The sequence below is a fragment of the Caballeronia mineralivorans PML1(12) genome, from assembly GCF_001028175.1.
Lineage (GTDB): Bacteria > Pseudomonadota > Gammaproteobacteria > Burkholderiales > Burkholderiaceae > Caballeronia > Caballeronia mineralivorans.
The window spans coordinates 1-87904 of the sequence record NZ_AEJF01000041.1; the positions used below are offsets into that span (position 1 = coordinate 1).

The window sequence follows — 87904 nt, forward strand, 5'->3', positions numbered from 1 at the left end:
TGAGTCGATCCGCTCGGTAGTGTTGTACTGAGAAGCACGCGCCGCTCCAACTGATCGAATCGCACGCGTCGTTCGGCGGCACGCAGCGCATTCATCTTGCGTCAAAGACTACCAATTTGCTTGCGTCTCCACCCGCCGGCGATTTTTCCCACGAAGGACTGAGTGGGCGATATGGGCCGAGTGCTCATATCGTTTTTCTTTGGGTATCTGTCCTGCAGCAGAAGAGCTTCCCGCAAGGGGCGAGCGAAACGAATGGCCAAAAAAACCGGCCTTCCCTTACCCGGTAAGAACCGTGCAGGGAAGGCCGGAGTGCCTTAACGCTTCAAGAAACGCTGCCGGGCGTGCCGGCCAAAGCGTCAGGCCATCGCTTAGAACTTGTGGGTCATGCCGATGATGGCCGCCAACTGATGGTTGTTGGACGAGTAGGACGAGCCGCTAAAGTCCGCAACAGCCGCTTTGCCCGTCGAATCAACACCCGAAGCGGTCTCGAAGAAGCCGATCGCGTAGAACGACGTACGCTTGGACAACGAATAGATGGTGCCAAGGTTGAACTGGTTGTACTTGGCGCTGCCAACGCCGTCGGCGCCGCTGTTATGCGTATAGATGTAGGCGCCGGCCAGCGTCAGGGCAGGGGTCAGCGCGTACTTCACGTTCAGTTCGCCCGAATTGAACGTAGCGGTTCCGCCGTTGTACTTGGTGCCGTAGCTGCCCACAGCGCTGACCGAACCGAGGTTCTGGAACTGCGTGTTGGAGTACAGCACGGCGATCGTCGCCGCTCCCAGCACGTACGAACCGCCGGCCGTGATGATCTGCTGCGATCCCGCCGATGCGTAGCCACCGTAAATGCGGCTCGGCATGTTGTTGTTCGCGCCCGTGGCCGACGACGACGGCGTCGACGAGTTGCCCTGATTACCGAACGTCGCGTAATACGGGTCCTTGGTGAACATGTAGCTCGCGCCGAGCTTGATCGGGCCGTTTGCGTACGAAACCCCTGCGTCGGTGACTTCGTTCCTCGAGAACTGGCCGGCCTGGCCGCCCAGGCTGTACAGGACGCCGACCGTCAGACCACGGTAGTTGGGGCTCGTATACTTGAGGGCGTTCTGAACGCGGTTCGACGTATCCACGTTATCGACGTCGCCTGCGCGCGTACCGTAACCGAGGCCGGATGCAGCCCAGTCGGCGCCGGACGCGAACGAGGCGGTGGCGTCGTTGCTCGCCGAATACTGGCGGCCCAACGTGACCGTACCGTACGTATCGCTCTTCAAGCCGACAAAGGCCTTCCGTCCGAACTCCAGCCCACCCTGGCTCAAGGTGCCGGTGCCGAGGGTATAGCCGTTTTCCAGGGTGAAGATCGCCTTGAGACCACCGCCCAGGTCTTCAGCGCCCTGCAAGCCCCAACGCGACGAGTTGGCGCTGGAGAACGAGTACAGCTTCGCACCCTTGACGTTGTTGTTGAAGAGAAGCCCGCCGTCGGCAATGCCGTACAAGGTCACGCTGCTTTGTGCGTGTGCGGCGCCCGCAAATGCTGCCATCGTCAGGATGGCAGCCGTGGTCTTTTGAATTTTCATCTGTTCTTTTCAGTTCTAAAAGAGGAATGATCCTCGTTAATGATGTCGGAAAGTCCAGAAGCGTTTTGATCGCATGGTTATTCCATTGCTTTAAACAGCAATATTCCAAGAAATTACTGGAGGAAATAATTGGCAGACCAAATCTTCTGGTTCGCAGGCCGTCCGACCACAAGCAGGAAATCGCCCGGCATCCCCTGTGTGTAAGGCTATAGAAGGCTGCTGAGCGTCCGGCTGCACGAACCTTAGAGCGGCTCGGTTTCATTTATATGAAAAAGAACTCGCATTCGTTTGCGCGTGGGACATTGCGCCGCCCGCGTATTATTTGGACAACAATTTATTGAAACGCTGGCAAATTCTGGAAAATTCAGAGCCAATTTGAAGAGTATTCGCCCCTAAAGGCGTTCGTCGTTCGCCAGGGGTGCTTACGCTAGCTAAGTCAAGGAAATCCGCGGCGCGTGAAGCCGGTCAGGCCGGCGTGTTCGCTTCAGTCGCTGCGGGACAAGCTGCTCACAAACCTGGCCCGAGCGTAGGAGCATTCTCCATTCACTCATCAAAAGTTTTCATATAACATGCAAACCGGATAACCTGAAAATGGACGGCGGAAACGCCTGCACCCCTCGTGACGAAAGCGCTAACCCTGACCCAGCAGGTCGCCGAGCAAATGACCGGCGACATCCGCGACGGGGTCTACCCGGTCGGTACCAAACTCCCGTCCGGCAAGGATCTCGCCATCCGCTTCGGCGTAAGCCAGTCGGTTATTCGCGAAGTGACGGAGCGTTTGCGCTCGAACGGCCTGATCGACAGCCGGCAGGGCGCGGGCTGCACCGTGAAGGCGCGCACGGAAACGGGAGGTTTCCGCGTCTCCCACGCGGTCGGCGCGGACCGGGCGGATCTCGCCGATGTATACGAACTTCGGCTCGACCTGGAAGGCGCGGCAGCGGCGCTGGCAGCCGTGCGCCGGACCGACGCCGACATCGACGCGCTGGCGGCCATTCTCAGATCGCTCTCCGATAACCTCTACACCCCGGATCAGGCTGTTGAGCTGGACATCGCTTTTCACGTAGCGATCGCTGAAGCCACCCACAACCGCTACTACGTCGACCTGCTCCAGTACCTTAACCTCCAGATCCGCCAGGCTGTGCAGACGGCCCGCACACATTCGCTCGCCCGTCAGCGCTTGCCCGATGAAGTGCATCGCGAACACGTCCGCGTATTCGAAGCAATCCGCGCCGGCGATTCGCGGGCGGCCCGCATTGCCGCGACCTCGCACCTGCGGCGCGCCGCTGCCCGTCTCAACCTGCCGATTCCCGGCGGCGACGCGCTCGTCGGCGCCGCCACCCTGAACTCATCGACCAACAAATCGACCGCCAACAAATGACCGATTCCACTTTCTCCCAACGTCTGATCGACAAGCTCGGCCGCGACGCCGTTGTCACGGCACCGGACGCAATCGCCCCGTGGCTGTCGGACTGGCGCGGTCTATATACAGGCCACGCACAGGCGGTCGTGCGCCCCTCGAGTACGGCCGACGTTGCCGCATGCCTCGCGTTGTGCTCGGAAGCCCGCGTGCCGGTCGTGCCGCGTGGCGGCAACACGGGCCTGTGCGGTGGCGCGACACCCGACGCCAGTCCGGCCAACGTGATCGTGAGCTTGGACCGGATGCACGCGATTCGCAGCATCGATACGATCGGCAATACGCTGGTCGCCGAAGCCGGCTGCATTCTCGGCAACCTGCGGCGCGCAGCCGCCGATGAACATCGCCTGCTGCCACTCAGTCTCGCCGCCGAAGATTCGTGTCAGTTGGGCGGCAATCTGTCGACGAATGCGGGCGGCGTGAATGTCGTGCGCTACGGCATGACGCGGGAACTGGTGCTGGGTCTTGAAGCCGCGCTACCAAACGGCGAAATCTTTCACGGCTTGCGCACGCTGCGCAAGGACAACACGGGTTACGACCTGAAGCAATTGCTGATCGGCGCGGAGGGGACGCTGGGCATCATCACCGCTGCGGCGCTGCGGCTCTATCCGCGCAACGATGTGCGCGTGGTCGTGCTGGCGGCCGTGAATTCGTCGCAGCAGGCGCTCGACCTGTTCGAACTCCTGTTCGAACGCGGCGGCCCGCGCATGCAGGCGTTCGAGTTCTTCACAGCCGAATGCCTGGACATGGTGCTCGAACAGGTCGAGGGCATGCGCGCTCCGTTCGCCGAACGTCATCCGGGATACGTGCTGATCGAACTCGCCGATACCGTCGATGAAGCAGCCTTGCGCGAACTCGTGGAGACGGTCATTGGCGAAGCACTGGAACGAGAGCTGTGCGTGGATGCTGCGGTATCCGAATCAATTGCGCAGGTGAACAGCATGTGGCGGCTTCGCGAGGAAATCTCCGAAGCGCAGCGCGCGGATGGTCCGCACGTGAAGCATGACGTCTCGCTGCCGATCGCGTCTATTCCGGCGTTCCTTGCGTCTGCGGGAGAACGTGTCAACAAGCATCACGCCGGCGTGCGCTTGATCGTGTTCGGTCATTTCGGCGATGGCAATCTTCACTACAATCTCTCGCGTCCGGCCGGCGCACCGCGCGATTTCTTCAAACAACATGGCGAGGGATTGACCGCCGAAGTGCTGGACGAAGTGGCGCGTTACGGCGGCAGCATCAGCGCCGAACATGGCATTGGGCAACTGAAGCGCGAATATTTCAGCCGCTATAAAGACCCGCTGGAAATTCGCCTCATGCGCGAGGTTCGAAAGGTTTTCGATCCCCACGGCATCATGAATCCGGGCAAGATTTTCTGATAAAACACGGGCGCGGGGGGCAAGCGCGAAGACGGCGGGCGCTTGAGCGCTTGAGCGCTTAACGCGTCGGCGCATTAGCATTGGCGCCTAAATTGGCATTCAACTGGCCCGCGAGTCCATACAACATGCTAAGAAACGGCGCCGGAACCCCGGCTTTTGCTGCAAGTTCGTGAGGCGCGCCCAGGATCGCTTCGATCTCCATCTGACGGCCCGCCTCCACGTCCTGAAGCATCGATGTCTTGAACGCACCGAGCTTGCGCGTTTGCGCGTTGCGCGCCTGAGCGGTCATGTTCAGTTCAATCCCGATTTGCTCACCGATCCGCCGCGCCTCTTCCATGATCGAAACAACCAGCTGCTCCGTCAACGGGTCGTCGAGAATGACATCGCCAGTTGAACGCGTGATCGCGCTGATGGGGTTCATGGTCATGTTGCCCCACAGCTTGACCCAGATATCGCTGCGAATCTGGTTCGATACCGTTACGTCGAATTGAGCGAGCCGCAACAGGTTGATCGCGCGGGCGGCCTGATCGGCGACGCCGGCAGAGGCAGGCCCGACGATGAGTTGATTGCCATAGCCCTTTTTAATGACGCCCGGTCCGGCGATCGACGAGGAAATATGCACGACGCAACCCGAGACCTGCGACGGCGGCAGTACAGACGACACAATGCCTCCCGGATCGACTGATTCGAGCCGTTGCCCTGCAAGACGCCCGCCGAACGCGTTGAGAAACCACCACGGCACGCCGTTCATGACGGAGACAATGTGCGTGTTGCCGTCCACCAGCGGCGCCAGCGATCTCGCCGCCTGTATCAGTGCCGGTCCCTTCAGGCAGATAAACAGCAGGTCTTGAACACCGAGCGTGCCGGGTTGATCGGTCGCGTTGACGTCGACGACATAACGCTGGTCGCCTTCAATGACGGTCAGGCCATTGCGTTGTATCGCGTCAAGATGCGGGCCACGCGCCAAGAGATTCACGGCGATGCCTGCACGCGCGAGACGGGCAGCAACGATCCCGCCGATGGCACCCCCGCCGACCACGGTGATTTTGATGGCTTGCTGGTTCAAATCTATCTCCTGTACGAAGCATCGATGCGATCGACGCGTCGAATAAGTGCGGCCAGAACATTCTCGCCGGCGCCGTGTGCGGGTGAGAACTGTAGTGAATCCCGCGTGGTGCCTTTCACGATTTCATCGCTGATGGGCAGCGTGTTGCCACGCATGGAGTGCGTGACGACCTGAATCTCGCACGCGCGGTTCAGGGTCCACAGCAAGGCGAACGCGTGAGCGATCGTGGCTCCATGCGAGAGCAGTCCGTGGCTTCGAAGAATCAGCAGGCGCTTGTTGCCCATTGAGCTTAGCAGCCTCGACTTCTCGTCGTCGTGAACGGTGATGCCCTCGAACGGATGATAGGCAACCATGTTGTGCAACTGAGCGGAGTAGAAGTTCGTGTACGACAAACCTTCCTCCATGCATGCAACCGAGAGCCCCGCGGTCGTATGAGTATGCATGACGCAATGTGCGTCCTCCACATGCTCGTGAATCGCACTATGGATGACGAAGCCTGCTGGATTGATAGGGTAATCCGATGGGCTCAGGATTTTTCCGCTCAAGTCGATCTTGACCAGATTGGACGCGGTGACTTCGTCGAACGTCAGCCCGAAAGGGTTGATCAGGAAGTGCTTGCCCGGCCCGGGCACACGCAACGTAATGTGGTTGAAAATCAACTCGGTCCAGCCGAGCACATGAAACACACGGTACGTTGCGGCAAGCTTGAGGCGGGTCTCCCATTCTTCAGGTGAACACCAGGCGGGCGAGGGCGGAGTGCTACGGTCGGAATGGGTCATGATGTGTCTCCCTATTCTGCTCCGCCGCATTGACTGAAATTCGCAGGCGGTTGCCAGGCTCATAGTATGACGTCGTTGAAAAAGCTAACCCGATGCTAGCGATTAATTGATGCGTGCGCAAGCATATAATACTTAAGAAAATGCTTACAGCAAGCACTATCCAGGGTGATATGCTGCTTGCGCACAGATGAAGGGCAACAAATAGTCGAGGGAGTGAATGAAGAATCGAAACGTGATCGAGGGCTTGTTTACCTATCGGTTGCACGTGCTTAAGAAGCAGACCGACCGGACGATGAACGAAGCATTTACCGATGGAATCGCCCTGACGCTAACGGAAGCTCGTGTCCTGCTAAGCGTGGGTTCGTTCGGCACGCTTTCGGTATCGGATCTTGGCAAAGCATCCAATCTCGATCGCAGTCAGGCAAGCCGCGCCACAGACATACTCGAACGAAAGGGCCTGGTCGAGAAGACGTCGAGCGCGACGGACGGACGGGGCGTGGTCGTTACATTGACTGCCAAGGGCAAGAAGACATACACACGCGCCGCGGCGATCGCGAAGGCGCGCAATGACGATATCCTCGCGACGCTGGGTCAGGCAGAGCGGGAGGCGCTCGGGAAGATACTGGCTAAATTGATCGCGGCGCAGGGGGGTGACGAGACGGCCGGGTGATAGTTACTGACAGTTACTCGCAGACTGTCCGAGCAGCGCCGCCGCTCTCGGCGGGACCAAAATGCCGTGCAATCGACGACCTGCTGGCCGCTCTCGAATAATCGGCGGGTTTGCGCATTGCAGTTTGTTCGACTACGCTTCCAACCCCGTTTCCATTTTCAAAACTGCCGGCCTCGCAGGGCTTCCGCATTCCATTCGCTCTTTGAATTCTTCATGGCGAGCGTCACCGCGATTACGAAGATAAATTGATGTTTACGGTATCCGTGTCGACGCTGAATATCCGACCTTGGCCTCAGCCGGGAAATACGCCAAACCATTTGTGGGGAGGAGCGACATTTTACAGATCAGATTAAGCGATTAACCTCCCGGGTGGACAATTTTGAGGCGGACCGCGAAGTTGCGGAAAACAAATCCACGACGCTATGTCTTCCGTTTAAATAAAGTACCTATGGAACTCGCGCTGTGCGGCGACTGTCGAAGGATCTTCCAATAATATTCAAACCCGGCACATCAAATAACCCGTGGCAAAGAGGGCTGCTTGACGTCGCGATAAATACTGGATCGGGAGATGACTTCCATGCAAGCGGCGATACGATTATTTATTAGATGCCTAAGCTTCCCGAGGTTATGACGGAATAGATCGCGAAGCCGTAAGCCGGCAATTAAACCGCACTCCAATCTGCGCCGCTATAAGGTTAAATACTGTTAAAGATTATTTCGTTTGGAGAAGATTCGTTCAAAAGGTAATATGATTCTGAAACTTGAGATCGGCTCTGCCGCGTAATTATAATCGGCGCATATAGAGGGTTAACGTGATGAAGCCAAAGGTCATTTTGTCCGCACTCACCGGCGTCCTGCTTTCTGCACAGGTCATGCCCGTTGCCAACGCCGCCATCTATTCAAACGGCACGGCCACGGCCACGTTCAATGTCACGCTGACACTGCAAGCCAATTGCACGATTACGGCCACACCGCTGAGCTTCGGCACGAATGGCGTGCTGGCTACCGCGCTCAATCAGCAAACCACCCTCGCGGTCACCTGCACGAACACCACGCCCTACAACGTCGGACTGGACGGCGGCACGGTGGCGGGTTCGACCGTCACAAGCCGTTTGCTAGCCGGTACGGCCACGGGGAACACCGGCACGACCGTAGGCTTCCAGCTCTATCAGGACGCCGGCCGCACGACCGTATGGGGCACCACCCAGGGCACGAATACCGTGGCCGGGACGGGCACCGGGTCAGCACAGTCACTCACTGTTTATGGCCAGGTACCCCCGCAAGCCACGCCGAAGCCTGATCTCTATCAGACCACTGTCACTGCAACGGTCTATTTTTGATCCGCCGAGGGGCGGTCTCATGGTGAGGATCTCGAACGTCTTTGCGCTTTTGCTGTTCACGGCAGTGCTGACCGCGCAGGCGGCTACGTTGCAGATTTCGCCGGTGATGGTGGATCTCCAGTCGAACGAGAGTGCAACGGGCATTACGCTTCGCAACCCCGGTGACCGGCCGCTGTATGGCCAGGTTCGCGTGTTTCGCTGGGACCAGTCCGGTCGCGAAGACACGCTGACACCAACGCAGGAGCTGGTAGCGAGTCCACCGTTGATCCAGATCGGCGCACAGGCCGACCAGCTTGTCCGGCTGGTGCGGACTTCACCCGCTCCGGTCACGGCCGAGCAGAGCTATCGGATCCTGATCGACGAACTGCCGTCACCGGACGCAGCGCCTACGGGCGGCGTGATGATCCGCCTGCGTTATTCCGTACCCGTATTCGTGGAACCGGCCGGCAAGGCGCCTCAGCCCGTGCTTTCCTGGCACCTCGTTCGTACCGACAACGGCTGGGTGCTGCGCGTCGATAACGGCGGTCAGAAGCGTGCGCAGATCGCCGCCGTTCAACTGGTGGACAGCGCGGGCAAGGTCTATGAGATCAACAAGGGATTGCTCGGCTACGCGCTGGCTGGAAGTGCACGCCAGTGGCCGGTGCCGCTGCCGGCTGAGGCCGACATGCGCGGCACGGTGAAGGTGCGGGCCGCGGTCAACTCGCTGCCGTCCGAAGCCGCCGTCACGGTTGGGCAGCCGGGTTAGCAACAGCATGACCTCATCGCTGCATGCTTGTGTAGTGCCGGGCGTTGACATGATGCACCCCAATTCAATCGATGAGAATCCGACGACGGCCAACGCGTCATCTGCACCGCCTCCGCATAGCGCTAGTCGCAACGGGGATGAACGTTGTCCTCGCCTGCTTGCCCGTTTACGGGCAAGCACCGCAGCTTGCCTTGCCCGTGAGCGCGAACCTCCCGCATGACGTGTATCTGGAAGTGGAACTCAATGGCCAGCGCACCTCGGTGATCGCCCAGTTTCGTGAGTTGGACGGGCATCTCGCCGTGACGGCCAGGGACCTGGACAACATGGGACTCGCGCTCGACCGGCTCGGTATCGCGGAGACTGCCGAGGTGCAACTGGACTCCATCCCCGGGCTCCATTACACCTACGACGCCGCGCGCCAGGTTGTGTCCCTGCAAGTCCCGGACAACCTGCGCAAGCCCTATAGCTTCGATACTCGCGCACAGATCAAGACGCCCCCGGCTACCTCGTCGCGTGGGTTGCTCATCAACTACGACGCCTACGCGCAAAGCAACACGGACGCGCAACTAGCGATCTGGAGCGAGGAGCGTTACTTCGATCCCACCGGCGTATTCAGCAATACCGGCATCATGTACCTGTATCGCAACGAGCGCCGCTATACGCGCTACGACACGTCGTGGAGCATGTCGGACCCCGTCAAGCTGAGTACGACGCAGTTCGGCGACACCATCTCGTCGTCGCTCGCGTGGTCGCGCTCAGTGCGCATCGGCGGATTCCAGTGGCGCAGCAATTTCGCGTTGCGCCCGGACCTCGTGACGTTTCCCGTGCCCGCGTTCGCGGGGTCGGCGGTGGTGCCGTCCTCGGTGGACCTGTATATCAACAGCATCCGGCAATTCAGCGGCAATGTGCCAAGCGGGCCGTTCATCGTCAACAACGTGCCCGGCATCACAGGGGGCGGCCAGGCGACCGTGATCACGCGCGACGCGCTGGGCCGCACGGTCGCGACGTCCGTGCCGCTTTATGTCGACACACGTCTGCTCGCCACCGGACTGTCCAGCTATTCGTTCGAGGCGGGTTTCCTGCGCCGTGCGTACGGCCTGAATTCGTTCGACTACGATCCGCGGCCCGCGGTCAGCGGTTCGGCCCGCTATGGCGTCAATGATCTCCTGACGGTCGAAGCGCACACGGAGGCCACCAGTGGGGTCTACAACGCCGGTGGCGGGGCGCTCGTGCGGCTTGGCATGGCGGGCGTTGTCAACGGCTCGCTGTCGGCGAGTGCGGGGCGTCTGGCAGGCACCCAGGCAAGCTTCGGTTATGAACTGATCGAGCCGCATTTTTCCATCGATGCACAGACCATTCGCGCGTTCGGCAACTATGGCGATCTCGCTGCCCGGGATGGCACGCCTGTGCCGACCACGACCGACCGCGTGACGCTTGCCCTGCCGATCTTCAACAGCCAGACTTTTTCGCTCAGCTATATCGGCTTCAAGTTTCCGCAGGCGCAGCCTTCGCAGATTGGATCCGCGTCGTACACGCTGAACATCGGCAACCTGGCCTCGCTCAATCTCAGCGCCTACAAGGATTTCAAGCAGCACGACTCGCGCGGCGTGTTCCTGAGCGTGAGCTTCGGACTGGGCAACAACACCTCTGTCAACGCGAACGTCGGCAGACAGAACGGGCAGTCGAACTACAACGTCAACGCAACGCGACCACCCGATTACGACGGCGGCTGGGGCTGGGGCGTGCAGGCCGGCGACGCGGGCGCCGCGCCTTATCGGCAGGCTCAGGTGCAATACCTCGGCAAGGGCGGACAGGTGACGGCCGTCGCGCAAGACATCGCGGGACACGGTACCGCGTCGCTCGATGTCACCGGCACCGTGGTGCTGATGGACGGCAGCGTGCAGCCGTCGCGCCGCATTTATGACGGCTTCGCGCTGGTCTCGACCGATGGTGTCGCCGGCATTCCCGTGCTGCATGAAAACCGCGTGATCGGTGTCACCGATAGCGGCGGCCATTTCCTGGTTCCCGATCTCAACTCGTATCAGGATAATCAGGTGGCCATCGACAGCATGAAGCTGCCCGCCGATGCGCGCATCGACACCACCTCGATGAATCTCGTGCCGCAGGCGCAGTCGGGCGTGCTCGCCCGTTTCGGGGTGACGCATTACAGCGCTGCCTCGGTGATCCTGCAGGGTCCCGATGGCCGCGTGCTGCCGCCTGGAGCAGCTGTGCATCACGAGGAAAGCGGCAACGATACGATCGTAGGCTACGACGGGCTGGCCTTCATCGAGGGCTTGCAGCACGACAATCACCTGGTCATCGAGAGCGGTCTGTTGCATTGCGCGGTGGAATTTGCTTACGTGCATCCGGGCGATGGCTCGCTGCCGACGATAGGCCCGTTGACGTGCCGTCCACAAGCAGGGGCTGCGCGATGAGGCGGATCCTGTTCCCTTGTGTGCCTTGTGTTCGCAGTGGCGCTGGGCATGCCGAACCGCGCGAGCGCGCAGAGCTGCTCGGCGGTTGCATCGGCAATCAGTTTCGGTTCGGTGAGTCCGATCAGCCACGCGGCCGTCGCCACGACGGGTAGCGTGAGCGTGACGTGTACGTGGCCCGCAATCACACTGGTGCCGAACGCCCAGGTGTGCCTGAACCTGGGGGGCACCAGTCCTCGCTCGATGACTAACGGTGCCAACCAGTTGCAGTACGACCTGTATCAGGACGCGGCTCACTCGCTGGTGTGGGGGTCGATCACTTCCGGCACCACGCCGATCTCGCTCACGCTGGTCAAACCCGCGCTCGGCACAAGCGCGACCCAGTCCGTGACGATCTACGGGCAGATCGCGGCCAATCAACCCACGGTGCCGAGTGTCGGCAACGCCAGTACGATATACACCCAAGCGTTTGGCGGCAGCCAGACATCGATTAATACCGGCTTCTATTTACTCGGGGCCCCGACTTGCGCGTCGCTCACTGCGTCCTCCGGCACGTTTGCGTTCAACGCTACCGCGACGGTCGTGAACAACTGCAACATCAGTGCAACTAACCTTAATTTTGCGGCCACCGGCGTGCTGAGCAGCGCGTTGAACGCCACTGCTTCGATTACGGCGCAATGCACCAACGGCGACGCGTATCGGATCGCATTGAACGGCGGCACGAATGGCACGGTAGCGGCGCGGCAGATGACACGCACGGGAGGAGGGGGCACGGTGAACTATCAGCTCTACCTCGATGCGGGCTTGACCACCGCGTGGGGCGACGGCACTGCCGGCACCACTCAGGCGACCAGCACCGGCACGGGAAATTCGCAGGCACTCACCGTGTATGGCGTGGTGCCCGCGCAAAACACGCCCGCGCCGGGCGCGTATACGGACACGATTACCGCCACGATCAGCTTTTGAGACCGCATTGCGGCAGCGCGGCGCGTGCGTTTCAGAATTCAGAAGCCCACCATCCACACCGTGGACTGCGCGGCGCCGCGATTGGCGTACTGCACGGTAGAAGGGGTTTGGGTTGGATCCACCGCCACGAGTGCGATGTCGTAGGGCTGGCCGTGCAGGCAGGACACGTTGGGCTTCGCGATGGCCGAGGGCTCGGCGGCCGACTGGATCACGCAGCTTTCCTGCACGACGAGGCTGACCGACAGCGTTGCCAGTTCCGTGGGCGACACGTCCGATGCAAACGCGCCCAGCAGGATCGCCGCGAGCGTGAGTGGTTTATTTTTTTGCAACATATGAGGTCTAATGGTGACGCCGCCGGCGTGTAAGTGCTTTTTTTGAACTCCGAAAGCCGGTCCGAAGCTGCTCCCTAAGGTATCGGCAGATCGACGGAAGACTTTAGCGATATTCCGCACAATAAGCCTTTCTGGCAGGCAGTGCGACGGCTGGATTAATTCGTGTCAGGCTTTGCAACGTCGAGCTTTTTCGTATCGGCGGCGGGACATTCCTCCAGACGCTTGATGCTCTCGAACACACGCCATAACGATACGAGATCATGTATTCGGCGGAACCGGCGAAAACTTCCACTACGCGACACGCCAGGGTTCATGTTTTTATCGGCTCGGCTATAGTCGCGGCTTAACCGTTTCGACGCCGGATTCCCATGAGCCTGTCACTCAGAAGCGTGCGCTATTTCATCGCCGTCGCCGAAGCTGAATCGGTGACGGGCGCGACCCAGTCGCTGAACATTTCGCAGTCGGTCATCACCGACGCCATCAAGGGACTCGAGACCGAAGTCGGCGCGCAGCTCTTCGTGCGCCACGCGCGTGGCATGGTCCTCACGCACGCAGGGCATCAGTTCCTGCGCCATGCGCACCAGATCCTCGCTGCGGTGCGCAACGCACAGCAGGCGATGTCGTCGCGGCCCGACACCATGACCGGGCGGCTGAATATCGGCGTCACGACCATGATGACGGGCTACTTCCTGCCCTATCTGCTCGACCACTACCGCCGCGTGTTTCCGAAAGTGGAGGTCAACGTGATCGAGGACCAGCGCGATTACATCGAGCATTTGCTGGTGAATGGCGAGCTCGATGTGGCCGTGCTGATCGTGTCGAACATCGAGAACGCACAGGCTATAGAAACCGAATCGCTCATCACGGCCGCATGGCGGTTATGGCTGCCCGCGAACCATGCATTGCGCGGGCTCGGCAGCATCTCTCTGCGTGAGATCGCTGACGAGGCGATGATCATGCTCAAGGTCGATGAGCTGGAAGACAACACCAATACTTACTGGCGTGCATCCGGCCTCAAGCCGAACGTGGTGATGCGCACGGCGTCGGTAGAGGCGGTGCGCAGTCTTGTTGCGACGGGCGCGGGTTTGTCGATCCTGCCCGATGTGCTGTATCGCCCATGGTCGCTCGATGGCGATCGGCTCGAAGTACGTAACATCCTGGAAGAAATGCCGAAGATCGATATTGGCATTGCATGGCGTCGCGGGCTCACGCAGTCCGAGACGGCTCAAAATTTCCTCGTGGTCGCGCGCGAACATACACGTGGGCACGCCAAAATTTCGATCTGATTTTCCGATATAACCTTGCATGCGTTCTGTTTTACGGAATTCTGGACGGTGTTGGGAGAGGGTTATCCCGTAACGCCCGTGCATGGACCCCAAGACCCGCAATGCGGCGTCCTGCGCCGCGACTGAGGCTGGTAATGGCGAAAGGCCGTTGCAACCTGCTTGTCATCCTCCGGTCGCTTAACAACCGTGCACTCCAAAAATGCCTAAATGCGCGCTAGACATGCGTTCCGTTCGGAATTATCGATAGCTCCTATCTGCGATGCTGGCTGGCGGTCAAAAAAAACGCGACTCTAAAATCCCTGCATTCCTCGCGATTCCTGCATTACCCGATGTAAATGCAGTTCGAGCTCATTACCGAGAATGCGCCCGCATAACGCAGCAACCGGGCGCCGCATTGCTTCTTCCAACAAGAGAGACCGACATATGGAACAGACCGTGCAAACCAGCCTTCTGATCGGCGGCGAATTCGTGCCCGGCGCGGGGGATGTGGAGGACGTCCTGAACCCGGCGACGGGCGACACCATCGCGCGTATTGCCGAGGCATCGCTCGATCAGGTGCAAGCAGCGGTGGCTGCCGCGAGCCGCGCGTTTCCCGCGTGGGCGAAGACCGTGCCGAAGGATCGCGCGAACCTGCTGCTCAAACTCGCCGATGCCATCGAAGCACGTGCGACTGAATTTGCGCGGCTGGAGTCGCTCAATTGCGGCAAGCCTTATCTCGGCGCGCTCAACGACGAGATCCCGGCGGTGGCCGATGTATTCCGCTTTTTCGCAGGCGCATGCCGCACCCAGCACGGACAGCTTGCAGGCGAATATTTGCCGGGATACACGAGCATGGTGCGACGCGATCCGCTCGGCGTGGTGGCATCGATCGCGCCCTGGAACTATCCGTTGATGATGGCCGCCTGGAAGATCGCGCCGGCCGTGGCGGCGGGCAACACGGTCGTGCTCAAGCCGTCCGAGCAGACGCCCCTCACCACGCTGAAGCTCGCTGAACTCGTGGCCGCTATCTTCCCGCCTGGCGTGATCAACGTGGTGATCGGACGTGGCGACACCGTCGGTGCGCCGCTGATCGCGCAGCCGGACGTGCGCATGATTTCGATCACCGGCGATGTATCGACGGGACAGAAGATTCTTGAAGCGGCGTCGCGCACCGTCAAGCGCACGCATCTGGAGCTGGGCGGCAAGGCACCGGTGATCGTATTCGACGACGCCGATCTGGAGCAGGTAGTAGCCGGCCTGCGCACGTTCGGCTACTACAACGCGGGGCAGGACTGCACGGCGGCATGCCGCGTGTATGCAGGGCCGAAGATCTACGAGAAGCTCGTGGCGGACCTCTCCAGCGCGGTGAGCACGATCCGTGTTGGCGAGCAGCATATGGACGGCGTCGAGATGGGGCCGCTGATATCGGAGCGCCAGAGAAGCCGCGTGGCGAGCTTCGTCGAGCGGGCCGCGAGCCAGCGCCATATTGAAGTTACCGCAGGCGGCAAGGCGGGTGCATCGCGTGGGTTTTTCTACGAGCCGACGGTGATCGCCGGCGCGTTGCAGACCGACGAGATCGTGCGGCGTGAGGTGTTCGGACCCGTGGTCTCGGTGACCCGTTTCGACGACCCCGCCCAGGCGATCACGTGGGCCAACGACTCCGACTTCGGACTCGCGAGTTCCGTGTGGACCGCGGACGTGAGCCGCGCATTCAAGGTAGCGGCCGAGCTGCACTATGGCTGCACCTGGATCAACACCCACTTCATGCTCGTGAGCGAGATGCCCCATGGCGGCATGAAGCGCTCCGGTTATGGCAAGGACATGTCGGTCTACGCGCTCGAGGATTACACCTGCGCACGCCATGTGATGGCGAAGTTCGAGTAAGACGCAAACCCCGCGGCCTCCAGGCTCGTTCTTAAGCCGGCCTTACCCGTCCTTCAACCTTTGAAGTCAAACCGAGCAAGAGGAAAATCATGGAACCAGTCAATCAGGCCGACGCTTCAACCGCGCTGGACCACGACGCCCGGCAACTAAAAAGCATGGGTTATACCCAGGAGCTCGCGCGCCGCATGAGCGGCTTTTCGAACTTCGCGATATCGTTTTCAATCATTTGTATTTTGGCGGGGGGCATTACCGCGTTTCCGCAGGCATTGAGCGCGGCGGGCGGGGCTTCCATCGGTATCGGCTGGCCGGTCGGTGCGCTCTTCGCGTTGGTCGTCGCGGCTTCCATGGCGCAGATCGCGTCGTCTTATCCGACCGCAGGCGGCCTGTATCACTGGAGTTCGATTCTCGGCAACAAGGGCTGGGGCTGGGCGACCGCATGGTTCAACCTGCTTGGGTTGATCTTCGTGGTGGCGTCGGTGAATTTCGGCGTCTACGATCCGTTCTTCAAGACGCTGATCGCGCCGCTGTTCGGCATCAATCCCGACTCGCTCACGTTCTGGCACCAGACCGCGTTCATCGCGGCGGTGACGCTGAGCCAGGCGTGGCTCAACCATAGCGGCATCAGGATCACAACGATCCTCACCGATCTCTCGGGCTACCTGATCTTTGCGATCGCCGTGCTGCTGACACTGGCGCTGCTCGGCTTTTCGAAGACGCCGCTCGACTTCGGACGGCTGATCGACTTCAGCAACTTTACCGGTTTCGACGGTGGCGCGTGGCCCAAGCAAGGCATGCTGGCCGCGTTCCTGTCGGGGCTGCTGCTGACCATCTACACCATCACCGGCTTCGACGCCTCCGCACACACCTCGGAGGAAACGCACGACGCCGCGCGCAATGTACCGAAGGGCATGCTGCGCTCCGTGGCCTGGTCGGCGCTGTTCGGCTACATCATGGTCTGCGCATTCCTGCTCGTCATGCCGGACATCAAGGAGGGCGTAAAGCAGGGCGGCGGGTTCTTCAATGCGCTGCTCGGCACCTTGCCGGCATGGCTGCGCGTGGCGCTTGGCATTGGCATCTTCCTGTCGAACTACTTGTGCGGCCTTGCGTGCCTGACATCGTGCTCGCGGATGATGTATGCGTTTGCGCGTGATGGCGGGCTGCCTGCATCGAACTGGCTGAAGAAGGTCAACGATATCCACTGCACGCCCGGTGCCGCAATCTGGGTTTCCGCAATCCTCGCTATTGCCGCGACGTTGTATGGCGACGCGTTCGCGGTGCTCTCGACGGGCAGTGCGGTGTTCCTGTACGTATCGTACGTGATGCCGGTCGCAGCGGGCTTAGGCGCCGAAGGCAAGACGTGGGTGCGCAAAGGGCCGTTCAACCTTGGCCTGTGGTCGAAGCCCATTGCGTTGCTGGCGGTGCTCGGTGGGGCCGTGCTTGTTTATGTCGGAATTCAGCCGCCTAACGAGAAGGTGCTTTACATCAGCCTGTTGCTCATCCTCGTGATGGCGGTCTTTTGGTATGGGCTTGGCGTGAGGACGCGGTTCGTAGGACCGCCGGAAATCAAGAGCGAGGTGACGGGAGAAGCGGATGTCGTCAATACTTGATAGGGAACCCTATTGATCGGTCCGGTCGAGATGCGGGAGATGATTCGCGCTAGGTTCGCTTACAAAACCGGACATCCATCCGATGCAACCGGCGGTTCGTCCGCGTGTCTTTGCAGCGTACGCAGCCAGTCGGCGATAGCCTTGCTGGTCCAGACCGGATCGTCGTGAGGCAGATCGTGGCCGGCCCACGGATGCACAGCGTGAGCCGCGCCCCATCGGGTTGCTATGCGAGCGGAGCAGACGGGATCGACCAGCCGGTCCGCCTTCGATGAAAGCAGCAGCGTAGGGCAGGCCGGAGCGTGACTTTCGGCCCGAAAACGCGCCGCCGCCCACAGTTGGCGCAGACCGTTCGCCGCGCTCACCCCGGCAGTCCTGCGAATCCCGGCCCATGCGGCGATGTCGCCGGCCTGGGTGTCCACGCGATTGCACGTGAGGTCGTGGATGATCTCTTCGCATCGCAATGGATCGGACCACGAAGCGGCGGCACGCATCAGCGCGGGCCAAACCGCGGGTCGAAGGCGCTCGCTCATGGCGCAGAACGGGCGCATGCTGGTGTTGATGAGCACCAGCCGCTCGATCTCTTCCGGATGGCGTTGCGCCCAGCCGGTCGCCACCATGCCGCCGAGCGACATCGCGACCAGCCGGTACGGCGGCGGCAGTCCCGCATCGGCCGCTCGTGACCGGACGAACTTCACCATGTCTTCTACATTGAGTGGCGCCGGCAGCGCGTTCTCGCGGCCATTCCCCGGGAGGTCGAGCAACGTGAGTCCGCTCGCGTCCCGATTGAAGCCCGCTTCAACGCCCAGTTGTTCCGGAAACGATCCCCAGTGACGACCCTCGCGCGTGAGTCCGCGCAGCAAGATCCACGTGCTCATCGCGAGGATTTTCGCTGCCAGTGTTCCATGGCGCGCTCGAGGATCTGCTTTCGCGTATCGCCCTTGGGGAGCCATCTATTCGATGCGAACGCCGCGCGTGTCAGGAAGTCCAGGAAGTTGGCGTGACGGCGCAAGACCCGTTCAACTCTGTGCGCCTTGACCGGATTGAACATGCCGAAGCGGGAAAAGATCTGGCTGGGGTTCTTCCTGATCCAGCGCCAGGAGCCGAGTTCCAGCGTCATGGGCAGGAACACGTTGGGCGCGGGCGTCTGATCGTACGCGCAGTCCCACAGGTCTCCGTGAAGAAGGTATTGGTGGCTTTGCGGCTCGAACGTGTAGCCGTGATGCGGGTACGCCTGTTCGAACATGGTCTTGAGCTGGTACATCTCGGGGAGATGAGGCATTTGCCGTCTGGTTCGCGCGTAGGGGAACCAGATGCTGTCGCCCCAGCCGTAACCTGAATGACAGTCGAGAGCAAGGCTGAGCGGGCGTGTCATCAGCTCCTGCTTCACGACGTCGAGCAAGGCGGCGCTCTCGACTTCCAGCGAACCCCTGGCCGGACCGCGATACCACGGCAGCCATGAACCGATACGCTGGCCGCCCGCGAGGAAGGGGACACGTCCTTCGGCGTTTTGGGGGGCATTGCGCATCAGGTCGACGCCGTTCGGATTCGAGCGGGTATTGGCCCACATGCCGCCGGGGTTCACGATGGGCATGAAAATGAGCCGCACCGAGCACAACTGTTCGTGCAGCAGTTCGTCCCATTCGAGGCGCCGCAGCAGCGCGCGCATGTAGTCGAGGATCAACTGCGTACCGATGCGTTCCAGGCCGTGCACGCCGCCAAAAAAGCCGATTGCGGGCGCTTGAGGATCATTCGATCCAATCGCCGCGGTCAATATGGGGAAGCAGTTTGTACCGACGCGCACTTCACCGACCGTACGCAGGTCGAAGTGCGAGGCGCCGGCCGCGAGGATGGCATTGAGGTCATCGAACTCCGCAAAGCTTGCGGATGCGGAGGCTAAACGTAATGTACTCATGCCCGCGGCCTGTTTTTTCGATGCGTCCTGGGGTGGCCGGAAACAAGAATGGCCGCATCAGGACGCTTGGTACGCTCAGGACTTGCCTGGCCTTCCCGTTTTGACTGTTTCGACGGCGGCGACAGCCGCAGTAAGTTGCTCGATGTTAGCTTTTTCAAGTATGAGCAAACCGGCTCGCAAGAGCTCGCCTTTTTTGACGTGCACGCCGTTGGCGAGGCATTTTTGCTTCAGAAGGCTGATTTTTTCGTAATCGGACTTCGGCATGGTAAAGCTGTCACGGACCACCTTTTCTTTTTTCGGCCGTTTGACTTTGTCTTCGGGGGCGGCGGATTCTGCCGGCGCCGCTTTCGTCTTCGATTTGACGGGCGCTTGCGTGGCCTTGACCTTGGTTTCCGGCGCCGCCTCAGCCGCTGCCTTGGTCGTTTTACGCTTGCTTACTGCCGGTTCGGCAGCAGCCGTTTCCGCCGTCTTGGGGAAATGAAAAGCCTTCTTGCTGGGGGCCTTCGTTGTGGGTCCGGACATGGAGTCTCCAGGTAGGGTAATAGTGCAAACAGTATATACTCTTTTTGAGATGGCTTGCGCTAGGGTTTTCGAGGTGCGGTACTACTAAGGTCTCGGGTTTCTTTCGCGCCGGCAGAGGCCCCCGTCCACCGGTGCGAGCAGACCTCAGCCCTAGCGGCTGGCGACGATGAACAATCTTGGAAACGGCAGCAAAACCATACCGTCCGGCAACGCTGGGTAAGCCTGCCCCACCGCGGTCTTATAGCGATCCAGAAACGCCAAGCGCTCATCTTCAGTAAGCGGTTCCAGAAACGGCCGCAGACCGCTTCCCTTGAACCACTCGACGACCGCACTCGCTCCGCCCGCCAGCGCATGATGGTAAGTAGTCCGCCAGACATCCGCTTTTGCGCCACACGAACGAAGCAGTTCGTAGTACCAACTCGCACTTGCCCTCGGCGTCCTGAGCTTCGTCGCCCCGGACAGCTTGCTGGCCCAAGGCCCGTTCGCAGCAATCTCGCGCATCAATCTATGGGCCGGCTCATCGAGATTGTCCGGCATCTGAATAGCCAGACTGCCCCCGGGCGAAAGTTTCGCAACGAGCGCGGGTAACAAGCTGGCGTGATCGGGCAACCACTGAAGAACGGCGTTGGCCAGGATCACATCGAAGGGGCCGGGGGCGTTCCATGCCTGGATATCTGCCGTCTCGAAGTGAACCTGCGGCAGGCGCTTGCGCGCAGCCTCGATCATGTCCGGTGAACTGTCGAACCCGCTGATTGCCGCGTCGGGAAAACGCGCCATCAGGACCTCGGTCGAATTGCCGGGACCGCATCCTATGTCCACGACCGAGCGTGCGTCGATGTCCGGAACGGCCGCGAGCAGATCGCGTATCGGGCGCGTACGCTCGCTTTCAAAGACGACATATTGCTTGGCAGACCAGCTCATTGTGTAATTCCTTAATAGATTAATCACGGTGCGCAACGCGGTTCGACTGGCTTGGCTAAGCCGGAACGATACGCCGGCGCACGATCTCGAGCTTGCGGACCATCTCGGGGTAAAGGCGCGCGGCTATCGCAATGAGGGATTCGTCTTGAGCAGACATGGTGGTTTCCTCTGTGGGAAGGGGTGTGGGGTGTCGCCAGTTTGCGCATAGCCGATGTCTGCGTAAAATGAATTTATTATTCTGATTGGTTCATATTTCTTATGAAAATCGACATCCTCGGGGTCCAGGCATTTGTTGCCATCGCCGATAAAGGCGGCTTTCAGAACGCTGCCGATTCATTGCATGTCACGCAGACGGCGATCACCCAGCGCTTGCGCAAGCTCGAGGACTTTCTCGGTGTGATGCTGGTCGAGCGCACTACGCGTTCTATCGCACTCAGCCTGATCGGCCGCGATTTCCTGCCGCAAGCGCGGCGTTTGCTGGAGGAACTGGGGGACGCGCTGCTTGAGATCCGCGAGACGGGCAAGGCCGAGCGCGGGGATGTATCCATTGCCTGCGTGCCCACGGTCGGCGTTCAGTATTTACCGCGCATCATGCAGGAATATTCGGCGCGGTATCCGAATAACCGGATCAAGATTCTCGATCACGCGTCGTCGGCCGTGGCCGATGCGGTGCTGCGCCGCGAGGCGGAGTTCGGTATCAATATCGCGGGCGCGCATCATCCTGAACTTATGACGGTGCCGCTGCTCGAAGACCAGTACGTGCTGATCTGTCACGAGGACCATCCGCTCGCCAAACGCAGGCGAGTGGCGTGGAAGCAATTGCAGCCGTATCCGCTGATATTCGCGGGGCAGGTCAGCGGCAATCGCGCGTTGCTTGATACAGCACTGGGGGCGAATGGGTTGGGGTTGCAGTCTTTCTATGAAGTCCAGCGCAGTTCGACGGCGGTCGGGCTGGTTGCCGAGCGCATTGCCGCGGCTGTGGTGCCGCGGCTTGCCGTGCAGAAGGGCGCATATCCGAATATCCGCACGATAGAACTGGTTGATCCGGTGGTCTCGCGGGCACTGGTACTGGCGGTCCGCAAGACCGCGCGGCTATCGCCGGCCGCGCAAGCCCTTTACGACATGATCAAGGCGCGGGCGGTGCGGCCTAAGAATTGAAGAAGCACGGCGAAACCGCCACTGCCCTCAAGCCGCTTCCAGTTGTTTCTCCGAAGCGCGCAACAACACCGGAATGGACTTCGACGTAGGCGTCCCCGCGCCATCGGCAACACTCGACAATGGCACGAGCGGATTCGTTTCCGGGTAATACGCACCGAGGCAACCACGCGGAATGTCATAAGCAACCAGCAGGAAACCGTTCGCGCGCCGCTCGACGCCATCGTCCCATACGCTCGTGATATCCACGCGTTGTCCCGCTTCGAAGCCCAGCATCTCGATGTCCAGCTGATTGGCGAACAACACACGCCGTTGGCCGTACACCCCGCGATAACGGTCGTCCAGACCATAGATCGTCGTGTTGTACTGATCGTGGGAGCGGGTAGTCATGAGCGTCAGCAAACGCTCGCCATGAACGGTCCGGGCACGATGAATCGGGGTATCGAATTCGATCCTGTTCACCAGGAACTGCGCCTTGCCACTAGGCGTATTCCACACGCGGTCACGGGACGCCACGCCCAGATGAAACCCGCCCGGACGCTTGAGCCGTTCGTTGTAATCCTCGAAGCCGGGGATCACTTTCTCGATACCATCGCGGATCAACGCATAGTCGTTCGCATGCGCAAGCCAGTCTACCTTCGCGCTGCCAAGCGTGGCCTGCGCCATGCGCGCGACGATCGCGATCTCCGACAACAAGTTCGGTGAAGCAGGGCGGTTCATGCCATACGAAATGTGCACCATGCTCATGGAATCTTCCACGCTCACGCCTTGTGCCACGCCGTTCTGCATGTCGATTTCAGTGCGCCCGAGCGTGGGCAGAATCAGTGCGTCGCGACCATGAATCAGGTGGCTGCGGTTCAGCTTGGTCGTGATATGCACGGTCAGGTCGCACGAGCGCATGGCTTCCCACACACGCGGTGTATCGGGTGTCGCAATCGAAAAATTGCCGCCGAGTCCAATGAAGACTTTCAACTCGCCGGAGATCATCGCCTCGATTGAACGCACGACGTCATACCCGTGTTCGCGCGGCGGCTCGAAGTTGTAGGCGGCGCCGAGCTGGTCGAGGAACGCCTGCGTCGGCCGCTCTTCTATGCCCACCGTACGGTCGCCCTGCACGTTCGAATGCCCGCGCACCGGGCACAGTCCCGCGCCAAGCCGGCCGATGTTCCCGCGCATCATCATCAGGTTCGACAGAAGCTGCACCGTCGGCACCGAGTTCTTGTGCTGAGTGAGGCCCATGCCCCACGTCGAGATCACGGCACGGCCTCGTGCGTAGATATCGGCGAGTTGCAGCACTTCGTCTTTCGGCACACCCGATTCCGCGACAATCGCGTCCCAGCTTTCGGCGCGCAGGTCCTCGGCGAAGGCATCGAAACCCACCGTATGCTCAGCGATGAACGCCACATCGAGCACGCGCGGCGCACCTTGTTCCAAAGCCGCATCGTCCAGTTCGATCACGCGTTTCGCCACGCCTTTGATCAACGCAAAATCCCCGCCAATCTTTGGCCGGATAAACACCGAACTGATTTTCGTGCTGCCGCCCGTGAGCATTTCGAGCGGATGCTGCGGGCTCGCGAATCGTTCCAGACCGCGTTCACGCAGTGGGTTGATCGAGACGATCGTCGCGCCCCGTTTCGCACACTCGCGCAGTTCTCCCAGCATCCGCGGATGGTTTGTCGCGGGATTCTGGCCAAAGAGCAGCAGGGTGTCTGCGTGTTCGAAATCCTCGAGCGTCACGGTTCCCTTGCCCACGCCCACGGTCACCGGCAAACCCCGGCTTGTGGCTTCGTGGCACATGTTCGAGCAGTCGGGGAAGTTGTTGGTGCCGTACATGCGCACGAACAACTGGTACAGGAACGCGGCTTCGTTGCTAGCGCGGCCCGAGGTGTAGAACGCGGCGCGATCGGGGTTGTCGAGCCGGTTCAGGTGATCTGCAATCAGGGCGAACGCGTCATCCCACGAAATGGGCTCGTAGCGGTCACGGGCGGCGTCGTAGACAAGCGGATCGGTCAGGCGTCCGTGCTGTTCAAGCTCGAAGTCCGACTCTTCCATCAATTGCGCGACGGTATGTTCTTCGAAAAACGCCGGCGTGACGCGCTTGCTGGTGGACTCGGCGAAAACGGCCTTGACGCCGTTTTCGCAGAACTCGAAGGTGGATGCATGCTCGCGATCCGGCCACGCGCAGCCGGGGCAATCGAAGCCGTCCGGCTGGTTCTGGCCGAACAGCGTGCGGTAGTTCCCGCCCGACACCTTCTCCTTGATCAGATTGATGGCGACATACTTCAGCGCGCCCCAGCCTGCGGCTGGGTGCGTGTACGGTTCAATGCGAGGTTCGGTTTTTTTCACAATGCCAGCCGCAGATTCGTAAGGGTTTTCACCAATGATCGTAGGCTACTGTGTTCCGAAAACTGCGCGGTATACAGAAAAATAGATACACGAGGAGTACAGTTGTCGGCTCGCCGGAATCGAACCCGCTGTTTCGCCCCTTTTTAGTCTTCGACCCATCGTGACGCTTTACGAAAAATTAACCGCCGAGATCGAGGAAGCCGTGCGCCGCGGTGTGTTTGCCGTGGGTGAACGCGTGCCGTCGGTGCGTCAGGCAAGCGCCCAGCACGGGGTCAGCATCAAGACGGTCCTGCATGCGTATGCGTTGCTGGAAAGCCGGGGTGTGCTGGAAACCCGGCCGCAGTCGGGCTACTTCGTGCGCGAATTGCCTTCTGCACACGCGATCAGTCCGGCGGCCTCGCAACTGCCTCCGGTCGCATCGACAGTCGATGTCAGCCGCCTCGTCCTGTCCACGCTCCGCTCGATCCGCTCTCAGGACGCCACGCCTTTGGGTTCCCCTTATCCCGATCCATCGCTGTTCCCGTGGCGTCAAATCAATCAACTGGCGAACGCCACCGCGCGCCGGCATTCGAGCTGGAACCTGATGGACGACCTGCCGCCCGGCAACCCCGAGCTGATCCGCCAGATCGCGCGGCGTTACGCGGAGAACGGCGTGCCCGTCGATCCCGATGAGATCGTTATTACTGTCGGTGCCACCGAGGCCATCAACCTGAGCCTGCAGGCCGTGGCGAAACCGGGCGATACGGTTGCGGTCGAATCGCCGACCTATTACGCGATGCTCCATGCCATCGAGCGGCTTGGCATGCGGGCGATCGAAGTACCGACACATCCGGCCGAAGGTATCGACATCGACGCGCTCGCGACGATCATTCGCGAACACGGGATCGCGGCGTGCATGGTTATGCCGAACTTCCAGAATCCCCTGGGTTTCGTGATGTCCGACGCGAACAAGGAACGGCTTGTCGGTCTGCTCGCCGCGCATGAAATCCCGGTCATCGAAAACGATGTGTACCAGGAGTTGTACTACGGTGAGGCACGGCCGTCCGCGCTGAAGAACTTCGATAAAAAGGGGCTGGTGCTGCACTGCGCGTCGTTTTCGAAGAGCCTGACGGCGTCCTACCGGATCGGCTGGGCGATGCCCGGGCGCTACCGGCGCGAGGTGGAAAAACTCAAGTTCCTGAACACGCTGACCACGCCGTCGGTGCCGCAAGTCGCGGTGGCCGACTATCTTCGGCGGGGCGGTTATGACCGGCATCTGCGGCATGTGCGCAAGATGTACCGGCAGCAGGCGCGGCTCATGATCGCGATGGTCAAGCGCTTTTTCCCCGCCGGCACGCAAACGTCCACGCCGATGGGCGGTTACGTGCTGTGGGTCCAGTTGCCCGATAACGTCGATTCGATGTTGCTCTACCAGGTCGCGCTCGCACGCGGGATTACGATCGGGCCGGGCACCATGTTTTCATCGCGCGATGCCTTCCGCCATTTCATCCGGCTCAACTACAGTTATCCGTGGAGCGCGCAGACGGAAGCGGCGTTGAAGACGCTCGGCGAACTGGTCGCGGGCATGGAGCGTGGAAAAAACAGGGACTACGAGCATGGACGATAAAATCGACCCGGCGCTGATCGCGATCCTCAGCCAGCTATGGCGAGCCGCGCAGGAGAACCCCGGACGGGCATGGTCGCTCGCGAAGCTGTCGAAGCAATCGGGCGTGCCGATGAGCAGCCTGAGACGTCACCTCACCGCACTGTCCGACGCGGCGTTGCTCGACCGCACCGCCATCGACGAAAGCGCGACGGGCACGCCCACAGCCTCGCTGAACGATGCCGGGCGGGAGCTGTGCGCGCAATTGTTTGCGCAATCGGCACCCGACATCGACTAATCAAATGCTTGACGAGCGATATGGGTGCTATTGGCCATAAATTGCCGATCGGTCACAACAACGCGCGAGTTATCGGCCTGTGAGCGATGCAAATGCCTCGCCAATGTAAGGAATATCGAATTATTTTGTGTGGTGAGAGATTAGGGAAAAAGTACTCAGAAACCCTTGCCCACAGGCGGGAATGTTCCATCTTTTACCGAATTCTCACATAAAACACGTTATTTCTACCGAAGCCTCAAGAATCCGGTGGATGCACTACAACTGCCAATTGGAAAATTACATATTAAATTCAATGGCTTATAAAACAAATTTCAATCTTCATACTATTTATGATATCACGCGAAATTGAAAGGTTGTTTCAGTAAGTCGTGAATGCTCCGTAATCGTGTTCATCGTTGATCACATTGGAGAGCATGAGATGAATTTGAGCAATTTCAAAATAGGCACCCGGCTCGGCGCGGGTTTTGCAGCGATTCTGCTGTTGTTGTGCACGGTCGGCGTGCTAACGCTCTGGCAAACGTCACGCATCTACGCGGGCACGCGCGAGCTGGGTAACGACTGGCTCCCTAGCGTGCAGGCTGCCGGCAGCATGCAGGCGTATGCCAACAATGTGCGCCGCACGTCATTGCGCTCAATCCTAGCTGTCGACGCGAAGGACAAGCAGGAACAACGGGCGCAGCACGACGCGTTCGTCGTCAAGCTCGATGCGGTTTTTGCCCGCTACGAGAAGCTTGTGTCTTCGCCGGATGAGCAGCAAATCTTCGACAACATCAAGCGCGCGTGGGCGCGCTACGCGGCCATCGACGCCAAGGTTCTCGAGCTGTCCGACAAAGGCGATGCCGGATTCAACGACGCCCGTGCACTCTCGAGCGGCGACGCCGCGTCCGCGTTTGGCGACGTGCTCAAGCTGATCGAAGCGGATATCGAACTCAACAGCACCGGTGCGGTCAAGGAAGTCGCGAGCGCCGCGTCGACTTATGACAGCGCCATACTCAGCACGGGTGTGCTGATCGCCATCGCGATGCTCGCGGGCGTAGCGATCGGCTGGCTGATCACGCGCTCCATTACCGCTCCGCTCCGGCGCGCTGTTGTGATTGCCGAGACCGTCGCTCGCGGTGACCTGACCGCGAAGATCGAAGTCTCGGGCAAGGACGAAGCCAGTCAGCTGCTGGCCGCCATGCGTCATATGAACGAACGGCTGGTCGACGTGGTGGGCCGGGTCCGCAACAGCAGCGACAGCATCGCCACCGGTTCAGCGCAGATTGCAGCAGGCAATACCGATCTCAGCCAGCGTACCGAAGAGCAGGCCGCGTCGCTGGAAGAAACCGCCGCGAGCATGGAGCAACTTACCGCGACGGTGAAGCAGAACGCGGAGAATGCGCTGCAAGGAAATTCGCTTGCCGCCAACGCGTCCGAGACGGCCGTGCGCGGAGGCGAGGTCGTCAATCGCGTCGTCCAGACCATGAGCGAAATTTCCAGCAGCTCGGAACAAGTGGCGCAGATCATCACGGTGATCGAAGGCATTGCATTCCAGACGAATATCCTTGCGCTGAATGCGGCAGTTGAAGCAGCGCGGGCCGGCGAGCAGGGCCGCGGCTTCGCGGTGGTGGCGGGCGAGGTGCGTACGCTGGCTCAGCGCAGCGCGTCGGCGGCCAAGGAGATCAAGGACTTGATCAGCGCGTCGGTGCAGCGCGTGAAAACCGGCTCGCAGCTCGTTGACGAGGCGGGGCGTACGATGGGCGAGGTGGTTCAGTCAGTCAAGCGCGTGACGGACCTAATGGGCGAGATCAGCGCGGCATCGGGTGAACAGCACACCGGCATCGAGCAAGTCAATCAGGCAGTCATGCAGATGGACGAGGCGACGCAGCAGAACGCGGCGCTGGTTGAAGAGGCGTCCGCCGCGGCGCAGTCGATGGCGGCTCAATCGAGCACGTTGCGCGAGCTCGTGTCGGTCTTCAGGATCAGTGCTTCCGATCCGGTTGGACAGACCGTCACGAGCTTCGATGCGGCACCGGCGACAAGGCGGCCAACGAGCAAGACCAAGGCAGCAAAACGGCCGGCTGCGGCTGGCAGGATTGCGCCGGTCTCGGGCAAGGATCCGGAATGGCAGACCTTCTGACCGCTTGATTGGGCGCTGAGCGGCTGTTAATGCGCTGCCTGCGACGGAGGTGGTCAAGTCCGTTGCAGGCAGCTACGAGTGCCGTCGATCAGTAAGAGCCCATGTAGTCGCGCTTGCCGATCTCGACGCCGTTGTGGCGCAAGATCGCATACGCGGTCGTGACGTGGAAGAAGAATTGCGGCAGGCCGTAGTGCTGCAGATACGCGCTTCCAATCAGCTTCTTCTCTTTCGGCGTGCCCGGACGCAGCACGATTTCCTTGTATTCTCCGCCTTCGAATTGCGCGGCGTCGAACGTGCCGATGTAAGCCAGCGCACGGGCGACAAGCGCTTGCAGGTCGGCGAACGTGATTTCAGTATCGGGCCACGACGGCACTTCCACGCCGGCGAGGCGCGAGGTCACGCCTTTGCTGAAATCGGCGGCAATCTGCACCTGGCGCACGAGCGGGAACATGTCCGGGAACAGGCGTGCCTGCAGCAGCGCGTTCGGGTCGATATTCTTCTCGGCGGCGTGCGTTTCCGCCTTCCTGAGCACCTCGGACAAGGCGGTCAGCATTTGCTTGAAAACCGGGACGGATGCGCTGTAGATGGAGATGGTCATGATCACTCTTTCGGTCTTTCAGTTGATGTAAGGTGCCGTCGCGAACAAAACCGCGCCGGCCTGTTTAATCCTGTTTGACGCCTGGACGGATTGAGTTCACTGAACCGATGGTCACATGCCTGCAATATTGCTCGCGCCCGGGAATGCCTGAGCGTCGTATTCGGTTCAGAAGGGGTTAGCTTCAGGCGTAAAACTCGTCGTTGTCATAGCGCTTCACTCCGCCCGGTATCGCTGTAACGCCGCGATACCATCGGCCGGATCTCTTTCCTTTATCCGGCTCGCCCGGTGTCGCGCCAGATTATAAGCGTGCTGCGGCGAAACCCTGCGCGCCAGGTTTCACTCCGAGTAGGTAAGCCTTCAGGCGATGTGTTGGGATTTCTCGTCGAAACTGTTGCGGGCCTTCTCGACCTGCCTGAGGTTTTCTGCTGCCCACACCCACACGCCGCAAAAGGCCGCGCCAAGACTCATGCCGAGCTGCGTCAGTTCGTATTCGACTTTTGGCGGTACGACAGGATGCACGGTCCGTGTAATGAGGCCATCGCGTTCCATGTGGCGCAGCGTCTGCGTGAGCATTTTCTGGCTGATGCCGTCGACCCGTTCGCTGATTCGAGTAAAGCGCATTACACCTTTTTCGGCGAGGACTTCGATGATCAACATTGTCCACTTGTCGGCAACGCGGCCGATGAGGTCGTTCACTAAAGCCTGGATTCGAGGGTCGAGGTCGTCGGGTGGCGTGCTGGCTGCATACATCTTTGCCCGCGCAATTTGCTCGTCCGTGAACTGAGGGATTTTCTGCATCTTTTACACTCTCCTTGCGGTGAGTATGGCACTTTTCGGTGCCTTCTTTCTAATTGAAAGTGACGCTCCTATACTCGCAGCCATCGACGCCGCCCTTGGCTTACCGGTGCCGCGGTGCGGTCCAGCAAACAACCACGCAAGACAAGGAGTCTCCGATGAAGCTTGAACGAAGGACCATTTTGATCACGGGCGGGACTAGTGGTATCGGGCTTGAACTGGCGAAGCAACTGCTTCAGCGGAACAACACCGTGATCGTCACCGGTCGCGATCAAGACAAGCTCGACGCAGCCAGGCAGGCGCTGCCTGATGTCCACGCGTTCCAGAGCGATGTCAGCAGTCCGGAAGCCATCGATGCACTGCATGACCGTGTGCTCGAGCAATTTCCTGCGCTCGATACGCTCGTCAACAATGCGGGGATCATGCGAAATCTCAACCTCAATCGGGACCGCGATCTGAACGACGTGACCCGCGAGATCGAGATCAACCTGAGCGGGCCGGTGCGGATGATCCAGCGGTTTTTGCCTTACCTCAAAACGCGCAAAGGCGCGCTCATCGTCAATGTATCGTCCGGCCTCGCCTTCATCCCTTATCCTGCGTCGCCGGTCTATTGCGCCACTAAGGCTGCCATTCACTCGTTCACCCAGTCCCTGCGCGTGCAACTCCGCGGCACGGGTGTTACCGTGATCGAGCTGGCTCCGCCGGCAGTCGAGACGCCGCTGCTTCGAGGCGAATTCGAGGTGGAGATGAAAGGGCAGAAGGGCATGGATGTATGGGTTCTCGCGCAACGGGCGATAGCGGGGATTGAAGCGGGCAAGCCGGAGATTCGCCCCGGCCTTAGCAACGTGCTGAAGGCCATGAGCCGGATCGCACCGCAGCTGATGTTCAGTCAGATGGTGAAGATGACGAAGATCGAGGCGTGAGCTGGCTGTCTGAAGACAGGCTCGCATGAATATTCGAGCGAGCATCCAGTCGCCATACAATGCGGCTTTTCAGTCATCAGGAGGAGAGGCATGTCTATTCGCCGACATCTCGTATGCACGATCCTGCCGTTGTTGATAGCCAGCAGTACCGCCTATGCCGGCAAGCTCGACTGTAAGAACGCCTCCGATCAGTTGACGCTCGACGAATGCGCCGACAAGGATTTCAAGGCATCCGACGCGAAGCTCAACGAGGTCTATCGTGCGCTGTCAGCGAGAACCAGCCAGAAGGGAAAGGCCAGCCTGCAAAGCGCGCAACGCGCCTGGCTGGCCTATCGCGACGCACAGTGTCAGTTCGAAACCATGGGCACCATAGACGGCAGCATTCATCCGATGGTCTATGCCTCATGCATGGACAAGCTTACGCAGGCGCAGACGAAGTTGCTCAGCGCACAGTTGCATTGCGAAGAAGGGGATTTGTCATGCGGCGGCCAATAGCGAATGGTACAGACCTTGCTTGGCCACAGTCTGTGATTAGGAGTCGCATTTAATTGGTCTTGATGCCGCGAAGAACGGGCGCAACGCTATCAAGATAAACCCTGCCTTCTAAAAGAAAACGAGGCAGAGAAAACGAGGCAAAGAAAACAGGGCAGCACCGCGCCCTTGCAGGAGGCGCAGTGCAGCGAGAAAGGTTGACCGATAAGGCGCGGCCAACATCGATCATTTGAAGCGGTGTCCGGCTTCAATAACCTTAAGACCCGGTCAGCTAAAGATGAGTGCAAGCTATTACACCGTCTTACGCCGGCGCATCGGCCGCGACTTTTGAGTAGTCGCAGAACCCCCGGAAATCGTTCGCCAATATCTGCAATAGCGCGGTGCCTTTACGTCCGGTCGTGCGATACAGTTCGCCGTCGCGACGGCCCGCATCCACGCCGATCCTGAAAGCCTCGGAGCCCGCGATCAAACCATCGATCGACGCGCTGAAAGAGGCCGGACTGTCGGGAAACATCAATGTGATGACAAGGCCGGTGGCAGCGGTGGGCACATCCGCGTCATCAACTTGCCACGCGGCGCAGATCGGCAAGCAAAATCCCTTGAGATAACCGACCAGCTTCGCTTCCAGCGCATCGGGCAGAGCGCTGTAAGCGAGTTCAGAACGTGCAATGGTGGGAAGAACGAGCGACGCGACAATTGCAGCTATCTTGCGCGCGGTCGCGAGTGCTTTAGTTTCCTGCGTCACTTCATGGACTTCATATAGTCGCTGGAACATCGACGCCTCCTTATGAACATGGTTTTCCAGAAAACACCTGGCATGGGGTTGATGGAATATGATGCGTATCGCGGGAGACAGCGGTTGGGGCCGCACATTTTCCATTGAAAACCCGCCCGCCAATAATGGCGTGTGCATGACTGCATGGCAAATGAACCCCAGGCGGGTGGCGGCTAGGGACGCCGGCGATGCAACCGGCAGCGAAGCGTTTTTAATGGAGGCAGGTGGGACGTCGGTTAGACGTGAGTTGGAGGTGAGACCCGCGGGGATGCACTGATGCCGATCCGGCGGGACCAAGGACGAAAACGATGCCCCCTCTCAGGCACGAAAGACCGCAATTACAATGAGAAAAGCAGAGCAATCCAGCTGCGTCAGCATCGCGAGTCGCATCAAGCGTGGGCTGTCGACGTCCGTTGCAGTCGCTTCGTGCGGTGTGCTCGTCGCCGGAATCATGATGGGTTTATGCTGCGTAGTCCTGTATCAGAGCCGCCAGGATGCGCTGGATCATACCCGCGACACCTTGCGCGATATCGCCGTCATTGCCCAGCGTGATATTGAGCGCAATCTCGAACTGTATGAACTGTCGCTGCAAGCCGTGGTAGATGGGCTTCAACAACCGGACGTGATGATCTTGCCGCCGCATTTGCGCCGGGAGGTACTCTTCGACCGCGCGGCCAGCGCGAAATATCTCGGGTCGATGCTGGTCATGGACGAGCTCGGAAACGTCGTCATCGATTCCAGCAGCGACACGCCGAGAGCCGGGAATTTCAGCGACCGCGAGTATTTCAAAGTCCAACGCGACAACCCCAATGCGGGTCTCTATATAAGCGATCCTTACCTGTCCCGCCTGCGAAACAGCGCACCGAGCATCGGCCTGAGCAGACGGCTTTCTCACCGGGACGGATCGTTTGCGGGGATCGTGTTATTGGCGGTGAATATTGCCTACTTCCATGACTTGTTTGCGGGCTTGACGCTGGGGCCGCATGGATCGCTGTCGCTGATCGGAAAAGATGGCGCCATGCTGATGCGGCAGCCTTACGATCCCAGCGTGATCGGACGAAACATCAAGAACGCCGCCACCTTCCGGCGGTTTATGTCAGCACCAGAGGGGAGCTTTAGCGAAACGGCGTCAATCGATGGCGTGCGCCGGCTGTATTGGTTCGCCAACTTCCCGCGCGCTCCGCTGATCATCATGGCCGCAGCGTCCGAGGAAGATATCTACGCGCCATGGCGGCGCCGCGCCTTGACGATCGGGTCGCTGATGGCCATGTTCGGCGCGGCGTTCATCGCGCTGTCCGTCATGCTCGGCATGCAACTGCGGCGGCGCATGCGGGCGGAGTCGGAGCTGCAGATGCTGGCGAGAACCGACGGCCTTACCGGGTTGAATAATCGTCGCAGTCTGGGCGAGATTCTTGATCAGGAGTGGCGTCGCGCCAAACGCTCGCAAAGTGTCCTGTCGCTGTTGTTCGTCGATATCGATCGATTCAAGGGCTACAACGACACCTACGGTCACCAGGCCGGTGACGACACCCTGGCAGCCGTCGCACGATGCATCGCCGACAACATCCGGCGGCCGGCCGACAGTGCCGCCCGATATGGCGGGGAGGAGTTCATTGTGGTCCTGCCGGATACGTCGGCGGCGGGCGCCTCGCTGATCGCCGAAAAGATCCGGTCCGCCATCTGCGCATGCCGGATCGAGCACGCGGGCAGCGAATTTGGATGCGTGACCGCAAGTATTGGCGCGGTGAGCCGTGAGCCGCAAATCGACGACGATGTGACGACGGTGATCAAAGCTGCCGACGAAGCCTTGTACAACGCGAAGGCGACTGGACGGAACAAGGTATCGACTGCTTAAGAGGCGGTGCGCCCGATCAGGGCCTCAGTCTCGTCCCTTCGCCCGCGCATCGGGGCGCAGCAAACACTGAAGCCAAGCGCCAGACTTCCCTCGCTTGCGCGCCTCCGTAGCACGCGCCACATCAAACCAGCAAAGGGTGGTGGCCGCAAACCAACTGATCGAACCAAACCGTTGCGGGCGCGCCGACACTTCCGGCCCGCTGCGCGTGCGCGTGCGCGCCAACTCCTTATCCGACGGGCTTCAGCGTGCGCTGGCATGGACGATGCCTTAGAAAGGTCTCCCACACCGCAACAACCGCCCGACCGCGGCAGTCTTCGGTTCGATACCGCGCTTGAGGAGACCACCATGAACCCGTTCGAACGTCCGCCCATGTGCTGGCTTCTGTCGGCGCTCAAGTTTATCTGCCGACGCCTGCTATATGTCGGCATTGTCATTCCCGTGATCGCCGTCGGCGCTTTCTTCCTGATTCCGCGTGTGATGCAGTGGTGTGGCCCATTGTTCGATCCAATGACGATTGTCGAACCGATCCAGATCCCGGATTCGTTCAAGGACCGTGGGTACACCGAAGCGATGCTGCAGCACGTGCTGGTGGACACGCTCAGCGAGCTTCGAGAAAAAGCGCAAGGCGTCACACCCGCGACGGATACGGAGCGAGTACTGACGGAATTCAAGCTGCCCGATTTTTCCGTGCCGGGCACCGGTCTTTCCGTGCGCCCGCTGATCGAATTCACGCGGACGCTTCTGAAACGTGATTCGTCTGTCTACGGCAGCGTGATTGGATCGCCGGATCGCTTTACCGTCGTTTTATCGCTGCGCGATCCGGACGGTCATATCGTTTCCCTGAACGAAGATGGCGCATCCGAAAGGGCGTCGCGAAGCAAGGCGCGTATCAAGGAGGAGCCAAGCGCGGCCAACGAAGCGGCAACGCTCAGGAACGCGCTGAAACAGGCGGCGATCGCGATCCTTAAGCATCAAAGTCCTTTGCTCCACGCGGAATACGTCACCGCCGCAGAACAGGATCGCTGCCTCGACCGCAAGGCAACGTGCGACTTCCATATTGCGCGTGAACTTTTCGAGGCCCTGGCCGCGGGTGCTGGCGCCAAGAATGATCACGAGCACGAGAAGAATGCCCCTTGGGCGTTGCTCGCGCTATCGAAGCTCGATACTTATGCAGGCAAATTCGATGACACCGTCAGGCACGCGCGCCGCATCGTCGAAGAAGGTGACAGCAAGCGAGAATGGCGTGGTGCACAGAAGTGGGCGTACTACAACTGGGGTGTCGCGCTGAACGACATGGGTTGCTATCAGCGAGCTTCCGAAGTGCTGGATAAAGCGGCCCGCGAGATGGGTGACTATGCGCCTGCCCACAATGCCCTTGCACGCGCCTATCTGGCGTTGGCGCAGGCCGGCAACACGGTCAGCAAAGAAACGATGCCGCCAAACGGCTACAGGACGGCAGCACTGGAGCATCTCAAGACGGCGATTGATTTGAACCCGGGCTACCCGGAGGCCTACGTGAACCGCGGCGATGCTCTACGCCTGCCCGTTTCGGCGTCGGAGGTGTACCTGATGGAGTTGCATCCGGGGTCGATCGAACAGATGGAGGCCGGCGCGCGCGAGGCGTACCGGACCGCTGTCGCGCTAGACGTCGAGTCAGCGAGCCGCGCATACCAGCGACTGGCCGCGTTGCAAGACGAAAAGTATGTCAGCGACAGGATGACGAAAGCACGTCCCCAATGCCGGCCAGGCATGGCGCGATCGCTGCTCGAATCGTGGGGCTGCAGCGACGCTCCCGCACCGCCTGTGACTACCCGCAAGGGCGCAATCCGGCAGGCGGCTCTGTCGGTCGGAGACGAACAGGCGCGCATGTGCAGCAGACCGGAACTCGCTCTTCCTGGTAGCGCAACGGGCAACCTCCCTAACAGCGACGGCGCGAGGATCGTGGCAACGAAGTCGGGCGCTGCACTGCTGCCCAGATCCACTGAAAGGCCTTCGCCCGGCGCTATCCGCAAGATTGCCTCGGGGCAGGGAATAGGCTGAACACCAGCGATCGGATTCACGCGGACCGACGCGCTATCGGTCATCCAGCAAACAACTGAACCCGTGTTCGAGTCGCGGTGGCCTATGGCGTCGAGCAGGCAGATAGACGATGCAACCCGTCAGCGTATTTTCGCCGCTGGCGCTATGCTACCGGTTCTGCCTAATCGAGGACCATCTCATGACACAGTCGCAAGGATCCATGATCACCTTTCGCCGCCCTGACGGGCAGGATATCCAGGGTTACTTGGCCAAGCCGCAGAAACTCGAGGGCGCGCCCGCCATCGTCGTGATTCAGGAGTGGTGGGGTTTGAACGACCAGATTCGCGGCGTGGCGGACCGGCTCGCGCAATCCGGTTATCTGGCGTTGGTGCCCGATCTTTTTCGCGGGAAATCGACCGTGGAAGAGGCAGAGGCAAACCACCTGCTGAGCGCGCTCGACTTCGGCGACGCCGCAGGCCAGGATGTTCGTGGCGCCGTACTGTATTTGAAAGAGCATTCAGAACGGGTCGCTGTGACCGGCTTTTGCATGGGCGGCGCGCTCACGCTGCTGGCGCTGTCTAATATCCCGGAGGTGTCGGCCGGTGTGGTGTGGTACGGCTTCCCGCCGCTCGAATACATCGATGCATCGAAGATCAAGGCTCCCGTACTGGGACACTGGGCCACGCAAGACGCTTTCTTTCCCACCGAAACGGTCGAAGCATTGGAAACCAAGTTGACCGATGCCAAAGTGGACGTGGAGTTTCATCACTACCTGGCGCACCATGCGTTCGCCAACGAGACCGCAGTCGGGCCGGGCCGTATCTCCAGGACCCAGTTCGATCCGGCCTGGTCACAGTTGGCCTGGGACCGCACGCTGACCTTTCTCGGCCGCACGATGTGGCCGCAGAAGTAGCCTCGTGGTGAAGACGCCAGCGGTGCGTGCGCCGCGCTGGCGTGTTCTGTTCACAAGACTTCAAACACGCTGTAGACCGGCCCATACGAGAACCGATGGCCGGTACCCACAGCGATGATCCGGTTCAGCCACTCATACTTTCCGGCAGGCGCTTCGAAGATCGGGGTGATGCGGAAGTAGTAGCTTGCCGGGTCGACTTCCTCGCCTTTTTCCAGTCGCTGTATGACATCGGCAGGACCGTGACGCACGCCCCGATAAGCCATCGTGATGTTCACGCCGTCGCCGGTTTGCAGGATCAGGCGCACGTCAAGCGTGGTGCTGGCGTCGCTGCGCACGGTTTGCCAGTCGCTGCCGCCGTCCAGCACCTTGCCTGACAGGCGCTCGCCGGCGAACGTTCCTGACGGCACGATTCCTATCCGGCGAAATGGCCCAGGCGTCTCTCCGACAATGACAATCGGCTTGACGTCGAGGCGCATGACGAACAGGGGTTGTGTTTGCACGCTCTTGAGCGGTGCGGGGAGGTCATCGAAGAGTGGAGTAGACATTACGTTCACCATCGCGGTTAATCGCATGGGCGTCAGTTCCATGCGGTGATTCAGGGCTCACCCGGACCAAGCAACGTGCCCGGCCGAGTGAGATGAAATGGCCGTTGTGACGAAGCGCTTGCCGTTGTACGTTCGCGTCACTGCAGCGGCGAGAAGTCCATCGGCCGCATGATTCGCGACTCCATGCGGACGAAAATGTCCAACGCTTTCACCTTGCTGCCGAACGCCTGCCAGCGAGGATCGGCAGCCATCCTGTCGCGGCGCTCAAGGCGATCGTCAAGGCTCTTGTAAGCCCAGATATGAACGATCTGACTGATATCCCCAATTTCAGTCGTGAAGAAGCCGATCAGTTCGCCCAGATATTCCTGCTGAATCGGCAGGGCCTCGGTCTTGTATAACGCGAGCCATTCGGCGGCGCGCAGCGGCTTGAAGGTATAAGTTCGGATTTCGTAGAGCATCGGGTGTCTCCAAGGTTCTATGAAAGGGGTTACGAAGCGGTTCTTCCGCCATTGACCCTGAGGACCTCGCCGGTCATGAAGCTCGACTTGTCGGACGAAACGAACAGGATCGCGTCGGCCATTTCCTCCGGCGTTCCGGCTCGTTTAAGCGGGACGCCCGCAAGAAAGGCCGCCTTGCGTTCGGCGTTTACCGTCAGCCGGTCGAGCATAGGGGTTTGCACAGGACCGGGCGCAACGGCGTTGACGCGCACGCCGAACGCTGCCGCTTCGAGCGCTGCGGACTTGGTCAGTCCCTCTACCGCGTGCTTGCTGGCGACGTAGATCGACGCGCCTGCTGCGCCGCGCGCGCCCATTGTCGACGAGATGTTGACGATGCTGCCGCTGCCTTGCGCCGACATCACGCGCAGTTCGTGTTTCATGCCGAGCAGCGTGCCGAGCACGTTGGTGTCGAAGACGGCGGCGTACCGTTCGGGAGTCTGTTCCATGACGGGTACCGATTCACCTTCTGCGCCGGCGGAATTGACCGCCACGTCCAGTCGCCCGAAGCGGGCCACGGTGCCATCGACGAGATTGCGAACGTCGTCTTCGAAGCGGACATCTGCCTGAATGAATTCAGCTTCCGCGCCGAGCGCGGTGAGCTCCGCGGCGAGTTTCCGACCCTCTTCAGCCCGGCGCCCCGACACGACAATACGTGCGTTCTCGCGGGCGAATGCAAGGGCAGCCGCGCGGCCAATGCCGGTCAGTGCGCCGGTGATGAGTACAACAGGTTTGCTGATCATTTCGATTCCTTGATTGAACAGTGCAGCGGCGAAGCAAATCTCCGCAGTTGATGAAATCCGGGTAAGTTTTTCGTTGCGGCTACGTCATCAATACGTCATGCAGCGGCGCTCGGCCGGACCGATACTTCGTCATACCATCGCTGAAATGCGGTGTGTTCCGCTGGAATGGGCATCTTCAGCGCGTTGGCCGCGAAGTCGACCGTGACGAGCGTCGTGATATCCGCTGCGGAGAATTCATCGCCCGCGACGTACCGCACCGTCTCCAATCGCTCGTTGAAGTCCGCGAAAAAGTTGGCGACGCGTTGTTTGCTTCGCTCGACCAGTTCGACAATCTGGTCATAAGCGTGCGGACCAGACAGCGCACGGCCTTTCAGTCCGGGGACCGCGTTGCGCACGCCTTCCATTACCGGTGCGAAGCCGTCCAGTTCTGCGCGGCGTTCCCACATCGCGACGAGCGCCTTCGACGTCGCCGTCGTGCCCAACAAGGGTGTCTGCGGATACGCTTCTTCCAGATAACGCCAGATCGCAAGCACTTCTGTGATGACGGGGCCGTCGGCCAATGCCAAAGCCGGCACCTGGCTACGCGGATTGACGGCGCGGTAGGCGTCGGAGAACTGTTCTTTGGCGCCCAGGTCGACAGGCTTCATCGGGATATCGATTCCCTTCTCCGCGATGAAGAAACGCACGCGCCGCGAGTTGGGGGAGCCTTTGGATTCGTACAGTACGGGTGTGTCGGTTGCCATTTCGAATCTTCCTTTGGATGCTGTATTTAAATGTGGATACCTAATCAATAGGGTCTATCACGGATACTTAAAATACTTGAATTCGTCCGGCTTAGAGTTTCGAGCCGCCGTCTACATGCAGCGTTTCCCCGGTGATCCAGCGCGCTGCATCCGATGCGAGAAACGCGACCGCACCGCCGATGTCATCGGGTTGTGCAACGCGTTTCAACGCCTGCATGCCGAGCGTGGCCTCGCGTCCCGCGTCGGTCTTCGCGAAGCTCGCCATGCCGGTTTCAACGACACCGGGCGCGACCGCATTCACCCGGATGCCGCGTTCGCCGAGCGCGGAAGCGAAATGCTTGACGAGCGTATCGACCGCGCCCTTGGTAGCCGCGTATGCCGGTAGCGTGCCCACCGCGGCACGTGCCGCGAGAGAAGATAGTAGAACAACGCTGCTTCCTTTGCACATCACAGGCAGCAACTGCTGCACGAGGAAATAGGGCGCGCGTACGTTCACGGCGAACATGGCGTCGAAATCTTCAATGGTCGTTTCCTCGATGCTCGCCGACTTTGAAATGCCGGCGTTCGCCACCAGAATGTCCAGTCGATGGCCCACTACAGCGCGCACGCGCTTGGCAAGCATATGCGGACCGTCTGCATCGCGTAGATTCGCAGCGACTTTCTGGGCGTTGCCGCCGGCCGCGCGAATCTCGGCAACGACAGCGTCCGCTTCCTTTTCGCCCCTGCTGTAGTGCACCAGCACCTGCGCGCCTTGCTTCGCGAGTGCGAGCGCGCTGGCGCGGCCGATGCCCCGTGAAGCCCCTGTGACGAGAGCGGTCTTTCCGGAGAGGCTGGTCATGACGAGACTCCAGTAAGTTCAATGAAAACGAATCGACGATTCAGAGCGTGAGCATTCGCTCAGGCGCGTTCGCCACTTTCGGACAGGAACTGCGCGACGTGCGTCACGAAGCGCTCGGGATACTGGTACAACGAGCCGTGGTTCGCATCGGGGTAAATGATCAACTGCGCGTTTGGAATGTTCTGCTGCAGGATCCACGAGTTGATCGAGTAGATGATCACGTCGTTATCGCCGTTGATCACGAGCGTGGGCTGAGCGAGCGCCTTCAGGTAATCGAAAGGGCTCTCGCGCGGCGCGCCCCATTTGGCGAGCGCGGCGAGTTGCGCCGGTGCGACCTTGTCGTTGGCTTCGGGATCCCGGTCTTCAGTGCGTAAGCGGAAGCGCTGCAGAAATTTGCGGCCTGCCGTCTGGCTCGCCTCCGACGGCGAGAAATGCACGCGCAGCCACAGATGATCCGGCTCTTCGTAAGCCGCGCCGAAAATATCCTGTGCCTCGGGCGTCAGCGATTGCATGCCTTCGCCGCTGCGCGGGCCGGTGCCGACCAGGATCAGGCGGCGCACGAGTTGCGGTTCCGCGAGCGCCAGTTGCTGCGCGATCAGGCCACCCATCGAAAAACCGAGCACGTCGACTTGCGTGAGACCCAGCGCCTTGATGAAAGCCGCGGCGTTGGCGGCCATCTCTTCAATCGATTGCGGTACTTCGCCGGAGGTGCCGGAGATGCCGGCGTTGTTGAACAGGATCACTTCGCGATCCTGGGCAAGGCCATCGGTGACGGCCGGGTCCCAGTGATCCATCGTGCCGGTGAAGTGGATGTTGAACACGAGCGGCACGCCGCCCGCCGTGCCGAAGCGCCGGTAGGCGAAGCGGATGCCGTTTGCATCGACGAATCGGGTTGGGGCGGTCTGATGTGTATGGCCAGTCATGGCGGTTCTCCGATATAGATGAAAGGCATGGAGCGAGACAAATTCCACGCCGTTACGATGGACGGGTCATCGCCGTTTCGTCGCTGCCTGATGCGTAATCTAGTGATATCTTGTGGAAAGTAAAAAGACTTTGTAGGCTGGCGGGCATGCCTGTCAGGCATGGGCAAACCAAAGAGGGTCTATGGAGCTTCGACATCTGCGGTATTTCCTGGCCGTCGCGGAGACCGGCAGCCTGACCGTTGCAGCCGAACGTCGCTTGCATACGTCGCAACCATCGCTTAGCCGGCAGATCCGCGATCTGGAAGACGAGGTGGGTGTGGAGCTGTTCAGCCGTAGTGCGCGCGGGGTCGAACTGACCGCGGCGGGCAAGGCTTTTCTCGACCATGCGCGGCTCGCGCTGACGCAAGTCGACGCCGCCGTCGAAGCAGCGCGCCGAGCCGCGCAACCCACGAAACAAGTCTTCGCGCTCGGCTTCCTGACCGGCCAGGAAATGACCTGGCTGCCGCGCGCCATGCAGGTGCTTCGCGAAGAACTGCCGAACATCGACGTGACGGTTTCGAGCCACTATTCACCGGATCTCGCTGATGCACTCGCGCGTGGCAAGCTCGACCTCGCGTTTCTGCGTGCCGAACCGGGGTTCGATCTCGAGTACCGCGTGGTCAGCCGCGAAAAGTTTATTGCGCTCATGCCGAGCGATCATCGGTTGACCGGGCGAGCGGCGATCCGCCCGGAGGATTTCGTGGGCGAGCCATTCATCATGGCGTCGAACAAGGCGAGGGTGGCGCACGCGGTGATCGTGCAGTATCTGCAGCAGAGCGGGGTCAATATCACGCCCGAACACGGGGTCGACAATCTGGCAATGGCGATGTCGCTGGTGGCGTCCACGCGCGGGCTCGCGCTGATGCCGGAGTACGCGAACAACCTGATGCCGTGGTCGGTAGTCAGCCGGCCTCTTGAAGGCGATGTACCGACGATCGATCTGGTTATCGGCTATAGCAAGTCGAACACCTCTCCTGTTCTGAAGTTGTTTCTTTCACGAGCGGACGAGTTGACGGTGCATGCTGCGACTTGATCATCGGGGGCCGGCTGCCGCTACTGCCTGGCCGCAGGCAGTCCGACTTTGCGACGCACCTAAATCTTTTTGCCTACCATGTATAAATCCCGCTAAGCCGCGCGACATTGTCAAGGCTAGGCAATGGTGTCTTGCCGTCAGAGACGAGGAGTTATCGTGGAATACATACTGCTGATTTTTCGGAGCGAGGCCGAGCTGAAAGAGATGAGCCCGGCGCAGGGTGTAGAAATGACTGCTGCCTTCGGTGCCTATACCGAAGCGCTGCAAAAGGCCGGGATCATGCGCGGAGGAGCGCGGCTAAGGCCGGTGGAGACGGCTACGACTGTACGTGTCCGGTCGGGCGAGACCAAGGTGCTTAACGGTCCCTACGCAGAGACGCGGGAAGAGCTGGGCGGCTACTACATCATCGACGTGCCTGACCTGGATACCGCGTTGTCATGGACCGCCCGATGTCCTGCTGCCAGCTACGGCACGATGGAAGTACGGCCGATCTGGCCGCTCGGACAGGACTGAGCCCGTGTTGCCGGCCAAGGGTGAGGCGAATCACGCGGCAGGGGCGGCAGAGGCGGCAGCGCGGCGCAGCTATGGCAAGCTGATCGCGTTTCTTGCCGCCCGCACTCGCGACGTGGCGGGGGCGGAAGACGCGTTGTCCGAAGCCTTCGCCGCCGCCCTCACTGACTGGCCGGTCCACGGCGTGCCGCAGAATCCGGACGCGTGGCTATTCACGGTTGCGCGCCGAAAGATGGTCGATGCGGCACGCCGACGGCGTCTTGGAGAGGACGCGGCAGGATACCTGCAGTGGCTCGCCGAACTGGCGAGCGACGAGGATGGCGAGCCGGTCATACCCGACGAGCGCCTGGGCCTCATGTTCGCCTGTGCTCATCCCGCGATCGAGCGCAGCGTGCGTGCGCCGCTGATGCTGCAGGCGGTACTCGGCTTCGACGCCGCGACGATCGCTTCTGCGTTCCTGACGGCTCCCGGCACGATGGGCCAGCGCCTCGTGCGCGCGAAGAGCAAGATCCGCGATGCGAACATCCGCCTTGGGCTGCCTGACCAGACGATGCTCGCCGAGCGTCTGGACACCGTGCTCGAAGCCATCTATGCAGCGTACTCGGAAGGGTGGGCTGATCCTGAGGGGAGCGACGCCCGCCGTCGCAATCTTGCGGACGAGGCGATCTGGCTGGGCCGGCTTGTCGCTTCGTTGCTGCCGGATGACGCCGAGGCGCTCGGACTGCTGGCGTTGATGCTGCACACGCATGCCCGGCGGGCGGCAAGACGAGGTGACGATGGCGCGTACGTCGCGCTGAGCGACCAGGATGTGCGGTTGTGGGACCTGGTCATGATCGACGAGGCGGAGGAACTGCTGTCGCACGCAAGCCGGGGGGGCAAGCTCGGACGGTACCAGTTGGAAGCGGCCGTGCAATCCGCTCATGCAGTGCGGCGGCGCGGTGGCCAGTCTGACTGGGCGGCTATCGTGCAACTGTATGACGCCCTATGCCAATTGACCGACTCCCCGGTGGCGATGCTCAACCGGGCCGTCGCAATCGCCGAGACACAGGGCGCGGCCATAGGGCTCGCGGCGCTCGATGCTTTGGCGGGCGACGCGCGGCTGTCAGAATACCAGCCCTACTGGGCAGCGCGCGCGGAATTGTTGACACGAAACGGTAGCGCAGAGGCGGCGGCGGAAGCGTACCGGCGCGCCATCGGCCTCGAGCGCGATCCCGCGGTGCGCCACTTCCTGCAGCAGCGCGCCGGGACTGTCGGCGGCTAGATCAGGGAAAACCAGACGCTGCGCCAGAAAGCAAATATGGCGGCCTCGACGTTCTCGCTCACAATGGCGTCTCCCGCTTCTGGATCAACCCGGAGACGCCATGACTGCCGTTCACAAGATCTGGAGCCTGCTGGTCGGCAAGCCGCTCGATCCTCTCGACCCGCGCACGCGGCATGCCATTGCCGTCACGCCGCTACTCGCATGGGTCGGGCTCGGTGCGGACGGACTGTCTTCCTCCTGCTACGGTCCTGAAGAAGCGTTCCTGGCGCTCGGTCAGCACACACCGCTCGCCCTGATTCTCGCGTTCGCTACCGCGGCGACTGTTTTTATCATCGCGCTTGGCTACAACCAGGTGATCTCGTTGTTTCCCACCGGCGGTGGTGGCTATCGCGTCGCCACCGCCTTGCTGGGGTCGAGCCCGGGGCTCGTCTCAGGCGCAGCGCTATTGGTCGACTATGTGCTGACAATCGCGACGTCGCTTGCGAGCGGTGTCGATGCGTTTTTCAGCCTGTTGCCTGTCGGCGCGCAGGCATTCAAACTCGCCACCGAACTGACGCTGATCGTCCTGATGACCGGGCTGAATTTCCGTGGCATGAAGGAGTCGATCCTGGTGCTGCTGCCGATTTTTCTCGGTTTTGTCGTGCTCCATCTTGGACTGATCATCTATGGCGTAGCCGTCCACGGCGATCAGCTGGTGGCCGTTGTGCCAGGCGCCGTGGTGGAAGCGCACACCATGTCGCACACGCTCGGACCGCTCGTGGTCGTAGCCTTGCTGATGCGTGCGTTTTCGCTGGGCGGCGGCACTTACACAGGCCTCGAAGCCGTGTCGAACAACGTCAACATGCTGGCCGAGCCGCGCGTGCCGAACGGCAAGGTGACCATGTTCTACATGGCAACGTCGTTGGCGTTCACGGCGGGCGGCATCATCCTGCTTTACATGTTGTGGCAGGCCCGGCCGGTGGAGGGCCAAACGCTTAACGCGGTGGTCTTCGGCAGCGTGATCGACCATCTGGGACTCGGCTCGGCGTTCGCGCGTCATGCGCTGCTGGCAGCGGTGCTGGCCCTCGAAGCGGGACTGTTGCTGGTGGGTGCGCAAACGGGTTTTCTCGACGGTCCGGCGGTGTTGTCGAACATGGCCTCCGATTCCTGGGTGCCGCGCCATTTCCGCGACCTGTCGACGCGCCTCGTCAGGCAGAACGGCATTGTCGTCATGGGGATCGCGAGTCTGGCGATCCTCTTCTGGACGCACGGCAATGTGGACATCCTCGTCGTGCTTTACAGCATTAATGTGTTCCTCACGTTCAGCCTGTCGCTGCTTGGCTTGTGCACGTACTGGTGGCGTCATCGCCGTGACGGTAAAGGCTGGGTGAGACCGTTTGTGCTGTCGGCGCTTGGTCTCTCGGTGACCAGCACCGTGCTGGTCATTACGCTGGTCGAGAAATTCACGGCTGGCGGCTGGCTGACGGTGCTGGTCACGAGCGCGGTGGTCGCCGCGTGCTTCCTGATCAAACGTCACTACAACGATACACGTGCGCAACTCGCCAGGGAGGACGCAATCTTTAGCGACATGCCGCCCGCGACCGATGAATCCGCGTTGGCTAAACCGGACCCCTCTCAGCCGACAGCAATCCTTCTGGTCGGCAAGCATCGCGGTGCAAGCATGCACGCGCTTCTGTGGGTCAACCGGCTCTTCCCGGACCACTTCAAGAGCTTTATATTTCTCGCGGTGGGCGAAGTCGATGCGCAAAGTTACGAGGGGGCGGAACAGCTGGACCGTCTGCAGAAAACGATCAAGTCATCACTCGAGTACTACGTCGCGCACTGCCGCCGGCATGGCATTCCGGCCGATTACCGGATTGGCTTCGGCACGCACCCGATTGGCGAATTCATGAAACTCGCCGAGACCACGATGGATGAGTTTCCAAACAGCGTGTGTTTTGCCAGCAAACTGATTTTCAAGCGGGTCAATTTCCTGACGGCGTGGTTGCATAACCAGACGCCCGTCGAGATCCAGACGCGCCTGCACCAGCAGGGCAGGCAGATGGTGCTATTGCCGATGAACGTAGGATGACGTTGCTGGCGCCGTGGCGATATACGCCAAGCGCCAGCGTTTCCTTCATGCGGGTGCGCCATACAGTCTGCGCAGCTCAAGATTCACCTTGATCACTGCCTGTGCAACAACATAACTACCCGTGCCTTTTAAAACTGATGGCGGATACCCACGGTCACAGCGAGCTGGCTTCCCGTCGACGAGGGCGACAGCGTGTTGATGGTGGCCTCGCTCAATACGGTCCCCGCTTGAGCGCCGGAGACATGTTGATAGACGCCTTCAACATAGAAGTCCGTGCGTTTGCTTAGAGCGTAGTCGGTTTGCAAGGTGCCTTCGTGCCACCTTGGTGACGATCTGGACGCTCCGTTGTTGTACGACCCATCGGTGAACGTATAGGCCGCCGCGAGGCTGAGCGCGGGTGTCAACGCATAGCGGGCATTGACTTCATAGTTGTCGAGCCGCAACTGGCCGGCCAACGGGACATTTCCTGCGCCTCCTGCAAACACGCTGGCCATGTTGTCGATCTGCGAATGCGTCCACAACAAGCCAACCGTGGCCGGGCCAAAGACGTAATTGCCGCCGACACCCCAGGTACGTTGGCGCGTGGCGACGAAGTCGGCGCTGCCGTCGCCGAGTGCCACTGCGCCGTTTGGATTGGTTGCCTGGATGCCGCCTCCAGCGTTGTTCAACTGAAGATACGCCGCCGCAACGTTCAGCGGACCCGCCGAATACGAGGTGCCGAACCCGTACGCCCGGTTGTCTGCGAATCCATTGGCTTTGTTGCTGAACGCGTATGCGCCTCCGAAGGTAAAGCCGGCATACGACACACTCGTGTACTTGACCGCATTGTTAAGACTCATGGAGTCAGCGGCGAGGTTATCGTTGTTGAACGGATGCGCGGACAGGTTGCCGCCGTAGCCGCTGCCTGTAGCCGACAAAGGCCCAAGGTAGTCATTGACCGGATCGAATTGACGGCCCAGCAGCAGCGTGCCGAACTTGTCGCTTTGTATGCCGACGTACGCCTGCTCTCCGAATGCATCGCCGGAATTGAACGACGTGCCGTTATTCAGGTTGAACCCATTTTCGAGTTTGAAAATGGCATGCAGACCTCCGCCCAGGTCTTCCGAGCCCTTCAACCCGTACACGGTATTCTCGGTTGCGGCACTGGTTTCCTGCCAGGCGCTATGACCGCCCTGATTATTGCTATAAATGAGGCCGGTATCGATAACGCCATAGAGCGTAACGCTGCTTTGGGCGTGGGCGGAAACAATGGACACGCACGACAAGGCAGCGACCACGAGGGACTTTTTCATTTCTAAAACTCCGGGATAGTGCAAGGGCCAAAAAACATCGCATCAGTTTCAGGCGTCGCGATCTGCCTGAGCATTCGATGCCGACGGCCTGAACCGCGACTCGGGCAAATGCTATTTGAGCGCGCGTAAATTAGGTGTTAAAAGAACCGTCGGCGGCGTCAGTAAAATCTATAGTCGCGCGTGCTTGACGTTTAACAATAGCTCTTTGCAGGATTGAAAATGGGTGTAGAGATTCGAGAAATGGTGCTGGCTGACTATGAAGCTGTAGTCGCACTCTGGCGGAGTACGCCAGGTGTCGATATTCGCCCGGTCACCGACAGCCAGGACGGGATCGAACGGTTACTTGCCAGAAATCCGGGCCTGAGCGTTGTCGCTTTTGATGACGGCAACCTCGCAGGCTGCGCGCTGGCTAGCCACGATGGACGCCGTGGATTCCTCCAGCATGTCGTGGTTGCGCCGGCTTTGCGCGGTCAAGGGCTCGCCCGGGCGATGATCGACAGGTGTCTCGAGGGTCTGCGGGAACACCAGCTGGGATGGGTACATCTTGATGTTGTCGTCGATAACGAGGCCGGTATGGCCTTTTGGCAAAAGGCCGGCTGGCAGCCCGTCGATACGCTGACCCGACTCTCGCGCGCGCTTTAGGTCGCGCTTAAGTATTCCGCCGGCCGGCCTCAAGAAACCTCCGACCGTTCCTTGCGCAAGAAAACAATGACCGAAACGAGAGTCAGGACCGCCAGCACCAGCGGCCCGATCGTCTTGCCGGCATCGTGCAACATCCATCCGACAATCGCGTCGCATGCCTGCACCGAAGCCAGCAGCAAGCCTAGCACCACGATACCGCCATAGGAGCGCGTAGCCGTCGCGGTCAGCGCTGCCAGGGCGAGCGGCACGCTGCGCGCAACGCCGTACATGGCGGCGGTCTTCATTAGCGGTTCGCCGATGAGCATTGCCACCGAAAAGGCCGCGCTGGTCAGTGCGTTCAAGCAGGTAATCGACGCGCATACGTAGAAGAGGGATTTCGTTCTCATGGGGAATAGTTCATATAGTGAATGATTTAATCAATGTACTATTCGGCCATGAAACAAGCAAGTCACCTGAGTAATACCGCCGGTTACATGCTCAGCAAGCTGGGGCAGGCTGCGACTGAGGAGTTCGCCGAGCGTTTGCGCCCGCTTGGGCTTCGACCGAGGCATTGTGGTCTGCTGGCGGCTATCCGCGGCATGCCGATGGCCTCTCAACTCGCGCTCGGCCAGGCGTTGAACGTGGTGCCTAGCGCGATCGTGCCGGTGATTGACGACCTGGAGGCGCTCGGCGCGATCAATCGCGTGCCGGATGAAGCCGACCGTCGCCGTTATGCGATCCAGCTCACGCCGAAGGGCGCGGCGTTGCTGCAGCAGGCCATGGCGATCGCACTGAAACTCGACGATGCAATTCTCGCTTCGCTGGAAAAGGACGAGCGGGATACGCTGCGCAGGCTACTGGACAAGTTGTCAGCGCGTCCACCGCAAGGGTGAGCGCGAGCGTTCAGACGCACTTGATTCCCGGGCATGTTCCCGGAACAGACCGAGCGTCGTTCCGGGATCGCGGGCAAGCGAAGCACGGTGCCATCAATCGCTCTGCGCACGTCGCTCAATCTTCACGTCAGCCGCAAGCCGGCTTCGCTTTTTTGCATGCGTCCGCAAGCTGAGCCGGAGGATCTTTCTTGAAGACGGTCTTATACGCTTCGAGCACAGTCGACTGGACGACGGGCAAGGACTGCACGCCGATCCAGGCCGGCGGCGTCTGTCCGATGAGCGCCTTCATCATGGCCATCGCCTCGGCAACGCCCTGATCGTAGGGACGCTGCGAACCGGTCGCCTTGAGCGGTCCTCCCTTGGCTATCTCGATCGCGGATTCGAGGCCAAGATCCACTGTCGTGACGGGGATGTTCACCCCCTGCGCCCGCATCGATGTCAGCGTGTCCAACGCCGGTTGATCCCAAACCGCGAACAAGCCCTTGACGTCCGGATTGCCCGTCAGGAAGTCGCCCGCGATTTGTCCCACTTTCGAGGGATCCGTGAAGTCGACCTGCTTGATCTTGATATCGGGCCGGTTCTTTTTCATCCAGTCATTGACCGCCTTGGTGCGCTCCTTCGTGCTGAAGTAATCCACACCGAAATTGACCAATCCAATCGTGGCACCCTGGGGGACGCATGACGCAAGGACCTTGGCCGCGATCTGGCCATTGCCCTCGCTGTCGGCGGAGATCATCGACGCGTATTGCTCCGGATGTTTGAGGCCGGTAGGCACGTTGTCCATGAACACCAGCTTGATGCCGGCCTGCGACACTTTCTTGTACGTCGCAGCGGTCGCGGTGCCGTCGACCGGAATGGAGATGATGCCGTCCGGATGGCGCTGAATGGTGTTCTCGATATCCGCGATCTGCTTGTCGACCTGATACTCGGCCGACGCCGTGCCGATGACCTCCACGCCGTATTTTTTCAGGGTATCGGTAATACCTTGCACCTGCAGCTGGGACCAGTCGAGGTTCATGGTCTGCATGGAAATGCCGACCTTGAATTTACCGGCTTTCACCTTGGCCATGTCAGCGGTGCTAAGTTGCACGGTGTCCACCGAAGCCGCTTTTTCGCCGTTGGGTCCTTGCCCGACAATCGACTTGGGTCCTATCGAGCCTGCCGGCAGCCCGGTCACGCATTGCGCGCGGGCGTCGTAAGAAGACATGATGGCCGCGACGCTTGCCGCTGCCATCACACTGGCTACAACCATTCTCGAGCCACGACGATGTTTCATGATTCTCCTCCGTTGGTTTTGATGTACCGCGTCTCCTGCCCATCGCGGAACCTTGGCCGGCGCGTGGCCGTGGTTCCGTCACTTCTTCGTAAAAGCGACCGCCGCGACAATGATCGCTCCCTTGATGACAAGCTGGAGCGAAGAACTGACGCCCAGCAAAACCAGGCCGTTATTGAGTGTTCCGATAATGAGGCTGCCAAGCAGCGTGCCGAGAACGAACCCCCGGCCACCGAACAAACTGCACCCGCCAAGCGTCACGGAGGCGATCACATCGAGCTCGAGACCCTGCACGACATCGGGGCGTGCTGCATGCGAACGCGCGGAGAGGACGAGTGCGGCGAGCCCTGCGAGCATGCCGGTGAGAACGAAGGCAAGCGTGGTCACGCGCCTGATGTTGATGCCCGAATAAAGCGCTGCGGTCGGATTGCCTCCGGCTGCATAGATCTGCCGACCGAAGACGCTGTAGTGAAGCAGCAAGATGCCGGCGATCACGGCGAGCACCGTCCATATGATCGGCACCGGTACGCCGAGAATATCGCCCTCGCCGAAGATCGCGACGAACGAGTCGTTGGTGATGATGACCGGCTTGGTCGTCGTGACCAGCAATGCCAGTCCGCGCGCAGCACTCAGGGATCCTAACGTCACCAGGAACGAGGGAATGCTCAGCCTCGTGATAATGAATCCGTTGATCGCGCCCACGAGTGCGCCCGTGCCGATGCCCGCAATGGCTCCGATGATCCAGTTGTCGCCGATATGCGCCATCGCCAGCGCGGCGGACATGCCGGACAACGCCAGCGTCGACCCCACCGACAAGTCGATCTGCCGGGCGATGATGACAAACGTCATGCCGATAGCGATGATGGAAACGAGCGCGGTCTGGCGGCCGATGTTCAGGAAGTTGTCGATGGAGAGGAACCACGGCGACGCCAGGCTGAAGACCACCAGCAGGATCGCGAACGCGAAATACAGTGCATACGGCCTGTCTCCCTGCAACAGGAGTTGCACCAGTTGCCACTTACGGCTGCGCCGCTGTTGGGCAACCTGCCCGTCAGTCGCCTGTGTCGAGACAGAGTCGTTCATGTTGCGTGCGCCCCGAAGGAAGTCCCCTTGGGGGACTCGTTGGAAGAACGGGAAAGTTGAATCAGGTGATGAAGCTCTTCGGCGTTGCCGAGATTGGCGCGATCAATGGTATTGACGACGCAGCCATCGACCACGATCGAGACCCGGTCGCATAAGCGCAGCAGTTCATCCAGATCCGAGGAAACGATGAGGACACCTGTGCCGTCCCGGGCGGCGTCCTGGACCACACCGTAGATTTCCTCGCGCGCGCCCACGTCGACACCGACCGTGGGTTCATCAAGGAGAAGGAGTTTTGGCCGCGGTCGATCCCACTTGGCAAAGACTACTTTCTGTTGATTTCCTCCTGACAGGAACTTGACGTAGGTGGAAGAATCCGGCGCTTTCACGGCCAGCTTTTTCATCGCGCTTCGCGCCTGTTGCACGGCTGCCTGGCTGCGCAGCCAACCCCACCGGGAAAAATGCGGCAACCGCGGCAAGGTCAGGTTTCGCTCGATGGAGTGATCGAGGACCAGTCCCTGCAGGTGGCGGTCCTCAGGCACGAGCGCGACGCCCAGTTTGATGGCCTTGGCAGGCGTAATACGGGAGAGCGGCCGGTCGTCGATAACAATAGCGCCAGTTTCAACCGGTCTGAGTCCGAAGATGGTTTGCAGGATCTCGGTGCGGCCGCTGCCGATCAATCCCGCGAGTCCATGGATCTCGCCCTTGCGGACCGTGAGGTCGACATCATGAAGCCGGTCGTTGCCTGCTTTGGATAACGTAAGGATGGGCGCTACGGTCACGGATGCCAGCTCACATCCTGCTGCAGGAAAATCGCTCGCCGAGCCCACAGGGGTTCTTTCCCGGGCATGCAAGGCGGCGTGGCCGGGGCCAATAATTGCTGCGACCAGTTGCTTCATGTCGGTTTCCGCCGTTGGAAACAAGCCGACGTTCATGCCGTCACGGAACACCGTGACGCGCTGGGAAATACGAAACACCTCGTTTAACCGGTGGGTCACATAGATCACACCCACGCCGCGATCCGTCACGGTGCGGATGGCTTCGAAGAGGATCTGTTCCTCGCCCCCGGTCAGCGCCGAGGTGGGTTCGTCGAGAATCAGGATTCGCACGTCTCCCATCAACGCCTTGCAGATCTCCGTCATCTGCCGATACGCGAAGGGGAGGGAACCCACGGGTGTGCGTGCATCGAGCGGGATGCCATGTGCTTTAAGAAAGTCGCTGACCATGGTCATGAGCTCGCGTTTTTTCACGAAACCCAAACGCGTGCGCGGCTCTCGTCCCAGCATCAGGTTGGCGCCGACGGACAAGGATTCGACCAGGCTCAGGTCCTGATAGACGACGGCAATACCCGCATCGCGGGATTTTGCCGGGGAATCGAACGCCACTCTCTGGCCGGCGATCTCGATGGACCCCTCATCGTAAGCATGAACACCGCTCAGGATCTTGATCAGCGTTGACTTCCCGGCACCGTTCTCGCCCAGCAACGCGTGGACTTCTCCGGGAAGTACTTCGAGGTTGACGCCGCGAAGCGCTTGCACGCCGCCAAATCGCTTGGTGACGCCCGCAACACGGATCAATGGCACCTGAGGCGATGAAGCGGCCGCGACCGCAACCGGTTCACTCATCTCGCTTGTCTCCTTCGTCTGCATGACGAAATTCTTTTATGCATTTTGCGAATTTTTTGCTATTGATCGCAAAACGCTGTTGTGATCTTCTCATCGGTTAAATGATGAGTCAATAACATTTTCGGGCATTACAGCGTTATTAATGGCGTCTAGATGTGATGATCGTATCTTCTTATGTAACTATCATTTCGTTTTCGCGTTTCTGGTAAACCCGGCTTAATGGTGCTTCTGAACTAACTCGAGACTCGACTTGCGATAGTCTCTGAGACATGAAGGCAACTCCAAGTCACTACTGTCGAGTGTTCGGCTCGCCCTGGGCGGATGTCTATTGCACGGACATCGACAGTGCTCGTCACTACGGCAAGCACTGGCATGCAACCTTCGGCCTCGGCCTTCTGGAAAACGGCGCGCAAAGCTCCGCTAGCGGTCAGGGGCAGGTGGAGGCCTATGCGGGCAACCTGATCACGACCAATCCCGGTGAGGTGCATGACGGCCGCCCGATTGGCGGCGCTTCGCGTCGCTGGCGCATGGTGTATCTGGAACCCGGGGTGATTGCTTCCATGCTGGGCGATCCTCGGTCTCGCACCGCTTCCGATGTGGCGCTCACGCGTCCTGTTATAGAAGACCCGCGACTCAGTGCTGCGCTGCGGCAACTGTTTCGGCGCGTTGAGAACTGCGGCGCTGAGCGGCAGTCGACCAGCGCCAATGTCCTCGCGTGCGAAGAGTCCCTGGTCCAGACCTGCGCGCTTCTGCTGAATGTCCATTCCACTGTTCCACCCGCTCGCGAGATTGGCGGGGACCTGAGGCAGGTTCGCGAACGGCTTGGCGATGACTTGCTGAATCCGCCGACGCTAAGCGAACTGGCCACGATGGCGGGCTTAAGCAAATATCAAGTCCTGCGCCGCTTTGAAAAGATCTATGGTGTGCCGCCGCATTCCTGGCTGTTGCACCAACGCGCCGAGCGAGCTCGAAGCCTCATTCGCGAAGGGTTAAGCCTGGCGCAGGCGGCGGCGTCGTGTGGTTTCGCTGATCAAAGCCACATGACGCGCCTTTTCGTTCGTCAGTTCGGATTCACGCCCGGTGCCTGGCAGAAAGCTGCCGTGCGCGCGCTGCAATAACGTTCAAGACGAGCGCCGGAGTGGACAGCGACACTGGGCCACCTACTTGAAGGAGGTCTGGATTCATGGACGCTTATGTACACGGTTATCAATCGCATGAGAACGATCGCTTGCAAAACCAGGCGCGAACGCTGACTGACCTGCTGCACTTCGACACGCTTTATCCTGCCGGCCACACCGTGCTGGAGGCGGGATGCGGCGTCGGCGCGCAGACGGTTACGCTGGCTCAGCGCAGCCCGGATGCACGATTCACCTCGATCGATATTCGCCCGGAATCAATCGACGCAGCCCGGCAAAAAATCAATGCAGCGGGACTCACGAACGTTACGTTCCAGCACGCCGATATATTTTCGCTACCGTTCAACGCAAGTTCTTTCGATCACGTTTTTGTTTGCTTCGTGCTGGAGCATCTCGCGCGGCCCATCGAGGTGCTTACGTTGCTCAAGCGTCTGCTCAAGCCGGGTGGAACGATCACGGTCATTGAAGGGGATCATGGCTCGGCGTATTTTCATCCGGACAGTCATGCTGCGCGGGCGGCCATTCAATGCCAAATCACGTTGCAGCAGCAGGCAGGAGGCAATGCGCTTATCGGCAGGCAGTTATATCCGCTGATGACCGCGACGGGTTTCGATAAGGTTCGCGTGTCGCCTCGCATGGTCTACGTGGACTCGAGCCGGCCTGATCTGGTCGATGGATTCACGAGGAAGACGTTTACCGCGATGATCGAGGGCGTTCGCGCGCCAGCGATATCGGCCGGCCTGATCAAACCGGAAGATTTCGATGACGGCATCAGAGACCTTTATCGAACCACGCAGGCAGATGGGGTGTTCTGCTATACGTTCTTTAAGGGCGTGGGGCAGAGGTAAGCGGGGCGGCGGATCGATTGGGCTCCATGTAATGGCACGCAGAGCCGCGGAACGAAGATCTTCCGCGGTTAGCGCCGCCCAGGCGTCGACGCGGACCATTCCTAAGCTTTTGCAAGCAACTGATCACGCAGCTTGTGCCGCTGCTTCCGCTTCAAGCGCTGCTTGTACGGTCGCACGCCTGCCGACCCGGCCCATATAACTCACGATCGACGGCCACCGGCCGAGATCGATTGAGAAAAAACGAGTCCAGCGAAGTACCGTAAAAAGGTAAGCGTCGGCCACGCTGAATTGCGCACCCAACAAATAGTCATGCTGATTCAGGACCGATGCGACCTGGTCTAGTCGCTTGAACAGCTTGTCCTTGAAAATCGCCTTGACCGTGTCTGGAATTTCCGCGTTGAAGAGTGGGCTCAACCCTGCGTGAATTTCACTGGTGATGAAATTCAACCATTCCTGCAAACGCGTTCGCTCCCACGTGCCGTTCGCGGGCGCAAGCCTTGCCTCGGGCTTCAGGTCTGCGAGATATTGAACGATCGCCGCGCCTTCCGTCAGCACTTCGCCGTTATCGATTTCCAGTGCAGCCACGTAGCCTTTCGGATTGATCGAAAGAAAGTCGCGGCCGTCAGCCGTCTTTTTGGTTTTGTTGTTCACCCTGACTAACTCAAACGGAAGATTCAATTCGCGCAGGACGATATGCGGCGACAACGAGCAGGTCTCGGCAGCGAAATATAACTTCATGCACACCTCGTTCAAGATTCGGAGCGCAGAGTGTGGCTAGGTCGAATGGCACTTACTTAAGCCCGTGGCACGTGCCCATATTTTCGGACGCGCTCGCGTGCGATGTGACGAGGCTCTTTCAGCCATGGGTAAGACTTCGGTCTTCGTTTGCGCATTCGTGGTTCGATGCGACCGGGACGATTCCCAACGCAAGGCTGCGCGATCAGGTTGAACAGGAGACTCTGGTCGTGGGTTGCTGCCAGACCTCGGGCCAGCCATTCAGTCCATAACTGCACGGTGTGTTTGAAACTCAGTGTTCTCGGATCGGTGGCATAGTGGCTCGCGGCCTGAGCCATCAGCAACCGAATCACGTTATAGGCCAGCAGATGGACCCAAATCTCCTTCTCGTTCATGTGGGCAGTCTGGCAATGCAGTACGTCCATACCCATCGTCGTCTTGATGTTACGTAGATCCAGTTCCACGTTCCAACGCCTGGCGTACAACTGCGAGAGCTCCTGTTTGCTGGTCTTGCGTGCATCAAGCATCGTGGTGACCAGCACCCGGTGATGCAGCCTGGACTCGCGCACCATCAGTTCATCGGGGAAGGCCTGGTACTGCTCACGCGTCATCCAGTCGGGACGCTGCCGGGGTTTGGGCCACGTCACAATGTGATCGCGCATGCCCAGCGACTTGCCTCGCCGAAAGTCGGTGCGGCGCGCCCCATGCTGTTCCATCACGACATCCACTCCGGCGGCGATCATTGAGGCCATCAGAAAGTAGTGGCAATACAAGGCATCGGCGACGATCACATCACCTTTGCGAAACGTATCTTGCAGCATGCGAAACGCCGTCAGCTCCCCGCTGCCTTTGCCCGCGTACGTTCCGACACTCGCCTCCAGCACTGCGCCGCTTGCCAGACAGATCACCGCAACCAGATAGGCTAACGGAAATCCCACTCCTTCAGCCTGAGAACTGGACTGCGGGAAGCGGGCCTGGTTCGACGGCGTATCGGGCATCGAGATCCCTGTCCCGTCAACCAGCTTGACCGGGCGCCCGCGCCACGTCCAGGCCGCTCTGGCCTGCTCGTGCAGTTGACGTCCTGTCTCGCGCGTCAACTCCCGCACCATCGTCAGAGGCAGTCTCTGGCGAGCGCGGCAGTAGCCTCCCGTACGCACACTCATGGGTCGCAGCCCGTCGGCAGCTCGCTGCGCAGCCCACCCGTTGACCGCCTTCTGACAGGAGGCGTCCTCTTCCAGCGCCTGGCGCATGAACATCGACAGTGTCACCGTCGGCGGATACAGCCGTTCCCGATGTTCTGGCAAATGCGCTTCCGTTATGTCCAACAGCTCCGGGCTCGTCAATATGTTGAAGTAGTCAACCGCCTGGGCCCTGCGTGCCCGGCTTTGAACGCCGCCTAGTGTTTGCCTGTGATGACTTCGTGCATTACGATCCATGGGGGCTGGTCCTTGGAATGAGACGGGTGTTTGCCTGGTAACAACCATCCTATCAATCCCTGGATCAGCCTCCTCCGTTTCTCTTCAAGTACTTACCCGCGTCTTCTCCTCCATGCTGGCTTAAGTAAGTGCCATTCTGGCTAGGTCGGTTCTTCTTGTAAAGAAGGCAGACTTTTGTTATCTAGGTACAAAAACTATACCGGGTGATGCGGTGAAAGAGAATGTATCGGGTTGTTCGGTCGAAGAGGCCATGAGACTGCTTGGCGGACGTTGGCGATTGCTTCTCGCCTCGTTTCTTCTCGATGGGCCAAAGAGATTTAACGAACTGCGCCGCCATGTTCCGAACATTTCGCAGCGAATGCTGACGCTCGACTTGCGCGCTTTAGAGGAGGCTGGCCTGGTCAAACGCACGGTCTATCCCGAGGTTCCGGTCAAGGTGGAATACAGCCTGACTGTAGAGGGCGAGCGCTTACGAAAAATCGTCTCGGTGCTGCAGGAATTTGGGTTATGGCTGAAGGATAGGAAGACTGCGACCTAGGCTCCGGACAGCCCAAACCAGGCACTAGTTAACGTTAAGCGCTCGGAAGACCAGGAATATCGACACCGAACGTCTGGAGCAACAGGACCGCGTTAAGCGACAGCACCGCAACGGCAGCGAAAATGGCTGCGAATTTGATCAGCGTCCGGTTTTTGTACGAACCCATGACGTCCGTCCTGCACGTGAACCAGACGAGTGCTGCCATGGGAAACGGCAGCGCAAGACTCAGCACGACCTGGCTCATGATCAGCGCTTGCGTTGCATTCACGCCGAGCCAGACCACGACGAAGCTAGGGACCATCGTGATCGCGCGACGCAGCCATAGCGGAATGCGGAATCCGACGAACCCTTGCATGATCATTTGACCGGCCATGGTTCCCACGACCGAACTTGAAATGCCCGATGCGATCAACGACAAGAGAAAAATGCCCGCAGCGGCAATACCAAGCAGCGGCGCAAGCGTGTGATAGGCGGTTTCGATCTCGGCCACTTCCGGATGACCTGAGTGAAAAGCGCCGGATGCCATGATCACCATTGCCATGTTGATCATGCCTGCAATAGTCAGTGCAATGATCACTTCCACGTTTGAGAACGTGAGCAGCCTTTTGCGTTCGGCTTCGGTCTGGGGAGGCAGGCGGCCCTGGGTGAGCCCGGAATGAAGAAACAGCGCGTGCGGCATGACCGTCGCGCCGATGATGCCCACGGCGATGGTCACGGCTTGCGCGTCGGGCAATTCGGGTTTGAACAGATGCAGCCCGACCTGAAACCACGCGACAGGCGCGATAAAAAGCTCCGCCAGATACGACAACCCGATAATGCCGACCAGCGCGCCGATGATCAGCTCCAGCGGCCGGTATCCCGCTTTCTCGAAGAACAATAAGCCATAGGTTATGACGGCCGTGACGATCATGCCGATCAACAACGGCATGTGAAAAAGCAGGCTAAGCCCGATCGCGCCACCCAGGAATTCGGCCAGATCGGTGGCCATGGCCGCGACTTCGCTTACGCCCCACATCACATAAACGAGCGGTTTCGGTAAGTAATCCCGGCATAGCTCGGCCAGATTTCGACCGGTGACGATTCCCAGTTTTGCGGAAAGTGCCTGGAATAGCATGGCAATGACGTTCGCCAGCAGCACAACCCACAATAATCCATACCCGTATCGCGCGCCGGCCTGGATATTGGTCGCGAAATTGCCCGGATCCATATAAGCGACGGAGACCACTACCGCCGGCCCGGCAAAGGGCAGGAGCACGGACCAGCCCGTGCGGCGGCCTTCCAGCACATCGCGCATGGCCAGGGTCGTACTGTCGCTCATTGATCGACTAGTTTCAACGCGGACTCGGTCATCCATTGCTTGATTCGATACGTTAGAGATAAGGTTCGTTTCGTGGCGACGGGCTTGGCGCTCGCCACGGCGGCATTACATGCAGTGTTTCGATAGCTTTCTGTCGGTTTCACCAGCGCGTTAAGCTATCAAAGCACAGTTTTGGCCTTTTCGGGCTCCCTCGTTGTTATTCCTTTCAATATGCTTAGCACTGCAATCAGAAGCCTTTCAGTGGCGGCGGTCGTCGGCCTGCTTTTCCAACACCTCGCTTTAGCAGATACTCCGGCCGCGCCGAAGGTTATCGTGCTGGATTCCGGCGAGGCGCAACTGACGTTAATTGATGAAGCAAAACGACAGGTCCTGGCTACCGAACCAACAGGTAAAGAACCCCATCACCTGATGATTACGCCGGACAGCAGTTCGCTTATTGTCGCCGACTCTGTGTCGAATGATCTGATCTTTGTCGATCCGCGCAGCGGCAAGGTACAAAAACGGGTTGAAAACATAGAAGATCCGTACCAGCTCGGTTTTTCTCCCGACCACAAATGGTTCGTCACCGCTGGTTTGCGGCTGGACCGGGTCGATATCTATAAATACGACGGCCACGACCTCACGCTTGCAAAGCGTGTCCCACTCGGGAAAACGCCTAGCCACATGACGTTTTCTTCTGACGCGAGCACGGTATTCGTCACGTTGCAGGATTCAGGCGAACTCGCTGCAATCGATCTGGCCACTCAAACGGTGAAGTGGAAGATGCCGGTCGGGAACACGCCGGCCGGTCTCTGGATGACGCCGGGCGATCGGAACCTGCTGGTCGGCATGACGGGCGAAGACGACGTTGCCGTTGTTGACTGGCATAAGCAGCAAGTCATAAAACGCATTCAGACTGGCAAAGGCGCGCACAACTTTCGCAATCTGGACGACGGCAAACACATTGCCGTGACCAATCGCGTGGCCAGCACAATCAGCATCCTGGACTACACAACGTTGGAGAAGGTTGGCGATATCACGGGCTTATTGCCCGGACCCGACGACATGGAACTGTCTGCCGATCGTAAAACTCTTTGGGTGACATTCCGGTTTGCGCGTCATGTCGGCGTGATCGATCTCGCCAGCCGCAAACTAATCGACACCATCGCGGTCGGACGTTCTCCGCATGGGCTTTATTTTGCGGACCGGGCGCCTGTGTACGCACCGAATCCGGATTGACATGCGCGGCGCTTTAATTCCCCTCGGTTCATTTTCAGGTAGTGCAAGAGGACCTCTATGATTACTGAAATCGTCGCGCAACTCGACAATGTGGTCTCTACGCTGCAGACCCTGTTATACGTCGACGTCGTCCAGCCGATCTTCTTCAAGGTCGGTTTGATGGGGTACGACGAAGATACCTACGATGCGCTCTACTGGGTGATCATCGGGGTGCTGGAGATACTGGCTACCTTCGCGATCTTGCGTCCGCTGGAGGCGTTGCGGCCGATCGAAACATGGCAAGACAGGAAGGCGGTTCGTTCTGACGTCTTCTATACCTGGATTGCCAAGCTAGGCCTCATTAACCTGACGTTCTTCTTTCTCCTGCAGCCCTTGTTCAATCATTGGCAGAGCCTGATTGCGATCTACGACATACCGAACATCGACATCGACAGCGTTTGGCCCGGCGTGACGGATCAACCGGTCGTGTCGTTCCTGATCTATCTGGTGATCCTGGATTTCGCGGGTTACTGGTATCACCGCTGGCAACATCGCTTTGGCGTCTGGTGGGAGCTTCACGCCGTTCACCATAGCCAGCAGCAGATGTCGCTCTGGGCAGACGACCGCAATCACTTTCTCGACGACATCATCCAGGCGGCATTCTTCGCGGCGCTTTCGCTTTTTATCGGCGTCCAGCCATCGCAGTTCGTGGTGCTGGTCGCGGTCAGCAACGTGCTGCAAAGCATCCAGCACGTGAACGCGCACTTGCCGGTTGTTCCGTTCCTTGATCGCCTGCTGGTGAGCCCGACGTTTCATCGGCGTCATCACGCGATTGGTTATGGTCATGAAGGCACGCGTTATGGCTGCAACTTCGGCGTCCTGTTTCCGTGGTGGGATATGTTGTTCAAGACCGCGGCGTGGAATCGCGCGACCGAGCCGACCGGCATTCGGGACCAGTTGCCTGTGCCGGAAGGTTTTGCGCGCAACTATGGACACGGAGTGTGGGCGCAGCAGTTTTACGCGTTCGGACGGATTGCACAGCGCCTTCGCCGTGCGGCTTCTGCATGATTGGAGACTGAGGGCAGGTGGTTTAAGCGGGCTGCGCACGCCGGGTCGGGTAGGGCGCGGGAAGCAGCCCCGACCGGGTGCGGCCCGTGAACGAAAATAGACTTGCTTAACCACTCCGCGGTAATGGCGATCGCCTGATTGCCATTACCGCATGTTGACACGCCTGATTTCTCTTATACCGGGCGCCTTCACCTCCAATGCCTTGGCTCACAAGGCGGCCGCCCCATCCCTTCTTCAGCGTTGCTCGGCGCCATTTCACGTCACCCCCGACGCCAAACTCACCCGCGTTTTTACACTTTCTTTATACCCCCGCTCGTTCTCTTTTCCGGCCGTTTACGCGCGATCAACTAACCTTCAGCACGTCCAAATCCGCTACGGGAGATCAAAACAATGGACCTGCTATATATCGCCGGCATCATCGCCTTCTGGGTAGTGACTGCGGCCCTTGCCATCGGTTGCGACAAGTTGCGTCGCGCTCCGGGAGGTCGTCCATGACCACCTGGATGATGATCCTGGCAGGTGCTTCGACACTGCTGTTATTCGTGTACCTCGTGTACGCACTATTGCGTGCGGAGGATCTGGAATGAACGCCAATACGCTGTTTCAAACGGGCTTGTATATCGTCGTGCTGATCGCGCTTGCGATTCCGCTCGGCCGGTATATGACCTCCGTGCTCGACGGCTCGTCAGTAGTCGTCCGACGCATCGGCCGCCCGGTCGAAGCGCTGTTGTACAAGCTTGCCGGCGTCGACGACAAGGCGGAAATGTCGTGGAAGCACTACGCATTTGCCGTGCTTGCCTTCAATGCGCTCGGCGCCTTGGTCGTGTTCGGGTTCCTGCGCTTGCAGCAGTGGCTGCCGTCCAACCCGCAATCGTTCGGTCCGATGACCCCGGACGCCGCGTTCAACACGGCAGTCAGCTTCGTGACCAACACGAACTGGCAAGACTACACGCCTGAGTCGACCGCGAGCTACCTGTCGCAGATGGTTGGCCTGACCGTGCAGAACTTTTTCTCTGCCGCGACTGGTATTGCCGTTGTCGTTGCGCTGATTCGCGGTTTCGCGCGTCACACCGCTACGACCATCGGTAACTTCTGGGTCGACCTGACGCGCATCACGCTGTACATCCTTGCGCCGATCGCCACGGTTATCGCGCTGGTGTTCGTGAGCCAGGGCGTGATCCAGAACTTCGAGGCTTACCAGGATGTCTCCACGGTCCAGACGACGACCTACCAGACGCCGAAGACGGATGCGCAGGGCAATCCGGTCAAGGACGCCAAGGGCAATCCGGTGATGGTGGACAACAAGGCCGACAAGCAGACGATCGCGATGGGTCCGGTTGCTTCGCAAGAAGCGATCAAGATGCTCGGCACCAACGGCGGTGGTTTCTTCAACGCCAACTCCGCGCATCCGTACGAAAACCCGACGCCGTTCTCCAACTTCGTCCAGATGATTGCAATGCTCGTCATTCCAGCGGCGTTGTGTGTCGTGTTCGGGCGCATGGTGGGCGACAAACGGCAGGGCTACGCGATCCTCGCGGCGATGACCATCGCCTTTACCATTGCATGCTGGGGCGAGATTTCGTTCGAGCAGGCCGGCAATCCGCTGTTCACCTCGCTGCACGTTGACCAGAGCGCGTCGGCCATGCAGGCAGGCGGTAACGCCGAGGGCAAGGAAGTTCGCTTCGGTATTGCGCAGTCCGGCATCTTTACGGTTGCTACCACGGCTGCATCGTGTGGTGCGGTGAACAACGCGCACGACTCGCTGACGCCAATGGGCGGCTTCGTACCGCTCTTGTTGATCCAGCTCGGCGAAGTGATTTTCGGCGGCGTGGGTTCGGGCTTATACGGGATGCTGGTCTTCGCCATGCTCGCGGTGTTCGTCGCCGGCCTGATGATCGGTCGTACGCCTGAATACATCGGCAAGAAGATCGAATCGTACGAGATGAAGATGGTGGCTATCGTGGTGTTGCTGACGCCGTTCCTGGTGCTGCTCGGTGCGTCGATTGGCGTGCTGACGACAGCGGGTCAAGCGGGCATAGCGAACCCCGGGCCGCATGGATTCTCCGAGATTCTCTACGCCTATAGCTCCGCTGCGAACAACAACGGCAGCGCCTTCGCTGGCCTTACGGTAAGCACGCCGTTCTACAACATCTCGACCGGCATTGCCATGTGGTTCGGCCGCTTTGGCTCGATCATCCCGGTGCTGGCGATCGCGGGTGCGCTCGCCGCCAAGAAGCGTATTGCCACTACGGCCGGCAGCTTGCCGACCCATGGTCCGCTGTTCGTCGTGTTGTTGCTCGGCACAGTCGTGCTCGTCGGTGCATTGACCTACGTTCCCGCGCTCGCGCTGGGTCCCGTGGTCGAGCATCTGATGATGCTCTCGGGCAAATAAGCGGTCACTGATACAGAGGAAAGTATGAACACAATTGTCAAACCGCCAGTGAAAACGCCGAACAAGGCACCGGAGAAAAATCCGGAGTCGAGTGGCCATTCACGCTCGGCAGCTCGTTCGATGTTCGACCCGGTGATCGTGATGCCGGCGATTGCGGACTCGTTCAGGAAACTGGACCCGCGTACGCAGTTGCGCAACCCGGTGATGTTCTGCGTCTACATCGGCAGCATCCTGACCACAGTGTTGTGGATCGCGGCGCTCTCGGGGCAGGCTGAGGCACCGGCAGGCTTTATTCTCGCGGTCTCGCTATGGCTGTGGTTCACGGTGCTGTTTGCGAACTTCGCCGAAGCACTGGCCGAAGGACGCTCCAAAGCCCAGGCCGCGTCATTGCGCAGCGCCAAGCGCGATGTGATGGCGAAGAAGCTCGAGACGCCGAATCCGAAGGGGTCCATCCGCATCACGACCGCAACGGAACTGCGCAAGGGCGATATCGTCCTCGTGGAAACGGGCGACGTGATTCCGGCCGACGGTGAAGTGATCGATGGTGTTGCTTCGGTCGACGAGTCGGCGATCACGGGTGAATCAGCGCCGGTGATTCGCGAATCGGGCGGCGACTTTACGGCGGTGACGGGTGGTACCCGTGTGCTGTCGGACTGGATCGTCGTGCGCGTGACGGTCAATCCGGGCGAGGCGTTTCTCGACCGCATGATCGCGATGGTCGAAGGCGCCAAGCGTCAAAAGACGCCTAACGAAATCGCCCTGACGATCTTGCTGGTTGCACTCAGCCTGGTGCTGTTGTTTGCTACCGCAACGCTGCTGCCGTTCTCGATCTTCTCGGTCGGCGCGATGAAGGCCGGTCACGTGGTGACAATCACCGCGCTGGCTGCCTTGCTGGTCTGCCTGATCCCGACCACGATTGGCGGTCTGCTGTCTGCCATCGGTGTGGCCGGCATGAGCCGCATGATGCAGGCGAACGTGATCGCGACCTCAGGCCGCGCAGTTGAAGCGGCGGGTGACGTCGACGTGCTGTTGCTCGACAAGACCGGCACGATCACGCTGGGTAACCGTCAGGCATCGAGCTTCGTGCCGGCTCCGGGTCTCTCGGAGCAGGACCTGGCCGACGCGGCGCAGCTTGCATCGCTTGCCGACGAAACGCCTGAAGGCCGCAGTATTGTTGTGCTCGCCAAGCAGCGTTTCAACATTCGCCAACGCGAGATGGCTACGCTTCACGCGACGTTCCTGAACTTCACCGCACAGACGCGCATGAGCGGCGTCGACTTGCCGGATCGCGAGATTCGCAAGGGCGCAGCGGATGCTGTCAAGATGTACGTTGAACGCAATGGCGGCCGTTATCCGCAGGAAGTATCGAATGCGGTCGATGAAATCGCGCGTCGTGGCAGCACGCCGCTCGTGGTGGCCGACAGGCGCGAGGAAGGTGCGCGTGTCCTGGGTGTGATCGAGCTGAAGGACATCGTCAAGGGCGGCATCAAGGAGCGTTTTGCCGAGTTGCGCAAGATGGGTATCAAGACCGTGATGGTGACGGGCGATAACCGCTTGACCGCCGCGGCGATTGCAGCCGAAGCGGGCGTCGACGACTTCCTCGCGGAAGCGACACCGGAAGCGAAGCTCGCTACCATCCGCGGCTATCAGGCTGAAGGGCGGCTGGTTGCGATGACCGGCGACGGCACCAACGACGCACCGGCGCTTGCGCAGGCCGACGTTGCCGTGGCAATGAACACCGGCACGCAGGCTGCGAAGGAAGCCGGCAACATGGTCGACCTCGATTCGAATCCGACCAAGCTGATCGAGATTGTGGAGATCGGCAAGCAGATGCTGATGACGCGCGGCTCGCTGACGACGTTCTCGATCGCAAACGACGTGGCCAAGTACTTCGCCATTATCCCGGCCGCGTTTGCGTCTACTTATCCGCAGTTGCGCGTGCTCGACATCATGCATCTGACGTCGCCGTCGTCTGCCATCTTGTCCGCCGTGATCTTTAACGCGCTGATCATCGTGGTGCTGATTCCGCTGGCGCTGAAGGGCGTGAAATACCGGCCGCTGGGCGCGGCTTCGCTCCTGCGCCGCAATCTGCTGGTGTATGGCCTCGGCGGTATCTTGTTGCCGTTCCCGTTCATCAAGCTCATTGACATGATTCTGACTGCGTTTGGCTGGGCCTGATCCGAGCAGGGCTTTGGCCGGGTAGTACGCAAGCTTTATATACCCGGCCTCTTTTCTGCACGATGGTCCTCGTTTCAATTTACCAGGGTTAATAGTCATGACAAAAATCTTTCGTCCTGTGATCGTGTTGTTCGCGGCATTGACCGTGATGACCGGGGTTGTGTATCCGGTCGTGGTCACGGCGGTCGCGCATGCTGCTTTCGCCAGCCAGGCAAACGGCAGCCTGATCGAGAAAAACGGCAAGCCAGTTGGCTCCGAATTGCTGGGTCAGCAATTCGATGCACCGGGCTATTTCTGGGGCCGCATATCTGCCACGTCACCGAACCCGTATAACCCGCAAAGCTCGGGCGCTTCGAACCTCGGCCCGACGAATCCGGCGCTTGCGGATGAAGTGAAAGGACGCATCAGTGCGCTGCACGACGCGGACCCGACGAATACAGCGCCGATCCCGGTCGACCTCGTGACATCGTCAGGCAGCGGTCTCGATCCCGAGATCAGCCCTGCTGCGGCCGCCTATCAGATCGACCGCGTCGCGAAGGCACGCAAGCTGTCGCACAACGACGTCGATGCGCTGGTTCAACGCGCAACGAGCGGCCGCCAGTTCGGTATCCTTGGCGAAGCGCGTGTGAACGTGCTGAAGCTGAACCTCGCGCTTGACGAACTGAAGCCCGCCAGCTGATGGACCGTCCCGATCCCGACGAACTGCTCGACAAGATCCAGCGCGACGAAGAGAAAAAGCAGCGTGGCAAGTTGAAGATTTTCTTCGGTGCATCGGCTGGTGTCGGGAAGACCTATGCCATGCTGCAAGCCGGGCATCGACGCCGGGACGACGGTTTCGACACTGTCGTCGGTATTGTCGAGACGCATGGCCGCAAGGAGACGCTGGCACTGGTCGAAGGGCTGGACGCGATACCGCTGACGCACTACGAGTACCGTGGTCGCCAGCTGCCCGAATTCGACCTCGACGCTGCCCTCGTGCGCAAGCCGCAACTGATTCTTGTCGATGAACTGGCGCATTCGAACGTGCAAGGCGCTCGTCACCTGAAAAGGTGGCAGGACGTGTACGAATTGCTCGACGCGGGCATCGACGTGTACACCACGGTCAACGTCCAGCATCTGGAGAGCCTCAACGATATCGTCGGGCAGATCACGGGTATCCGCGTATGGGAAACCGTGCCGGACCGCGTGTTCGATCTCGCCGATGAAGTCACGCTCGTCGACCTGCCGGCAGAAGAGTTGCTTGACCGGTTGAGGGATGGAAAGGTTTACATGCCGCAGCAGGCGGCAAACGCGGTAAAGAATTTTTTTCGCAAAGGCAACCTGATTGCCTTGCGCGAACTCGCGCTGCGTCGAACGGCTGACCGCGTGGACGCGCAGATGCGCGAGTATCGCGCTGATCAGTCGATCAGCCGGATCTGGCAGGCACGTGAGCGGCTTATTGCATGCATTGGTCCGGGTCCTGAAAGTGCCACACTGGTTCGCTCGGCCGCGCGCCTGGCTGCGAGCCTCAAGGCGGACTGGCTGGCGGTATATGTTGAAACACCCAAGCTGCAGCGGTTGCCTGACGTATGGCGCAAACGTACGCTGGACGCACTCAAGCTGGCGTCCGAGCTGGGCGCGGAAACCGTGACCCTCGATGGCGCCGACGCGGCTGCCACGCTGGTCGCGTACGCGCGCATGCGCAATGTATCGAAGATTGTTGCGGGAGCGTCGGACGCGCCCGGCTGGCGCCGGTTGCTTGACTTGCCTGTTGCCGAAGCGCTGGTGCAGTATGCGCACGATATCGACGTGACGCTCGTGGGTGTGAAAGCGGTGAAGGAAGCACGCGAGCGCCACGCAAGCATTCCGATGTTCTCCGGGGTCCGCAATGAAACGCGATCCTCGCCCAACACATACATTTATGCAGCCGCTATTGGCGTTGCGATTACCGCACTAGCAAGTCTGCTGTCCCGCCACATCGACCTCACGAACCTCGTGATGTTGTATTTGCTGGGCGTCGTCTTCGCCGCGGTTCGACTTGGACGGGGCCCCGGTGTACTACTGTCATTCCTGAGCGTCGCGGCATTTGATTTCTTCTTCGTTCCACCGCAACTCTCGTTTTCTGTCTCGGACACGCAGTATCTTCTGACCTTCTTTGTCATGCTGTTGACGTCTCTGACGATCAGTCATCTGACTTCGAATCTTCGGCGTCAGGCGCGGGTAGCCTCGTTGCGCGAGCGGCGCACGGGCGCCATGTACGCCATGACCCGCGAACTGGGCGGCGCGTTGATGACCGAGCAGATCATTGAAATAGGAACGCGGCACGTGGGGGAAATCTTCCAGGCCAAGGTTGCCATCCTGCTTCCCGACAGCTCGGAAAAGGTCCGGCAGAAAGTCGACGATCCGAATCCGCAGGTCACGCTCGACGCGGCCGATCTCGACATCGACATCGCGCAATGGGTGTACGACCAGCAGAAGCCTGCAGGGCGCGGAACGGACACCCTGCCGGCCAGCAATGCGCTGTATCTGCCGCTCAAGGCGCCGATGCGTACACGAGGTGTCCTCGCGCTCATCACCGGTAACGCCGCCGAGCTTGCGGTACCGGAACAGCAACGCATGATCGATACGTTTGCTTCGCAGATTGCGCTTGCGCTTGAACGTGTCCACTACGTTGAAATCGCGCAGGACGCGTTGGTCAACATGGAGTCGGAGCGCATGCGCAACTCGCTGCTCTCGGCGATCTCGCACGACTTGCGCACGCCGCTGACCTCGATCGTCGGATTCGCGTCGGTGCTGGAGGAGCAGCAGCGTCTTCCCAACGGGTCTGCCGACAGCGCGCGCGAGCTGGTTCACGCGATCCACGAGGAAGCGCTGCGCATGAGCGGGCTTGTGACGAATCTGCTCGACATGGCCCGGCTTCAGGCGGGGAGCATTCGTCTGAATCGGCAGTGGCTGATGCTGGAGGAAGTGGTCGGCGCGGCTCTGGCGGTGTGTCGCCGTACGCTCGCCGGGCGCCCGGTGCAGGTTCGTGTTCCGCCTGACCTTCCGCTGATTCAACTCGATGCCGTATTGATGGAGCGGCTTCTCGCCAACCTGTTCGAGAACGCAGCGAAATACACGCCGCGGGACTCGGCGCTGTCAATCCATGCAGCCGTCGAACAGCAAGCCGGCGAGCGTTATGTCCGGGTCTGCGTGGACGACAACGGGCCGGGTCTGGCTCCGGGAATTCAACAAACGCTCTTCGATAAATTCACGCGTGGCGAGAAGGAATCCGCGAAACCCGGGATCGGACTGGGCCTTGCAATCTGCCGGGCGATCGTAGAGGCACATGGTGGGAAGATTGGCGCCGAGAATAGGGAGGATAGCGAAGGAAAAATTCTAGGCGCGAGGTTCTGGTTCACGCTGCCGGCCAATCAGACGCCGCCTTTCGAGGTGCTTCCTGAGGAGAGCGGCGAGGGGCCTGAAGCTGCCGCGGACTCGGATACTCCATGAGCGAACCTACTTTGACCGTTGTTGTCATTGAAGACGACAAGCAGATCCGCCGTTTCGTACGAAGCACGCTGGAAGCGCAGGGCATGACCGTGTTCGAGGCGGAAGCCGGACAACAGGGCTTGCGTGAAGCCGCTTTTCGTTTGCCCGATCTCATTGTCATCGACCTTGGCTTGCCGGACACCGACGGTATCGACGTCATTCGTGAACTGCGTACCTGGACCGAGCAGCCGGTGATCGTGCTCTCCGCGCGCACCCACGAAGATGCCAAGGTTGCGGCGCTGGATGCGGGCGCGGACGACTATCTCACCAAGCCTTTCGGTGTGTCGGAGCTGCTCGCGCGAATTCGTGCGCAGCTAAGACGGCGTAATCGTGGCGGGCAACAGGGGACGCCGTTGGTACGGTTCGGCCCTGTCTCGGTCGATCTGTCGGAGAGGCGTGTGACGCGCGACGGGACGGCGATTCATCTCACGCCGATCGAGTATCGGCTGCTAACTGCGCTGGTGCGCCATGCCGGACGAGTCATTACGCATCAGCAATTGCTGCGCGAAGTGTGGGGGCCGGCTTACGTCGAGAACCAGCATTATTTGCGCGTTTATATGGGGCATCTGCGCCACAAGCTTGAGCTGGATCCGACGCAGCCGGTTCATATCGTTACGGAGACTGGGGTGGGTTACAGGCTCGTGGGCGCGCAGTAGGCGATCCCGGCCTTGGACGTTCTTCAGCAGCATCTCCCCGCGCATCCGACAGCACGCGGGGAACGTCCCTTATGGAAAAAGCGCAAACGGCAGCGTAGCGGCAATATAAACAGCAAGGCCTGTCGCAGGTAACCCCAATGTTATTGCGATCGCGGCAGCAACAGTACCGCCCAGCGACACCGCAAGCAGCGTTCGCCGGCGCGCTTGCCATCCAGCGACGCTCGATCGGGTCGCCTCATGTTCCTGCTGGTTATGTTTGACCGCGCGTTTCCAGAACGTCAGGGCGTGCATGTTTTTGTCTCTGTTGATAGAGACATCGAGTGTCGCTCTTCTCGCGTTTTGCCCACATTTAAATGGCGTCAGCGAGCGTATACGTTTCGTCAATTCGACGATGGATTCAAGCCTTCTTAACGCGTTGTTGATACCGCACGGTCAGCTTTTATCCCGATCGATACGCCGGGCAGCGTAGCCTTCTCGGACGCTAATGACAAGAGACCGTAATGCATGAAAACCAGGTACTGGCGGTACGCGTACTCAGTGGATCAAAGCGATGGTTGCGCGCGATATTTGCCCTCTGCGCGCTTTCGATCATGGCCGCAAACGCGGCCTATGCAAGCGACGAGCAGCTTGTACCCACCGGGCGGATAACAACAAGTATCGAATCCGCGCCCAGCGAATCGCCGCAGGTCGCGAACGTTGCCGCGGTGTTATGGCAGCAGTTTCGAGTAGCGCGCCGTGAGGCGACGCTGATTGCGCAAGCGGTGCTCAGCGCGGCAAACGAATATGCGGTGTCTCCGGTGCTTTTGCTCGCGGTGATTGCGACCGAGTCGGGGTTCGACCGGCAAGCAGTCAGCGTCGCCGGTGCTGAAGGGCTCATGCAGATTCTGCCGACGGCCCATCCGCAGGTGCTGGCATCGGGCAAGGATCTGACAGAGCCCGCCGAGAACGTGCGGATAGGATCTTCAATCCTGCGTGAGTATCTTGACGCGTCAGGCGGCGACCTCGGCGCGGCGCTCAAACGATACAGCGGCGGCGGAAAAGGTTATGCGCAACGCGTGGCTTTTCACATGCGGCAGTTCTCGGCCAGCCTGCACACGCCCCCGGAAGATGCCGTCAAGGTCGCGCTGGTCAGGTCGCCTTGACACAATTTTTACGCAATACGCCCAAAACTCTGCTCACGTTTAACGCCGCGTCTGCTGTAATCAAGTTGTAGTCATTGATGAATCGGGGAAGCTTATGTTACGGGTGCTCATACCGGTGATAAACAAGGATGGCGCGCTTCAGGCTGCGCGGCATGCTGCATTTCTTTTTGCCGAGCACTGCGTGTCCGAGGTCGAGTTGATGGAGGTGCTCGAACCTCCGGACCAGGGGCGGGCGAGTGCGTTTCATTCCCGCGGCACGCTGCGCTTGCAGGAAAAGCGCGCGATGTTAAGTGCGCTGGTTCAGACCCGCGCCATTCTGGAAGACGCCGGGGTTCCATATCATTGGTCGCGTGTATTTGGGCCGGTGGCCGGAACCATCGCTGCGCGTGCGGCTGAAAAACGCTCGGATATTGTCCTGGTCGACGGCAGCCACCTGGGTTTCATGAGGCGATGGTGGGTGATGACCAGGTTATGGCGGAGCATGCAAACGCCGGTGACAATGATTCACTAGGATGCGGTTTACCCTGGCGATTAAAGATCTGTCGTTCACCAGCTTTTAGTCAAGAGTACAAAATTGTGTTGAAGCTTCATACGGCTATGCGGATCAGGGGCATGGCGAAGGTGATCTGTGTCGCGATCGTGGCGAACCAGGTGCTGACTACCGCATTCGCTTATGTGGTTCAGCAGTTGGACCCGAGCGCTCCGACTCTTATAACAACGGTATTCAGTTTCCTGACGTGCGGTCTGGTTAGCATGTGGCTGCAGGCAGATGCACGGCGGGCATATTTGTTGGCACGCGAGAAGGGATGCATTACGCCCGTGGACAAGACCAACCCGGCGCTTAAAATCGCTCCGGACTGTCCGAAGTTATGGCTTGTGGTTTTGCACATAGAGATGAATCCGGCTGCTGTCGGACTATAAGGGGACGTGCTCAACCGGCCCCAATGCGCCAAGCAGGCCAATCCCCAATCGGCAACGCCATTCCGCTTTCACCCGCGACATCACGACCATGGTTTCGACGTGGCGGATGTATGACGCTGCCGCTCCACGCATGCGACGCGAGCAAGCCGCGGACGTCCCCCACGCGTCCTCACACGCTTCGCGTTTTCCCCTAGTACGTCGAGGTTGACTAAGACCCGCAGGCGCACCAAACTTCTTCTTGCAGTGTGATCACAGGTCACACATATCGTAAGGAGTGGTTTAATTGACACCACGTGAAACGACCGCGGATGCGCTGCCGCTCGAACTGGTGGGGCGCGAGACCATGGCGGGCCGCGTCTACGCCCAGTTACGCGAGGCGATCATGACCGGGCGCTTTGCCCCGGGTCAGGCGCTGAGCTTGCGCGGGGTGGCCGAAGCAGTCGGTTCCTCGACCATGCCGGTACGCGCCGCGCTCACGCGGCTGCAAGCCGAGGGCGCGTTGATCGACGGTCCGGGCCGCGCGCTGATGGTGCCGCCCATGACGCTCGACCTGCTCGAAGAACTGCGCGACGTGCGGATCGCCCTCGAAGGTTGCGTGGCAAAACGAGCGGCATCGCGGATGACCAAGGACCATCTGAACGCGCTGCAAGCCGTCTTCGACGCAATGGACGCCCACGTGGAAGCCGGCGATGTCCCCGCGTACCTGCGCAGCAATTTCGAATTCCATATAGCAATCTATACGCATGGCGCAAGCGATCTGACGCTCGCCACGATCCAGAATCTCTGGATGCGAATTGGCCCATTCCTGAACCTCGTGGCACCGGATATCCCGCATATGCGCTTGTCGATGGCGGCGCACCGCAAGATCGTCGAGGCACTCTGGAAGGGTGACGGAGAAGGCGCTCGGGCGGGCATTGAAGAAGACATCGGCGGGGCTGCGGCGGACTTGCGGGAGCGCTTGCAGAGCAGGGAAGCGGCACGAGCCTGAACCTCAACTGGCCCCCACAAAAAATAGACGGAGACGAGCATGACGGTTCTACAGATGTTGAAACCGCACGCGGGGTTGCGCGTGCTGGTTACGGGTGGTGCGTCGGGGATCGGTCTTGTGATCGCGCGTGCTTTCGTCGATGCCGGTTCGCGCGTGCATGTCTGCGATGTGAGCCAGCAAGCCATCGATGCGCTCAACCAAGCCGAACAAAGCACTGAGGTGAATGCGATCACCACGTCGCTTGCAGATGTGTCGGACCGCGCGGCGGTCGACCGCGTGTTCGACGACGTCAACGCGCAGTTAGGTGGCCTCGACGTGCTGATCAACAACGCGGGGATAGCGGGACCGACGGGCGGTATCGACGAGATTGAGACCGGTGACTGGGAACAGACCATCGACGTGAATCTCAATGCTCAGTTCTACTTCACACGTCGCGCGGTGCCGCTGTTGCGAAAGGCCCGCGATGGCGGCTCGATTATTGCGTTGTCGTCGGTGGCGGGACGGCTTGGGTACGCGTACCGCACGCCGTATTCTGCCACCAAGTGGGCCGTGGTCGGCCTCATCAAGAGCTTGGCGATCGAGCTGGGGCCGGACAACATTCGCGTCAACGCGATTCAGCCGGGCATTGTGAAGGGGCCGCGTATCGAACGCGTGATCGCCGCGCGCGCCGAGCAGCTGGGCCTCTCCTATGAACAGATGGAGAAGGACTATCTCGCGAAAATTTCGCTGCGCCGCATGACTACGCCGGAAGAAGTCGCGGCGACCGCGCTGTTCCTGTGCTCGCCGGGAGGCAGCGGCATTTCGGGGCAGGCTATCTCGGTGTGCGGCAACGTCGAAGTGCTCTGAACGTTTTTCTTATCCGACGAGGGCTTACAGCATGGCAACGAAGCGCAAAGTCATCATTACCTGCGCGCCCACGGGCGCTATCCATACACCGTCGATGTCGCCGTATCTGCCGGTCACGCCGCAGGAGATCGGCGATGCAGCGCTGGCCGCGGCCACGGCAGGTGCAGCAATCCTTCACCTGCATGCACGCGATCCCAGCAACGGCCGGCCCACGCAGGACCCCGCCGTGTTCCAGCAGTTCCTGCCGCGCATCAAGGCTGAGACCGATGCAGTGATCAACATCACGAGCGGCGGCAGTCCGCACATGACGGTAGAGGAGCGTTTGAAACCGGCTCATTTCTTCAAGCCGGAGGTGGCGTCGCTGAACATGGGGTCGATGAACTTCGGCCTCTATCCCATGCTCGAGCGCTTCAAGGAATTCAAGCACGACTGGGAGCGCCAGCACTTGGCCAACAGCCGCGACCTGATCTTCAAGAACACGTTCAAGGACATCGAATACATCCTCACATCATGTGGCGCGAACGGTACGCGTTTTGAGTACGAGTGTTACGACATCTCGCACTTGTACAACCTGGCGCATTTTGTGGACCGCGGACTCGCGAAACCCCCGTTCTTCGTGCAGAGCGTCTTCGGCTTGCTGGGTGGTATCGGACCGCATCCTGAAGACCTGATGCACATGCACCGCACCGCCGATCGCCTATTCGGAAGCGACTACGTCTGGTCGATCCTCGGCGCCGGGCGCAACCAGATTCCGCTCGCGACGCTAGGCGTGGCGCAGGGTTCGAACGTGCGGGTCGGGCTGGAGGATTCGCTCTGGATCGAAGCGGGCAAGCTCGCCGAATCGAGCGCCGCGCAGGTCGTGAAGATCCGGCAGGTGATAGAGGGTCTTTCGCTCGATATCGCCACTCCGGACGAAGCGCGCGCCATGCTCGGGCTCAAGGGCGCGGACAACACGAATTTCTAAACAACCTTTGACGATGGAGACCATCGTGACTGTGTCGAAACTCAAAGTCGTCGCGATGCCTACGGGCTGGCTGAGCGTGGACCGTTCATCGCAGGTGTATGGTCGTTATTACGGCCAGCAGATCAAGGTGCCGGTGTGGTCGACGGCAATTGTAGGCGGCGACAAAAAGATTGTTGTCGATACCGGGATTCACGATCCGGGCTGGGTGTCGAGCTTCGTCTGCCCATGCGAGCAGGCACCGGAGGAGCGGCTTGAACGCGCGCTCAAAGAGTACGTAGGCTGGAATGCTGACGACGTCGATATTGTCATCAACACGCATTTGCACTACGACCATTCCGGCGGCAATACGCTCTTTAAGAATGCCCGTTTCGTGGTGCAGGCAAGCGAATGGGAATACGCCGGCCGGCCCTTGCCGACGCAGTCCGCGTTCTATCAGGAGTTCCTTATTGGTCGCGAACCGCTGGCCTATTTCCGTTGGCAATTTGTGCACGGCGTAGCCGATATCGCGCCCGGCGTGCGTGTTGTGCCGACGCCGGGACATACGCCGGGCCATCAATCGGTTGCAGTCGATACAGCCGATGGCGTGGTCCTGATTGCCGGTGACTGTGCAAGCTGCATGGAGAACATTGTCGATCTCGTGCCGGTGGGCATTGTGCATGAAACGGTGGCCGAACTGGCTTCGCTCAAACGGATCCGGCAGCTCGCGGACTTCGTCATTCCGGGCCACGACCCCAACGTCGTGGCTGGATCGGCAGGCATTCAGCTGCCGGCAAGTGCACGGCTCAAGCACGTAGAAAGTTAGTACTACAAGCATTGAACGTACCGACTCATATAACCATACGCAGGATCGGAGGAAGACATGAATGCACTGGCGAACACCATCCGTCGGGGGGCTCGGCTCGCGCTCGGCGCCGCACTTCTCGCGACGCTGGCCGTCTCAGGCCCGGCCTCGGCGGCCGGCAAATACAAGATTTTTCTATCGATGAGTTATGTCGGCAACGACTGGCAAACGGAAGCCGCCAACATGGTCAAGGCCATGGCTGCGACCCCGGGACTTAAGGACAAGGTCGATCTGGAAGTGCAGGTCGCCGGCACCGACGCGCAGAAACAGATCCAGCAGATCAACTCGATGGTCCAGGCCGGCGCGAAAGCCATTGTGATCTATCCGATCTCGCCGACCGCGTTGAATCGCGCCATCAAGAACGCCTGTTCGAAGGGTGTGGTGGTTGCAGCGTATGACGGTGAAGTCACCGAGCCGTGCGCCCACAACGTGACGATCGACCAGAAGCAAGCCGGCACCGTCACCGCCGAATGGCTCGCGAAAACCATCAACGGCAAGGGCAACATTGTGCTGATCAACGGCGTGCCGGGCACTTCCGTGGATCGCGCGCGCACCGAGGCGGCGAAGGCCGTGTTCGCGAAGTATCCGGGCATCAAGATCGTGGCGGAAGGTACGGGCATGTGGAGCCAGGCAACGGCCAAGACGGAGTTGTCGAAGATCCTTGCCACCAATAGCTGGGACAAGATCGACGGCCTGTGGATGCAAGTGGGCTGCTTCACGGCGGCATCTATGCAGCTCGACGCCGGTATTGCCGACGACAAGATCAAGCCGTGCGCAGGTGAATCGTCGAATGGTCACCGCGTGCAGATGTTGCCGCCGGGCACGGTGAAGGGCGACGGCGCCTATCGCTCGATCGGCTACCGTTCGATCTCGTATGGTTCGCCGCCGTACTCGGGTGCGCTGGCGCTGAAGCTGGCCGTGGACAAGCTCGACGGCAAGGATTTCCCGGCGCACGTGACGCTCAAGCTGCCGCTGGTGGAGACGTCACAGTCGAAGTTGTGCAAGACAGGTTCCATCGACGAACTGAAGGACGGTTGCACCGCTTTTATGCCGGACAAGGTGCCGCCGGGCTGGTTCGCGGACATCTATTCGGCAGAGACCACCGAGGTTGGCTTTAATGCGGCGCTGACCGGCAAGCCGGACTAGAGCTAAGGGAGCACACCATGTCGAGCGCAGGGACAGAGACGATGACCAGCAGCACGAACGAATGGGCTCTCGATCTCTCGAAGGTCACCAAGCGGTTCGGCGCCACTGTCGCGCTCGACAACGCGTCGTTCCGCGTCAGGCGCGGCGCCGTTCACGCGCTGCTCGGCGAGAACGGCGCGGGCAAGTCGACGACTGTCAAGCTGTTGTCCGGCCTCATGCAGCCGGATGCGGGCAGCATCTCGATCATGGGCCGCAACGTGAGCATGCGCGGTCCGAAGGACGCGCATCGCGCGGGGGTGCAGACGGCGTTCCAGGAGATGACGCTCGTTCGCGACCTGACCGTCGCGCAGAACCTGCTGATGGCCTACGAGCCGACCGGCTGGTTCGGCCGCATCAAGAAGCGGGAATCGCAACGGCAGGCGGCGGAGTGGCTCGACCGGCTTGAACTCGGCGATATCCGCCCCGGCGCGTACATCCGCGATCTCGCCTTGCCCGTGCGCCAGAAGATCGAAATTGCGAAGGCGCTGGTTCGCCAGCCCGAAGTGCTGCTGCTCGATGAACCCACGTCCGCGCTATCCGGGCGCGACGTTGCATGGCTCGCGCGACGGATTGAAGAGATGAAGGCGCGCGGTGTGACCTTTGTTTTCATCACACACCGGATGCAGGAAGTGCGCGAGTTCTGCGACAGCCTCACGGTGTATAGAAACGGCCGTGACGTAGGCGCTTTCGATACCGCTGCGATCTCGGACGATGAAGTCATCCGTCTTGTGATCGGCCGCTCGATGGACGCGAAATATCCGCCGAAGGTCGCTACACCGGCGGCACTTCAAACGCCCGCGATGGAAGCGCGCGGCATCAAGGTGGACGGCGTGGTGAATGACTTCGACCTCACGCTCAAGGCGGGCGAAGTGCATGGTATTGCGGCCTTGCAAGGCATGGGGCAACGCGAGATTTTTGAGGCGCTGTTCGGCGCTGAGTTCATCGATGAAGGGCAGATCCTCATCGATGGAAAACCGGTGACGCTGACTTCGACCGCCGATTCGCTCAAGGCCGGGGTATCGACGAGCTTCCTGCCGGAAGACCGCAAGACGGAGGGCTTGTTCCTGCGTTTGCCCGGCGGAGAAAACGTCTCGCTGCCGGTCATCAAGCGCTTCTCGCGCTTCGGCCTGATCGACAGGAAACGCGAGCAGGCGGCCATCAAGCGTGCATTGGCACAGATGGAGGTCAACCCGCGTGCGGTCTACAAACCGTGCCTGTCGTTTTCGGGCGGCAACCAGCAGAAGATAGCGATGGCGAAATGGCTGCTGACGCAAAGCCGCGTGTGGCTGATGTTCGACCCGACGCGCGGTATCGACGTAGGCACCAAGCACCAGATCTTCGTGCTGATGCGCGCGTTCGCGGCGGCCGGCGGTTCCGTGCTGTTCTATTCCACCGACGTGCCGGAACTGGTCAACGTATGCGATCGCGTTTCGGTGGTGTATCGCGGACGCAATGTCGCAGAGCTGGCCGGCGAGGCGCTCACTGAAGAGAACGTGATGCGCAAGATGCTTTCAAGCTAAGGCACTGAAGCATTCAAGAAATCAGAGGGTTCGATCATGAAAATTGCAATTGCGTCGCCTGACAGCGAGATCGTGCGGCCCGGTGCGCACGTCGGTTTGCGGGCGCGCATGGATCATTACCGCGGGCTGATCATCGCGATCGGCGCACTGCTCGCGATGATGATCGCGTGGGTGTCGCTGTCCGCCACGCCGGTCGGACTGTATGACGTCGGCTCCGTGATCTCCAGCAGCGCGACGCTCGCGCTCGCGGCGATCGGGCAGACCATCGTGGTGCTGAGCGGCGGTTTCGACTTGTCGGCGTCTGCGGTGGTGTCGTTGTCCAACGTGCTCGCGGTGCGTTTCGTGCAAGGCACGCCACTTGAACAATGGGGTGGCGTTGCGCTGATTATTGCCATAGGAGGCGGTATCGGGCTGATCAATGGTGCGTTGATCGCGTGGTTCCGGCTGCAGTCGATCGTGGTCACGCTCGCCACCATGTTCATGGTGCAGGGCTTGACGCTGCTGATCCAGAACAAGCCGGGCGGCAGCATCGGCGATCAGTTCGGCGGTTTCATCACCTCCGATCTCGTGCCCGATAAAGTCCCCATGTCAGCCGCCGTACTCGTCGTCGCGCTGCTTGTGTGGACCTTCGTCAAACGCACGCGCTTCGGCGTGGGCCTCTATGCGCTCGGCAGCGATCCCGACGGCGCCTACGCGAACGGCATGCCCGTGAGAGGCTACCGGATCGCGACCTATGCGCTCGCGGGCATGTTCTACGCGGCAGCGGGTTTGTATGTATCGGCGCAGACCGGTTCCGCCGATCCGCTCGTGGGCCGGCCGCTGCTGCTCTCCATGTTCACAGCCGTCGTGCTGGGCGGCACCTGGCTCGGTGGCGGACGAGGCGGCTGCGTGGGCACGGTATTCGCTGCGATGACCCTGATGATCACGGTGAACATCCTGCTCGTGCTGAACGTGTCCGCGTTCTTTACGACCATCGCTGAAGCGGTGATCCTGATCCTGGCCGTGCTCGGGTCGTCGATAGGAAAGCAGTCGGCGGCACATCACTGCGCGCGATACGCCGGGCGATGGCTCACCGCGTGGCGAACCGGAACCCGCGCACGCAATGATCAGGCAGCGCGGCGCGTGAAGTTCGAAGTAGAAGACTTCCGGCCGATAGAAAACACCGAGCTCAAGGGGCGCTTGATTGGCGACTGGATCGAACGCAATCGCGAATGGGTCAAGTATGTGGTGCCGGCGTACGTGCTGTTCTTCGCGGTGATCGCGATCACGGGCGTGGTCTATGGTCCGGGTGTCCTCGCAAGCGCCAACTTCTATACCAGCTTGCTGACGCTGACCTTGTTCCTGGCCATATTAGGACTCGGGCAAGGCGCAGTGATCCTGACGGGCGGGCTCGATCTTTCGGTGCCGTGGCTCATTACGCTATCGGGCGTGTTGCTGACCGGGTTGACGCATGGCGTCAACGAAGCCGCGGCGTGGGCCGTGCCGCTGGTGCTTTGCGCAGGCTTGGCTGTAGGCGTGTTCAACGGCGTCGGAGTCGTGGTGCTGGGCCTGCCGCCCATAGTCGTCACGCTGGCGGCCAACGGCTTGTTGCAGGGCATCACGCTTATCTATTGCAACGGTTCGCCGCAGGGCTGGGCGCCTTCGGCCATCAGCAGTTTCACGAACGAGCGTTTCGGTCCGTTGTCGCTTGCCGCGTGGTGCGTGCCGCTATTCCTCGCGCTCGCGTTGCTGTTGCTGCATCGTACGACCTTCGGACGACGCATCTATGCCGTCGGCAATTCGCAGGTTGCGGCGAAGCTCTCGGGCGTGCGCGTGGGCGCAACTTTGATCGCTGTGTATTGCCTCTCAGGTTTGTGTTCGGCCGTGGTGGGGCTGTTACTTGCCGGCTTCAGCAGCCAGGCGTTTCTCGGCATGGGCGATCCTTATCTGCTGCCTTCTATCGCGGTCGTGGTTGTCGGTGGTGCATTGATCACCGGTGGCCGCGGTCATTATCTTGGTGTGTTCGGCGGTGCGTTGCTGTTGACCGCGCTGGGTACGCTACTCGCCGGCACCACCGTGCCGCCAGCCGTGCGTGACATCATCAACGGCCTGGTCGTACTGGCTGCGGTGATTACGTTGCGCGATAAAAAAGCTTGATCGTCGATGGAGCCGCACCATGAACAGACGCATTGCAGTGATCGGATCGGGGCGTATCGGCCGCGCGTGGGCGATCGTGTTTGCGCGCGCCGGTTTCGAGGTCAGGCTTCATGACGCCGAGCGCGCGATGCTCGACGGCGCGATTCCTTCTATCCGCCGCAGTGTCCTGGATCTCGGCAAATACGGGCTGATCGACGAGCCTGAAGAGCGAATCGTGTCGCGCGTGACGGCATGCGAAAAGCTGGCGGACGCGGTGCACGACGTCGATCTGGTGCAGGAGAACATTGCGGAGATCGTGGAGGTCAAGCGCACGCTATTCGTCGAACTGGACGAGCTGACGCGCCCCGATACGCTGCTGGCCAGTTCGACCTCGGGCTTGCCTGCTTCCACGTTCACCGAAACCCTTGGAGGCCGCGCGCGTTGCCTCGTGGCGCACCCGGTGAATCCGCCTTCGCTCGTGCCGCTGGTCGAGTTATGCGGTGCCCCGTGGACGACGCAGGAGACGCTGGCCCGTGCGCGTGCGCTATACGAAGAGGCGGGTCAGGAGCCGGTGACTGTTGCGCGCGAAATACCGGGTTTCCTGCTGAACCGCCTGCAAGGCGTACTGCTTGACGAAGCACTGAGCCTCTACGCACGAGGCTACGCGAGCGCCGCCGATCTCGACACCGTGATGCGCGACGGCCTCGGCCTGCGGTGGTCGTTCATGGGGCCGTTTGAAACCATCGACCTGAATGCGCCTGGTGGCGTGGCGGATTACGCGGCGCGTTACGGCGCGATGTACCGCTCCTTTGCGAAAGACAGCGTGCCGTTCGACTGGTCGCCTGACAGCATTGCGAGACTCGACGCCGAACGCCGCGCCGTGTTGCCACTCGACGAGATAGAAAGCCGTAGCCGCTGGCGTGACCGACGGCTGATGGCATTGCTCGCGCATCGCCGCGCGACCTCGGAGTCCGACGATGACGAGCGTTGATAACCGGAGACAGCCATGATCGAAACCCGCTTGATTGTCGATGCCAACAATCATCTTGGCGAAGGGCCGCTGTGGGATGTGAAGGAGCAGCGTCTCTACTGGATTGACAGCACCGCTGCCGAGATCAGCAGTTGCCGTGCCGACGGCAGCGACGTGAGACGTTATTTCGTGCCCCGTCACATCGGTTCGATGGCGTTGCGCGAGCGCGGCGGCGCGGTGGTTGCGCTCGCGAACGGCCTGCATTTCTACGACTTCGAGACGCAGACGGTCAAGCTCATTGCAGACCCGGAAAGCGACGACCCCGAGACGCGTTTCAACGACGGCAAGGTGGACCGCCGAGGGCGGTTTATCGCGGGCACGATGGCGTATGATTTCGACCGTTACGACGCCGATCGGGGACAGCGTTCGAGCCGAAGCGGCGCTCTATACCGGCTTGATACGGACGGCTCGGTGACGCGTCTGGATGGCGGTATCAGTTGTTCGAACGGTCCATGCTGGAGCCCGGACAATCGCACGTTCTATTTCACAGACACGTACGACAGGCAGATGTACGCATACGACTACGACATCGAGACGGGGGCGGTGGCGAACCGGCGCGTGTTTGCATCGGCGCGGGATAGGGCGGGCACCTTCGACGGCGCGACCGTCGATGCCGAAGGATATGTCTGGTCGGCGCTTGTTTTCGGCGGACGGATCTTGCGATTCGCACCGGACGGTACGCTTGATCGCGTGGTGGAGTTTCCCGTGCGGAACCTGACGAGCGTGATGTTCGGCGGTCCGAACCTGGACATCTTGTATGTCACGACCATGGGGCGGCCGATGTGGGGCATTCCGCAGAAGGAGCGCGATAAGGGCGGTTTGTTTGCGATAACCGGGCTGGGAGTAAAGGGTTTGCCGGAGCCGCGATTTGCGGGCTAAGCAACACGCGTGCAATGCCGGCAAACCACTAGGCCAACAACTTCATGGCGGCATCGACGAGGTCGCCCCTCAGATCAGCCGGTTCCGCCATGAGGCCGGTGACGTACGCGCCATTGATGAGCAGCGTCATCTGAAATGCAGTTCGGTCGGGGTCCCTGGCGCCAAGCCTGGCCACTAGGGTCGCGAGTCTCGCACGCATTTCCTCCTTGTTTCCCCGGGCGATGACGCGGCCGGGATGGTCGTCGTCGGGAAACTCCGCCGCCAGGTTGAGGAACGGACAGCCGCGAAAGGCGGGGTGTCCGATTCGCTGCGCGATTCCAGATAGCAGTGCCTCCAGCAAAGCGCGCGGATCACTAGCGTGCTGCGCTTCCATGTGATCCCACCACACCCAGAACAACCGGTCTTTTTCGGTGGCGAAAGCGGCGATCAAGGCGTCCTTGGATTCAAACAGACGATAGAGGCTCGTCTTCGACACGCCGGATTGCTCGACGACCGTGTCGACACCGATGGCGCGGATGCCCTCGCGGTAGAACAACTCGCTTGCCGTCGCGAGGATGCGCTCGCGTGCGCTCACTTCGCCCTTTGGCGGGGCTCCCCGCCGGGGTTGGGCTCCTGCCTTCATATCCGCAAACTCCTTTCATTCTGAGATTCTGGTTGACAAAGTAACAGACCTGTCCGTAATCTTCAAGATACTTACAGGTTAGTCACTTTATGGAGAAGAGCCATGCGGGTGATGAGCGAGCGCTATCTGGAAGATTTTGCAGTGGGGCAGACGTTCGGTTCAGGGCGGCTGCGCATCGACCGGGAGCGCGTCCTCGCGTTCGCTGCCGAATTCGATCCACAGCCCTTCCACCTCGATGAGGCGGCCGCGAGCCGCTCGATTTTCGGTGGACTGGCCGCCAGTGGCTGGCACACCGCTGCCGTGACGATGCGGCTGATGATTGAGACCGAACTCAAGCCGGCTGGCGGCTTCATCGGCGCTGGCCTCGACGAGTGCCGCTGGCCCCGGCCAGTGCGCCCTGGTGACGAGTTGCGCGTCGAGTGCGAGGTGATGGAGGTGCGCCCATCAAAGTCCCGTCCGGAGCAGGGCCTGATCAAACTCCGAACGACCACCCTGAACCAGGACGACGAGGCCGTGCTGGTGCACGTCGTAAACATGGTCGTGCCGCGCCGGAAACAACATTCGTGTTGATACCGCAAAGCGGGTTCAAGCGACAACCGCCTTGGGATAGAGGTGAATATGGACATCGGTTTCATCGGCTTAGGTGTCATGGGACAGCCAATGGCGCTCAATCTGGCCCGCGCAGGCACGCAACTCATTGTCTGGAATCGCTCCGCTGACAAGAGCGAGCCTTTGCGAGCGGCGGGCGCAACCGTCGCGACGAACCCGGCCGAGATATTTAAACGCACCCGCGTGGTACTCCTGATGCTGACCGACGCCGACGCAATCGACGTCGTCCTCGCCCGCGGCACGCCGCAGTTCAGCGCGAACGTTGCGCACCACACGATCGTCCACATGGGGACGACCTCGCCCGACTACTCGCGCGGACTCGAAGCCGACATTCGCAACGCCGGCGGCAGCTACGTGGAAGCGCCCGTCTCGGGCTCGCGCAAGCCCGCCGAGGCGGGCCAGCTCGTGGCGATGCTAGCGGGTGAAGACGCGGCCGTCGAAAGCGTCCGCCCTCTGCTCGAGCCAATGTGCTCTCAGACGATGGTGTGCGGCCCGGTTCCGAGCGGGCTTCTCATGAAGCTTGCGGTGAACCTGTTTCTGATGACCACGGTCACCGGCCTTGCGGAAGCGGCTCATTTTGCCGAACGGCATGGTCTGGACATGCAGCAGTTCCGCGCCATCGTGGACGCCGGTCAGATGGCGAGCGACATCTCACGCGTGAAAATTCTCAAGCTGGTGATGCGTGACTTCGATGTCCAGGGGTCGATCACCAATGTGCTGAAGGTCAATCAATTGATTGCGGAAGCGGCCAGAGAGGTCGGGGTCGCGTCGCCGCTATTGGATGTCTGCCATGCGCTATTCGCTGAGACGCTGGCGCTGGGGCACGGCCAGTCCGACATGACGGCCGTCGTCCACGCACTCGAGGCAAGAACCGAATCCGGCAAATGATCGCGTTCGCTGCGCGATTCGAGATAGCAGTGCCTCCCTATCCGCTTGCTCCTCTCGTTCCGATTCCTCGCTTGACAAAGTGACAGACCTGTAACTAGTATTGAAGTTACGTACAGGTCAGTAACTTTATAGGATGATAGCGATGTGTGCGATCGAGGCGGAGAGTTTCTCGGGTTACGGCGGGCTGCGGCAGATCGACTCGCCCAGGCCGCAACCGGCAAAGGACAGGGTACTGGTCCGCGTCACGGCCGCCGGCGTCACGCCGCTCGATCACACGATCCTGTCGGGTGGCCACCCTCGGGCCAGGGCGCCGCTGGTGCTCGGCAACGAGGGGGCTGGTGTCATCGAGGATGCCGGCGACTCCGGCCTCGCGGTGGGAAGCCGCGTGATGTTCACGGGACCCTACGGCGTTGGTGAGAATGGCACGTGGCAAGAATGGCTGCTGGTGAGACCTGAGCATCTGGCGCTTGTGCCCGACGCGATCGACGATGTCGTCGCGGCCAGCCTTCCAGTGGCCTATCTGACGGCACAGATCACACTGACGCAGGCCGGATTCGCGCCGGACAAGGCGGTGCTCGCTCCTGGGATCGGCGGGTCGGTCGGCAATGCGACCTATCAACTCGCGCGGGCGCAGGGCGCCGGCAAAGTGATTTCGACCGCCGGCAGTGCGGCGAAAGCCGCTCGCGCACGCGAGCTTGGCTTCGAAGACGTGATTGACCTCACCACAGAAGGTCTCGCCGACGGCGTTCGCCGGATCACGGACGGCAAGGGCGTCGATATCGTCATCGAGAGCATTGGCGGGAGCGTGACCAGCGAGGCGCTAGGCAGCCTTAGTCTCGGCGGCGTCCTGATCACGTTGGGCTACTCCGCCGGACGCAAAACCACGATCGATGTGACGGACCTCATCTGGAAGCGCGCGCGGATGGCCGGTTTCTCCATGTTCGCCCAATCACCGACCACGGTCGCTACTGCGTGGCGGGACATCATCCCGCTGATCGTGGGCGGCTCGGTCAAGCCGATCGTCGAGCGGGTCTATCCCCTCGGCGAGGCGGGCGAAGCTTTGCGCCATGTCATTGAGGATCGGCCGTTCGGCAAAGTCGTCCTGGCGGGATGATCGACATGGCAACCGTATCTGCGCAATTCTCGTCCAAGGCAAACCGGAGGAAGACGCCATGTTGAGCTGGCAGGTGGGCGCGGTGAAGATCACCTGCGTAGTCGAGATGCTGTTTTCCTTCCCCCATGATCCGGAGGGCTTCTTCCTGAGGGACGCGACGCCGGAGGCGCTGAAGGCCAGCCCCTGGCTTTATCCGCACTTCGTCAACGAGGATGGTTCGCTCAACGTGTCTGTCCACGCCCTGCTAGTGGAGGCGCCGGGGCTGAGGCTGGTGGTCGACACCTGCATCGGTAACGACAAGCCGCGCCATTTGACGAGCGGAAACCCGCTGGCGACGGCCTTCCTGCAACACCTGGCGGATGCGGGCTGGAGCCGCGACAGTGTCGACGCCGTGGTCTGCACCCACCTGCACGTGGACCATGTGGGCTGGAACACCATGTTGGTGGATGGCAAGTGGGTCCCGACCTTCCCCAAGGCCCGCTACCTGATCGGCAAGCGCGAATTCGAGCATTGGAGCAACGAGGGCGACGAGGAGCAGCATGCGATCATGGGAGACAGCGTGCGGCCAATCTTCGACGCCGGCCTGGCCGGCCTGGTGGAGATGGATCACCGCATCTCGCCTGAGGTGCGCCTGAGGCCAAGCCCGGGGCATACGCCAGGCCATGTCAGCGTGATGATCGAATCGGAAGGGCAGCGCGCGGTGATCACCGGCGACATTGCCCATCATCCTTGCCAAATGGCGCATCCCGACTGGGCGACGAGCTATGACAGCGACACCCAAGCCGCGACGGCCACTCGCGCGAAGCTGTTCGCCGAATGGGCCGACCAGCCGGTTCTGGTTATCGGCACCCACTATGCCGCGCCCGCAGCTGGACGCGTGAAGCGCGACGGGGCGGCGTTCCGGTTCGAGGTCTAGCGCGCCGGACGGCCAAGGATTAGCGATCTCAGCAATCAACGGAGTAACCGCTATGGGTAAGTTGCAGGGAAAGGTGGCTGTCATCACCGGCGGCTCGTCGGGGATAGGCTTCGCCGCCGCGAAGCTCTTCGTCGCCGAGGGCGCCTACGTCTTCATCACCGGCCGTCGCCAGAAGGAACTCGACGAAGCCGTGAGGATCATCGGGGACAATGTGACGGGCATCCAGGGCGACGTCGCCGATTTGGCCGATCTTGATCGTCTCTATAAGAACGTCAACGCGACAGGGCGAAGAATCGACATTGTCTTCGCCAACGCCGGCGTCGCTGAGTTCGCCGCCCTGGGCAATATCACCGAAGCGCATTTCGACAAACTGTTCAGTACCAACGTGAAGGGAGTGCTCTTCACCGTCCAAAAGGCCCTGCCGCTGTTGAATGACGGCGGGTCGATCATTCTCACGGGCTCGGTTGCGAGCGCCAAAGGGACGCCTGCCTTCTGGGTATACGGCGCGACCAAGGCGGCCATCCGCAATTTCGTGCGGGGATGGACCGTGGAGCTGAAGGACCGTCGCATCCGTTCAAACGTCCTTAGCCCGGGCCCAATTGATACCCCGATCATTGGTGAGCAGCCTCAGGACGCTATGGCGAGGATTTTATCCACCATCCCGATGGGACGCATGGGGGAAGCCGACGAAGTTGCCAAAGCCGCCCTGTTTCTCGCTTCGGATGACTCGAGTTTCGTCACGGGCATCGAGCTCTTCGTGGATGGCGGCAGAGCGCAGATCTGAGCGTCGATTGATTTGCTCCGAAGGAGGCCGCCGCCTTGTTCGCTGAAGATGGGGTTGTCGAGCTTGCGTATCTGGCGGGACCTCGGACACAGACCGAGAGAACCGCCCCGGGGCTGGATCAGTTCGGCGCCCAATGCCCACGCACCCACAACCACTGGTTTCCTTCCCACCGGTAATGCCCTTTGACCCAGTGATACCCCGGCGCCGGTTGCACCGGCACGACTTCTACCAACGGTTCCGGACGCGGCGGCCGCGCAGGTTCCACTACGCAAGCGGTTAGCAGTACGCTTAGGACTGCGACGCTGAATACGTGTTTCATTTTTAGTTTGTCCCTGATGAGGTTAAGTAAAGCTACTGCGGCTACTGCGCGTTAACCGGCGCATCGCTACGTCCGAAGCAACCGGCTCGGCATCGGGGTAGCGGTCTTCTGCGAAAACAGAGTCGTTCTGACACGGACCGGATCGAGACCGAACGTCTCCCCGGCTGCGGCGGCGATCAGGCTGTCGAGCCCGAGCGTGGGCCGTAAATCCCGGCCCTGATACAGCGCCGATGGCGCGAGCCCCGGCCAGTCCGCCAGGATCCGGCCGCCTTGCACGACGCCTCCCAACAACATCGCGGCCGATGCCGTGCCGTGATCCGTGCCCCCGGTTCCGTTCGCTGCCGCCATGCGCCCGAACTCGGTTGCGACCAGGACGGTCGTGTTCGCCCAATGCTCACCGAGGCCGTCGCGCATGGACGCCATCATCGTGTCGAGCGCCTTCAGTTGCGCGCTCAGCCGCTGGTTCTGCGCGCTGTGCGTATCCCATCCTCCCGTCTCGATCATCGCGATGCGCGGGCCGTCGCTGCGGCCCAGGAAGCTCGCAGCGAGCTTGCCGAGG

The 87904-nt window shown here is 60.5% G+C and carries 83 protein-coding genes and 1 pseudogene; 53 read left to right on the forward strand and 31 right to left on the reverse strand.

Going from position 1 to position 87904, the window contains the following annotated elements:
- Both EOS_RS49140 and EOS_RS04670 read right to left on the reverse strand, forming a co-directional pair.
- Positions 1-95: LEPR-XLL domain-containing protein (locus tag EOS_RS49140; RefSeq protein WP_152693076.1), on the reverse strand; the 95-nt coding region annotated here is incomplete at its 3' end.
- Positions 96-368: 273 nt separating this feature from the next.
- Complete coding sequence (locus tag EOS_RS04670) at positions 369-1568, reverse strand: porin (protein ID WP_326972899.1); 1200 nt, start codon at positions 1566-1568, stop codon at positions 369-371.
- A gap of 619 nt (positions 1569-2187) precedes the next feature.
- Here EOS_RS04670 and EOS_RS04675 point away from each other — a divergent pair.
- Positions 2188-2946 (forward strand): FadR/GntR family transcriptional regulator, encoded by a 759-nt coding sequence (locus EOS_RS04675; protein ID WP_268760290.1) that lies wholly within the window; start codon positions 2188-2190, stop codon positions 2944-2946.
- Positions 2943-4355, forward strand: a complete 1413-nt coding sequence (locus EOS_RS04680; RefSeq protein WP_047845431.1) for an FAD-binding oxidoreductase — start codon at positions 2943-2945, stop codon at positions 4353-4355. Before EOS_RS04675 ends, EOS_RS04680 begins: the two co-directional genes overlap by 4 nt.
- A 58-nt stretch (positions 4356-4413) precedes the next feature.
- Here the strand turns inward: EOS_RS04680 and EOS_RS04685 are convergent, their stop codons facing one another.
- The gene (locus tag EOS_RS04685; RefSeq protein ID WP_235442697.1) at positions 4414-5421 is read right to left on the reverse strand and encodes a 2-dehydropantoate 2-reductase; all 1008 of its coding nucleotides are present in this window, start codon (positions 5419-5421) and stop codon (positions 4414-4416) included.
- A 2-nt stretch (positions 5422-5423) separates the two neighbouring features.
- The gene (locus EOS_RS04690) at positions 5424-6200 is read right to left on the reverse strand and encodes a class II aldolase/adducin family protein (RefSeq protein WP_047845432.1); all 777 of its coding nucleotides are present in this window, start codon (positions 6198-6200) and stop codon (positions 5424-5426) included.
- Between the two features lie 217 nt (positions 6201-6417).
- Between EOS_RS04690 and EOS_RS04695 the strand changes: the two genes are divergently transcribed.
- From EOS_RS04695 to EOS_RS04715, 5 genes are all read left to right on the forward strand, one after another.
- Complete coding sequence (locus EOS_RS04695) at positions 6418-6870, forward strand: MarR family winged helix-turn-helix transcriptional regulator (RefSeq protein ID WP_047845433.1); 453 nt, start codon at positions 6418-6420, stop codon at positions 6868-6870.
- An 872-nt stretch (positions 6871-7742) separates the two neighbouring features.
- On the forward strand, positions 7743-8210 hold the full coding sequence (locus EOS_RS04700; protein ID WP_235442704.1) for a Csu type fimbrial protein: 468 nt from the start codon (positions 7743-7745) through the stop codon (positions 8208-8210).
- A gap of 19 nt (positions 8211-8229) precedes the next feature.
- The gene (locus EOS_RS04705; RefSeq protein WP_047845435.1) at positions 8230-8955 is read left to right on the forward strand and encodes a fimbrial biogenesis chaperone; all 726 of its coding nucleotides are present in this window, start codon (positions 8230-8232) and stop codon (positions 8953-8955) included.
- 137 nt (positions 8956-9092) lie between these two features.
- The gene (locus EOS_RS04710) at positions 9093-11390 is read left to right on the forward strand and encodes a fimbria/pilus outer membrane usher protein (protein WP_047845436.1); all 2298 of its coding nucleotides are present in this window, start codon (positions 9093-9095) and stop codon (positions 11388-11390) included.
- A gap of 48 nt (positions 11391-11438) precedes the next feature.
- Positions 11439-12353, forward strand: a complete 915-nt coding sequence (locus EOS_RS04715; RefSeq protein WP_047845498.1) for a Csu type fimbrial protein — start codon at positions 11439-11441, stop codon at positions 12351-12353.
- A 38-nt stretch (positions 12354-12391) separates the two neighbouring features.
- On the opposite strand, the gene EOS_RS04720 is transcribed toward EOS_RS04715, so the two are convergent.
- Positions 12392-12685 (reverse strand): hypothetical protein, encoded by a 294-nt coding sequence (locus EOS_RS04720; RefSeq protein WP_047845437.1) that lies wholly within the window; start codon positions 12683-12685, stop codon positions 12392-12394.
- Positions 12686-13053: 368 nt separating this feature from the next.
- Here EOS_RS04720 and EOS_RS04725 point away from each other — a divergent pair, with 368 nt between their 5' ends.
- The 3 genes from EOS_RS04725 (at position 13054) to EOS_RS04735 (ending at position 17441) form a co-directional block, all read left to right on the forward strand.
- Complete coding sequence (locus EOS_RS04725; protein ID WP_047845438.1) at positions 13054-13971, forward strand: LysR substrate-binding domain-containing protein; 918 nt, start codon at positions 13054-13056, stop codon at positions 13969-13971.
- 423 nt (positions 13972-14394) lie between these two features.
- A complete protein-coding gene (locus EOS_RS04730; RefSeq protein WP_047845439.1) occupies positions 14395-15834 on the forward strand; it encodes a gamma-aminobutyraldehyde dehydrogenase in 1440 nt (479 codons plus the stop codon).
- Positions 15835-15923: 89 nt separating this feature from the next.
- Positions 15924-17441, forward strand: a complete 1518-nt coding sequence (locus EOS_RS04735) for an amino acid permease (RefSeq protein ID WP_047845440.1) — start codon at positions 15924-15926, stop codon at positions 17439-17441.
- Between the two features lie 59 nt (positions 17442-17500).
- Here EOS_RS04735 and EOS_RS04740 read toward each other — a convergent pair whose 3' ends face one another.
- The 4 genes from EOS_RS04740 to tam all read right to left on the reverse strand — a co-directional run bounded on the left by EOS_RS04740 (position 17501) and on the right by tam (position 20796).
- A complete protein-coding gene (locus tag EOS_RS04740; protein ID WP_047845441.1) occupies positions 17501-18316 on the reverse strand; it encodes an alpha/beta fold hydrolase in 816 nt (271 codons plus the stop codon).
- On the reverse strand, positions 18313-19353 hold the full coding sequence (locus EOS_RS04745; protein ID WP_047845442.1) for a M14 family zinc carboxypeptidase: 1041 nt from the start codon (positions 19351-19353) through the stop codon (positions 18313-18315). The genes EOS_RS04740 and EOS_RS04745 overlap by 4 nt, the downstream gene beginning before the upstream one ends.
- Before the next feature lie 75 nt (positions 19354-19428).
- Positions 19429-19875 carry a hypothetical protein gene (locus EOS_RS04750; RefSeq protein ID WP_047845443.1) on the reverse strand — a complete coding sequence of 149 codons (447 nt, stop codon included), beginning with the start codon at positions 19873-19875 and terminating at the stop codon, positions 19429-19431.
- A 150-nt stretch (positions 19876-20025) separates the two neighbouring features.
- Positions 20026-20796, reverse strand: coding sequence for a trans-aconitate 2-methyltransferase (gene tam, locus EOS_RS04755; protein WP_047845444.1), 771 nt, complete (start codon positions 20794-20796; stop codon positions 20026-20028).
- A 258-nt stretch (positions 20797-21054) separates the two neighbouring features.
- Here tam and EOS_RS04760 point away from each other — a divergent pair, with 258 nt between their 5' ends.
- On the forward strand, positions 21055-21954 hold the full coding sequence (locus EOS_RS04760; protein ID WP_047845445.1) for a LysR family transcriptional regulator: 900 nt from the start codon (positions 21055-21057) through the stop codon (positions 21952-21954).
- A 27-nt stretch (positions 21955-21981) separates the two neighbouring features.
- On the opposite strand, the gene EOS_RS04765 is transcribed toward EOS_RS04760, so the two are convergent.
- On the reverse strand, positions 21982-24297 hold the full coding sequence (locus EOS_RS04765) for an FdhF/YdeP family oxidoreductase (RefSeq protein ID WP_047845446.1): 2316 nt from the start codon (positions 24295-24297) through the stop codon (positions 21982-21984).
- Positions 24298-24457: 160 nt separating this feature from the next.
- Between EOS_RS04765 and EOS_RS04770 the strand changes: the two genes are divergently transcribed.
- The 3 genes from EOS_RS04770 to EOS_RS04780 all read left to right on the forward strand — a co-directional run bounded on the left by EOS_RS04770 (position 24458) and on the right by EOS_RS04780 (position 28296).
- The gene (locus tag EOS_RS04770; RefSeq protein WP_047845447.1) at positions 24458-25903 is read left to right on the forward strand and encodes an aminotransferase-like domain-containing protein; all 1446 of its coding nucleotides are present in this window, start codon (positions 24458-24460) and stop codon (positions 25901-25903) included.
- Positions 25893-26177: a helix-turn-helix domain-containing protein gene (locus EOS_RS04775; RefSeq protein WP_047845448.1), complete on the forward strand. Its 285-nt coding sequence runs from the start codon at positions 25893-25895 to the stop codon at positions 26175-26177. Before EOS_RS04770 ends, EOS_RS04775 begins: the two co-directional genes overlap by 11 nt.
- Before the next feature lie 418 nt (positions 26178-26595).
- Positions 26596-28296, forward strand: a complete 1701-nt coding sequence (locus EOS_RS04780; RefSeq protein ID WP_047845449.1) for a methyl-accepting chemotaxis protein — start codon at positions 26596-26598, stop codon at positions 28294-28296.
- 88 nt (positions 28297-28384) lie between these two features.
- Here EOS_RS04780 and EOS_RS04785 read toward each other — a convergent pair whose 3' ends face one another.
- Together EOS_RS04785 and EOS_RS04790 are read right to left on the reverse strand one after the other, a co-directional pair.
- Positions 28385-28894, reverse strand: coding sequence for a DUF1993 domain-containing protein (locus EOS_RS04785; protein ID WP_047845450.1), 510 nt, complete (start codon positions 28892-28894; stop codon positions 28385-28387).
- A gap of 357 nt (positions 28895-29251) precedes the next feature.
- The gene (locus EOS_RS04790; protein WP_235442698.1) at positions 29252-29590 is read right to left on the reverse strand and encodes a winged helix-turn-helix transcriptional regulator; all 339 of its coding nucleotides are present in this window, start codon (positions 29588-29590) and stop codon (positions 29252-29254) included.
- Between the two features lie 257 nt (positions 29591-29847).
- Here EOS_RS04790 and EOS_RS04795 point away from each other — a divergent pair, with 257 nt between their 5' ends.
- Complete coding sequence (locus EOS_RS04795) at positions 29848-30612, forward strand: SDR family oxidoreductase (RefSeq protein ID WP_047845452.1); 765 nt, start codon at positions 29848-29850, stop codon at positions 30610-30612.
- A gap of 90 nt (positions 30613-30702) precedes the next feature.
- On the forward strand, positions 30703-31107 hold the full coding sequence (locus EOS_RS04800) for a lysozyme inhibitor LprI family protein (RefSeq protein ID WP_047845453.1): 405 nt from the start codon (positions 30703-30705) through the stop codon (positions 31105-31107).
- A gap of 298 nt (positions 31108-31405) precedes the next feature.
- Here the strand turns inward: EOS_RS04800 and EOS_RS04805 are convergent, their stop codons facing one another.
- Complete coding sequence (locus EOS_RS04805) at positions 31406-32017, reverse strand: hypothetical protein (RefSeq protein WP_152693077.1); 612 nt, start codon at positions 32015-32017, stop codon at positions 31406-31408.
- 205 nt (positions 32018-32222) lie between these two features.
- Here EOS_RS04805 and EOS_RS04815 point away from each other — a divergent pair, with 205 nt between their 5' ends.
- From EOS_RS04815 to EOS_RS04825, 3 genes are all read left to right on the forward strand, one after another.
- Positions 32223-33734, forward strand: a complete 1512-nt coding sequence (locus EOS_RS04815) for a sensor domain-containing diguanylate cyclase (RefSeq protein ID WP_082163212.1) — start codon at positions 32223-32225, stop codon at positions 33732-33734.
- Positions 33735-34079: 345 nt separating this feature from the next.
- Positions 34080-35774 (forward strand): tetratricopeptide repeat protein, encoded by a 1695-nt coding sequence (locus EOS_RS04820; protein ID WP_053063748.1) that lies wholly within the window; start codon positions 34080-34082, stop codon positions 35772-35774.
- 178 nt (positions 35775-35952) lie between these two features.
- Complete coding sequence (locus tag EOS_RS04825) at positions 35953-36666, forward strand: dienelactone hydrolase family protein (protein ID WP_047845501.1); 714 nt, start codon at positions 35953-35955, stop codon at positions 36664-36666.
- Between the two features lie 50 nt (positions 36667-36716).
- Here EOS_RS04825 and EOS_RS04830 read toward each other — a convergent pair whose 3' ends face one another.
- From EOS_RS04830 to EOS_RS04855, 6 genes are all read right to left on the reverse strand, one after another.
- Positions 36717-37211, reverse strand: coding sequence for a DUF3237 domain-containing protein (locus tag EOS_RS04830; protein WP_047845502.1), 495 nt, complete (start codon positions 37209-37211; stop codon positions 36717-36719).
- A 137-nt stretch (positions 37212-37348) separates the two neighbouring features.
- On the reverse strand, positions 37349-37669 hold the full coding sequence (locus EOS_RS04835; RefSeq protein WP_047845456.1) for an NIPSNAP family protein: 321 nt from the start codon (positions 37667-37669) through the stop codon (positions 37349-37351).
- A 29-nt stretch (positions 37670-37698) separates the two neighbouring features.
- Complete coding sequence (locus EOS_RS04840) at positions 37699-38445, reverse strand: SDR family NAD(P)-dependent oxidoreductase (protein WP_047845503.1); 747 nt, start codon at positions 38443-38445, stop codon at positions 37699-37701.
- A 98-nt stretch (positions 38446-38543) separates the two neighbouring features.
- Positions 38544-39191, reverse strand: a complete 648-nt coding sequence (locus tag EOS_RS04845) for a glutathione S-transferase (RefSeq protein ID WP_047845457.1) — start codon at positions 39189-39191, stop codon at positions 38544-38546.
- A gap of 91 nt (positions 39192-39282) precedes the next feature.
- Positions 39283-40029, reverse strand: coding sequence for an SDR family NAD(P)-dependent oxidoreductase (locus EOS_RS04850; RefSeq protein ID WP_047845458.1), 747 nt, complete (start codon positions 40027-40029; stop codon positions 39283-39285).
- A gap of 59 nt (positions 40030-40088) precedes the next feature.
- Positions 40089-40952, reverse strand: a complete 864-nt coding sequence (locus EOS_RS04855) for an alpha/beta fold hydrolase (protein ID WP_047845459.1) — start codon at positions 40950-40952, stop codon at positions 40089-40091.
- 181 nt (positions 40953-41133) lie between these two features.
- Between EOS_RS04855 and EOS_RS04860 the strand changes: the two genes are divergently transcribed.
- The 4 genes from EOS_RS04860 (at position 41134) to EOS_RS04875 (ending at position 45866) form a co-directional block, all read left to right on the forward strand.
- Entirely contained in the window at positions 41134-42024 is an 891-nt protein-coding gene (locus EOS_RS04860; RefSeq protein ID WP_047845460.1) for a LysR family transcriptional regulator, read from the forward strand.
- Between the two features lie 156 nt (positions 42025-42180).
- Positions 42181-42537: a YciI family protein gene (locus tag EOS_RS04865; protein ID WP_047845461.1), complete on the forward strand. Its 357-nt coding sequence runs from the start codon at positions 42181-42183 to the stop codon at positions 42535-42537.
- A 4-nt stretch (positions 42538-42541) separates the two neighbouring features.
- A complete protein-coding gene (locus tag EOS_RS04870) occupies positions 42542-43795 on the forward strand; it encodes an RNA polymerase sigma factor (protein ID WP_200908609.1) in 1254 nt (417 codons plus the stop codon).
- 100 nt (positions 43796-43895) lie between these two features.
- The gene (locus EOS_RS04875; RefSeq protein WP_047845462.1) at positions 43896-45866 is read left to right on the forward strand and encodes an APC family permease; all 1971 of its coding nucleotides are present in this window, start codon (positions 43896-43898) and stop codon (positions 45864-45866) included.
- Positions 45867-45994: 128 nt separating this feature from the next.
- Here the strand turns inward: EOS_RS04875 and EOS_RS04880 are convergent, their stop codons facing one another.
- Positions 45995-47158, reverse strand: a complete 1164-nt coding sequence (locus EOS_RS04880) for a porin (RefSeq protein WP_047845463.1) — start codon at positions 47156-47158, stop codon at positions 45995-45997.
- Positions 47159-47377: 219 nt separating this feature from the next.
- Between EOS_RS04880 and EOS_RS04885 the strand changes: the two genes are divergently transcribed.
- Complete coding sequence (locus EOS_RS04885) at positions 47378-47800, forward strand: GNAT family N-acetyltransferase (RefSeq protein WP_047845464.1); 423 nt, start codon at positions 47378-47380, stop codon at positions 47798-47800.
- Between the two features lie 29 nt (positions 47801-47829).
- Here EOS_RS04885 and EOS_RS04890 read toward each other — a convergent pair whose 3' ends face one another.
- A complete protein-coding gene (locus EOS_RS04890) occupies positions 47830-48186 on the reverse strand; it encodes a hypothetical protein (RefSeq protein ID WP_152693078.1) in 357 nt (118 codons plus the stop codon).
- 48 nt (positions 48187-48234) lie between these two features.
- Here EOS_RS04890 and EOS_RS04895 point away from each other — a divergent pair, with 48 nt between their 5' ends.
- Positions 48235-48672, forward strand: a complete 438-nt coding sequence (locus EOS_RS04895) for a MarR family winged helix-turn-helix transcriptional regulator (protein WP_063779062.1) — start codon at positions 48235-48237, stop codon at positions 48670-48672.
- 127 nt (positions 48673-48799) lie between these two features.
- Here EOS_RS04895 and EOS_RS04900 read toward each other — a convergent pair whose 3' ends face one another.
- From EOS_RS04900 to EOS_RS04910, 3 genes are all read right to left on the reverse strand, one after another.
- Positions 48800-49948, reverse strand: coding sequence for a substrate-binding domain-containing protein (locus tag EOS_RS04900; protein WP_047845467.1), 1149 nt, complete (start codon positions 49946-49948; stop codon positions 48800-48802).
- A 78-nt stretch (positions 49949-50026) separates the two neighbouring features.
- Positions 50027-51028 (reverse strand): ABC transporter permease, encoded by a 1002-nt coding sequence (locus EOS_RS04905; RefSeq protein WP_047845468.1) that lies wholly within the window; start codon positions 51026-51028, stop codon positions 50027-50029.
- Positions 51025-52650: a sugar ABC transporter ATP-binding protein gene (locus EOS_RS04910; protein WP_047845469.1), complete on the reverse strand. Its 1626-nt coding sequence runs from the start codon at positions 52648-52650 to the stop codon at positions 51025-51027. Before EOS_RS04910 ends, EOS_RS04905 begins: the two co-directional genes overlap by 4 nt.
- Before the next feature lie 269 nt (positions 52651-52919).
- Between EOS_RS04910 and EOS_RS04915 the strand changes: the two genes are divergently transcribed.
- Together EOS_RS04915 and EOS_RS04920 are read left to right on the forward strand one after the other, a co-directional pair.
- Positions 52920-53768 carry an AraC family transcriptional regulator gene (locus EOS_RS04915; RefSeq protein ID WP_053063749.1) on the forward strand — a complete coding sequence of 283 codons (849 nt, stop codon included), beginning with the start codon at positions 52920-52922 and terminating at the stop codon, positions 53766-53768.
- A gap of 65 nt (positions 53769-53833) precedes the next feature.
- Positions 53834-54634 carry a class I SAM-dependent methyltransferase gene (locus EOS_RS04920; RefSeq protein WP_047845471.1) on the forward strand — a complete coding sequence of 267 codons (801 nt, stop codon included), beginning with the start codon at positions 53834-53836 and terminating at the stop codon, positions 54632-54634.
- A gap of 123 nt (positions 54635-54757) precedes the next feature.
- On the opposite strand, the gene gstA is transcribed toward EOS_RS04920, so the two are convergent.
- Both gstA and EOS_RS04930 read right to left on the reverse strand, forming a co-directional pair.
- Positions 54758-55372 (reverse strand): glutathione transferase GstA, encoded by a 615-nt coding sequence (gene gstA / locus EOS_RS04925; protein WP_047845472.1) that lies wholly within the window; start codon positions 55370-55372, stop codon positions 54758-54760.
- A 56-nt stretch (positions 55373-55428) separates the two neighbouring features.
- The gene (locus EOS_RS04930; RefSeq protein WP_047845473.1) at positions 55429-56805 is read right to left on the reverse strand and encodes an IS4 family transposase; all 1377 of its coding nucleotides are present in this window, start codon (positions 56803-56805) and stop codon (positions 55429-55431) included.
- A 250-nt stretch (positions 56806-57055) separates the two neighbouring features.
- Between EOS_RS04930 and EOS_RS04935 the strand changes: the two genes are divergently transcribed.
- Positions 57056-57343, forward strand: a complete 288-nt coding sequence (locus tag EOS_RS04935) for a winged helix-turn-helix transcriptional regulator (protein WP_407639107.1) — start codon at positions 57056-57058, stop codon at positions 57341-57343.
- Positions 57344-57377: 34 nt separating this feature from the next.
- On the opposite strand, the gene EOS_RS04940 is transcribed toward EOS_RS04935, so the two are convergent.
- The gene (locus tag EOS_RS04940) at positions 57378-58697 is read right to left on the reverse strand and encodes an Nramp family divalent metal transporter (protein ID WP_047845475.1); all 1320 of its coding nucleotides are present in this window, start codon (positions 58695-58697) and stop codon (positions 57378-57380) included.
- A gap of 174 nt (positions 58698-58871) precedes the next feature.
- On the opposite strand from EOS_RS04940, the gene EOS_RS04945 reads away from it, so the two are divergent.
- The 8 genes from EOS_RS04945 (at position 58872) to kdpE (ending at position 69662) form a co-directional block, all read left to right on the forward strand.
- Complete coding sequence (locus EOS_RS04945) at positions 58872-59879, forward strand: YncE family protein (RefSeq protein ID WP_082163213.1); 1008 nt, start codon at positions 58872-58874, stop codon at positions 59877-59879.
- Positions 59880-59936: 57 nt separating this feature from the next.
- Positions 59937-60926, forward strand: coding sequence for a sterol desaturase family protein (locus tag EOS_RS04950; RefSeq protein ID WP_047845476.1), 990 nt, complete (start codon positions 59937-59939; stop codon positions 60924-60926).
- Between the two features lie 491 nt (positions 60927-61417).
- Positions 61418-61513, forward strand: coding sequence for a K(+)-transporting ATPase subunit F (gene kdpF, locus EOS_RS04955; RefSeq protein ID WP_063779061.1), 96 nt, complete (start codon positions 61418-61420; stop codon positions 61511-61513).
- Positions 61510-63318 (forward strand): potassium-transporting ATPase subunit KdpA, encoded by a 1809-nt coding sequence (gene kdpA, locus EOS_RS04960; protein WP_047845478.1) that lies wholly within the window; start codon positions 61510-61512, stop codon positions 63316-63318. The genes kdpF and kdpA overlap by 4 nt, the downstream gene beginning before the upstream one ends.
- A 120-nt stretch (positions 63319-63438) precedes the next feature.
- Positions 63439-65496: a potassium-transporting ATPase subunit KdpB gene (gene kdpB / locus EOS_RS04965; protein WP_047845506.1), complete on the forward strand. Its 2058-nt coding sequence runs from the start codon at positions 63439-63441 to the stop codon at positions 65494-65496.
- Positions 65497-65593: 97 nt separating this feature from the next.
- Positions 65594-66175, forward strand: coding sequence for a potassium-transporting ATPase subunit KdpC (gene kdpC / locus EOS_RS04970; RefSeq protein ID WP_047845479.1), 582 nt, complete (start codon positions 65594-65596; stop codon positions 66173-66175).
- Entirely contained in the window at positions 66175-68967 is a 2793-nt protein-coding gene (locus EOS_RS04975; protein WP_047845480.1) for a sensor histidine kinase, read from the forward strand. Before kdpC ends, EOS_RS04975 begins: the two co-directional genes overlap by 1 nt.
- Positions 68964-69662 carry a two-component system response regulator KdpE gene (gene kdpE, locus EOS_RS04980; protein ID WP_047845481.1) on the forward strand — a complete coding sequence of 233 codons (699 nt, stop codon included), beginning with the start codon at positions 68964-68966 and terminating at the stop codon, positions 69660-69662. The genes EOS_RS04975 and kdpE overlap by 4 nt, the downstream gene beginning before the upstream one ends.
- A gap of 69 nt (positions 69663-69731) precedes the next feature.
- Here kdpE and EOS_RS04985 read toward each other — a convergent pair whose 3' ends face one another.
- Positions 69732-69953 carry a hypothetical protein gene (locus EOS_RS04985; protein ID WP_047845482.1) on the reverse strand — a complete coding sequence of 74 codons (222 nt, stop codon included), beginning with the start codon at positions 69951-69953 and terminating at the stop codon, positions 69732-69734.
- 209 nt (positions 69954-70162) lie between these two features.
- Here EOS_RS04985 and EOS_RS04990 point away from each other — a divergent pair, with 209 nt between their 5' ends.
- From EOS_RS04990 to EOS_RS05045, 12 genes are all read left to right on the forward strand, one after another.
- On the forward strand, positions 70163-70804 hold the full coding sequence (locus EOS_RS04990) for a lytic transglycosylase domain-containing protein (protein WP_047845483.1): 642 nt from the start codon (positions 70163-70165) through the stop codon (positions 70802-70804).
- A gap of 94 nt (positions 70805-70898) precedes the next feature.
- Complete coding sequence (locus EOS_RS04995; protein WP_047845484.1) at positions 70899-71315, forward strand: universal stress protein; 417 nt, start codon at positions 70899-70901, stop codon at positions 71313-71315.
- A gap of 101 nt (positions 71316-71416) precedes the next feature.
- Complete coding sequence (locus EOS_RS05000) at positions 71417-71725, forward strand: hypothetical protein (RefSeq protein ID WP_235442701.1); 309 nt, start codon at positions 71417-71419, stop codon at positions 71723-71725.
- A gap of 343 nt (positions 71726-72068) precedes the next feature.
- Positions 72069-72713 carry a GntR family transcriptional regulator gene (locus tag EOS_RS05005; RefSeq protein ID WP_047845508.1) on the forward strand — a complete coding sequence of 215 codons (645 nt, stop codon included), beginning with the start codon at positions 72069-72071 and terminating at the stop codon, positions 72711-72713.
- 39 nt (positions 72714-72752) lie between these two features.
- Positions 72753-73559 (forward strand): SDR family oxidoreductase, encoded by an 807-nt coding sequence (locus tag EOS_RS05010; RefSeq protein WP_047845485.1) that lies wholly within the window; start codon positions 72753-72755, stop codon positions 73557-73559.
- A gap of 31 nt (positions 73560-73590) precedes the next feature.
- Positions 73591-74523 (forward strand): BKACE family enzyme, encoded by a 933-nt coding sequence (locus EOS_RS05015; protein WP_047845486.1) that lies wholly within the window; start codon positions 73591-73593, stop codon positions 74521-74523.
- 55 nt (positions 74524-74578) lie between these two features.
- A complete protein-coding gene (locus tag EOS_RS05020) occupies positions 74579-75325 on the forward strand; it encodes an N-acyl homoserine lactonase family protein (RefSeq protein WP_047845509.1) in 747 nt (248 codons plus the stop codon).
- A gap of 57 nt (positions 75326-75382) precedes the next feature.
- The gene (locus EOS_RS05025; RefSeq protein WP_047845487.1) at positions 75383-76510 is read left to right on the forward strand and encodes a sugar ABC transporter substrate-binding protein; all 1128 of its coding nucleotides are present in this window, start codon (positions 75383-75385) and stop codon (positions 76508-76510) included.
- 17 nt (positions 76511-76527) lie between these two features.
- Positions 76528-78069, forward strand: coding sequence for a sugar ABC transporter ATP-binding protein (locus EOS_RS05030; protein ID WP_235442703.1), 1542 nt, complete (start codon positions 76528-76530; stop codon positions 78067-78069).
- 36 nt (positions 78070-78105) lie between these two features.
- Positions 78106-80205: an ABC transporter permease subunit gene (locus EOS_RS05035; protein WP_047845488.1), complete on the forward strand. Its 2100-nt coding sequence runs from the start codon at positions 78106-78108 to the stop codon at positions 80203-80205.
- 19 nt (positions 80206-80224) lie between these two features.
- Complete coding sequence (locus tag EOS_RS05040) at positions 80225-81175, forward strand: 3-hydroxyacyl-CoA dehydrogenase (RefSeq protein WP_047845489.1); 951 nt, start codon at positions 80225-80227, stop codon at positions 81173-81175.
- Positions 81176-81190: 15 nt separating this feature from the next.
- The gene (locus EOS_RS05045; protein WP_047845490.1) at positions 81191-82093 is read left to right on the forward strand and encodes an SMP-30/gluconolactonase/LRE family protein; all 903 of its coding nucleotides are present in this window, start codon (positions 81191-81193) and stop codon (positions 82091-82093) included.
- A gap of 28 nt (positions 82094-82121) precedes the next feature.
- Here the strand turns inward: EOS_RS05045 and EOS_RS05050 are convergent, their stop codons facing one another.
- On the reverse strand, positions 82122-82715 hold the full coding sequence (locus EOS_RS05050) for a TetR/AcrR family transcriptional regulator (RefSeq protein ID WP_047845491.1): 594 nt from the start codon (positions 82713-82715) through the stop codon (positions 82122-82124).
- Positions 82716-82811: 96 nt separating this feature from the next.
- Between EOS_RS05050 and EOS_RS05055 the strand changes: the two are divergent.
- From EOS_RS05055 to EOS_RS05075, 5 genes and pseudogenes are all read left to right on the forward strand, one after another.
- Positions 82812-83285 (forward strand): annotated as a pseudogene (locus tag EOS_RS05055) (MaoC family dehydratase); the annotation flags it as partial.
- Between the two features lie 48 nt (positions 83286-83333).
- Positions 83334-84212, forward strand: coding sequence for an NAD(P)-dependent oxidoreductase (locus EOS_RS05060; RefSeq protein WP_047845492.1), 879 nt, complete (start codon positions 83334-83336; stop codon positions 84210-84212).
- 142 nt (positions 84213-84354) lie between these two features.
- Positions 84355-85326, forward strand: a complete 972-nt coding sequence (locus EOS_RS05065; protein WP_047845493.1) for a quinone oxidoreductase family protein — start codon at positions 84355-84357, stop codon at positions 85324-85326.
- A 58-nt stretch (positions 85327-85384) separates the two neighbouring features.
- Positions 85385-86242: an MBL fold metallo-hydrolase gene (locus EOS_RS05070; protein ID WP_087881878.1), complete on the forward strand. Its 858-nt coding sequence runs from the start codon at positions 85385-85387 to the stop codon at positions 86240-86242.
- Positions 86243-86294: 52 nt separating this feature from the next.
- Complete coding sequence (locus EOS_RS05075; RefSeq protein ID WP_047845494.1) at positions 86295-87026, forward strand: SDR family oxidoreductase; 732 nt, start codon at positions 86295-86297, stop codon at positions 87024-87026.
- 118 nt (positions 87027-87144) lie between these two features.
- Here the strand turns inward: EOS_RS05075 and EOS_RS44175 are convergent, their stop codons facing one another.
- Complete coding sequence (locus EOS_RS44175) at positions 87145-87345, reverse strand: YXWGXW repeat-containing protein (protein ID WP_075645286.1); 201 nt, start codon at positions 87343-87345, stop codon at positions 87145-87147.
- Between the two features lie 66 nt (positions 87346-87411).
- Positions 87412-87904 (reverse strand): DUF1501 domain-containing protein (locus tag EOS_RS05080; protein WP_047845495.1); only part of this gene is annotated, 493 nt, incomplete at its 5' end.

What these genes read in the sequence shown, in the direction of transcription:
- EOS_RS04985 (WP_047845482.1), bottom strand. Translation starts at nt 69,953, where the DNA reads ATGCACGCCCTGACGTTCTGGAAACGCGCGGTCAAACATAACCAGCAG.
- EOS_RS04990 (WP_047845483.1), top strand. Translation starts at nt 70,163, where the DNA reads ATGCATGAAAACCAGGTACTGGCGGTACGCGTACTCAGTGGATCAAAG.
- EOS_RS04850 (WP_047845458.1), bottom strand. Translation starts at nt 40,029, where the DNA reads ATGACCAGCCTCTCCGGAAAGACCGCTCTCGTCACAGGGGCTTCACGG.
- EOS_RS04680 (WP_047845431.1), top strand. Translation starts at nt 2,943, where the DNA reads ATGACCGATTCCACTTTCTCCCAACGTCTGATCGACAAGCTCGGCCGC.
- EOS_RS04745 (WP_047845442.1), bottom strand. Translation starts at nt 19,353, where the DNA reads ATGAGTACATTACGTTTAGCCTCCGCATCCGCAAGCTTTGCGGAGTTC.
- EOS_RS04695 (WP_047845433.1), top strand. Translation starts at nt 6,418, where the DNA reads ATGAAGAATCGAAACGTGATCGAGGGCTTGTTTACCTATCGGTTGCAC.
- EOS_RS04930 (WP_047845473.1), bottom strand. Translation starts at nt 56,805, where the DNA reads ATGGATCGTAATGCACGAAGTCATCACAGGCAAACACTAGGCGGCGTT.
- EOS_RS04760 (WP_047845445.1), top strand. Translation starts at nt 21,055, where the DNA reads ATGAAAATCGACATCCTCGGGGTCCAGGCATTTGTTGCCATCGCCGAT.
- EOS_RS04800 (WP_047845453.1), top strand. Translation starts at nt 30,703, where the DNA reads ATGTCTATTCGCCGACATCTCGTATGCACGATCCTGCCGTTGTTGATA.
- EOS_RS04950 (WP_047845476.1), top strand. Translation starts at nt 59,937, where the DNA reads ATGATTACTGAAATCGTCGCGCAACTCGACAATGTGGTCTCTACGCTG.
- EOS_RS04995 (WP_047845484.1), top strand. Translation starts at nt 70,899, where the DNA reads ATGTTACGGGTGCTCATACCGGTGATAAACAAGGATGGCGCGCTTCAG.
- EOS_RS04805 (WP_152693077.1), bottom strand. Translation starts at nt 32,017, where the DNA reads ATGCACACGCCATTATTGGCGGGCGGGTTTTCAATGGAAAATGTGCGG.
- EOS_RS04750 (WP_047845443.1), bottom strand. Translation starts at nt 19,875, where the DNA reads ATGTCCGGACCCACAACGAAGGCCCCCAGCAAGAAGGCTTTTCATTTC.
- EOS_RS05045 (WP_047845490.1), top strand. Translation starts at nt 81,191, where the DNA reads ATGATCGAAACCCGCTTGATTGTCGATGCCAACAATCATCTTGGCGAA.
- EOS_RS04795 (WP_047845452.1), top strand. Translation starts at nt 29,848, where the DNA reads ATGAAGCTTGAACGAAGGACCATTTTGATCACGGGCGGGACTAGTGGT.
- EOS_RS04975 (WP_047845480.1), top strand. Translation starts at nt 66,175, where the DNA reads ATGGACCGTCCCGATCCCGACGAACTGCTCGACAAGATCCAGCGCGAC.
- EOS_RS04820 (WP_053063748.1), top strand. Translation starts at nt 34,080, where the DNA reads ATGAACCCGTTCGAACGTCCGCCCATGTGCTGGCTTCTGTCGGCGCTC.
- EOS_RS04845 (WP_047845457.1), bottom strand. Translation starts at nt 39,191, where the DNA reads ATGGCAACCGACACACCCGTACTGTACGAATCCAAAGGCTCCCCCAAC.
- EOS_RS04705 (WP_047845435.1), top strand. Translation starts at nt 8,230, where the DNA reads ATGGTGAGGATCTCGAACGTCTTTGCGCTTTTGCTGTTCACGGCAGTG.
- EOS_RS05010 (WP_047845485.1), top strand. Translation starts at nt 72,753, where the DNA reads ATGACGGTTCTACAGATGTTGAAACCGCACGCGGGGTTGCGCGTGCTG.
- kdpF (WP_063779061.1), top strand. Translation starts at nt 61,418, where the DNA reads ATGACCACCTGGATGATGATCCTGGCAGGTGCTTCGACACTGCTGTTA.
- EOS_RS04715 (WP_047845498.1), top strand. Translation starts at nt 11,439, where the DNA reads ATGCCGAACCGCGCGAGCGCGCAGAGCTGCTCGGCGGTTGCATCGGCA.
- EOS_RS04690 (WP_047845432.1), bottom strand. Translation starts at nt 6,200, where the DNA reads ATGACCCATTCCGACCGTAGCACTCCGCCCTCGCCCGCCTGGTGTTCA.
- EOS_RS04880 (WP_047845463.1), bottom strand. Translation starts at nt 47,158, where the DNA reads ATGAAAAAGTCCCTCGTGGTCGCTGCCTTGTCGTGCGTGTCCATTGTT.
- tam (WP_047845444.1), bottom strand. Translation starts at nt 20,796, where the DNA reads ATGAGCTGGTCTGCCAAGCAATATGTCGTCTTTGAAAGCGAGCGTACG.
- EOS_RS04780 (WP_047845449.1), top strand. Translation starts at nt 26,596, where the DNA reads ATGAATTTGAGCAATTTCAAAATAGGCACCCGGCTCGGCGCGGGTTTT.
- EOS_RS04855 (WP_047845459.1), bottom strand. Translation starts at nt 40,952, where the DNA reads ATGACTGGCCATACACATCAGACCGCCCCAACCCGATTCGTCGATGCA.
- EOS_RS05040 (WP_047845489.1), top strand. Translation starts at nt 80,225, where the DNA reads ATGAACAGACGCATTGCAGTGATCGGATCGGGGCGTATCGGCCGCGCG.
- kdpC (WP_047845479.1), top strand. Translation starts at nt 65,594, where the DNA reads ATGACAAAAATCTTTCGTCCTGTGATCGTGTTGTTCGCGGCATTGACC.
- EOS_RS04830 (WP_047845502.1), bottom strand. Translation starts at nt 37,211, where the DNA reads ATGTCTACTCCACTCTTCGATGACCTCCCCGCACCGCTCAAGAGCGTG.
- EOS_RS05060 (WP_047845492.1), top strand. Translation starts at nt 83,334, where the DNA reads ATGGACATCGGTTTCATCGGCTTAGGTGTCATGGGACAGCCAATGGCG.
- EOS_RS05075 (WP_047845494.1), top strand. Translation starts at nt 86,295, where the DNA reads ATGGGTAAGTTGCAGGGAAAGGTGGCTGTCATCACCGGCGGCTCGTCG.
- EOS_RS05050 (WP_047845491.1), bottom strand. Translation starts at nt 82,715, where the DNA reads ATGAAGGCAGGAGCCCAACCCCGGCGGGGAGCCCCGCCAAAGGGCGAA.
- EOS_RS05020 (WP_047845509.1), top strand. Translation starts at nt 74,579, where the DNA reads ATGCCTACGGGCTGGCTGAGCGTGGACCGTTCATCGCAGGTGTATGGT.
- EOS_RS04670 (WP_326972899.1), bottom strand. Translation starts at nt 1,568, where the DNA reads ATGAAAATTCAAAAGACCACGGCTGCCATCCTGACGATGGCAGCATTT.
- EOS_RS04785 (WP_047845450.1), bottom strand. Translation starts at nt 28,894, where the DNA reads ATGACCATCTCCATCTACAGCGCATCCGTCCCGGTTTTCAAGCAAATG.
- EOS_RS04740 (WP_047845441.1), bottom strand. Translation starts at nt 18,316, where the DNA reads ATGAGCACGTGGATCTTGCTGCGCGGACTCACGCGCGAGGGTCGTCAC.
- EOS_RS05065 (WP_047845493.1), top strand. Translation starts at nt 84,355, where the DNA reads ATGTGTGCGATCGAGGCGGAGAGTTTCTCGGGTTACGGCGGGCTGCGG.
- EOS_RS05005 (WP_047845508.1), top strand. Translation starts at nt 72,069, where the DNA reads ATGGCGGGCCGCGTCTACGCCCAGTTACGCGAGGCGATCATGACCGGG.
- EOS_RS04875 (WP_047845462.1), top strand. Translation starts at nt 43,896, where the DNA reads ATGACTGCCGTTCACAAGATCTGGAGCCTGCTGGTCGGCAAGCCGCTC.
- EOS_RS44175 (WP_075645286.1), bottom strand. Translation starts at nt 87,345, where the DNA reads ATGAAACACGTATTCAGCGTCGCAGTCCTAAGCGTACTGCTAACCGCT.
- kdpA (WP_047845478.1), top strand. Translation starts at nt 61,510, where the DNA reads ATGAACGCCAATACGCTGTTTCAAACGGGCTTGTATATCGTCGTGCTG.
- kdpB (WP_047845506.1), top strand. Translation starts at nt 63,439, where the DNA reads ATGTTCGACCCGGTGATCGTGATGCCGGCGATTGCGGACTCGTTCAGG.
- EOS_RS04895 (WP_063779062.1), top strand. Translation starts at nt 48,235, where the DNA reads ATGAAACAAGCAAGTCACCTGAGTAATACCGCCGGTTACATGCTCAGC.
- EOS_RS05015 (WP_047845486.1), top strand. Translation starts at nt 73,591, where the DNA reads ATGGCAACGAAGCGCAAAGTCATCATTACCTGCGCGCCCACGGGCGCT.
- EOS_RS05030 (WP_235442703.1), top strand. Translation starts at nt 76,528, where the DNA reads ATGTCGAGCGCAGGGACAGAGACGATGACCAGCAGCACGAACGAATGG.
- EOS_RS04775 (WP_047845448.1), top strand. Translation starts at nt 25,893, where the DNA reads ATGGACGATAAAATCGACCCGGCGCTGATCGCGATCCTCAGCCAGCTA.
- EOS_RS04815 (WP_082163212.1), top strand. Translation starts at nt 32,223, where the DNA reads ATGAGAAAAGCAGAGCAATCCAGCTGCGTCAGCATCGCGAGTCGCATC.
- EOS_RS04935 (WP_407639107.1), top strand. Translation starts at nt 57,056, where the DNA reads ATGAGACTGCTTGGCGGACGTTGGCGATTGCTTCTCGCCTCGTTTCTT.
- EOS_RS05025 (WP_047845487.1), top strand. Translation starts at nt 75,383, where the DNA reads ATGAATGCACTGGCGAACACCATCCGTCGGGGGGCTCGGCTCGCGCTC.
- EOS_RS04915 (WP_053063749.1), top strand. Translation starts at nt 52,920, where the DNA reads ATGAAGGCAACTCCAAGTCACTACTGTCGAGTGTTCGGCTCGCCCTGG.
- EOS_RS04920 (WP_047845471.1), top strand. Translation starts at nt 53,834, where the DNA reads ATGGACGCTTATGTACACGGTTATCAATCGCATGAGAACGATCGCTTG.
- EOS_RS04910 (WP_047845469.1), bottom strand. Translation starts at nt 52,650, where the DNA reads ATGAGTGAACCGGTTGCGGTCGCGGCCGCTTCATCGCCTCAGGTGCCA.
- EOS_RS04940 (WP_047845475.1), bottom strand. Translation starts at nt 58,697, where the DNA reads ATGGATGACCGAGTCCGCGTTGAAACTAGTCGATCAATGAGCGACAGT.
- EOS_RS04700 (WP_235442704.1), top strand. Translation starts at nt 7,743, where the DNA reads ATGCCCGTTGCCAACGCCGCCATCTATTCAAACGGCACGGCCACGGCC.
- gstA (WP_047845472.1), bottom strand. Translation starts at nt 55,372, where the DNA reads ATGAAGTTATATTTCGCTGCCGAGACCTGCTCGTTGTCGCCGCATATC.
- EOS_RS04905 (WP_047845468.1), bottom strand. Translation starts at nt 51,028, where the DNA reads ATGAACGACTCTGTCTCGACACAGGCGACTGACGGGCAGGTTGCCCAA.
- EOS_RS04890 (WP_152693078.1), bottom strand. Translation starts at nt 48,186, where the DNA reads ATGAGAACGAAATCCCTCTTCTACGTATGCGCGTCGATTACCTGCTTG.
- EOS_RS04710 (WP_047845436.1), top strand. Translation starts at nt 9,093, where the DNA reads ATGAACGTTGTCCTCGCCTGCTTGCCCGTTTACGGGCAAGCACCGCAG.
- EOS_RS05070 (WP_087881878.1), top strand. Translation starts at nt 85,385, where the DNA reads ATGTTGAGCTGGCAGGTGGGCGCGGTGAAGATCACCTGCGTAGTCGAG.
- EOS_RS04900 (WP_047845467.1), bottom strand. Translation starts at nt 49,948, where the DNA reads ATGAAACATCGTCGTGGCTCGAGAATGGTTGTAGCCAGTGTGATGGCA.
- EOS_RS04860 (WP_047845460.1), top strand. Translation starts at nt 41,134, where the DNA reads ATGGAGCTTCGACATCTGCGGTATTTCCTGGCCGTCGCGGAGACCGGC.
- EOS_RS04735 (WP_047845440.1), top strand. Translation starts at nt 15,924, where the DNA reads ATGGAACCAGTCAATCAGGCCGACGCTTCAACCGCGCTGGACCACGAC.
- EOS_RS04720 (WP_047845437.1), bottom strand. Translation starts at nt 12,685, where the DNA reads ATGTTGCAAAAAAATAAACCACTCACGCTCGCGGCGATCCTGCTGGGC.
- EOS_RS04835 (WP_047845456.1), bottom strand. Translation starts at nt 37,669, where the DNA reads ATGCTCTACGAAATCCGAACTTATACCTTCAAGCCGCTGCGCGCCGCC.
- EOS_RS04885 (WP_047845464.1), top strand. Translation starts at nt 47,378, where the DNA reads ATGGGTGTAGAGATTCGAGAAATGGTGCTGGCTGACTATGAAGCTGTA.
- EOS_RS04725 (WP_047845438.1), top strand. Translation starts at nt 13,054, where the DNA reads ATGAGCCTGTCACTCAGAAGCGTGCGCTATTTCATCGCCGTCGCCGAA.
- EOS_RS05000 (WP_235442701.1), top strand. Translation starts at nt 71,417, where the DNA reads ATGGCGAAGGTGATCTGTGTCGCGATCGTGGCGAACCAGGTGCTGACT.
- EOS_RS04945 (WP_082163213.1), top strand. Translation starts at nt 58,872, where the DNA reads ATGCTTAGCACTGCAATCAGAAGCCTTTCAGTGGCGGCGGTCGTCGGC.
- EOS_RS05035 (WP_047845488.1), top strand. Translation starts at nt 78,106, where the DNA reads ATGAAAATTGCAATTGCGTCGCCTGACAGCGAGATCGTGCGGCCCGGT.
- EOS_RS04730 (WP_047845439.1), top strand. Translation starts at nt 14,395, where the DNA reads ATGGAACAGACCGTGCAAACCAGCCTTCTGATCGGCGGCGAATTCGTG.
- kdpE (WP_047845481.1), top strand. Translation starts at nt 68,964, where the DNA reads ATGAGCGAACCTACTTTGACCGTTGTTGTCATTGAAGACGACAAGCAG.
- EOS_RS04825 (WP_047845501.1), top strand. Translation starts at nt 35,953, where the DNA reads ATGACACAGTCGCAAGGATCCATGATCACCTTTCGCCGCCCTGACGGG.